This window comes from Mesorhizobium sp. L-8-10 (genome assembly GCF_016756635.1).
GTDB lineage: Bacteria > Pseudomonadota > Alphaproteobacteria > Rhizobiales > Rhizobiaceae.
Genome location: NZ_AP023263.1, coordinates 2,660,001 through 2,775,343, shown reverse-complemented (window position 1 = coordinate 2,775,343; position 115,343 = coordinate 2,660,001). Strand labels below are relative to the sequence as shown.

97 protein-coding genes and 2 rRNA genes (1 of these 99 only partly in view) are annotated in these 115,343 nt (G+C 64.7%); 40 read left to right on the top strand and 59 right to left on the bottom strand.

Annotated features, from left to right (window positions below; all coding sequences use genetic code 11):
- The 4 genes from JN280_RS12950 to JN280_RS12935 all read left to right on the top strand — a co-directional run.
- On the top strand, positions 1–328 hold the 3' end of the coding sequence (locus tag JN280_RS12950) for an ABC transporter permease (RefSeq protein ID WP_202312692.1). 632 nt of this gene lie to the left of the window's left edge; only the last 328 of its 960 coding nucleotides appear in the window; its start codon lies off the left edge, out of view; it ends in the stop codon at positions 326–328.
- Between the two features lie 10 nt (positions 329–338).
- Positions 339–1,169, top strand: coding sequence for an ABC transporter permease (locus tag JN280_RS12945; RefSeq protein WP_202312690.1), 831 nt, complete (start codon positions 339–341; stop codon positions 1,167–1,169).
- On the top strand, positions 1,162–2,826 hold the full coding sequence (locus JN280_RS12940; protein ID WP_202312688.1) for an ABC transporter ATP-binding protein: 1,665 nt from the start codon (positions 1,162–1,164) through the stop codon (positions 2,824–2,826). Before JN280_RS12945 ends, JN280_RS12940 begins: the two co-directional genes overlap by 8 nt.
- A 215-nt stretch (positions 2,827–3,041) precedes the next feature.
- The gene (locus JN280_RS12935) at positions 3,042–3,881 is read left to right on the top strand and encodes an alkaline phosphatase family protein (RefSeq protein ID WP_202312686.1); all 840 of its coding nucleotides are present in this window, start codon (positions 3,042–3,044) and stop codon (positions 3,879–3,881) included.
- A gap of 38 nt (positions 3,882–3,919) precedes the next feature.
- Here JN280_RS12935 and JN280_RS12930 read toward each other — a convergent pair whose 3' ends face one another.
- From JN280_RS12930 to JN280_RS12900, 7 genes are all read right to left on the bottom strand, one after another.
- Positions 3,920–5,317 carry a family 16 glycosylhydrolase gene (locus JN280_RS12930; RefSeq protein WP_202312684.1) on the bottom strand — a complete coding sequence of 466 codons (1,398 nt, stop codon included), beginning with the start codon at positions 5,315–5,317 and terminating at the stop codon, positions 3,920–3,922.
- Positions 5,318–5,433: 116 nt separating this feature from the next.
- Positions 5,434–6,378 (bottom strand): alpha/beta hydrolase, encoded by a 945-nt coding sequence (locus JN280_RS12925; RefSeq protein WP_202312682.1) that lies wholly within the window; start codon positions 6,376–6,378, stop codon positions 5,434–5,436.
- Positions 6,379–7,161: a carnitinyl-CoA dehydratase gene (locus JN280_RS12920; protein ID WP_202312680.1), complete on the bottom strand. Its 783-nt coding sequence runs from the start codon at positions 7,159–7,161 to the stop codon at positions 6,379–6,381.
- Positions 7,149–9,278 carry an acetate--CoA ligase family protein gene (locus tag JN280_RS12915; protein WP_202312679.1) on the bottom strand — a complete coding sequence of 710 codons (2,130 nt, stop codon included), beginning with the start codon at positions 9,276–9,278 and terminating at the stop codon, positions 7,149–7,151. The genes JN280_RS12920 and JN280_RS12915 overlap by 13 nt, the downstream gene beginning before the upstream one ends.
- A gap of 434 nt (positions 9,279–9,712) precedes the next feature.
- Positions 9,713–10,876 carry an acyl-CoA dehydrogenase family protein gene (locus JN280_RS12910; RefSeq protein WP_202312678.1) on the bottom strand — a complete coding sequence of 388 codons (1,164 nt, stop codon included), beginning with the start codon at positions 10,874–10,876 and terminating at the stop codon, positions 9,713–9,715.
- A gap of 4 nt (positions 10,877–10,880) precedes the next feature.
- On the bottom strand, positions 10,881–11,993 hold the full coding sequence (locus tag JN280_RS12905; protein ID WP_202312677.1) for a carnitine 3-dehydrogenase: 1,113 nt from the start codon (positions 11,991–11,993) through the stop codon (positions 10,881–10,883).
- Positions 11,994–11,997: 4 nt separating this feature from the next.
- Positions 11,998–12,903 carry a 3-keto-5-aminohexanoate cleavage protein gene (locus JN280_RS12900; protein WP_202312676.1) on the bottom strand — a complete coding sequence of 302 codons (906 nt, stop codon included), beginning with the start codon at positions 12,901–12,903 and terminating at the stop codon, positions 11,998–12,000.
- 144 nt (positions 12,904–13,047) lie between these two features.
- Here JN280_RS12900 and JN280_RS12895 point away from each other — a divergent pair, with 144 nt between their 5' ends.
- From JN280_RS12895 to JN280_RS12885, 3 genes are all read left to right on the top strand, one after another.
- Positions 13,048–14,028, top strand: coding sequence for a GlxA family transcriptional regulator (locus JN280_RS12895; protein WP_202312675.1), 981 nt, complete (start codon positions 13,048–13,050; stop codon positions 14,026–14,028).
- Positions 14,029–14,094: 66 nt separating this feature from the next.
- Positions 14,095–14,358: an antitoxin gene (locus JN280_RS12890; protein ID WP_202312674.1), complete on the top strand. Its 264-nt coding sequence runs from the start codon at positions 14,095–14,097 to the stop codon at positions 14,356–14,358.
- A complete protein-coding gene (locus tag JN280_RS12885; RefSeq protein WP_202312673.1) occupies positions 14,355–14,762 on the top strand; it encodes a type II toxin-antitoxin system VapC family toxin in 408 nt (135 codons plus the stop codon). The genes JN280_RS12890 and JN280_RS12885 overlap by 4 nt, the downstream gene beginning before the upstream one ends.
- Here the strand turns inward: JN280_RS12885 and pcaF are convergent.
- The 3 genes from pcaF to JN280_RS12870 are packed head-to-tail and all read right to left on the bottom strand — an operon-like array spanning position 14,759 to position 17,618.
- Positions 14,759–15,964 (bottom strand): 3-oxoadipyl-CoA thiolase, encoded by a 1,206-nt coding sequence (gene pcaF / locus JN280_RS12880; protein WP_202312672.1) that lies wholly within the window; start codon positions 15,962–15,964, stop codon positions 14,759–14,761. The two genes, JN280_RS12885 and pcaF, sit on opposite strands and share 4 nt — an antisense overlap.
- A 2-nt stretch (positions 15,965–15,966) precedes the next feature.
- Positions 15,967–16,764, bottom strand: coding sequence for a CoA-transferase subunit beta (locus tag JN280_RS12875; RefSeq protein WP_202312671.1), 798 nt, complete (start codon positions 16,762–16,764; stop codon positions 15,967–15,969).
- Positions 16,761–17,618 carry a CoA transferase subunit A gene (locus tag JN280_RS12870; protein ID WP_202312669.1) on the bottom strand — a complete coding sequence of 286 codons (858 nt, stop codon included), beginning with the start codon at positions 17,616–17,618 and terminating at the stop codon, positions 16,761–16,763. Before JN280_RS12870 ends, JN280_RS12875 begins: the two co-directional genes overlap by 4 nt.
- Before the next feature lie 89 nt (positions 17,619–17,707).
- On the opposite strand from JN280_RS12870, the gene JN280_RS12865 reads away from it, so the two are divergent.
- On the top strand, positions 17,708–18,496 hold the full coding sequence (locus JN280_RS12865; RefSeq protein WP_202314732.1) for an IclR family transcriptional regulator domain-containing protein: 789 nt from the start codon (positions 17,708–17,710) through the stop codon (positions 18,494–18,496).
- A 90-nt stretch (positions 18,497–18,586) separates the two neighbouring features.
- Here the strand turns inward: JN280_RS12865 and JN280_RS12860 are convergent, their stop codons facing one another.
- Both JN280_RS12860 and uxuA read right to left on the bottom strand, forming a co-directional pair.
- The gene (locus tag JN280_RS12860; protein ID WP_202312667.1) at positions 18,587–20,065 is read right to left on the bottom strand and encodes a mannitol dehydrogenase family protein; all 1,479 of its coding nucleotides are present in this window, start codon (positions 20,063–20,065) and stop codon (positions 18,587–18,589) included.
- Positions 20,062–21,273, bottom strand: a complete 1,212-nt coding sequence (uxuA, locus tag JN280_RS12855; protein ID WP_202312665.1) for a mannonate dehydratase — start codon at positions 21,271–21,273, stop codon at positions 20,062–20,064. The genes JN280_RS12860 and uxuA overlap by 4 nt, the downstream gene beginning before the upstream one ends.
- 161 nt (positions 21,274–21,434) lie before the next feature.
- On the opposite strand from uxuA, the gene JN280_RS12850 reads away from it, so the two are divergent.
- Entirely contained in the window at positions 21,435–22,538 is a 1,104-nt protein-coding gene (locus JN280_RS12850) for a DNA alkylation repair protein (protein ID WP_202312663.1), read from the top strand.
- 25 nt (positions 22,539–22,563) lie between these two features.
- Here the strand turns inward: JN280_RS12850 and JN280_RS12845 are convergent, their stop codons facing one another.
- The 6 genes from JN280_RS12845 to JN280_RS12820 all read right to left on the bottom strand — a co-directional run bounded on the left by JN280_RS12845 (position 22,564) and on the right by JN280_RS12820 (position 29,367).
- A complete protein-coding gene (locus tag JN280_RS12845; RefSeq protein ID WP_244743518.1) occupies positions 22,564–23,334 on the bottom strand; it encodes a TIGR01458 family HAD-type hydrolase in 771 nt (256 codons plus the stop codon).
- A gap of 67 nt (positions 23,335–23,401) precedes the next feature.
- Positions 23,402–24,712, bottom strand: coding sequence for a xylose isomerase (gene xylA, locus JN280_RS12840; RefSeq protein WP_202312659.1), 1,311 nt, complete (start codon positions 24,710–24,712; stop codon positions 23,402–23,404).
- Complete coding sequence (gene xylB, locus JN280_RS12835; protein WP_202312657.1) at positions 24,709–26,163, bottom strand: xylulokinase; 1,455 nt, start codon at positions 26,161–26,163, stop codon at positions 24,709–24,711. Before xylB ends, xylA begins: the two co-directional genes overlap by 4 nt.
- A 272-nt stretch (positions 26,164–26,435) precedes the next feature.
- Positions 26,436–27,764, bottom strand: coding sequence for a tetratricopeptide repeat protein (locus JN280_RS12830; protein WP_202312655.1), 1,329 nt, complete (start codon positions 27,762–27,764; stop codon positions 26,436–26,438).
- Between the two features lie 162 nt (positions 27,765–27,926).
- Positions 27,927–28,550, bottom strand: a complete 624-nt coding sequence (locus JN280_RS12825) for a LysE family translocator (protein ID WP_202312653.1) — start codon at positions 28,548–28,550, stop codon at positions 27,927–27,929.
- A gap of 85 nt (positions 28,551–28,635) precedes the next feature.
- The gene (locus tag JN280_RS12820) at positions 28,636–29,367 is read right to left on the bottom strand and encodes an MBL fold metallo-hydrolase (protein ID WP_202312651.1); all 732 of its coding nucleotides are present in this window, start codon (positions 29,365–29,367) and stop codon (positions 28,636–28,638) included.
- Positions 29,368–29,504: 137 nt separating this feature from the next.
- Here JN280_RS12820 and JN280_RS12815 point away from each other — a divergent pair, with 137 nt between their 5' ends.
- Both JN280_RS12815 and JN280_RS12810 read left to right on the top strand, forming a co-directional pair.
- On the top strand, positions 29,505–30,221 hold the full coding sequence (locus JN280_RS12815; protein ID WP_244743517.1) for a L,D-transpeptidase: 717 nt from the start codon (positions 29,505–29,507) through the stop codon (positions 30,219–30,221).
- Positions 30,222–30,387: 166 nt separating this feature from the next.
- Complete coding sequence (locus JN280_RS12810) at positions 30,388–31,554, top strand: diphosphate--fructose-6-phosphate 1-phosphotransferase (protein ID WP_202312647.1); 1,167 nt, start codon at positions 30,388–30,390, stop codon at positions 31,552–31,554.
- A 237-nt stretch (positions 31,555–31,791) separates the two neighbouring features.
- Here JN280_RS12810 and JN280_RS12805 read toward each other — a convergent pair whose 3' ends face one another.
- The 3 genes from JN280_RS12805 to JN280_RS12795 form a co-directional block, all read right to left on the bottom strand.
- Positions 31,792–32,718, bottom strand: a complete 927-nt coding sequence (locus JN280_RS12805; RefSeq protein ID WP_202312644.1) for a flagellin N-terminal helical domain-containing protein — start codon at positions 32,716–32,718, stop codon at positions 31,792–31,794.
- 365 nt (positions 32,719–33,083) lie between these two features.
- On the bottom strand, positions 33,084–34,190 hold the full coding sequence (locus JN280_RS12800; RefSeq protein WP_202312642.1) for a mandelate racemase/muconate lactonizing enzyme family protein: 1,107 nt from the start codon (positions 34,188–34,190) through the stop codon (positions 33,084–33,086).
- A 47-nt stretch (positions 34,191–34,237) separates the two neighbouring features.
- Positions 34,238–34,930 (bottom strand): GntR family transcriptional regulator, encoded by a 693-nt coding sequence (locus tag JN280_RS12795; protein WP_202312640.1) that lies wholly within the window; start codon positions 34,928–34,930, stop codon positions 34,238–34,240.
- A gap of 185 nt (positions 34,931–35,115) precedes the next feature.
- Here JN280_RS12795 and JN280_RS12790 point away from each other — a divergent pair, with 185 nt between their 5' ends.
- Positions 35,116–36,063: a hypothetical protein gene (locus JN280_RS12790; RefSeq protein ID WP_202312638.1), complete on the top strand. Its 948-nt coding sequence runs from the start codon at positions 35,116–35,118 to the stop codon at positions 36,061–36,063.
- Between the two features lie 6 nt (positions 36,064–36,069).
- Here JN280_RS12790 and guaD read toward each other — a convergent pair whose 3' ends face one another.
- From guaD to JN280_RS12765, 5 genes are read right to left on the bottom strand one after another with little or no spacing between them, the layout of a single operon-like run.
- The gene (gene guaD / locus JN280_RS12785; protein ID WP_202312636.1) at positions 36,070–37,443 is read right to left on the bottom strand and encodes a guanine deaminase; all 1,374 of its coding nucleotides are present in this window, start codon (positions 37,441–37,443) and stop codon (positions 36,070–36,072) included.
- Positions 37,444–37,503: 60 nt separating this feature from the next.
- Complete coding sequence (locus JN280_RS12780; protein WP_202312634.1) at positions 37,504–38,151, bottom strand: glutathione S-transferase family protein; 648 nt, start codon at positions 38,149–38,151, stop codon at positions 37,504–37,506.
- 10 nt (positions 38,152–38,161) lie between these two features.
- Complete coding sequence (locus JN280_RS12775) at positions 38,162–39,928, bottom strand: Rieske 2Fe-2S domain-containing protein (RefSeq protein ID WP_202312632.1); 1,767 nt, start codon at positions 39,926–39,928, stop codon at positions 38,162–38,164.
- A gap of 26 nt (positions 39,929–39,954) precedes the next feature.
- On the bottom strand, positions 39,955–40,860 hold the full coding sequence (locus JN280_RS12770; RefSeq protein ID WP_202312630.1) for an aromatic ring-hydroxylating oxygenase subunit alpha: 906 nt from the start codon (positions 40,858–40,860) through the stop codon (positions 39,955–39,957).
- A gap of 36 nt (positions 40,861–40,896) precedes the next feature.
- The gene (locus tag JN280_RS12765) at positions 40,897–41,763 is read right to left on the bottom strand and encodes an aromatic ring-hydroxylating oxygenase subunit alpha (protein ID WP_202312628.1); all 867 of its coding nucleotides are present in this window, start codon (positions 41,761–41,763) and stop codon (positions 40,897–40,899) included.
- Between the two features lie 242 nt (positions 41,764–42,005).
- Between JN280_RS12765 and JN280_RS12760 the strand changes: the two genes are divergently transcribed.
- From JN280_RS12760 to JN280_RS12715, 10 genes are all read left to right on the top strand, one after another.
- Positions 42,006–42,776, top strand: a complete 771-nt coding sequence (locus JN280_RS12760) for a GntR family transcriptional regulator (protein ID WP_202312627.1) — start codon at positions 42,006–42,008, stop codon at positions 42,774–42,776.
- A 54-nt stretch (positions 42,777–42,830) separates the two neighbouring features.
- Positions 42,831–43,925 carry a BMP family ABC transporter substrate-binding protein gene (locus JN280_RS12755; protein WP_202314730.1) on the top strand — a complete coding sequence of 365 codons (1,095 nt, stop codon included), beginning with the start codon at positions 42,831–42,833 and terminating at the stop codon, positions 43,923–43,925.
- Positions 43,926–44,024: 99 nt separating this feature from the next.
- Positions 44,025–45,560, top strand: a complete 1,536-nt coding sequence (locus tag JN280_RS12750; protein ID WP_202312626.1) for an ABC transporter ATP-binding protein — start codon at positions 44,025–44,027, stop codon at positions 45,558–45,560.
- The gene (locus tag JN280_RS12745) at positions 45,544–46,611 is read left to right on the top strand and encodes an ABC transporter permease (RefSeq protein WP_202312625.1); all 1,068 of its coding nucleotides are present in this window, start codon (positions 45,544–45,546) and stop codon (positions 46,609–46,611) included. The genes JN280_RS12750 and JN280_RS12745 overlap by 17 nt, the downstream gene beginning before the upstream one ends.
- Positions 46,611–47,531 carry an ABC transporter permease gene (locus JN280_RS12740; RefSeq protein WP_202312624.1) on the top strand — a complete coding sequence of 307 codons (921 nt, stop codon included), beginning with the start codon at positions 46,611–46,613 and terminating at the stop codon, positions 47,529–47,531. Before JN280_RS12745 ends, JN280_RS12740 begins: the two co-directional genes overlap by 1 nt.
- Positions 47,532–47,606: 75 nt before the next feature.
- The gene (locus tag JN280_RS12735) at positions 47,607–49,145 is read left to right on the top strand and encodes a winged helix-turn-helix domain-containing tetratricopeptide repeat protein (RefSeq protein ID WP_202312623.1); all 1,539 of its coding nucleotides are present in this window, start codon (positions 47,607–47,609) and stop codon (positions 49,143–49,145) included.
- A 167-nt stretch (positions 49,146–49,312) separates the two neighbouring features.
- Positions 49,313–49,522 carry a hypothetical protein gene (locus tag JN280_RS12730; RefSeq protein WP_202312622.1) on the top strand — a complete coding sequence of 70 codons (210 nt, stop codon included), beginning with the start codon at positions 49,313–49,315 and terminating at the stop codon, positions 49,520–49,522.
- A gap of 241 nt (positions 49,523–49,763) precedes the next feature.
- Positions 49,764–50,111 (top strand): ArsR/SmtB family transcription factor, encoded by a 348-nt coding sequence (locus JN280_RS12725; protein ID WP_202312621.1) that lies wholly within the window; start codon positions 49,764–49,766, stop codon positions 50,109–50,111.
- Positions 50,095–50,574 carry an SRPBCC family protein gene (locus JN280_RS12720; protein ID WP_202312620.1) on the top strand — a complete coding sequence of 160 codons (480 nt, stop codon included), beginning with the start codon at positions 50,095–50,097 and terminating at the stop codon, positions 50,572–50,574. The genes JN280_RS12725 and JN280_RS12720 overlap by 17 nt, the downstream gene beginning before the upstream one ends.
- Positions 50,571–51,014: a DoxX family protein gene (locus JN280_RS12715; protein WP_202312618.1), complete on the top strand. Its 444-nt coding sequence runs from the start codon at positions 50,571–50,573 to the stop codon at positions 51,012–51,014. The genes JN280_RS12720 and JN280_RS12715 overlap by 4 nt, the downstream gene beginning before the upstream one ends.
- A gap of 14 nt (positions 51,015–51,028) precedes the next feature.
- Here JN280_RS12715 and JN280_RS12710 read toward each other — a convergent pair whose 3' ends face one another.
- A complete protein-coding gene (locus tag JN280_RS12710; RefSeq protein WP_202312616.1) occupies positions 51,029–51,919 on the bottom strand; it encodes a LysR family transcriptional regulator in 891 nt (296 codons plus the stop codon).
- 114 nt (positions 51,920–52,033) lie between these two features.
- Here JN280_RS12710 and JN280_RS12705 point away from each other — a divergent pair, with 114 nt between their 5' ends.
- The gene (locus JN280_RS12705) at positions 52,034–52,771 is read left to right on the top strand and encodes an SDR family oxidoreductase (RefSeq protein WP_202312614.1); all 738 of its coding nucleotides are present in this window, start codon (positions 52,034–52,036) and stop codon (positions 52,769–52,771) included.
- Positions 52,772–52,886: 115 nt separating this feature from the next.
- Here the strand turns inward: JN280_RS12705 and JN280_RS12700 are convergent, their stop codons facing one another.
- The 3 genes from JN280_RS12700 to JN280_RS12690 form a co-directional block, all read right to left on the bottom strand.
- Positions 52,887–55,148, bottom strand: coding sequence for a tetratricopeptide repeat protein (locus tag JN280_RS12700; protein WP_202312613.1), 2,262 nt, complete (start codon positions 55,146–55,148; stop codon positions 52,887–52,889).
- 204 nt (positions 55,149–55,352) lie between these two features.
- Entirely contained in the window at positions 55,353–56,336 is a 984-nt protein-coding gene (locus JN280_RS12695; RefSeq protein ID WP_202314720.1) for an HAD family hydrolase, read from the bottom strand.
- Positions 56,337–56,462: 126 nt separating this feature from the next.
- Positions 56,463–58,088 (bottom strand): arylsulfatase, encoded by a 1,626-nt coding sequence (locus JN280_RS12690; RefSeq protein ID WP_244743515.1) that lies wholly within the window; start codon positions 58,086–58,088, stop codon positions 56,463–56,465.
- A gap of 530 nt (positions 58,089–58,618) precedes the next feature.
- On the opposite strand from JN280_RS12690, the gene JN280_RS12685 reads away from it, so the two are divergent.
- The 5 genes from JN280_RS12685 to nadE are packed head-to-tail and all read left to right on the top strand — an operon-like array spanning position 58,619 to position 64,544.
- Positions 58,619–59,725 carry a hypothetical protein gene (locus tag JN280_RS12685; RefSeq protein ID WP_244743271.1) on the top strand — a complete coding sequence of 369 codons (1,107 nt, stop codon included), beginning with the start codon at positions 58,619–58,621 and terminating at the stop codon, positions 59,723–59,725.
- Between the two features lie 27 nt (positions 59,726–59,752).
- Complete coding sequence (asnB, locus tag JN280_RS12680; RefSeq protein WP_202312611.1) at positions 59,753–61,702, top strand: asparagine synthase (glutamine-hydrolyzing); 1,950 nt, start codon at positions 59,753–59,755, stop codon at positions 61,700–61,702.
- 20 nt (positions 61,703–61,722) lie between these two features.
- Positions 61,723–61,992: an acyl carrier protein gene (locus tag JN280_RS12675; RefSeq protein ID WP_202312610.1), complete on the top strand. Its 270-nt coding sequence runs from the start codon at positions 61,723–61,725 to the stop codon at positions 61,990–61,992.
- A gap of 10 nt (positions 61,993–62,002) precedes the next feature.
- Positions 62,003–63,511, top strand: a complete 1,509-nt coding sequence (locus JN280_RS12670; protein ID WP_202312609.1) for a class I adenylate-forming enzyme family protein — start codon at positions 62,003–62,005, stop codon at positions 63,509–63,511.
- Positions 63,512–63,533: 22 nt separating this feature from the next.
- On the top strand, positions 63,534–64,544 hold the full coding sequence (nadE, locus tag JN280_RS12665; protein WP_202312608.1) for an NAD(+) synthase: 1,011 nt from the start codon (positions 63,534–63,536) through the stop codon (positions 64,542–64,544).
- A gap of 68 nt (positions 64,545–64,612) precedes the next feature.
- Here nadE and JN280_RS12660 read toward each other — a convergent pair whose 3' ends face one another.
- The 6 genes from JN280_RS12660 to JN280_RS12635 form a co-directional block, all read right to left on the bottom strand.
- Positions 64,613–65,116: a hypothetical protein gene (locus tag JN280_RS12660; RefSeq protein WP_202312607.1), complete on the bottom strand. Its 504-nt coding sequence runs from the start codon at positions 65,114–65,116 to the stop codon at positions 64,613–64,615.
- A gap of 214 nt (positions 65,117–65,330) precedes the next feature.
- Positions 65,331–66,071 carry a 3-keto-5-aminohexanoate cleavage protein gene (locus JN280_RS12655; protein WP_446720824.1) on the bottom strand — a complete coding sequence of 247 codons (741 nt, stop codon included), beginning with the start codon at positions 66,069–66,071 and terminating at the stop codon, positions 65,331–65,333.
- A 274-nt stretch (positions 66,072–66,345) separates the two neighbouring features.
- Complete coding sequence (locus JN280_RS12650) at positions 66,346–67,776, bottom strand: IS1182 family transposase (RefSeq protein ID WP_202309432.1); 1,431 nt, start codon at positions 67,774–67,776, stop codon at positions 66,346–66,348.
- A gap of 404 nt (positions 67,777–68,180) precedes the next feature.
- Complete coding sequence (locus tag JN280_RS12645; protein WP_202312595.1) at positions 68,181–69,200, bottom strand: LLM class flavin-dependent oxidoreductase; 1,020 nt, start codon at positions 69,198–69,200, stop codon at positions 68,181–68,183.
- A gap of 77 nt (positions 69,201–69,277) precedes the next feature.
- A complete protein-coding gene (locus JN280_RS12640; protein WP_202312593.1) occupies positions 69,278–71,365 on the bottom strand; it encodes an ATP-dependent helicase in 2,088 nt (695 codons plus the stop codon).
- A 102-nt stretch (positions 71,366–71,467) separates the two neighbouring features.
- Positions 71,468–72,046 (bottom strand): TetR/AcrR family transcriptional regulator, encoded by a 579-nt coding sequence (locus JN280_RS12635; protein WP_202312591.1) that lies wholly within the window; start codon positions 72,044–72,046, stop codon positions 71,468–71,470.
- 203 nt (positions 72,047–72,249) lie between these two features.
- Between JN280_RS12635 and JN280_RS12630 the strand changes: the two genes are divergently transcribed.
- From JN280_RS12630 to JN280_RS12620, 3 genes are read left to right on the top strand one after another with little or no spacing between them, the layout of a single operon-like run.
- On the top strand, positions 72,250–72,747 hold the full coding sequence (locus tag JN280_RS12630) for a (2Fe-2S)-binding protein (protein ID WP_202312589.1): 498 nt from the start codon (positions 72,250–72,252) through the stop codon (positions 72,745–72,747).
- Positions 72,744–73,799, top strand: a complete 1,056-nt coding sequence (locus JN280_RS12625; RefSeq protein ID WP_202312587.1) for an FAD binding domain-containing protein — start codon at positions 72,744–72,746, stop codon at positions 73,797–73,799. Before JN280_RS12630 ends, JN280_RS12625 begins: the two co-directional genes overlap by 4 nt.
- A complete protein-coding gene (locus JN280_RS12620; protein WP_202312585.1) occupies positions 73,789–76,041 on the top strand; it encodes a xanthine dehydrogenase family protein molybdopterin-binding subunit in 2,253 nt (750 codons plus the stop codon). Before JN280_RS12625 ends, JN280_RS12620 begins: the two co-directional genes overlap by 11 nt.
- A 320-nt stretch (positions 76,042–76,361) precedes the next feature.
- Here the strand turns inward: JN280_RS12620 and JN280_RS12615 are convergent, their stop codons facing one another.
- Entirely contained in the window at positions 76,362–77,285 is a 924-nt protein-coding gene (locus JN280_RS12615; protein WP_202312584.1) for an acetamidase/formamidase family protein, read from the bottom strand.
- 613 nt (positions 77,286–77,898) lie between these two features.
- Between JN280_RS12615 and JN280_RS12610 the strand changes: the two genes are divergently transcribed.
- The 4 genes from JN280_RS12610 to JN280_RS12595 are packed head-to-tail and all read left to right on the top strand — an operon-like array spanning position 77,899 to position 80,336.
- Positions 77,899–78,351, top strand: coding sequence for a thiosulfate oxidation carrier protein SoxY (locus JN280_RS12610; RefSeq protein ID WP_202312583.1), 453 nt, complete (start codon positions 77,899–77,901; stop codon positions 78,349–78,351).
- A gap of 22 nt (positions 78,352–78,373) precedes the next feature.
- The gene (gene soxZ / locus JN280_RS12605; RefSeq protein ID WP_244743269.1) at positions 78,374–78,700 is read left to right on the top strand and encodes a thiosulfate oxidation carrier complex protein SoxZ; all 327 of its coding nucleotides are present in this window, start codon (positions 78,374–78,376) and stop codon (positions 78,698–78,700) included.
- 23 nt (positions 78,701–78,723) lie between these two features.
- Positions 78,724–79,065 (top strand): c-type cytochrome, encoded by a 342-nt coding sequence (locus tag JN280_RS12600; protein ID WP_244743268.1) that lies wholly within the window; start codon positions 78,724–78,726, stop codon positions 79,063–79,065.
- Positions 79,062–80,336 carry an NAD(P)/FAD-dependent oxidoreductase gene (locus tag JN280_RS12595; protein WP_202312581.1) on the top strand — a complete coding sequence of 425 codons (1,275 nt, stop codon included), beginning with the start codon at positions 79,062–79,064 and terminating at the stop codon, positions 80,334–80,336. The genes JN280_RS12600 and JN280_RS12595 overlap by 4 nt, the downstream gene beginning before the upstream one ends.
- A gap of 8 nt (positions 80,337–80,344) precedes the next feature.
- Here JN280_RS12595 and JN280_RS12590 read toward each other — a convergent pair whose 3' ends face one another.
- From JN280_RS12590 to JN280_RS12555, 9 genes are all read right to left on the bottom strand, one after another.
- Positions 80,345–82,516 (bottom strand): heavy metal translocating P-type ATPase, encoded by a 2,172-nt coding sequence (locus tag JN280_RS12590; RefSeq protein WP_244743266.1) that lies wholly within the window; start codon positions 82,514–82,516, stop codon positions 80,345–80,347.
- Entirely contained in the window at positions 82,513–83,262 is a 750-nt protein-coding gene (locus tag JN280_RS12585) for a sulfite exporter TauE/SafE family protein (protein WP_202312580.1), read from the bottom strand. The genes JN280_RS12590 and JN280_RS12585 overlap by 4 nt, the downstream gene beginning before the upstream one ends.
- A 51-nt stretch (positions 83,263–83,313) precedes the next feature.
- The gene (locus JN280_RS39990; RefSeq protein ID WP_274609080.1) at positions 83,314–83,436 is read right to left on the bottom strand and encodes a hypothetical protein; all 123 of its coding nucleotides are present in this window, start codon (positions 83,434–83,436) and stop codon (positions 83,314–83,316) included.
- A gap of 133 nt (positions 83,437–83,569) precedes the next feature.
- On the bottom strand, positions 83,570–83,773 hold the full coding sequence (locus JN280_RS12580) for a hypothetical protein (protein WP_202312579.1): 204 nt from the start codon (positions 83,771–83,773) through the stop codon (positions 83,570–83,572).
- A gap of 187 nt (positions 83,774–83,960) precedes the next feature.
- Positions 83,961–85,595 (bottom strand): cbb3-type cytochrome c oxidase subunit II, encoded by a 1,635-nt coding sequence (locus JN280_RS12575; protein ID WP_202312578.1) that lies wholly within the window; start codon positions 85,593–85,595, stop codon positions 83,961–83,963.
- Complete coding sequence (locus JN280_RS12570; RefSeq protein WP_202312576.1) at positions 85,592–87,034, bottom strand: cbb3-type cytochrome c oxidase subunit I; 1,443 nt, start codon at positions 87,032–87,034, stop codon at positions 85,592–85,594. The genes JN280_RS12575 and JN280_RS12570 overlap by 4 nt, the downstream gene beginning before the upstream one ends.
- Positions 87,035–87,148: 114 nt before the next feature.
- Complete coding sequence (locus tag JN280_RS12565; RefSeq protein ID WP_202312574.1) at positions 87,149–87,604, bottom strand: c-type cytochrome; 456 nt, start codon at positions 87,602–87,604, stop codon at positions 87,149–87,151.
- 11 nt (positions 87,605–87,615) lie between these two features.
- Complete coding sequence (locus tag JN280_RS12560; RefSeq protein ID WP_202312572.1) at positions 87,616–88,761, bottom strand: metallophosphoesterase family protein; 1,146 nt, start codon at positions 88,759–88,761, stop codon at positions 87,616–87,618.
- Positions 88,762–88,855: 94 nt separating this feature from the next.
- Positions 88,856–89,524, bottom strand: a complete 669-nt coding sequence (locus tag JN280_RS12555) for a carboxypeptidase regulatory-like domain-containing protein (protein ID WP_202314714.1) — start codon at positions 89,522–89,524, stop codon at positions 88,856–88,858.
- 530 nt (positions 89,525–90,054) lie between these two features.
- Between JN280_RS12555 and groL the strand changes: the two genes are divergently transcribed.
- The 3 genes from groL to irrA (JN280_RS12540) all read left to right on the top strand — a co-directional run bounded on the left by groL (position 90,055) and on the right by irrA (JN280_RS12540) (position 92,991).
- Positions 90,055–91,695, top strand: coding sequence for a chaperonin GroEL (groL, locus tag JN280_RS12550; RefSeq protein WP_202312570.1), 1,641 nt, complete (start codon positions 90,055–90,057; stop codon positions 91,693–91,695).
- 169 nt (positions 91,696–91,864) lie between these two features.
- On the top strand, positions 91,865–92,296 hold the full coding sequence (gene irrA / locus JN280_RS12545; RefSeq protein WP_202314712.1) for an iron response transcriptional regulator IrrA: 432 nt from the start codon (positions 91,865–91,867) through the stop codon (positions 92,294–92,296).
- Between the two features lie 305 nt (positions 92,297–92,601).
- Positions 92,602–92,991 carry an iron response transcriptional regulator IrrA gene (irrA, locus tag JN280_RS12540; protein WP_202312568.1) on the top strand — a complete coding sequence of 130 codons (390 nt, stop codon included), beginning with the start codon at positions 92,602–92,604 and terminating at the stop codon, positions 92,989–92,991.
- Positions 92,992–93,269: 278 nt separating this feature from the next.
- Here irrA (JN280_RS12540) and JN280_RS12535 read toward each other — a convergent pair whose 3' ends face one another.
- From JN280_RS12535 to JN280_RS12485, 11 genes are all read right to left on the bottom strand, one after another.
- Positions 93,270–94,586 (bottom strand): tlde1 domain-containing protein, encoded by a 1,317-nt coding sequence (locus JN280_RS12535; RefSeq protein WP_202312566.1) that lies wholly within the window; start codon positions 94,584–94,586, stop codon positions 93,270–93,272.
- Between the two features lie 398 nt (positions 94,587–94,984).
- Entirely contained in the window at positions 94,985–96,145 is a 1,161-nt protein-coding gene (locus JN280_RS12530) for an NAD(P)/FAD-dependent oxidoreductase (protein ID WP_202312564.1), read from the bottom strand.
- Positions 96,126–96,542 (bottom strand): hypothetical protein, encoded by a 417-nt coding sequence (locus JN280_RS12525; RefSeq protein ID WP_202312562.1) that lies wholly within the window; start codon positions 96,540–96,542, stop codon positions 96,126–96,128. The genes JN280_RS12530 and JN280_RS12525 overlap by 20 nt, the downstream gene beginning before the upstream one ends.
- Entirely contained in the window at positions 96,539–99,190 is a 2,652-nt protein-coding gene (locus JN280_RS12520; protein ID WP_202312560.1) for a LodA/GoxA family CTQ-dependent oxidase, read from the bottom strand. Before JN280_RS12520 ends, JN280_RS12525 begins: the two co-directional genes overlap by 4 nt.
- 41 nt (positions 99,191–99,231) lie before the next feature.
- On the bottom strand, positions 99,232–101,214 hold the full coding sequence (locus JN280_RS12515; RefSeq protein ID WP_202312558.1) for a tyrosinase family protein: 1,983 nt from the start codon (positions 101,212–101,214) through the stop codon (positions 99,232–99,234).
- Positions 101,201–103,300, bottom strand: a complete 2,100-nt coding sequence (locus tag JN280_RS12510; protein WP_202312557.1) for a multicopper oxidase family protein — start codon at positions 103,298–103,300, stop codon at positions 101,201–101,203. The genes JN280_RS12515 and JN280_RS12510 overlap by 14 nt, the downstream gene beginning before the upstream one ends.
- 471 nt (positions 103,301–103,771) lie before the next feature.
- On the bottom strand, positions 103,772–104,473 hold the full coding sequence (locus JN280_RS12505; protein WP_202312555.1) for an ABC transporter ATP-binding protein: 702 nt from the start codon (positions 104,471–104,473) through the stop codon (positions 103,772–103,774).
- Positions 104,460–105,248 (bottom strand): ABC transporter ATP-binding protein, encoded by a 789-nt coding sequence (locus tag JN280_RS12500; RefSeq protein ID WP_202312554.1) that lies wholly within the window; start codon positions 105,246–105,248, stop codon positions 104,460–104,462. Before JN280_RS12500 ends, JN280_RS12505 begins: the two co-directional genes overlap by 14 nt.
- The gene (locus tag JN280_RS12495) at positions 105,248–106,201 is read right to left on the bottom strand and encodes a branched-chain amino acid ABC transporter permease (RefSeq protein ID WP_446720823.1); all 954 of its coding nucleotides are present in this window, start codon (positions 106,199–106,201) and stop codon (positions 105,248–105,250) included. Before JN280_RS12495 ends, JN280_RS12500 begins: the two co-directional genes overlap by 1 nt.
- A gap of 2 nt (positions 106,202–106,203) precedes the next feature.
- Complete coding sequence (locus JN280_RS12490) at positions 106,204–107,076, bottom strand: branched-chain amino acid ABC transporter permease (protein WP_202312552.1); 873 nt, start codon at positions 107,074–107,076, stop codon at positions 106,204–106,206.
- 60 nt (positions 107,077–107,136) lie between these two features.
- A complete protein-coding gene (locus JN280_RS12485; RefSeq protein ID WP_202312551.1) occupies positions 107,137–108,273 on the bottom strand; it encodes an ABC transporter substrate-binding protein in 1,137 nt (378 codons plus the stop codon).
- A 484-nt stretch (positions 108,274–108,757) separates the two neighbouring features.
- Between JN280_RS12485 and JN280_RS12480 the strand changes: the two genes are divergently transcribed.
- Together JN280_RS12480 and JN280_RS12475 are read left to right on the top strand one after the other, a co-directional pair.
- Positions 108,758–109,357 (top strand): TetR/AcrR family transcriptional regulator, encoded by a 600-nt coding sequence (locus JN280_RS12480; protein WP_202312550.1) that lies wholly within the window; start codon positions 108,758–108,760, stop codon positions 109,355–109,357.
- An 85-nt stretch (positions 109,358–109,442) separates the two neighbouring features.
- Complete coding sequence (locus JN280_RS12475) at positions 109,443–111,830, top strand: 2OG-Fe(II) oxygenase (protein ID WP_202312549.1); 2,388 nt, start codon at positions 109,443–109,445, stop codon at positions 111,828–111,830.
- 271 nt (positions 111,831–112,101) lie between these two features.
- On the opposite strand, the gene rrf is transcribed toward JN280_RS12475, so the two are convergent.
- A 5S ribosomal RNA gene (gene rrf, locus JN280_RS12470) occupies positions 112,102–112,216 on the bottom strand.
- 180 nt (positions 112,217–112,396) lie between these two features.
- Positions 112,397–115,265 (bottom strand): 23S ribosomal RNA (locus JN280_RS12465).
- Between the last annotated feature and the right edge of the window lie 78 nt (positions 115,266–115,343).

Below are 115,343 nucleotides of genomic sequence, written 5' to 3'. Positions count from 1 at the left end.
CATGCAGTCCGCCTATATCGAGACGGCGGAGCTCAAGGGCCTGTCGCCGCTCGACATCATCCGCCGGCACGCTTTCCCGAATGCGATCGCGCCGATCATCAATGTGGTGATGCTCAACCTCGCCTTCCTGGTGGTCGGCGTCGTGGTGGTCGAGGTCATCTTCGTCTATCCCGGCATGGGGCAATATCTCGTCGACCACGTCGCCAAGCGCGACGTCCCGGTAGTGCAGGCCTGCGGCCTGATCTTCGCTGCGGTCTATATCGGGCTCAACATCGTCGCCGACATCGCCGCGATCATCGCCAATCCGCGGCTCAGGCATCCGAAATGAGGGGGCGGCGATGCTCGACCTGAAACGCATTCCGCCGGGCGCCTGGCTCGGCCTCATCCTGACGACGGCATTCCTCGTCATGGCGATCTTCGCCCCGCTGCTGTCGCCCTATCCGATGAGCGAGATCGTCGGCGACGTCTGGCAGCCGTCTTCGGCCGACCATTGGCTCGGCACCGACAATCTCGGCCGCGATCTCCTGTCGCGCATCATCTACGGGGCGCGGACCACGATCTTTATCGCGGCGGCGGCGACCGCCCTCTCCTTCGGCCTCGGCTCGATCCTCGGCTTCTCTGCCGCGGTGATCGGCGGCTGGGTCGACACGGGAATGTCGCGCCTGGTCGACCTGTTGATGGCGATCCCGACCCTGATCTTCGGACTCGTCATCCTGTCGGTTCTGCCGTCCACGCTGACGACACTGATCCTGGTGATGGGGCTGCTCGATTCCACCCGCGTCTATCGCCTGTCGCGGGCGGTCGCGGTCGACATCAACGTCATGGATTTCGTCGAGGCGGCCAAGCTGCGCGGCGAGGGCTGGAGCTGGATCATCTTCCGCGAGATCCTGCCCAACGCACTGTCGCCGCTGGTCTCCGAACTCGGCCTGCGGTTCATCTATGCCGTGTTGTTCCTCTCCGCGCTGTCCTTCCTCGGGCTGGGCGTCCAGCCGCCGGAGGCCGACTGGGGCGGCATGGTCAAGGAGAACAAGGACGGCATCGTGTTCGGCGTGCCGGCGGCGCTGATCCCGGCAGCGGCGATCGCGCTTCTCGCCATCTCGGTGAACCTCGTCGCCGACTGGGTCCTCAACCGCACGACCGACCTGAAGGGAGGGCGGGGCAATGGCTAGGAAAAGCGTCGTCAAGAAGGACAGCGAACGCCTTCTCGACATCCGCAATCTCAGAATAGAGGCGACCGTCTACCCGCCCGGCGAGGATCCGCGCACCATCATCATCGTCGACGGCGTGTCCCTCACGCTCAATCGTGGGCGCGTGCTTGGCCTGATCGGCGAGTCCGGCGCAGGCAAGTCCACCATCGGTCTCGCCTCCATGGGCTATGGCCGCGGCGGCGTCAGGATCACGGGCGGCGAGGTCATCCTCAACGGCCGCGACATATTGCAGGGCGGCAAGCAAGGTCTGCGGCAGCTTCGCGGCTGCGAGGTCTGCTATGTCGCGCAGTCGGCGGCCGCAGCATTCAATCCCGCGCACCGCCTGATGGACCAGGTTGTGGAATCGTGCCTCGAGCACGGCCTCGCCAGCCGCGCCGAGGCGGAGAGGCGCGCCGTCGCGCTGTTCAGGAAACTCAGCCTTCCGGACCCCGAGAATATCGGCAAGCGCTTTCCGCACCAGGTTTCCGGCGGCCAGCTGCAGCGCGTCATGACGGCGATGGCGCTGTGCCCCGAGCCCGATCTCATCGTCTTCGACGAGCCTACCACAGCGCTCGACGTGACGACCCAGATCGACGTGCTCGCCGCGATCAAGGAGGCGATCCGCGACACCGGTGTGGCCGCGCTCTACATCACCCACGACCTCGCGGTCGTGGCCCAGGTCGCCGACGAGATCATGGTGCTTCGCCACGGCAAGCTGGTCGAATGGGGTGAGACACGCCAGATCATCAAGGAGCCGCGCCAGCAATATACCGGCGCGCTCGTCTCGGTGAACCGCATCGAGCACGAGGAGCACAAGCCGGGCAAGACGCCGCTTCTTTCGGTCGGCAATCTGACGGCCGCCTATGGCGGCGGCCTGGTCAAGGTGCTGAAGAACGTGTCCGTCGACATTCCGCCGGGCCAGACGCTGGCCGTGGTCGGCGAATCCGGCTCCGGCAAATCGACGCTGGCGCGGGCCATCACCGGGCTGCTGCCGCCGCTGGAAGGCACCATATCCTTTGCCGGGCGCAGGCTGGCCAACCGTCTGGCGGACCGCAGCAAGGACGATCTGCGCGAGCTGCAGATGATCTACCAGATGGCCGATGTCGCCATGAACCCGCGACAGACCGTCGGCACCATCATCGGCCGGCCACTGGAGTTCTATTTCGGCCTGAAAGGCGGGGAACGCGATGGCCGCGTCGCCGAACTGCTCGACAAGATCGAGATGGGCAAAGGCTTTGTCGACCGCTATCCGGCCGAGCTTTCGGGCGGCCAGAAGCAGCGTGTCTGTATCGCGAGAGCGCTCGCCGCCAAGCCGAAGCTGATCATCTGCGACGAGGTGACGAGCGCCCTCGACCCGCTGGTGGCGAACGGCATCCTGAAGCTTCTGCTCGAACTGCAGAAGGAGGAGGACGTCGCCTACATGTTCATCACGCATGATCTGGCGACGGTGAAGGCGATCGCCGATTCGATCGCCGTCATGTATCGCGGCGAGGTGGTGCGCTACGGACCGAAATCTCAGGTGCTGACGCCGCCCTTCGACGCCTATACCGACCTGCTGCTGTCCTCCGTGCCAGAAATGGAGATCGGCTGGCTGGAAGGCGCGATCAAGGGCCGCCGCATGGAAAGTGCGGGGAACTGAAGGTCAACAGGTGATATCCCTCGTTCCCCCTCTTTTCGAGCGAGTAGCGAGTAGCGAATAGCGAGTAGCGAATAGGAAAGGGGTGACAGCGACGGCTCGCGGGACTGCCGCGCCCTCTTTCCTTCCCCTATTCGCTATTCGCTATTCGCTACTCGCTACTCGCTATTCGCTCAAAAGCAAGGTGAGGGATTTTCAACAAACGGAACCGCTGAGAAATGCCCCTGAAATCGAAACTGCTGCTGATCATTCTGGACGGCGTACCCTATCGCAACTGGCGTCGCCTGATGGGCAATCTCGAAGGCTGGGTGCAGTCGGGCGAAGCGCGCGTCTGGCAGATGCGCTCGGTGCTGCCCTCGACCTCGGCCTGCTGCTACGCGTCCATCCACACCGGCGTGCCGCCGCAGGTCCACGGCATCCATTCGAACGAGGTCCGATTCCGCGTCGAACAGCCCGATCTCTTTTCCGAGATCACCCGGGCCGGCGGCAAGACGGGCGCCGTCACCCATTCCTACTGGTCCGAGTTCTTCAATCGCTGCCCCTTCGATCTCGTCGAGGACATGGAATATGACGAGCCGGGCGGGCCGATCACACATGGCCGCTTCCACACCATGACCGGCTACAACAACAAGAACCAGATGACGCCCAGCGACATCGATCTGTTCGCGACGCTGACCATGCTGACGAAGCGCTTTTCGATCGACTACGGCATATTGCACACCTGCACGCTGGATTCGATGGGCCATCGCTACGGCCACGACTGCATCGAGATGGACCATGCATGCTACGCCATGGACGGCATGCTCGCCGCCTTCCTGCCGCGCTGGCGGGCAGCCGGCTACGAGGTGATCGTTACCGCCGACCACGGCCAGACCGATCGCGGCCATCACGGCGGCAGGGAGGACGAGCAGCAGGATTTCGCGCTCTATTATTTCGGCACCGCCAGCGGTCCAGAGAGCAGCGTGCTGCTCGATCAGCTCCAACTCGCGCCGACGATCCTCGGGCGTCTCGGAGTGCCCGTGCCCTCGACCATGACGGCACGAGCTTTCCTCGAATAGCTTCGGGCGTCTGTTAGCAACCCAACAAACGGCACTTGTCAGAGGATGAAATCGTCCCCGAGCGCATAGGCGCGGATGTAGTCGATCTTCATCTCGGCCGGCGTGGCGAGGCCGTCGGTCGGCGTGCCGGCCAGCCCGCCCACCGCGAGATTGGCAATCATGTACATCGGTTCGTGCATATCGTCGGGCGTCGGAGCACGCGCGACCTCGACGTCGTCGTAGAACCAGATCAGTTCATCCGGGGTCCACAGGAGCCCGTAGCTGTGGAAGCCTTCGGTGTCGGACACATGGACCGACGTCGCCGCCGTGGTGTGGCTGCCCGACGCATTGCTGTGCGCGGTCAGGATGAGCTCGTTGGGATTCTGGCCGCGCATCTCTATCACGTCGAGCTCGGGAGGCCACGATCCGTCCGCCGGCAGCAGCCAGAAGGCCGGCCACACGCCCTGCCGCTCCGGCATGTCGGCCCGAATCTCGAAATAGCCGTAGGTCTGCGTGAAGCTCTCATAGGTCGTCAGCAGGCCGGATGTGTATTCGTAATTGTTGATGTAGGGCCGAATCGCGCCGGGCGCCCGGGCGGCAGTGATCGTCAGCACGCCATCGTCGATGCTGAACGGCGTGACCGACTTGGTCGGACCATAGTCGGTGTCGATATACCATTGGCGCTCATTGTTGCTGGACAATGTGCTGCCGTTCGGCGCTCCCCACCAGAAGTTCGAATCCCATGTGCCGCTGGTGCCGTTCCACAGGTCCAGCCTGTCGAACTCGTCTGCGAAGGACGGCCGGAGCGCAGACCTGTCGATCTCGAGCTTGAACTGACCGGCGCTGAGCTCGGCGATGGTCTTGTTGGCGAAGACCAGGAACTCGTCACCCGAGAGGTTCAGCCTGACATCCGCCCCCGACTGCACCATCTTCGCCTTGACTGCGTCGAAGGAGGTGAATCCGTAACCGCCGATACGGATCACGTCGGCCGCCTGGAAATCGACGATCAGATCGCTGCCCTTGCCTTTCGAGACGACAAAGACGTCACCGCCGGCCCCGCCGATCAGGACGTCGTCTCCGTAGCCGCCATCGAGCGTCTGCCGGCCCGAGCCTCCGGTGATGATGTTGTCCTGGTCGTTTCCGAAAGCGTAACGCTTGTCGCCGGTGACGGTCAGGTTCTCGAAGTTCCTGGGCAATTCATAGCTCATCCAGGTGGAGATGGTGTCGACGCCGCCGTCTCCGAATTCGACCGCCTTGTTCTTCGAGGAATAGAGATAGTAGGTGTCGTCGCCCTTGCCGCCATACATCGTTACCGAGACGGCGGCATCGCCGTAAAGTGCGTCGTTCAGGGTCGTGCCATAAAGCGATGGCCCTGAATTGGTCGCCGAGAACCACCTCTGTGGCGATCCGCTGTAGAAAAGAGGGACGCCGTTGGCGTTCAGTATGCTAGCAGCCATCGATCACGCTCCTTTGCCCGCCGAAAACCTGACTAGCATCGATCGGGCGAGGATGCGGGTTGTTAGCCGGCTTCGACCTTCAAAAAAGCTAACGAAGCGTTACCGCGTACAATCGGTCAGTACGGCCACTCGCCCTTGCCGAGTGCCTTCACCGCGTCGACGATGCGGGTGAAGCTCGTGCGCGCCCGTTCCACGGTATGGCGCGCCCTGAGATAGCCGTGCACCAGCCCTGTCTCCTCGCGCGAGAAGGCCTTGCCGCCTGCCGCGCGCACGCGGTCGCGATAGGCCTCGCCGTCGGAGGACAACGGATCGCATTCTGCCGTTATGATGACCGTCGCCGGCAGCGAAGAAAAATCCGGATCGCGCATCGGCATGTAGCTGACGTCGTTGGAGACGTCGGCGCCGCCGGTGCGGATGTCCTTGTAGAAAAGCAGATCGCGCATGGTCAGCATGGGCGCGTCCGCATGGGTCACATAGGAACCCTTGGTGACGTCGCCACCAAGGCCGGGATAGATGAGCACCTGTCCGATGGGCGCGCGGGCGTGACCGCGCGTATGATGCGCCACCGCCGCCGCGAGATTGCCGCCGGCACTGTCGCCGCAGAGCAGGATCGGCTGCGAATAGGTCGAGGCGGCCCATTCGAAGGCGCCCATGGCGTCGTTGAATGCCGCCGGATGGATATGCTCCGGCACCAGCCTGTAATCGACCGAGACGACCTCGTACCCGGTGCGCGCGCAGAGCTCGGCGCACACATCGTCATGGCTTTCCAGCCCGCCCAGGATGAAGCCGCCGCCATGGAAATAGAGCACCATTGCCGAAGCGTCCGGCGTGGCCGGGCGGTATATGCGGATCGGGATCGCATGGGTCGGTGTCTCTATCGCCGAATCCTGCGCGGTCATGCCCTGCGGATAGCCCGCGAAGAACTCCCGGCACATCCGATCGTAGATTTCGCGCTGCTGGGTGATCGTGTAGTCGATCGTATCAGGCGGGTAATAGGCATTGGTGCGCTCGATGAAGGCCCGGGTCTCGGCGTCGATGAGCTTGCTGTAGTCGGTCGTCATCTATCGTCCTTTCCACACCGGATCGCGCTTTTCGGCAAAGGCCCGGAAACCTTCCAAATTGTCCTCCGAGGCATAGAGCTCGTCGACGGTCCGAAACTTCCGCTTCGTGATCCAGTTGATCGCGTCCTGGAACTCCATCGCCTCGGCCCTGCGGGCCACTTCCTTGATCGCGGCGAAGACCAGCGGTGGGCCGCCCGCCAGAAGCCGCGCGATCTCCCAGACCCTGTCCTCGAGATTTTCGGCCGACAGCACCTCGTTGACCAGCCCCCAGCGATGCGCCTCCTGCACGTCCATCCAGCGGCCGGTGAGCAGAAGGTCCATGGCCACGTGATAGGGAATGCGCTTCGGCAACTTTATGGTCGCGGCATCGGCCAGTGTGCCGGCGCGGATCTCCGGCAAGGCGAAAGACGAATGATCGGAGGCGTAGATGAGGTCGCAGGACAGCGCCAGTTCGAAGCCGCCGCCGACCGCCATGCCGTTGACGCAGGCAATGACGGGCTTGTTGAGGTCCCGCAGCTCCTGCAGCCCGGCAAAGCCGCCGACACCGTAATCGCCGTCGACGGCGTCGCCGCCGGCCGCCGCCTTCAGGTCCCAGCCGGCCGAGAAGAACTTGTCGCCGGCGGTCCGGACGATCGCAACGCGCAGTTCCGGATCGTCGCGGAACGACTGGAAGGTGAGGCCCATGCCGCGCGACGTCGCGAGGTCGATCGCATTGGCCTTCGGCCTGTCCAGAGTGACTTCGAGGATGGCACCCTCGCGGCGGGTCTTGATCACATCGGACATGGCTGCTCGGCTCCAATCTTGCGGTGGCTCTCGCGGTGTGATGCGGCCGGAACCTCGCTGACGACCAGCAGCGCATCGGCGATCCAGGCGCCCTGACCTTCACCGCAGACGATCAGCGGATTGATGTCGAGCTCCTCGATCGTCTCGGCCTCGGTGACGGCGAATGCGGCAATGGCGAGCACCGCGTCGAGCGCCGCGTCGAGATCGGCCTTGGGCCGGCCCCGATAGCCGTCGAGCAGCGGGAAGAGCTTCAGCCCGCGCAAGGCGGCTTCGACGTCGCCCCTGCGCGCCGGCAGAAGCAATGTCGCGGAATCCTTCAACAATTCGACGAGCACGCCGCCGAAGCCGATCGTCATGACCGGTCCAAACAGCGGATCGCGCGTGATGCCGACGATCAGTTCGGCCACGCCGCCCGACACCATGCGCTCGACATAGAGGCCTGTACCCAGTCCGGCAAGGCTCTCCGCGGCGACACGAACCGCCTCGCCGTCGCGGAGGTCGAGCTTCACCGCGCCATGTTCCGACTTGTGCGCGAGGCCGAGCGCCTTGAGCGCCACCGGAAAACCCAGGGCCCGCGCCGCCGCGACCGCTTCGTCCGGGTTCGAGGCGTGACGGCCGGGGGGCACCGGAAGGCCATGGGCGGCCAGCATTGCCTTCGCTTCTGCCTCGTCGGACGTGCGCCCGGCGCATCGTTCGCACGAACCCGTCTTGTCGGCGACGGCCGGCGCCGCGCCTGCCACCCACGCCTCGCCGATCGAAGCCGCAGCCTCGGCCGCGTCGATCGCCTCGGTAATGCCGCAGAGGGGCACGATGCCGCGCGCGATGAGGTCGGCGCAATATTCCTCCGGCAGGTTCTCCGGCAAAGAGGCGACGATCGCGCCCTTTGCCGAATTCGTCCTCAACGCGGCTTCGAAGGCACGCAGCGTCGGGAACCAGTCGGCATCGGAGCAGCGATCGCCGCGCGGGAAATCGATGACCAGCATGTTGAGATCGAAGCCGCCCGAGACCATCGCCGTAAAGGCGGCCGTCATCGCCGGTTCGTTGTTCCAGATGAAGGTGTGGTAATCGAGCGGGTTGGCGACCGCCACCAGCGGCCCGAGCGTCGACTTCACTTGCGCCCGATGCGCCTCGGTGAGCGCAGGGAAATAGACGCGCCGGCCTTCCGCACTGTCGGCCATGACCGACGCCTCACCACCCGAACAGCTCATCGAAGACAGCCGATGGCCCCGGAGCGGTCCTGCCGCGTGGACCAGCTTCAGCGCCTCGAGAAAGGATGGGATCGTATCGACGCGGGCTATCCCCAGACGCTTCAGGAAAGCGTCGGAAGCCGCATCCGAACCGGCCAGCGACGCCGTGTGCGAGATCGTCGCGGCCCGCGCCTGCTCCGATCGGCCGACCTTCATCGCGACGACAGGCTTGCCCAGTTCGCGAGCACGCGCCGCCAGCCTCTCGAAACCGGAAGCGGAATCGAAGCCCTCGATATGCAGGCCGAGCGCGGAGACCCGATCGTCCTCGATCAATCCAAGCGCCATCTCCGAAAGGCCGGTCTGGGCCTGGTTGCCGGCCGTCATCACATAGGCGACCGGCAGGCCGCGCTTCTGCATCGTCATGTTGATGGCGATGTTGGAGGATTGGGTGACGATCGCGACGCCCCGCCCGCCTTCGGCGAGCCTGATGCCGCCATGCTGGTCCGGCCACAGCAGCGCACCATCGGCATAGTTGATCAGACCGTAGCAGTTAGGACCGATTATGGGCATGGCGCCGGCGGCGTCGAGTAGATCCTGCTGCAGGCGTTCGCCGTCCTCGTCATAGTCGCCGGTTTCCAGGAAGCCTGCGGCAAAGCAGACCGCGCCGCCCGCCCCGCGCTCGCCGAGCTCCCTGACGACATCGAGCGTGAGGTGCCTGTTGACGCCGACAAAGGCGGCATCGGGGGCATCAGGCAACTCGCCCACCGAACGATAGGCCCTGACGCCGGCCACCTCATCCTTGGAGGGATGGACCGGCCAGATGTCGCCGGAAAAACCCATCATCAGCGACTGCCGGACAACAGCGGCCGCCTGCACACCGCCGAAGACGGCGATGGAGCGGGGACGCAGCAGGCGTTCAAGCCGATGCATGAACGCCCCTCTCTGGCTCAGCTAGGGGATGTACACATCTCGCAAAGCCCGACCGTTGGCGCAGGTTCGAAAGCAGGTGAGACCATTGAAGAGTGTGACCGCCGCGCTTCGGCGAGTACCCCTCATCCGACCCAGCCAGTATTTCGGCCGCACTGTTGAGCTCGTCATAACTGCCGGGGCCGAAATACTGTCTGGGCCACCTTCTCCCACAAGGGGAGAAGGCAGGATTGCAGAGGCGTTGCCGCCAACCTTCAACGCTGGCGATTTGCGGAACTGTCAAAGCCAGGCTCCCCCTTCTCCCCTTGTGGGAGAAGGGGGCCCAGCCTGTATTTCGGCTTAAGCCGTCGTGCCGGACTGGAGGGTGAAGCCGAAATACAGGGTGGGTCGGATGAGGGGTGCTCTCCGGAGTGCGGCGGTGGATGCGCATCGCGGTACTATCCACCCACGGCGCGCAGCAGCGCGCGCGAGATGATGTGGCGCTGGATCTCGGATGTGCCTTCCCAGATGCGCTCGACCCTGGCGTCGCGCCAGATACGCTCGAGCGGCAGGTCGTCCATGAGACCCATGCCGCCATGGACCTGGATAGCCTCGTCGGCCACGAAGGCGAGCATCTCGGTGGCCTTCAGCTTGGCCATGGCCATGTCCTGATCGGTGACCGTGCCCTGGTCGTATTTCCAGCCGGCCTCGAACACCATCAGGTCGGCAGCCTTCAGTTCCGTCGCCATGTCAGCCAGCTTGAAGGAAACGCCCTGGAACTTGCCGATCTGCTGTCCGAACTGCTCGCGCTGCGCGGCATAGTCGACGGCGTGGCCGAGCGCGCGCTCGGCACGGCCGAGGCATGTCGCGGCGACTTGGAGCCGTGTCGCTCCGAGCCAGCTGTTGGCGACCTCGAAGCCCTTGTGGACCTCGCCCAGCACCTGCTCCTTGTGCAGGCGGCAGTCGTCGAATTCGAGGATCGCATTCGTGTAGCCGCGATGCGAGACGTTGCGATACCCCTCGCGAACGGTGAAACCCTTGGTCCCCTTGTCGACGAAGAAGGCGGTGATCTTCTTGCGCTTGCCGCGCGGGCTGTCCTCCTCGCCAGAGGCCATGAAGACGATGGCGAAATCGGCGAGGTCGGCATGCGAGATGAAATGCTTGGTGCCGTTGAGCACCCAGTCGTCTCCGTCCTGCACCGCGCTGGCCTTCATGCCACGCAGGTCAGACCCGGCGCCGGGCTCGGTCATGGCAAGGCAGTCCCATTTCTCGCCGCGCACGCACGGGAACAGATATTTCTCGCGCTGCTGCGGCGTGCCGGCGAGCAGGATGTTGGAAGGCCGCGCCACGCAGGTCCAGTGAAGCGCGTAATTCGCCCGGCCGAGTTCCTTTTCATAGAGCAGCCAGGTGACGGTATCGAGCCCGGCCCCGCCCACCTCGGTGGGCATATTGGCGGCGTAGAGACCGGCCGCGATGGCCTTCGCCTTCAGCTCCTCGATCAAGTCGCGCCTGAGATGACCGCTGCGCTCGACCTCCGCCTCATGCGGATAGAGCTCGTTCTCGACGAAGGCCCGTGTCGTCTGGACGATCAGCTTCTGCTCTTCGGAGAGGCCGAAATCCATGGGTTCACCCCTTCTTCTTGCTGCCCGGCTTCTTTCTGTGCTTGCCGGCCTTGGCTTCCTTGACCACCTTGTCGGCCTTGACATCCTTGGCTGGCTTCTCGGCCTTGGCCTTGCCGGATTTCGCGGCCTTTGCAAGCTGCTTCGTATAGTCCTTGTGCAGTTCGCCCGCGCCCCAGCCCTTGCCCTTGTTCTGCCTGGACAGGGCTTCCATGATGGCGACCAGATTGTCGTCGCGGATCCGCTCCAGCTCACGGATCGACAGGCCATTGGCCTGCTCGTCGGACTGGTCGGCGATCTTGTCGACCAGCTCGTCGGTCAGTTCGGGAACGTCGGTCAGCTTGGTCCAGGGCCACGCCAGGCACGGGCCGAACTGGGCGATGAAGTGGCGCATGCCGGCTTCGCCGCCGGCGATGCGGTAGACCTGGAACATGCCCATCTGCGCCCACCGTATGCCGAAGGAATAACGCATGATGTCGTCGAGTTCCTCGACGGTGGTGATGTCGTCCTTGATCAACCACAGGGCCTCGCGCCACACCGCTTCGAGCAGGCGGTCGCCGACGAAGGCCTCGATCTCCTTCCTGATGACGACGGGCTTCATGCCGATCGAGGCGTAGAGCACGCGCGCCTTCTCGATCGCCTTCTTCGACGTCTTCTCGCCGCCGACGATCTCGACCAGCGGCAGGAGATAGACCGGGTTGAACGGGTGGCCGACGACCAGCCGTTCAGGACGCTTCAGCGCCGTCTGCATGTCAGTCGGCTTCAACCCTGAGGTCGATGAGCCGATCAGTGCGCCCTTCGGCGCATGGGCGTCGATCTCCGCCAGCACCTTGTGCTTCAGGTCCAGCCGCTCCGGAACGCTTTCCTGGATGAAGTCGGCCCCGGCCACCGCCTCCGCGATGGTTTTGGCATAGGTGATCCTGCCCTCCTTGGGCAGACCGCCCGGCGCCATCTTGCGATAGGCGCGGCGGGCTCCTTTCATCACTTCGTCGACCTTGCGCGCCGCTTCCGGATCAGGATCGAAGACAGCCACGTCGATGCCGTTGAGGACGAGGCGCGCAACCCAACCTGCGCCGATGACCCCGCCGCCGATGGCGGCGGCCTTGTTGATCGGGCCCATCGTCCTACCACCGCTTCTCGAGCTTGAGCTTCTTGCGCACGTCGGCCGCGCTCATCACGCGCGAGCCCATGCCTTCCGCGACCTTGACGGCCCGCTCCACCAAGTCCCCGTTGGTTGCGAGCACGCCCTTGTCGAGCCAGATATTGTCCTCCAGCCCGACGCGGATGTTGCCGCCGCAGGCGAGCGCCACTGCCGTATAGGGCAGCTGGTTGCGGCCGATCGAGAAAGCCGAGAAGACCCAGTCGGACGGGAGGTTCGCGGTGAGCGCCGTCAGCGTGGCGATATCGTCGGGCGCCCCCCACGGTATGCCCATGCAGAGCTGCACCATGACCGGATCGTCGAGCAGGCCCTGGCCGTGCAGCCATTTCGCCAGCAGCAGATGGCCGGTGTCGAAGATCTCGACCTCGGGTTTGACGCCATGCGCCTGGATCTGGCGCGCCATCTCCTTCAGCATCATCGGCGTATTGGTCATGATGTAGTCCTGCTCGCCGAAATTCATCGTGCCGCAGTCGAGCGTGCAGATCTCCGGCAGCAGCTTGGCCACATGGGCGAGCCGCTCCGTGGCGCCGGCCATGTCGGTGCCAACGGTGGCGGGCGGCAACGGTGTCTCGACCCCGCCGAGCGTGAGGTCGCCACCCATGCCGGCGGTGAGGTTCAGCACGACGTCGACACCCGACTGCTTCATATGGTTCACCACCTCCTCATAGAGATGGACGTCGCGTGCGCCCTTGCCCGTTTCGGGGTCGCGGACATGGATATGGGCGATCGCAGCACCCGCATTGGCGGCCTCGATTGCGGCATCGGCGATCTGGCGCGGCGTGATCGGAACCTTGTTGGAACGGCCGGTGGTGTCGCCCGAACCAGTGACGGCGCAGGTGATGAATACGTCGCGGCTGGGATTGAGACCCATGGAAGCTCCTCCTTTGCGGGTATGTGCGCTGTCGCGTCGTGCCAACGCCGTGTGCGCATCTTGCGCACCGTGAAGCGCCTTTGCCCATTTCAGCGCATAATCCCCTGACTTGCAGAAAGCTGCTTTGCATTTTACGAATGATGCTTGATGAAAAACGAAAGGCCTTCGATCTTCCAGCCCGAGCGCACCCCACTCAGGATGACGCTCCTCATTCTCGCCGGATCGTCGATCATGTGCGTGGCTTCGACTGTCGATCCGATCAGGGCGGCCAACCGAGTCTCCGGTGAAACGCTGTTCGACTGGAAGATCGTCTCGGCGGATGGGGAGCCGCCCGCCACCACATCGGGCCTGCCAGTCGCGGTGAGCGGCCGTTTCGACGCCGGCGAAAGGACCGACGTGCTGGTCGTGGTAGGCGGCTTCGGAACGCGGCAGCAGGCGACATCAGCCATGCTGGCGGCAATCCGCAAGGTCGCGCGCTCCGCACGCGCGGTCGGCGGCGTCGAGGCCGGCACATGGCTGCTTGGCCGCGCCGGCCTTCTCGACGGACGATCGGCGACGACCCACTGGGAGGACATGGAGGATTTCGCCGCCGCCTTCCCCGACGCCGATATCAGACCCGACCGCTACGTCATCGACGGTCCCGTCTTCACCACGGGAGGCGCCTCGCCCACCTTCGACCTGATGCTGCATCTCATCCGCATGCGGCTTGGCATGGCCGTCGCTCTCGATGTGGCGAGCGTCTTCATCTACGATCAGGCGCGGGCCGCGACCGACGCGCAGCCGCTGGTGTCGCTCGGCCGTCTCGACGGCTACGACCCGCGGCTCGCCCACGCGATCCGGCTGATGGAGGCCCATGTCGACCAGCCGCTGACAGTGTCGGCTATCGCGCGGCGCACCGGCATCACCGCGCGTACACTGGAGAAGGTCTTTGCCAAAGCGATCGGGGAGACGCCCGGCGCCTATTATCTCCGGCTGCGGCTCGCCGCAGCCCGCCGCCTCGTCGTCGACACCGCAGTGCCGATGGCCGACATCGCTGCGCGCACGGGGTTTTCGAGCGGGGCGGCCTTCTCGCGGGCCTTCTCGCACGCCTTCGGCGAGGCACCGGTGAAGCTGCGCCGCGGTTAGTGCCCTTGCCGAAAATCACGCCTCGGTATATATCTTGATATATACCGACTGGAAGGAGGCATGGGAATGACAGCCGTCGCAAAGCTCTTCATGAACGGGCGCAGCCAGGCCGTGCGCCTTCCCCAGGAGTTTCGGTTCAAGGGAACGGAAGTGGAGATCTGGCGGGACCCGGCAACGGGACACGTGATCCTGGCAGAGAAACCGCAGCGGACAGGGTCGTGGGAGAAGTTCTTTGCCGCGCGGGACGCGCTCAGGCCGGAGGACATTCCCGAAGATTTCCTGAAGGACCGGGACCAGGGGACTCAGGAGCGGGACGACCCCTTCGCATGAATACGCGCTACATGCTCGATACGAACGCTATCGGACTGATCGTGACGAAGCGATCGGGACCTGTCGCCGACCGACACAGCAAAATCCCGCCCCAGGATATTTGCGTGTCCGCCATCTCTTTCGGGGAAATCCAGTTTGGGTTGGCAAAGCGCCCGGAGGCTACCCGTTTGGCGGGGGTAACAGCCGACTTCTTCGCCGAGGTCGACGTGCTGCAATGGTCGGCACAAGAAGCAAGGCTCTATGGCCACCTCCGCGCCCATATGGAGCGACAGGCGAAAAGCCTAGGCGCACTCGACATGCTCATCGCCGCCCATGCGCTTTCTGTCGGCGCGACGCTCGTCACGAGCGATCGCGCCTTCCGTCTCGTCCCCGACCTCCGGATCGAGGACTGGCTGGAGGGTTAGACCCACTCCAGCGCGACGGCGATGCCCTGGCCGACGCCGATGCACATGGTGGCGAGCGCCAGCCTGGCACCGCGCTCCCTGAGTTCCAGCGCGGCAGTGCCGGCGATCCGGGCCCCCGACATGCCCAGCGGATGGCCGAGCGCGATCGCCCCGCCATTCGGGTTCACATGCTCCGCGTCCTCGGCGATCCCGAGTTCGCGGAGCACGGCGATGCCTTGGGAGGCGAAGGCTTCGTTCAACTCGACGACGCCGAAATCCGTCGGCTTGAGGCCGAGCCGGGCGCAGAGCTTCTTCGTTGCCGGAGCCGGGCCGATGCCCATGATGCGCGGCTCGACGCCTGCCGCCGCGCCGCCGAGGATGCGCGCGATGGGGTTGAGGCCATGCTTACTGGCGGCCGTTTCCGAAGCGACGATCAGCGCCGCCGCTCCGTCGTTGACGCCGGATGCGTTGCCGGCCGTAACCGTGCCGCCCTGCCGGAACGGCGTCGGCAGCTTGGCCAGCGTCTCCACCGTGGTGCCGGCGCGCGGATGCTCGTCCTTGCCGACCACGACAGGATCGCCCTTGCGCTGCGGGATGGTCACCGGCACGATCTCCTTGGCCAGCCGGCCGTTGGCCTGCGCCGCCACGGCCTTGTCCTGGCTGCGCACGGCAAAGGCATCCTGGTCGGCACGCGACACCTGGAACTGCTCGGCGACATTCTCGCCGGTCTCCGGCATGGAATCGATGCCGTACTGCTTCTTCATCAGCGGATTGACGAAACGCCAGCCGATGGTGGTGTCGTAGATCTCGGCATTGCGCGAGAAGGCGGTGTCGGCCTTGGGCATGACGAAGGGCGCCCGCGACATGGATTCCACGCCGCCGACCACCATCAGCTCGGCCTCGCCTGACTTGATCGCCCGCGCCGCGATGATGAGTGCATCCATGCCGGATCCGCAGAGCCGGTTGACGGTCGAGCCCGGGATCTCCTGCGGCAAGCCGGCGAGAAGCAGCGACATGCGCGCCACGTTGCGATTGTCCTCGCCCGCCTGGTTGGCGCAGCCATAGACGAGGTCGTCGACGGCCTGCCAGTCGACGGTAGCGTTGCGCTCGACCAGCGCCTTGAGCGGGACGGCGCCGAGATCGTCGGCGCGCACCGACGACAAGGAGCCGCCGAAGCGGCCGATCGGAGTGCGGATGTAGTCACAGATGAATGCTTCGGCCATGGTCATGCCTTTTCGGTCTTTGCGGTGCCCTGATGCGCCGCCTTGGTACGGGCCTGCAGGTCGCGCAGCGTCTTCAGTTCGAGCTCGGTCGGTGCCGGCGTCACCTCGATATCCCCGGCGAACTTCACCGTCCAGCCGCAAGTCTCCTGAACCTGCTCGCGTGTCACGCCTGGATGCAACGAAACGACTGTGAATTCCTTGGTCACCGGATCGGGCTTCCAGATGGCGAGATCGGTGATCAGGAGGGTCGGCCCCTTGGTGTCGATGCCGAGTCGCTTTCGATGGTCGCCGCCCTCGCCATGGCCGAAGGAGGTGAAGAAGTCGATCTTTTCGACCATGCCGCGCTTCGATTGCGCCATGGTGATATAGACCTCCTGCGAGGAGGTGGCGATCTCGGGCGCGCCGCCGCCGCCAGGAAGCCGGGTCTTGGGCTTGTGATAGTCGCCGATCACGGTCGTGTTGATATTGCCGAAGCGGTCGAGCTGGGCAGCCCCCAGGAAACCGATGGTGATGCGGCCGCCCTGCAGCCAGTAGCGGAACATCTCCGGCACGGACACCGTCGTCACCGCCGTCTCGCAGAGCTCGCCGTCGCCGATCGACAGCGGCAGAACGTCGGGAGCCGTGCCGATCGTGCCGCTTTCATAGATGAGCGTGATGTCTGGCGCGTGCGTCAGCCGCGCGACATTGCAGGCGGCCGACGGCGCGCCGATGCCTACGAAGCAGACGTCGTCGTTCTTCAACGCGCGCGAGGCGGCGATCGTCATCATCTCGTTGGGGGTGAAACCGAGATCCGTGCTCATGCGGTCTTCCTCAGATGGGTGACACGGCCGGCAAAGTCGTCGGCGGTCTTTTCGATCACATTCTTCTGCATCCAGTCGCGGAACTTGTCGCGGTCGGCGGCGATCTCGTCCCATTCGAGATAGGACGCATTGTCGCGGATGTAGTAGCCGTGGGTGTAGGATGGATGCGCACCGCCCGGCACGACCGAGACCGCAGTGATGGTCCAGCTCGGCAGCACGGTCAGGTTGGGATGCAGGTCGGCGAAGTCGTCGACCACCTCCTCGACGGTGACCACGGCACGCTTGGCTGCGAGCACTGCTTCCTTCTGGATGCCGATGATGCCTTCGACGAGCACATTGCCCTTCCTGTCGGCCTTCTGCGCGTGGATGAAGGTGACGTCAGGGCGCAGCGCCGGAACCGCCGCCAGCTTCTCTCCCGTGAAGGGGCAGGTGACGGAGCGGATGTTGGGGTTCACCTCGGCGAGGCCGGCGCCGCGATAGCCGCGGAAGACGGCGAAGGGGAGCCCCGCGGCGCCCGCTTCATAGGCGTTCGCCATGCCGGCATGGGAGTGCTCCTCGACCTCGACAGCCCGCGGCCAGCCGTTCTCGATCGCGTCACGCGCACGCCGCAGGAGACCGACACCGGGGTTGCCGACATAGGAGAAGACGATCTTCTTCGCCATGCCCATGCCGATCATCTGGTCATAGATGAGGTCGGGCGTCATGCGGATCAGGGTCAGGTCCTTGAAACCCTGGCGGATGGCCTCATGCACGGCCGCCGTGGGAATGAGATGCGTGAACCCTTCGAAGGCGACGGTATCGCCGTCCTTCAGATTCTCCGCCACCGCCTGGCTGAGCGGCATGAACTTTGCCATCGCAGATCCTCCAAAAAGTTCGTATTGCGAACAATTGTTTTGTATGTGATACTTCCTATATGACGAACCATGACGAGTCAATCGCGACGATGGCGGCCGGGGAAGCGCCGGATGCCGGCCATTCGCGCGATCATGTGTCTTCCCTGGAACGCGGGCTCGGCGTCATGGAGATCCTCGCCGCCCATCCCGCCGGCCTGACTTTGACCGAGACCGCCGAGAAGGCGGGACTGACGCGAGCCGGCGCACGCCGTTTCCTGCTGACCCTGGTCGCGACCGGCTATGCCACGCAGGAGGGCCGCCGCTTTCTCCTGTCGCCCAGGCTGATCTCGCTTGCCCGGGTCTGGCTCGGCGGCTCGTCGCTATGGACCTATGCCGAGCCTTTCATGCGCGAAGTCTCCGGCGCTCTTGCTGAATCCTGCTCCGCCGCCATCCTCTCCGGCGAGGACGTGGTCTATGTCGCGCGTGTTCCCGGCCGCCATATCGTCAGCATCGCGCTGCATATCGGCACGAGGCTGCCGGCCTACTGCACCTCCATGGGCCGGGTGCTGCTGTCCGGTCTCGCACCGGATGCGCTCGACGCTTTCCTCTCCCGGGCCACGATCCGCGCGAATACGGCCAAGACGATCACCGATCGGGTGGAACTCGCACAGACCATCGTCGAGGCGGGCCGCAAAGGGTTCGCCTCCGTCGACGAGGAACTGGAGATCGGCCTGCGCTCCATCGCTGTGCCCATCCGCGACCGGTCGGGCGCCATCGTCGCGGCCATCAACGTCTCGACCCAGTCGGCGCGCGTTTCCGTGGCCGAGATGGAGCGCGAGATCCTGCCTCATCTAAAGCGGGCCGCGACCGGCATTGAGGACTATTTCGTCGTTCAGTGATCCGGGCCCGCGACGTCGATACCTCCCGTCCCGTCGTGAAAGCACAACCGAGACGGATACCGGCGGGTGTGAGCCTCGCCGGGTCCTGACTCACCCGTGCCGAGCGGCAGCTTCGCGTGCTATGGCACTGCGCATTCCGTCGGCAAGCATCGTCTTGAGACGGACGGCCACTGCCTCGCGCCATGCGGTCGATGTGGCCAGCGCGCCCGGGAAGAGGCCGGGCAAGGCGAGCAGGCCCTCGACGACCGCGCTTGGGTCGCGCCCGCAGCCCGCGAGGGCCGATCGGATCTCCGCTTCGCGCGGGTCGCGCAGCACATAGCTCTCGCCCTTCTCCGTCTCGCCGAGCGTGTAACGCATCCAGGCGGCCGCCGCGAAGGCGTAGGCATCCATCGGGAGGCCGCGCTCGAGCGCGATGCGTGCCGGCTCGATCAGCCGTTGCGGCAGCTTCTGCGTACCGTCCATCGCGATCTGCCACGTCTCATGCGCGATGGCCGGATTGGCAAATCGATCGCGGAGTTCGTCCGCGTAGCGGCCTGGGTCAACATCGGGAACGGGGTCGAGCGTCCGCGCCGCCTCGCTCATGTGGCGCGCGACGAGCCGCGCGAGATCGGCATCGCCCATGACGTCGCGCACATATTTGTGACCGGCGATGAAGCCGGCATAGGCGAGCATGGAATGCGCACCGTTGAGCATGCGCAGCTTCATCTTCTCGTAGGACGTCACATCCTCCACGAACACCGCGCCCCCGGCCTCCCAAGGCGGGCGGCCGGCAACGAATCGGTCCTCGATGATCCATTGCGAGAAGGGCTCGGTCTCGACCGCCGCGCGGTCCTCGCATCCGGTCAGCACCCGCGCATCGGCGAAGGTCCCGTCGGTGCTGGCCGGCGTGATGCGATCGACCATGGTCGAGGGGAAGCTGACGGCGCTCTCTATGTGAGGGACGATCTCGGGGTCCCTCAAGGCAGCGAATTCGAGCACGAGCCGGCGCAACACCTTGCCGTTCGACGGAAGGTTGTCGCAGCAAAGCACGGTGAACGGAGGACGGCCGAGCACTTGGCGTGCGTGAAGTGCAGCAACCAGGAAGCCTAGGGCGCTTCGGGTATTGTCGGGGTCCGCGAGGTCTGCCGCCACGGCGGGATGGCTCGGGTCGAGCCCGCCGGTTTTCGGATCGAGCCCGTAGCCCTTTTCCGTGACCGTCAGGCTGACGATCCTGGTATGGGGTGATGCGAGCGCGACGAGCACATGTGGCTGGTCCACGGGCGCGACCAGAACTCCTGCAATGCTGGCGATCACACGCGCCGAGACGCCTTGGGGGCCGCGTTCCAGCAGGGTGTAGAGCCCTTTCTGCGGGTTGAGCGCCTGCGCCGCGTCGGGCGAACGCAGGCTGATACCTGTGATCATCCAGTCGCCGCCCGTCTCCTGCAGCGCATCGTCGGTATAGACGGCCTGATGCGCCTTGTGGAATGCGCCCACGCCGATATGCACGATGCCGCTGGCCCGATTGCGGCCGTAGGAAGGCCGCCGGACATTTTTGGACACGGCCGAAAGATATTTGAGGCGTGCAGTCACAGGCCGATCTCCGGGTGGCTGAACGCGGCCATCACGCCACGCAGCTCGGCAAGTCCTTTCAGTCGGCCGATCGCCGGATAGCCCGGCTGCGCACCGCGCTTCAGGTCGTCGAGGATGTCCTGCCCATGATCGGGCCGCATCGGGATCCGGGCGTCGGAACGCCCCTCTTCGCGGCGGCGGCGCTCTTCTTCCAGAAGGGCCGCGACGACGGCCACCATATCCGTGTCGCCCGCGAGGTGCTCAGCCTCGTGGAAGGAGCACGGCACCTCGTCGGTGTCGCGCTTCACGTTCCGCAGATGCACGAAATGGATGCGCGGCGCGAGCTTCCTGACCATGTCGGGCAAGTCGTTGTCGGGCCGGGCGCCGAGCGAGCCCGTGCACAGGGTCGCACCGTTGGCCGGCAGGTCGACCGCCTCGAGCACATGACGATAGTCGTCGAGACCGGACATGATGCGCGGCAGGCCGAGCAGCGGGAAAGGCGGATCGTCGGGATGGCAGCAGAGCCGCAGGCCGAGTCTTTCCGCCGTCGGGGCGACCTCGGCCAGGAAATCGACGAGATGGCTCCGGAGCTTCTGCGGACCGATCCCGGAATAGGTCGCGAGGTGGACCGACAGTCCGTCGAGGGACCAATGCTCCTGCGCGCCCGGCAGGCCGGCGGTGACATTGGCCGCGAGTTGATTGCGCCGGTCGTCGCCCATCGCTCTGAAACGACGCGCGGCCTCAGCGACGACGGCTTCAGGGAAATCCTCGGCCGCGCCTTTGCGCCGCAAAATGTGGATATCGAAGGCGGCGAAATCGACGAGGTCGAAGCGCATCGCGGTTCCGCCATGCGCCACCCGCCAGGCGAGATCGGTGCGCGTCCAGTCCAGCACCGGCATGAAGTTATAGCAGACGACGGATATGCCGGCCTGCGCCAGGTTCTCGAGGCTGCGGCGGTAATGGACGAGGTGGGCGCGCCACGCGCCCGTCTGGGTCTTGATCGCCTCCGAGACCGGCAGGCTTTCGACCACTTCCCATTTGAGATGGGTTATCGAGCCGTCGGGATGGAAGGCCACTTCGCGCTGTCGGCTGGCAATCTCCTCCGGGCGCCAGGTCTCGCCGGTCGGCACATGATGGAGCGCCGTGACGATCCCTTCCGCGCCAGCCTGGCGCGCATCGGCCAGGTTGACCTTGTCGTGGGGCCCGAACCACCGCCATGTCTGCCGCATGAGACCTCCATCGCCATACCAGTATTCGAGTTTGACGTGAGGTGGTCAAGGCTGCGAGCCTTCTGTGTGCAGGCGAACGGCCGCCCGCCCTCCTGACAACATGCTGGCAGCAGGCTGTGCTAGACCGGCGACACCGAATCCCCTTTGCAAGACGACCACAGATGCAGGCAGAAACGACCGCGTCCCCGCTCCTCAAGGAAATCTTCAACCGCGAGCGGCTTCGCCACATCGCGACCGAGACCGCGGCCGTCTGCCCCGGTTTCGACAAGGATCGCTTCCTTATCCTGGCCACGGAGAACCTCGACGCGCTCGGCATCATGCAGCGGCTGCGCCAGGTCGCGACCAGCCTGCACCAGACCCTGCCCGGCGGTTTTCCGGAGAACGTCGAGGTGCTTCATGCTCTGGCGCCCCGCATCGGCCACGGCTTCGCATCGATCGCCCTGCCCGAATATGTCGCCCTTTACGGCAAGGCGCATTTCGACCTCTCGATGGAGTCGCTTCGTTTCCTGACGCGCTTCGGTTCGTCCGAATTCGCGATCCGGCCTTTCCTCGCGCGCGATCTCCGGCGCGCGCTTGATGTCATGGAGACATGGGCCCGCGACGACAATGAGCATGTCAGGCGCCTCGCCAGCGAGGGCTGCCGGCCAAGATTGCCATGGTCCTTCCAGATCAAGGAGCTGGTCGCCGACCCCTCACCGGTCGCGACCATCCTGGAGACGCTGAAAAGCGATCCCAGCCCCTATGTCCGCAAGTCGGTCGCCAATCATCTCAACGACATCACCAAGGACAGCCCGGCCTGGGTTCTGGAGCGCCTCGATACTTGGCCGATGGATGACGCCCGCACGGCCTGGATCGTCAAACATGCGCTGCGCACGCTGATCAAGAAGGGCGATCCGCGAGCCCTCGGTCTGATCGGAGCCGGCGACAAGCCCGAGGTGCGGATCGACGACTTTGCGGTCGCACCGGCCGCGATAACGCTCGGCCAGCGTATCCGCATGGACGCCCGCCTGGTGTCGATATCAGATGCGCCGCAGCGGCTCGTCGTCGACTACGCCGTCCGCTATGTCAGGAAAGGCGGCTCGCCGTCGCGCAAGGTCTTCAAGCTCAAGACGGTCGACCTTGCTCCGCGAGCCGCCTGCGATCTGGCCGTAGGCCAGACGATCCGTGACTTCACCACCCGCAAGCACTATCCCGGGCGCCATCTCGTCGAACTCTTGGTGAATGGAGAGGTTCTCGCCGAAAGCGGCTTCGATCTCGCGATCTGATGCCGGAGGAGAGTCCCCGTGCTTTTCATGGTCCCCGTCGCTCGATGATCCATGTGGCCGCCGCAGCAAGGTCGTCGACCACGGCTGTCGGGGGCGGATCGAAGCGCGTCTCGTCGCCGGGCCGGTATTTGCCGCTGCGCACCAGCAGCGCGGTTGCGAGCCCGGCGCGCAATGCTCCGGCGACATCCGCTTCGGCATCGTCGCCGACCATGGCGGCCGTTTCAGGCTCACAGCCCATATCGGCCAGGGCCGCAAGGAAGAAATCCACCGAGGGCTTGCCGAGCACCGTCGCATGCCGTCCGGTGGCGAACTCGAGCGCGGTGACGAATGGTCCGGCATCGAGGCTCAAGCGGCCGTCGCCGTCCCTGAAGGTCCGGTTGGCGGCCAGCGCCAGGAAATCCGCTCCGTCGTCCAGGAGCCGGAACGCTTCGTTGAGGGCGGAATAGGTGAAGGCTTCTCCCGCGTCTCCGATGACGACGGCCGGCTGCCCGCCTCGCGGCAGGTCCCGAAACTCGGGCTCCAGGCCGGGATGGATCAGGAGGTGCGGGCTTCGCCGGTGACGCAGAAGCCAGTCGCGCGCGGCGGCCGCCGGCGCGAACACTTCATCCGTGCCGATATCGAGGCCCATGGCATGGAGCTTGGCCACGATGGCCGGCTTGGCCAACCGGGTGGTGTTGCTGACAAAACGAAGCGGCAGGCAGGCGTCGCGCAGTGCGGCCACCGCCTCGATCCCACCCGCTATCGGCTTCTCGCCGTCATAGACGACGCCCGCGAGATCGAGAAGCACGCCGCGCATCATGGTCGGAGAATGGCCGACCTCGAACCGGTCGGCAATTCACAATCGCGGCGACGGCCGGGCGCCTTCAGACGTAGCGGTTGACGACGTTCTCCAGGAGTTCCTGGCGGCCGGACTTCGGCTTCGGCTCGATCTCCTTCTTCACCACCCTGTCGGCGATCTCCTCGAGCGTGCGCTTGCCGGCCAGCATCGCTTTCGCCTCGGCCGATTTCCATCCGGCGTAGCGCTCCTCCAGCGGCCCGGACAGGGCCTTGTCCTCGAGCATCCCGGCAGCCGCCTTGAGGCCCCGCGCGCAGCAATCCATGCCGCCGATATGGGCGATGAGGAGGTCCTCCGGGTCGAGTGACTGCCGGCGGAGCTTGGCGTCGAAATTGGTTCCGCCAGTCTTGAAGCCGCCACCCGCCAGCACCTGATAGTAGGCGAGCGCCATTTCGGGCACATTGTTCGGGAACTGGTCGGTATCCCAGCCCGACTGGTAGTCGTTGCGGTTCATGTCGATCGAGCCGAAGATCCCCAGCGCATTGGCCAGGGCAAGTTCATGCTCGAAGGAGTGGCCGGCAAGGATCGCATGTCCCTGCTCGATATTGACCCTCACCTCCTTCTCCAGCCCGTAGCGCTTGAGGAAGCCGTAGACGGTGGCGACGTCGTAGTCGTATTGGTGCTTGGTCGGCTCCTGCGGCTTGGGCTCGATCAGGATCGTGCCCTTGAAGCCGATCTTGTGCTTGTAGTCGACGACCAGCGACAGGAAGCGGCCGAGCTGGTCGAGTTCGCGTCCCATGTCGGTGTTGAGCAGCGTCTCGTAACCTTCGCGGCCACCCCACAGCACATAGTTCTCGCCCTTCAGCCGCTTCGTGACGTCGATGCATTTCTTCACCGTGGCGGCGGCGTAGGCGAAGACATCCGGGTCCGGATTGGTGGCGGCACCCGCCATGTAGCGACGGTTGGAGAAGAGGTTGGCGGTGCCCCACAGGAGCTTGACACCTGTTTTCTTCATCTTTGCTTCGAAGACGTCGGCGATCTCGTCGAGCCGTGCGGCACTTTCCGCGAAGGTGGCGGCCTCGGGCCGGACATCCGCATCGTGGAAACAGAAATAGGGAACGCCGAGCAGCGAGAACATCTCGAAGGCCACCTCGGCCTTCTGTCTGGCATCCTCCATCGTGTCGCCGAACCAGGGCCGTTCGAAGGTCTGGCCGCCGAAGGGATCGCCGCCCGGCCAGGTGAAGGAGTGCCAGTAGGCGATGGCGAAGCGCAGATGGTCTTCCATCCGCTTGCCCATCACGACCTCGTCCTTGTCGTAGAAGCGGTAGGCAAGCGGATTCTTCGATTCCGGCCCCTCATATGCGATCGGCTTGATGTCGCCGAAGAATCCGGTGCTCACGATGTCACTCCTCTGATGGCGGGATAGGAGGCGCGGTAGCGCCGATAGGCTTCGTCATAGGCGGCGGTCAGCCCAAGGTCGGGCTCGATCGTCGCGGCAGTGTCGGGCGGCGAGCAGACGGCGAGCGGATCGGCTCCTTGGTCTGCAATCAGCCCCAGGCGCGCCGCTCCGAAGGCCGCGCCGAAATCGCCGTCGGCGGGTATGTCCACCGGTAGGCCCAGCGCCGTGGCGATCGCCTTCAGCCAGTAGCGCGAGCGCGAGCCGCCGCCGATCGCAGTGACGCGAGAGAGGTCGGAGCCGGCGGCGCGAAGCGCTTCCAGGCTGTCGCGGAAGGCGAAGGCGACGCCTTCGAGAACGGCCTGGGTGAGCGCGGCGCGGCCCGACTCATGCCCGAGCCCGGTGAAGGCCCCGCGGATGACGGCGTCGTTGTGGGGCGTGCGTTCGCCCGAGAGATAGGGCAGGAAGGTGATGCCGGTCGGCGCCCTGAGAGTTGGACCGAGCTCGTCGGTCAGCTCGGCCGCGCCCGCGCCGGTGATATCCGAAAGCCAGTTGAGGGCGTCGGTCGCCGACAGGATGACCCCCATTTGGTGCCACGCACCGGGAAGGGCGTGGCAGAAGGTATGGACCGCGCTTTCCGGGTTCGGCAGGTAGCTGGCATTGGCGGCGAACAGCACTCCCGACGTGCCGATCGAGACGAAGGCCGCGCCCGGTGTCACGGTGCCCATGCCGCAGGCCGACGCCGCATTGTCGCCGGCTCCGCCGGCCACCGTCACCGCGCCGCCCATACCCCAGCGCGCGGCAAGCGCGCCGCGCAGTGTGCCGGCAGGCTCCGTGCCCTCGACGAGCGCGGGCATGCGGCTCTCGTCCATCCCCGTCGCTTCGAGCAGCTCCGGCGCCCAGGCGCGGCCTGCAACGTTCAGCCACGAGGTGCCGGCCGAATCGGACATTTCCGAGATCGTCTCGCCGGTCAGCCAGAGCCTGAGGTAGTCCTTCGGCAGCAGCACCTTGCGCACCGCTGCGAAGATCCCGGGCTCGTTGTTCCTCACCCAGACGAGTTTGGGCGCGGTGAAGCCGGGAAAGACGATATTGCCGGTAACGGCGCGGAATCGCGGGTCGGCGTCCAGAGCCCCCGCCTCGGCATGGCTGCGCGTATCGTTCCACAGGATGCAGGGGCGCAGCACACAATCGCCGTCGCCGAGCAGGGTCGCGCCGTGCATTTGGCCGGAAAGGCCGATGCCGCGCACCGCCGCCAATGCGGCGGGATACCCCACCTTGAGCTCGCCGACGGCGGCCTCGGTCGCCGCAATCCAGTCGGCGGGGTCCTGCTCCGACCAGCCGGAATGCGGCCGGGATACGTCTAGGTCGCCATTGGCGGAGCCGACCACCTTCTGGTCGGCGTCGATCAGCAGCGCCTTGACGCCAGACGTGCCGAGGTCGAGCCCGAGATACATGTCGCTCCTCCCGGTCAGGGCACCCGACCGCACGGCGCGGCGAGCCCTTCTGCCGATGTTTCCTCCGGACCGAAGCAGAATATGAAAACGGGGCACGATGCAACCGTCTGGCTGGCCCTATGGCATATTTTTTTCGCGACTCGCAATAAATCGGCGTCGGAGCGACCGCAATGCGGTTTGAAGGCCGCTGCCGGCCATGAGAAGAGCCCCGGTGCCAGGGCACTCTTCCTCGACAGGACGTCAGGCGGAGCTGAGGGCGGGGGTCTGCGCCCTTACGTGACCTCGGCCGGCCGCGCCGCGCGCTTCATGAACAGCTGCGAAAGCGGGCTGTCCGGTCGGGCGGCGAGACGCTCCGCGGCAAGCGCCGCGGCGAGCGCGGCATTGCCTGCACGGAATGCGGCCTCGATCAGCGTGAGGTCGATGACGTCGCGCTGCGCATGGCTGCCGCCGAAGCGATGCGCGATGGAGCGGATCGGCCGCAGCAGCCCTACGGTCTGGGCGAAGTCGCCCTCGCCGAAAGCTTTGATCGCCAAGGTGAGCGGATGACCGACGTCGCGCGTGAAGCCGGCATTGTCGCCACCCGCCTCCATCGCGGCGCGCTGGGCGTCGAGAAGCGCGCCGGCCAGGTCCGCCCGGCCCGCGCCGACGAAGGCCATCATGGCATGGGCGTCGTTGAAGGCGTAGTTGGCCGACATAGCCTTGGGCGCCCAGTTCTCGGCGAGCGGCGTCCAGCGGCCGCCGACGTCGACACCGCCGAGATGGAGCCGCCACAGGATCGCGGAGGCGTCCACCATGTTGAGCACCACCGAAGACCGCGTGCCGAAGATCGGCCCGTCATAGAGCGCCAGCACCTCGGCGATCTCGCCAAGATCGTAGTGGAACAGCGCCAGATGCCACCAGTTATGCACCTGCAGGAAGCTCTCCTTCGCCCAGGCGTCCGGATTGGCGCGCATCCAGGCGATGCCGTCCCGCTGCCGGCTCTGCATCTCCATGACATGGGCGACGGCATGCTGGGCCCAGCCGTCGCGTGGTTCGATCTCGACGGCCCTGCGGCCCAGCGCCTCGGCGCGTCCGTAGTCGCCCATCTCCTCGAAGCCGAAGGCCTGCATGCCGAGCATGGCGTGATAGCCGGGCATGGCCTCGTCCCAGGCCGGCAGCGCACGTGCCAGGCGGTCGCGCAGCATGCGCGCATTGCCGGTGAAGAAGTCGATCTGGTGGCCGGCCTGCAAGGCGAGCGCGTCGCGCGGCGCCTCGATCGTCAGATCCTCGAGAATGCCTCCGGCTGCATGCCAGCGTCCTTGCGCCAGATGCCCGAGCGCCGCGACATGGGTGCGCTCGCGCGCCGTGCCGCCGAGCCCGCTCGCGGCAGCGAAACAATCGGCCGCGACCGCCGTCGCCTCGCGCTCCGTGGCGAGGCCGAACAGATAGCCCTTGAACACATGCGCTATGACGAAACCGGGCGCAGCCGCGATCGCCGCATCGATCGAGCCGACCGGATCGCCGACGAAGCACTGCAACTCGTGCACGGCCTTCTGATAGAAGGCGGCCCCGGTATCGGTGGCGCCCGATATCGGCAGGCCGAGACTGTCCCTGATCGTCATGTCGCGCTCCTTGAGCCGCTGGGTCGGCCCCGCTCCTGTCGGCCTCATAGGTAGCGCAGATGCGCTCGGGAGGCCAAGGCTAGCCGAGTCCTGTATCGGAGCGACCGCGCGATGGCCGAAGGACGAAATTTCCGTGCCGACGCTTCGAAAGACGCGGTCCGCTCAGTTGCCGGAGCGCGCCACCGCCGTGGCGACGCCGGCACCCACCAGCAGCGTGCCGCCGGTGCGGTTGAAGATGCGGATCGCCCGAGGGCTCCGCACCAGCCGGCCAGCCCGCGAGGCGACAAGCGCATAACCGAAGGCATTGGCGAAGGCGAGCGTCAGGAAGGTTGTCTCGAAGACGATCATCTGCGTCAGGAAATCGGCGTGGCGATCGATGAACTGCGGCAGGAACGCCACGAAGAAGGTAATGCTCTTGGGGTTGAGCGCTGTAATCAGCCATGCATGGGCCATCATCTTCAGGGGCGGCGTGGCATCCCTGCGCGGCGTCGCGTCGAGCGTGCCGCCCGCCCGGAACAGCTTGACGCCGAGATAGATCAGATAGGCCGCGCCAATCCATTTGAGCAGGGTGAACACGGTTGCGGAGGCCATCAGAAGAGCCCCGATGCCGAGCATCGACAGGGTCATGGCGGTGAAATCGCCGAGCGCCACGCCGACGGCCATCGGCAGTGCCGTGCGCCAGCCCTGGCCGAGCGCATAGGAGACGACGAGCAGGATCGTCGGCCCCGGTATGACGAGAAGGACTGCGGAAGCGGCAACGAAGGCAGCCCAGGTTTCGATGGTCATGGAACACTCCTCTCTCAAAGAAGAGGATAAATCTCTCGTCCGCGGCCGATGTAAAGAGGCAATTCGCTGCGAGGTGTTCCTCTCGTCAGGTCCTTCTGCCGTCGAGATAGGCCTGCGCGATCTCGCGCATGCGGTCCGGCGAGAAGCCTTCGCCATGCCCGCCATGGACGATGCTCACCGGCAGATCGAGGACGCGCATCATGGTCCGCCGATAGGCGTCGCGGTCGGAATCGGGCAGATCGTCGATCAGCATCTCGTCATAGATCGCATCGCCGCTGAAGAAGGTGCCGTCCACCTCGTCGAGCAGCGCGATCGAATCGGGCGAATGGCCCGGCAGATGGACCACGGTGAAGCAGCGATCGCCGAGATCGACGCGGTCGCCCTCGTCGAGGACGACCGTCAGCGGCGCCGGTCTGATCGCGTAGTCCGTCGCCCGCCAGTCCTCGGCGGGCAGCAGGGTAACGGGCTCCGCGAGCTCGCCGAACATATCGGCATAGGTCGACGCGTCGGGCATGGTCACGAAGGCATCCGCCGACTGGCGCGGCCCGGCCCGCTCGGCGAATTCGTGAAGGGAACCTACATGGTCGAGATGGATATGGGTGGCAAAAGCCAGCAGCGGCTTGCCCGGCGTCAGGTCCAGCGCCGGCATCAGCTTGGCGAGACCCATGCCGGTGTCGACGATCAGATCACGGTCGCGACCACGCAGGTGATAGATGTTGGCCCGTACGAAGCCATGCACGAAGGTCTCCGTGAGCATGTCCAGACCGGGCGCCAGCCGACGCCCCGCGAACCATTCACCCGCCTTCGCGACACGCATCGCCGTCTCCCCGACCAGCCCCATGCCGCACTTGCATGCGGATTCAGCCTTTATCAACCATATTTCGGCAGGATTTCCGGCAGCTGTAACATGGAATCAGTCGCGTGCCGCGTAACTCGTCTCCTCGCAGTAACCATATTCCGTCATCGGAAGATCATCCGCAGCCCAATCGCCGAACGGCATTGCTCGGCCTCGGCGCTCTGTCGCTCACCGGCCTCGCAGCCTGTACCAGGACGCTGGACATGCCGTCGCTCCAGCTCGACGACATCACGACCGGCACGATCCGGCCAAAGATCAGCGTCGACCGGCAGGTGACGAGCCCCGACCTGATGTATGCCTCGGCCACGGATGATGGTTTCCAGCTTCCGGCCATCCCCTATGCGAAGGTCGATCCGAAGTTCAGGCGCCAGATCGTGGTCGACCCGACCGGCGAGGCGCCGGGAACCATCGTGGTGCGGCTCCAGGAACGTTTCCTCTATTTCGTGCAGCCGGGCGGCGACGCGCTCCGCTACGGCGTCGGCATCGGCCGCGACGGCTTTCTCTGGTCCGGGCGCGCCAACATCCAGTACGGCAAGAAATGGCCGCGCTGGACGCCGCCGCCCGAGATGATCGCACGCAAGCCCGAACTGGAGAAGTGGCGCGGCGGCCAGCCCGGTGGGCTGGACAACCCGCTCGGCGCCCGCGCGCTCTATATCTTCAAGGACGGCCAGGACACCGGATACCGCGTGCACGGTTCGCCGGAATGGTGGACGATCGGCCATGCCATGTCGTCGGGCTGCGTGCGCATGATCAACCAGGACGTCATCGACCTCTACAACCGCGTCAACGGAAAGACGCCAATTGTAGTTGCGTGAGCGAATAGCGAGTAGCCAGTAGCGAATAGGGGGAAAAAGGAAGGGGCTCCGACCTTCGGAACCCAGTAGGTCCATCCCTATTCGCTATTGGCTACTCGCTATTCGCTTCCTTCCCGTCACGAAAGGAAAAAGGTATCCTTCTCCCTCATCCGACGGGAGGACCGACATGGCCGGGACATTCGTGATCGCGCAGGGGGGCGGCCCGACGGCCGTGATCAACCGGACGCTGGCCGGCGCCGTCGCCGAGATCCGGAAGCAGCATCCCGGCGCGAGGATACTGGGCGCTCGCCATGGCGTGCGCGGCATTCGTGACGGCAACTATGTCGATTTCGCCGATGTCTCGTCCGAACGGCTCGACCTGATCGCGGCGACGCCGAGCGCGGCTCTCGGCTCGACGCGCGACAAGCCCGACGCCGCTTATTGCGAGGTCGTACTGAAGGGCCTGCAGGCGCTCGGCGCCGACGCCTTCATCTATATCGGCGGCAACGACACGGCCGGCACGCAGCAGATCCTGGCCGATGCGGCAGGCGGCAAGATCGCCTTCGTCCATGCGCCGAAGACCATCGACAACGATCTTGTCGAGAACGACCACACCCCTGGCTTCATTTCCGCCGGCGAATTCGTTGCCGGCGCCTTCCTGAGCGTCGATCTCGACTTCCGTGCTTTGCCCGGCATCTATGTCGGCATCGTCATGGGCCGGCATGCCGGCTTCCTGACCGCTGCGGCCGCCGCGTGGCGGGACGAGGAGGGCGACGGCCCGCATCTGCTCTATGTGCCCGAGCGCGCCTTCTCCGTGCCGCGCTTCATCGACGACGTGCGGGCAACTCTCGGCCGCCACGGGCGCTGCATCGTGGCGGTCTCGGAAGGGGTGACGTCGGAGGACGGGCGTTCGCTGGTGGAGAGCCTCGTCCCCGAGGATCGGTTGGAACGCGACGCCCATGGCAACGTCAAGCTCTCCGGCGGCGACCTCGGCCTCGCCTTCGAGCATGCGCTGCGCGACGGCTTGCCCGGAACACGCGCGCGGGTCGATACGCTTGGCTATATGCCGCGCGGCAACATCGCCACGATCAACCCGACCGATGCGCAGGAAGCGTTCGACGCCGGCGCTTTCGCTGCCGACGCTGCGACAAGGGGCAGCGGTTCCGTCGCCCTGCGGCATGAAGGCGGCAAGACGGTTTTGCGGCTGGTTCCGCTCGGCAATGTCGCGGGCAAGACGAGGCATATGCCGGACAACTTCCTGAAGCCCGAGGTCAACGACATATCGAGCGCCGGCATGGCCTATCTCGAGCGGCTCATCCCGCGGAAATACAAGGTCGGCAGGCCGTTCGTATAGGGTATCGGACCCGAAAGCGGGCTCCGGCTTGCAGATAACTCCGACGCTAACAAATGGTTGGAGCGCGGCCCGTCCATCTCGACGCAAAGGACGTTCCAGCACCCTGATCGACGCATCGCGCTTCCCCGAAGATCGTGTTCGATTTTCGCTTGTGCGGCTGGAGCGATGCGGGCACCTCAATTGGCAGGGGCCGGCTCTGGAGCCGGCCCCTGGCCAGTGTCACAAGTCGTGTCCAGCCTACTGGAAGAGCTTCATCACGCCCTGGACTCCGGCATTGGCGATCGACAGCGCCTGGATGCCGAGCTGCTGCTGCACCTGGAGAGCCTGCAGGCGGGTGGATTCCTCGTTCATGTCGGCATCGACAAGCGTGCCGACGCCACGCTCGATCGCGTCCATCAGGTCGGAGGCGAAGTCGAGCTGCATCGCGATCCGGCTCTTGGCGGCACCGAGATCGCTGGCGGCCGAGGCCATGTCCTGCAGCGCGCCGTCAACCGTGAGGATCAGCTCGTCGAGATCGGCGAGATCGTTGGCCGAGTTGGTGAGCGCCGAGATGTCGAGCGTCGAAACCGAATAGACGACGCCACCGTTGGTCGTCGTGCTCTGGGTGTCAAGAATGCCGGACTGGTCGTTGGCATCGAAGAGCTTGAGCCCGTCGATATCGATCTGCAACGTACCGATCGTCACCGTTCCACTGGAGCCGCGGGTGAAGGAGGCGACGATCTGCTTGACGGTCGTGTAGCCGGCGGCGGAGGAGTCCACCGACAGCCAGTTCTCGCCCGAGAAGCTCGCCGATTCGCCGATGCCGATCAGCTGCTGCTGAAGTTGCGTGATTTCCGACTGGACCTTGGACTTGTCGACGCCGGGCTCGCGCGCCGCCACCAGCTTGGCCTTGATCTCGTCGACCACGTCGATTGCGGAATCCATCGCGGTGTAGGCGGTATCGACTTTCGCCGCGCCGAGGCCGAGCGCGTCGCGCACGGTCGACAGCGCCTTGTTGTCCGAGCGCATGGTGGTTGCGATCGACCAATAGGCCGCGTTGTCGCTGGCTTCAGCGACGCGGTAGCCCGTCGATATCCTGTTCTGTGTCGCCTCGAGCGCGCGGTTCGTCGCCTGGAGGCTGGCAAGAGCCGTCATTGCAGACGGGTTGGTCATGATACTCGTCATGGCACATATACCTTATACTGAAATCCGGCCCGGAGGGGTCGGTACGAAACTGGACGGAACTCGGTTGCCGACGACATCAGCTTTGGCAACGAGAGTTATGGTAAATGAGCGTGGTTAACGGAAGGTATCGCGTCGCCGATCCGACCCACGGGCCGCGAGAAATCGTGAGCACGGCTTGGACGATCCCGTGCGAGCACCGGACGCTTCGGCGTGGCCCATGAATGGGATCGGTCGTTCGAAGGCACCGCCGGACGTCGGAGCGCAGGAGCATATCCGGAAGGTTCGCTGGGCCCTTCGATCAGCCTGCAGGCCTTGATTTGCGGCGTGCCTTTTCCCCGCAATCGCTTTCGGGAGACATGTTCTGACTAGCCCTCCAGTTCCAGGAACGGCACCCCGAGCAGATCCTCCCGAACGTCGATGCCGAGGCCCGGCCCGTCCGGAAGCCCCATGCGGTTGCGCTCGACCGGCGGCCTATTCGACGCGGTGCGCACCGTCACCCACTCGTGGAAAGCGATCGCATGGAGGCGGCGTTCCTCCGGCGTCGAGAGCGACAGATGCGCCATGGCGGCGGTGTCGATCTCGGCGCCGCCGGTGTCCTCCACGGTGATCATGAAACCGAGATCGACGGCGAGGTCGCGGATCTGCCGCGTCTTCGTCACCCCGCCCAGGCGCGAGATCTTCAGCGTCAGCCCGTCGGCCGCGCCCTTGCGGTGGATGTCGAGCATGTCGCCCAGCGAGGCGACGGATTCGTCGAGCACCATCGGCTTGTCGAGCATGCGCCGCACCGACAGGCATTCGTCGATGGTGGTGCAGGGCTGTTCGAACACATAGTCGATATCACGCGTGGCGGCGGCGAACTGCCTCGCTTGGAAGGGCGTCCAGCCGGCATTGGCGTCGCAGAACAGCACCGTGTCTTTGGGGATCGCCCCCGCGACGGCATGCACACGATCGATATCGCCGCGGACGTCGCCGCCGACCTTGATCTGCAGCCGGTGGAAACCCTCGGCGACGATGCGGGCGGCAGTTGCCGCCATCGCGTCCACCTCACCATGGGTCACCACTTTGTAAAGCTCAGCGCTCTCCCCTTCCCTTCCGCCCAGCAGCGTCACCAGCGGCGCGCCGGCCGCACGGGCTGCGAGATCGGCGCAGGCCATATCGAGCGCCGACTTGACATAGGGGTGCCCCTTGAAAACCGTATCCATGAGCCGGCCCACGCTGCCGAGTGCCCTCGGATCCTGCCCCAGGAGATGTGGAGCGATTTCCGTCACGCCTGCCCGCGCGCCCGAAGCGAAGGCGGGCGAATAGAAATTGCCGAGCGGCGCCATCTCGCCCCAGCCGGTCAGGCCGCTGTCCGAGATCATGGCAACGATGACAGCGTCGAAAGCGTCGGCGCTTCGCCCCTTCGACATGTTGTAGGCGCCGCCGACAAAGGGCTGCAGGACGCGAAAGGCCTTGATCGTCTTGATCTTCATCAACTCCATCCTCCGCTGCCCGGCCCACGAGCCGGCAAGCTGGTTCGCTACCTGGTGTCGCCGCGCAATTCGAGCGAGCGGGCGTAGCCGAGCAGTTCCTCGAAATCCCAGTCGATATGTTCCAGCGCGTGACGGCGCGCCGCATCCATGTCGTCGCCTTTGAGCAGTCGAACATAGTCCTCATGCAGGTCGGCTGCAGGCACGGCCTCTCCTCGGGCGCGCTGATGCAGGGCGAAATACATCTGCAGCCTGCCGGCCAGCCGCCGCCACGTGTCGAGCAGGAGCGAATGGTCGGCCCATTCATAGATGAGCCCATGCAAGCTGAGCGCCGCCTCGATCTGGCTGGTGAGGTCCACTGCGGCGATCGCGCGTTTGACCCGATCGTGACGGCGGTCGAGCTCAGCGCAGAAATGCGCGTTCCTACGCGGCCACGCCGTCTCGATGGCGAATGCTTCAAGCACGCGATGAAGCGAGTACGCTTCCTCGACATCCCGCGCCGTGACGTCGACGACGAAGGTCCCGGCATAGGGGACGCCTGTCAGCAGTCCCTCCTGCACCAGCTCCCTGACGGCCTCGCGCAATGGCGCGCGACTGACACGCATCTCTCCGGCAATGCGCAACTCGTTGACCTTCTGCCCCGGCTGCAACTGCCCGGTCAGGATCGCGCGCCTCAACAGTGCGACGATTTCGGCGCGGCGGGTCGTATCGGCGATCGGGTCGAATGCGATGGATTGGGACATGCTCTACACCACGAGACAATGACATATTGTCGACAATCCATCAATTCTGCAAGAAGTGGTCGGTCGATAATATGTGCCGCCTGTATTTTCGCGCCGAACGGCCTTCCAAAACGCCATTTTCCGGTGGAACAAGGGCTTGCACTGCTGAACACGCACCTCGGAAAGGCTAATGCCGAGAAGACGTCGTGAAACGGCGTGGACAGCTCTGCTGCAAATGGCCTTTTTCAGGGACGACGATCGTGGCGCGCAAGGCACTTCTCGAAGGCATCATCAAATGGGCCCAGCGGGACCAGTGGCAGGAGTTGTTCGATGAGTTCACCATGCAGCACATCGACAATGCTTGCGACGAGATGGGCATCGAGCCCCAGGATTTGGCCGACCACCTTGAGCCGGTCGAATTCTCGAAACTGTGGAACTGCGTCTTCGAGGATTTGATAACCGCCGATATCGACGGGCTGAGCCTCGCCGACGATTATCTGAAACGGCGCGGTTGGAAGGAAAGCGCAGCCGCGCGCGTCCTGATCCGGGCGCTTCGCCAATCCGTGATGAGCCTCTATGAGGTCACCGGCATCCGGGTCGGAGAGGGTTTCTTCATGCGCGACCTCGTGCGAGGCGGCGAGCCCGTCTGGGTCCATGAGAAGGCTGGAACACATCACGCGAATGAGCTCGACATCTTCGCCGCGAGGCTCATCGCGATCAACGGCCGGACCGAAATCGGCGGGGTGACGCTCATCTTCGAGCGGACCCGGATCGGCGCCGTCATCGACGATCTGGACAACATCGCCAATGCCACCCCTGAACAGTTGGAGACCGCCTTCGTCCAACTCGCCAGGGAAGCGGGCGAACCGATCGACGAGGAGATGCGGGAAGCCTTCGACGTTCTGAAGCACGGCAAGGCCGCGATGAGCGCCGACGAGGTGCTCGGCCGCAGCGCCTTCATCTTCACGGAGCACTGGCTCTGCCAGGTGCTGGAAAAGAAGCTGGGACGGAACCGCAAATCGGCGGAGCAAGCATCTACCAAAACCATGCCGGCACCGGCCAACACACAGACGGAGCAGCAGGAAGAGGAGGCTCAGTACGACCTCTTCGGCGCGGTCGAGCCCAGGAAGCAGGCCGGCGGAAAACGAAAGTAGCCGCCCCTACGCGGCCAATCCACCCGAGCGAATCTTCCCTCCGACCCAGACGGCGGCGATATTGGCGCGCGTCGCGTTGAGCAGGATCTTCTCGAAGATATCGACGGGCCCGTCGAGCTCCGGCCAGATCACGACATTCGAACCTGCCGCCTTCACGTCGATCGCCAGCGCGTCGAACTCGTAGCCGGGCGCAAAGACGCCGATCGGCAGGCCGAGCGCCTCGCCACCGCCCGCCGTCGCCAACCAGAACGCTTCGGCCGTGGTGATGCGTGATCCGGCGACGCCGCGCTCCTCGCGCGGCAGCGCGGCGTCGACGCCGCTCGCCAGCGCTCGCGCTGCAACCATGGAAAGACGCGCGCTGTCGAGGAGCGACGGCGAATAGCCGCCGGAAACATCCGTGCCGAGCCCGACATGCAGCCCCTTGTCGAGGGCGGCCCGCAGTGGAAACACCGCATCGGCGAAATAGACGTTCGACAGCGGACAATGCGCCACGCCCGACCCGGCCTGCTTGATCGTCTCCATGTCTGACGGCGAGATGAAATTCGAGTGGGCGAGTATGGTGCGTTCCGTCATCAGGCCGAAGCCCGCGAGCACCTCGGTGTCGGTCTTGCCGAACCGCTCGAGCACGTAACCATGCGCCCAGTCGCTTTCGCTGCAATGGGTTTGGACGTGGCAACCCGTCTCGCCGGCGAGACGGCCGAGCCCGTCGAGCAGCGCGTCGCTGCAGCTCGGCACAAAACGCGGCGTGATGACGGGCAGGACGCTCGGCTTCCCTGCCGGCTGCAGCGCCGTCAGCCTGTCGATGAAGCTCTTGGTATCGGCGACCGCCGAGGACGCGTCGACGTCGCGATAATAGTCGGGACACTCGGCCGCGTTGTCCATCGCCACCTTGCCGACCAGTGCGCGCTGGCCGCGCTCCAGGCAGATTTCGGCCAGTGCCAGATTGGCCTCCAGATGGATCGTGCCGAAATAGACCGCCGTGGTCGTGCCGTTGGCCAACAGGTTCTCGACCAGGGACGAATAGATCTCGCGCGCAAAGCCGGTGTCGGCGAAACGAGCCTCGAGCGGGAAGGTGTAGGTCTGCAGCCATTCCTCGAGCGGACGGTCGAGAGCCTTGGCAAGTTGCGCCCATTGCGGCGCATGGATGTGCAGGTCGACCATGCCGGGGATCAGGTACTGCCCGTCAACCAGGGCCACCAGCGTTCCGTTTGCTTCGGCCGCGCGCCGGGCCGCAGTGTGATCGGGGCTCTGGGCATGCATGACGTCGACGATCCTGCCGTCCTCGTCGATACGGATCAGGCAGTCTTCGAGAATTTCCAGCCTGCCGCGTTCCGGCACATGGAAAGCGTTGCAGGCGATTGTGCAGGCGATGTCTTCCATTCGCTCCCCGCTGGTCCGGCCGGTTGTGATGCACCGGCTTCATTGTCGTGGTTCTTGCCGTCAGGCCGCGCGAGCCGGTCCCGCGGGAAAGACGCCGGACATCACGCTGAAGCCGGGCACGCGCTTCACCCGGTCCATCCACCGCCGGATCGCGGGATAGTCCTGCCGCGACACCCCGCCCTCCTCCGAAAGCGCAATGTAGGGGAAGCAGGCGATGTCGGCGATGGTCGGATAGGGCGCGCTGCAGATCCAATCGCGACCTTCCTGCTCGCCGAACCACAGATGCTCGTCGAGGATGCGGAACAGCCTGTGAGCGCCGGCCCGGACGGCGTCGATGTCGAAATCGTAGAACATACCGTCATGGAGGCGCGCCGCCGAGGCGGTCGCGGTGACGCCGTCGGCGAAAGCAAGCCACTGGCCGATCTCGCCGAGCAGGGCCGGATTGTCCCTGGGGTACCACCGTCCGCTCGGATCGTATTTCGAGGCGAGATAGACCAGGATCGCCTGGGCGTCGCGCAGGATCAGACCGTCGTCGTCGATGACGGGAAGCTGGCCGAGCGGATTGAGCTTAAGGAACCAGTCCGACTTGTGTTCCCGCCCGGGATAGAAGTCGACCGGCACGGTCTTGTAATCGACACCGAGCATGCTCATCAGCAATCGAAGCTTGTAGCAATTGCCGGACAGTTCGTAGTCGTAGAGCGTGATCATCGGCCGGCTCCTAAAGATCGAGGACGAGGCGGGCCGATTTGGCGCGCGACACGCAGGTCATGATCTTGGTGCCGGACTTCTTCTCGGCATCGTTGAGATAGACATCCTGATGGTCCGGCTCGCCTTCGATGACCGTCGCGAGGCAGGTGCCGCAGGCGCCCTGCTCGCAGGAGGACGGCATGTCGACGCCGGCCTCGCGCATCACCTCGAGGATGGTCTTTCCCGCAGGCACCTTGAGCGTCACACAGGAGCGGGCCAACGCTACCTCGAAGCTCGAACTGTCGTCGATCTTGTTGGTGTTCTTGAAGTACTCGAAATGCACTGCGGTTTCCGGCCAGCCCAGTTCGGCGGCTATGCGGCGCGCCGCCTGAAGCATCGGCCCGGGACCGCAGAGATAAAGATGCATGTCGGGGCGGCACGTCGCGAGGATTTCGCGCAGCTTCACACCGGTCTCGTCTGGCGACAGACCCAGATGCGGCTTCAGCGCGTCGCCCAGTTCCTTCGTTCTTTCGGGAAAGGCAAGCTGCGCCTCGTCCTGCGCGAAATAGTGCAGGTCGTAGGCCAGGTTCTGGTTCTTGAGCGTCTGGGCCATTGCGAGGAGTGGCGTGATGCCGATGCCGCCGGCAACGAAGATGGTCTCGACTGCGTCACGGCGCAGCGGAAAATTGTTGCGCGGCTCCGAGATCGCCAGCACGTCGCCCGCCCGCACCGTCTCGTGCATGCAGGTTGAGCCGCCCGTCGAGTCGCGCTCCAGCTTGACGCCGATGACGTAGGTGCCGCTCTCTCCCGGACCGTTGATGATCGAATACTGGCGGATCAGGCCGTTGGGCATATGCACGTCGATGTGGGCGCCGGGCTGGAAGGTCGGCAGCAGCCCCTTGATCGGCCGCAGTTCGAAGCCGGCGATGCCGTCGGCCGCCCGCCACTTTCTTGCGACCTCGACGCGGATCGTCGCCTTGCGGCCATGCGCGGTCGCCTCCGGCATCTCGGCAAGTTCCGGCGAAACGCGCTCGATCACCGGTTCGAGCGGCGCTGGCGCGGGAGCCGCTGCCGCCTCGCGTTCGACCGCCTCACGCAGTTTGGACAGCAGCTCGTTGTGATGGCGCAGGACCGCGATGCGCTCCCTGTCCTGCGGCTGGCCGTTGAGCACGCCGCGGATCACCGAGCGGTTGGAATCGACCGGCTGGACGAAGAAGATGGCGAGCGTGCTGGCGTCGCCCTCGGTCGCGCGTAGTGCCACCGAGAACGCGCTGACCGCTTCGACCGCAACACTGGCCTCACAAGCGTCGATCCGGCCGCTTGGCTGGAAGCGGTAGCCTTTCAGTTTCGCTGCCACGATGTCGGCCGGGGCGTTCACCGGCATGCCGCGCAGGATGAGAAGATTGCCCTCGGCAAGACCCGCCACCTCGGGCACGTCACCAAGCGGCTCTTCGGCCGACCAGACGAGACCGTAGCGCTCGACTGCGGCGAAGGTGCGGTTGGTGATGGTGCGGGCCGGCGCGTCGGCTGGGTGTGCCGGAATATAGGTGCAGCCGGCGGTGCGGTTCGAGTATCGCCAGCCATGGTACTGGCACTTGAGCTCGCGGCCGTCATTGATTCCGATCGACAAACGCACGCCACGATGCAGGCAGCGGTTCTCCCAGACATTGATATAGCCGTCATCGGCACGCCAGACGGCGAACTCGCGGCCGAGCAGCTGGGCGTGGAAGACATGGCGAAAATGCAGGTCATAGGCCGCTGCGATGGGATGCCATCTTGTCTTGGCGGTATCGAGCATCTCTATCTCCAGAATTCCCGTGTCGGTCAGGTGGCGGCAGGGATGACCCCGTACGTCACGCCCTTCTGACTGAGCCAGCGGCGGTAGGCGATGGCCGACTTGTCGGCGCGGATCGGCGTTTCGGCGCGCGGATCAAGCGGCAGCCGCTTCGGGAACTGGTTCTCCAGGATCGGCTTGTCCTGCCCGAAAATCGTCTGCTGGAAGCGCTTGATCACCTTGTCCTCACTGCTGTCGTCGAGTACGCACAGCATCATGTGCGCGCGGATGTGCTCCTGGTCCACCGGTTGCAGGAACACGGCGATGACATCCAGGCGACTTTCATCCACCGGACTGGATTTGTAGAGCACCGAGCAATAGGGGTGCGGCACGCGGTAGATGTAGTCGACATCCGCCCCCCCTTGCGAGGCAGTCGAGGCCATCGGCTGGAAGAAGCGGCAACGCGTCGCCAGGATCTCGTCCCGATCCACGGAAATCTCGACGTCGTATTCCTTGACTTCCGTATGCGGCTCGGCGCCGAGGATGTCCGTATGGACATAGGGGAAATGTCCCATGTCCAGAAAGTTCTCGATCGCACGCGGCGCGGAGACATGGACGCCAACCGTCGCGGCATTGAGCTTGCGGCGATCGGCTTCCTCGAATTCGGGGATCGGGAAAAGATCGGCCGGGGGATTGCCGAGAGACGTCCACACATAGCCGTAGGCGATCTTGACCGGCAGCGTGTTGCCGAGCGTGCCGACCTCGACCGGAGTGCCGGCGGGCAGATCGCGCAGTGACCGCCAGACGTCGGCCTTGCCGTCGCGATTCGCGGCATAGCTAACGGGCTCCTCGAGCAGCACCGTATCGGAAACGACACCCGGCGGCACTTCCGCCAATGCGGCCAGCGGATGCCAAAGGTCGAGGATTACCTGATCCTTGCATCTCGTTTGGGTCATTCTTTCTTCCTTCCTGGATGGCGCCGCTGCCATGCGTCATCTCCGCGCCGGGATCGCGCCATAGGTGACTGATCGGTCGCGCAGCCAGCGCCGGTAATAGATCGAGACGGCGTCGGCGCGGATCGGGGTCTCGGCGCGTGGATCCAGTGGCAGGCGCTTGGGCATCTGGTTCTCCAGGATCGGCTTGTCCTGCGCGAAGATCAGTTGCATGAAGCCGCGCACCGTCGCCGCATCCATCCCATCCTTCAGATAGCAAAGATAGGGGTGCGCTATGCAGTGCTCCTCGTCGACCGGTTGGACGAAAAGCACGATGACGTCCTTGCGCGTCGGATGAAGCGGGTTGGTCTTGTACAGTGCCACCGTGTAGGGCCGGATCACCTTGTACACATAGTCGACCATCATCCCGCCCTTGGCCGTGGGAGAGGCGACCGGCTGGTAGAATCTGCATTCGGTCGCAAGCACCTCGTCTGCGGCGGTGATCTCGACATTGTAGGGCGGAACTTCGGTATGCGGTTCCTCGCCGAGCCAGCCCGTGTGGATGAAGGGAAAGTGTCCCATGTCGAGGAAATTCTCGACGGCGCGCAACCCCGAAACCTTGACCGCGATCGACCCGCCGGTGACGAGATAGCGGTCAGCCTCCTCGGCCTCGGGCACGAAGACGATGTCGCGCTCCGGTTTTCCGAGACAGGCCCAGATGAAGCCGTAGCGCACGGCTCGGTTGACCGGCCTGCCGGTGTCTTTGCGGACCACTTCCGTGTGATGGCTGTCGCGGCAATCGATGGTGAGGTCCACACCAAGAAGGCGCGTTTCGAATGGGATCGCTGACGAAAGATTGGCGCGATCCGCGACAACGTGCCAATCATTGAGAAGAACTCTGTCACGACAAGGGGCAGCTTTGCTCATTGCACCCTCCCGGCTGGCACTTCCCTATGAACCCAGCTCTTTGGGACGAGCATTCGGCGCGCTGGATTGGATATCAATCCACTTTTTTTTGAAAGTCCTTCCTGTTTATCTTGATTGTCGGATGGCCGGTATTGTCCTCCAATCGTGCTGCGACTTAACATATCGTCCAATGTCGAAATGGACCAGTTTCAGGCTCTGGCGTCAGGCGTCGTCGAACTCGTCGGCGTGGAGGAAACCCCGCATTGAGTAGCCGATCGAAGGTCGTTGCCGATATTCTGACGCGTGCCATCATCGAGCACCGTCTTGTGCCCGGCTGCAAGCTCGGCGAGCGCGAACTTGCCGAGATCTTCGACGTCAGCCGCATAGTCATTCGCCAGGCGCTGATACGCATTGCCGAAGACGGGCTCGTCCAGATGGAGCGCAATCGCGGCGCGTTCGTGGCCAAGCCGGGCATCCAGGAGGCCCTGGAGATCTATGATGCTCTGACGCTGGTCGAACAGGGTGTTGCCGCCCAGCTCAGCGATCGCCTCGGGCCTGCCGGCTGGGCCGAACTGCGCCAACATGTCGAACGCCAGCGCCAGGCGGTTGCGGCCGGCAACAATCCCCTTGCCGACGTGCTCGGCCAGGAGTTCCACACTGTTTTCGTGCGCCTCAGCCGCAACAAGGTGATGCAGGAGATCCATGCGCAGCTGTTGCGCCGCACCACGTTGCTGCGTTCGCTGATCACCGCCGATTTCGATTACTGCAACCTGCTCGACGACCACGCACGAGTGATCGATCTGCTGGAAAAGGGCCGGCTGAAACAGGCGATGGAGCTGATCGAATCGCATCATCGCACCGTCGTGCGCGGCTACATCATGGACCGGCAGGTGTTTCCGGAACTGACGCCGCGCGAGGCGCTCGGACCATATCTCGAGGGCAGGACCGCCGAACTGCCGAAGCCGGCACCAGGCAAGAAGACGGGAGATAACGACGGGGCATCGGTGCACAGCCATGTCCATGCCTCCAAATAGACCCGGCGGCACAAGCCGGGCGCCATCCGCATGAACCAACAGAGGGTTACCGCCATGCTCAATCTGACCAGACGACAATTCCTGCAATATTCGGGCGCCGCGGGCGCGGCCTTTGGCACCAGCGGGCTCGCCGGCATCGCACGTGCCCAGGAGCCGCTCAAGATCGGCGTCGTCTACGTCTCGCCCATCGCCGAGATCGGCTGGACGAAGCAGCACAGCCTCGGCATCGAGGCGATCAAGGAGGAATTCGGCGACAAGGTGACCATTACGGCCATCGACAACATCTTCATGCCCCAGGATGCCGAGCGCGTGTTCCGCGAACTCGCCGCCTCCGGCAACCAGCTGATCTTCGGCACGAGCTTCTCGCACGGTACGCCGATGCAGAAGGTCGCGCCCCGCTTCCCAAAGGTCGCCTTCGAGCACTGCTCGGGCATCGTCCACCTCGCCAATCTCGGCACGTTCGAAGCCAAGTATTACGAAGGGACGTTCGTCGCCGGCGCGGCCGGCGGCCATATGACCAAATCCGGCAAGATCGGCTTCATCGGCGGCTTCCCGATACCCGACATCGTGGGACCGGCGAATGCGCTGCTGCTCGGCGCGCAGAGCGTCAAGCCGGAGATCACCTGCAACACCATCTTCCTCAACTCCTGGTTCGATCCGGGCAAGGAGAAGGAAGCGGCCAACACGCTCCTCTCGCAGGGCTGCGACGTCATCTGTTCGATGACCGATACCGCGACCGGCGTGCAGGTGGCCGGCGAAGGCGGCGCTTGGTCGGTCGGCTATGCCAGCGACATGGCCAAGTTCGGTTCGGGCAAGCAGCTCACCGCCTTCACGCTTGACTGGTCGAGCGACTATCTGCGCGCTGCCAGGGGAGTGGCCGAGGGCACCTGGAAGCCCGAGGTGCATTGGGACGGTCTTGCCGGCGGGGTGGTCAAGATGGCGCCCTACAACGAGGCGATCCCGGCCGACGTCCAGGCCAGGCTCAAGCAGCTCGAAGCCGATATCGGGTCCGGCAAGGTCCATCCCTATGCCGGCGAGCTGAAGGACCAGGACGGCAACGTCAAGGTGGCCGCAGGCTCGGTGCTCTCGGATCCCGACATCCGCGGCATGAACTGGTTCGTCAAGGGAATGATCGGCAAGCTCGGCTGAAGCCCCTGCGGCAACCGACGCCATCGGGGTGGGCTTTCCGCCTCGGTGGTTGCAGGCTGCGCTCCGTCCAACCTCGCATGTGCCATGGCAGGACCGGCTATGACCCCGCGCCTCGAACTGCGCAACATCACCAAGAGCTATCCCGGCATCGTTGCGAATGACGACATCTCGATGTCGATCATGCCCGGGGAAATCCATGCTGTCCTCGGCGAGAACGGCGCCGGCAAATCAACCCTGATGAAGATCATCTACGGCGCCGCGCAAGCCGATTCCGGCGAGATCTACTGCGACGGCAAGCTGATCGAGGCGCACAATCCCGCGAGCTCGCGCGCGCTTGGCATCGAGATGGTCTACCAGCATTTTGCGCTGTTCGAATCCGTCTCGGTGGTCGAGAATATCGCCCTGTCGGTCTCGAGCACCTTCGACCTGGACGCGCTCGCACGGCAGATCAAGGACCTGTCTGACCGCTATGGCATGCCGATCGACGCGCGGCGGCTGGTACACGACCTTTCCGTCGGCGAACGCCAACGCGTCGAGATCGTGCGCTGCCTGCTGCAGGCGCCGAAACTCCTGATCCTCGACGAGCCGACCTCGGTACTGACCCCGCAGGCGGTGGTGAAGCTGTTCGAAACCTTGCGCCAGCTTGCCGCCGAAGGCTGCAGCATCGTCTATATCAGCCACAAACTCGACGAGGTGCAGGAACTGTGCCACTCCGCCACCGTCCTGCGCAACGGCAAGGTGACCGGCACGGCAAAGCCCAGGGAGACAACCTCGCTCGAGCTTGCCCGCATGATGGTGGGTTCGAAACTTCCGGAGATGCATGTCAGCCCCGCCGTGCCGAGTGACGAGCCGCAACTCGAAGTGCGGAACCTTTCGGCCCCCGCCCGCGACAAATACGGCGTCGAACTCCGCAACATATCCTTCGAGGTCCATCGCGGCGAGATCGTCGGACTCGCCGGTGTCTCGGGCAACGGCCAGGCCGAACTCGTCTCGCTGCTCAGCGGCGAGCGCACGCATTCGACTTCCGAGACGATCCGCATCGGCGGCAAGGCGGCCGCTCATCTCAATGCCAGCGAGCGGCGCAGGCTCGGCATGGCGTTCGTGCCGGAGGAACGTCTCGGGCGCGGTGCCGTGCCGCCGCATACGCTATGGGAGAACGCCGTGCTCACCGGCCATCGCAGCGGCCTCGTGCGACACGGCCTCGTCGACCGCGGTCGCGCGAGCACCTTCGCCAGGAGCATCATCGAGCGCTTCAAGGTCAAGGCCAACGGGCCGCAATCGAGCGCGCAGAGCCTGTCGGGCGGCAATCTCCAGAAATTCATCGTCGGCCGCGAGATCGCGCTTGAGCCGAAGCTCTTCCTGGTGTCGCAACCGACCTGGGGCGTCGACGTCGGCGCTGCGGCCTTCATCCGCCAGACGCTGGTCGACCTGAGCCGCGCCGGGACAGCCGTGCTGCTCATCTCCGAGGAACTCGACGAGCTGTTTGAGATCTGCGACCGGCTGCTCGTCATCTGCCAGGGCCAGGTGTCGCCGCCGCTGATCAGGAAACAGACCAACCGGGAAGAAGTCGGCCTTCTGATGACCAACCGCGGCAACGGTACGAGCGGGAGAGGTGAACTTGCGATACAGGATTGAACAGAGGCCGGAGCCGTCCGCGCGGATGCGGATCGCTGCCCCGGTTATCGCGACTGCCTTGACCCTGTTTGTAGGCTGGGTGCTGTTTGCCACACTCGGTTATGACCCGCTGGCGACCCTGCAGGCCTTTTTCTTCACACCGCTCAACTCGCTCAACGGCATCTCCGAATGGCTGCTCAAGGCCTCGCCGCTGATCCTCATCGCCTGCGGCCTGGCGGTGGGTTTCCGCGCCAATGTCTGGAACATCGGCGCCGAGGGACAATTGATCATCGGTGCGATCGCCGCCTGCGGCGTCGGCCTGTTCTATCCGAACCCGGAAAGCCCCATCCTGCTGCCGCTGATGTTGTTCGCCGGGGCCTGCGCCGGCATGGCCTGGGCTGCGATCCCCGCATTCCTCAGGGCACGCATGAACACCAACGAGATCCTCGTCACCCTCATGCTCACCTACATCGCGACGCTTTTCCTGTCCTGGCTGGTGCACGGCCCGTGGCGCGATCCGGCCGGCTTCAACTATCCGCAAACCGCACTGCTGCCGGCGGCCGCGATGTTTCAGCCGTTCGACTATGCTTACCGGCTGAACTCATCGATCTTCATCACCGTCATCGCGGTATTCGTGATGTGGCTGTTCACCGACCGCAGCTTCCTCGGTTACAAGATGTCCGTCAGCGGTGCCGCCCCGCTCGCCGCGCGCTATGCCGGCTTTCGCGAATCCGCGGCTGTGTGGACGGGCCTCCTCGCCGGGGGTGCTGCAGCCGGCATTGCCGGCATGGCCGAAGTCGCAGGCCCTCTCGGCCAGCTGTCGCCGCAGATTTCGCCCGGCTACGGCTTCGCCGCCATCATCGTCGCCTTCATCGGCCGCCTCAATGCCTTCGGCATCGTGCTGGGCGGGCTGCTGATGTCGCTGCTCTTCCTCGGTGGCGAGGCGGTACAGATGAATCTCGGCCTGCCGGCGGCGCTGACGCGAATCTTCCAGGGCATATTGCTGTTCTTCCTGCTCGCCGCCGACTTCTTCATTTTCTACCGGCTTCGCCGCCTCCCGGAGCACGCCTGATGGAGCTCTTTGTCGCCATCTTCGCCGGCACCATCATCGCCGCCACGCCGCTCATCTTCGCTGCTCTCGGCGAACTGATCGTCGAAAAATCCGGCGTACTCAATCTCGGCATCGAGGGTATGATGCTCATAGGCGCGGCCTTCGCCTTCTGGGCCGTCATTGCCGGCCTGCCGATGCCGGTCGCCATCATCGCCGGCGCGCTTGCCGGCGCGGCGGCCTCGCTGCTGTTTGGCGTTCTCGCCCTCACCTTCCTCACCAACCAATATGCGGCGGGGCTGGCGCTCGCCATCTTCGGCTCGGGCGTCTCGGCGTTTCTCGGCCGCGGCTTCGGCTCGGCGCCGATCGAGGCGCTGAAGCGCATCCGTGTCCCCTTCCTTTCGGACCTTCCGGTGATCGGGCCGATGTTCTTCCGTTTCGACCCGATGGTCTATCTGGCGATCGCCATGTTCTTCGTCATCAGCTGGTTTCTCTACCGGACCAAGGGCGGGCTGATCCTGCGCACGATAGGAGAGTCGCCGGAAACCGCGCATGCGATCGGCTATCCGGTGATCGGGATAAGGTACCTCGCCGTGCTGTTCGGCGGCCTGATGGCCGGTTTGGCCGGCGCCTACCTGTCGGTCGCCTACACGCCGCTGTGGGTCGAGAATATGACCGCCGGCAAGGGCTGGATCTCGCTGGCGCTGGTGGTCTTCGCCACATGGCGGCCCTTGCGCGTCCTGCTCGGCGCCTGGCTGTTCGGCGGCATGACCATTCTGCAGCTTCAGGGCCAGGCGCTCGGTCTCGCCGTCCCGTCCGAACTGCTGTCCGCCCTGCCCTATCTGGCGACGATCGCCGTCCTGGTGATCATCTCGCGCAACCGCAAGCTGCTCGCCCTGAACTTCCCCGTCTCGCTCGCCAAACCCTTCCGGCCGGCCGGCTGAGGACGTTCACCGGGCGTGCAGGTCGGTGCGCTTCGCCCGGTTTTCGTCGGCCGGACCGCGGGATATATTCCTTGCATGGAGCAGTCGCTGCGTTCCTTTGGTCCGTTTGTCCTCGATACCGCGCGCGGCAAGCTGCAGCGGAACGGCAAATCCGTCGCCGTTGGCCAACGCGGGCTGGCTCTCTTCGAAGCGCTCCTGGACGCCGAGGGAGGAATCGTTCCCAAGGCAGAGCTGATGGACCGCGGCTGGCCCGGCACGATCGTCGAGGAAGGCAATCTCACCGTCCAGATCGCGGCCCTGCGCAAGGCGCTTGGCCCTGCGCCCGACGGCCAGGAATGGATCGTGACGGTGCCGCGCGTCGGCTATCGTTTGTTGCGGCCGGCGGCGGCTCAGGAGGTGTCGAGCATGGCCTTGCCGGTCAAGCCGGCATTGGCGGTCTTGCCTTTCGTCAACCTGGGCGGCGATGTCGAGCAGGACTACTTCGCAGACGGCGTCGTGGACGACATCATCACGGCGCTCAGCCGTTTCAGGAGTTTTTCTGTCATCGCGCGCAACTCGTCCTTTGTGTACAAGGGACGCACCGTCGATATCAGGCAGGTGTCAAGCGAACTTGGCGTGCGTTATGTGCTCGAAGGCAGCATAAGGCGGGCGGAAGACCGGCTGAGGATAACGGCGCAGCTCGTCGATGGCGCCAGCGGCGCCCATCTATGGGCAAAGAACTTCGACGGCGCCCTCGGCGAAGTGTTCGACTTCCAGGACAGGATCACCGAAAGCGTCGCAACCGTCGTCGAGCCTCATATCAAGACCGCGGAAATCGAACATTCGCGAAGGGAGCGGCCCGGAAGCGTCGCCGCATATGATTCCTATCTGAGCGCCCTGTCCAAGATCCTGGCGGAATCGGCTGATGAGAACGCGGCCGCCTACGCCTTGCTCACCGAAGCGCTGGTGCTCGAGCCCGACAATGCAAACCTGCTCTCCCTCGCGGCCTGGGTTCTGGAGCACCGCATCACCATGGGATGGCCTCCGCTCAGCGCCAGTGACCGGGAGAAATGCTTCGAGTTGGCGCGACGCGGTCTGGAAAAGGCGGCCGGCGATCCCACAGTGATGGCGAACTGCGCGATGGCGCTGGTGCAGGTCGCAAGGGATTATGACTGGGGAATGGCGGTGCTCAACGCTGCACTGGAGGCCAATCCCAACAACATGCTGGTGGTCACCGCGGCAGGCGTTGCCAACCTTCACTGCGGCAATGTCGTCGACGCGCTCGCCTTGTTCGACCGCGCAAGAAGGCTCTCGCCGCGCGACCTTGTTGCCCATATCTCGCTCAGCGGGACGGCACATGCGCATATGATCCTCGGCAACTACGCCGAGGCCCTGGCCTGGGCGACGCGTGCACGCGCCGTGAACCCGAACTTCGATCCGGCCTATTGGATCCTGATCGCCGCAAACGCGCATCTCGGGCGCATGGAGGAGGCTCACCGCTTCCTTGGCGATTTGCTGAAGATGGCTCCCGATGTCACCATAACAAGCATAACTGCCGGGCAGCCCGCCAGGGACCCAGCCCGCCTCGCAGCCATACTTCACGGCTTACGGCTTGCCGGCCTTCCCCAAGGCTGACAAGCATCCCCTTTTTGGAACTTTTCGGAATCTTTTGGACCTTTCTTAAGGACGCAAACCGGGCGCGTCCGCGACAATGATCCTCATCGCTCAACGGCCGCGGCGGTCCCGAAATCGGGGCCCGGTTTCGGGAAAAGACCGCCATAGGCGCTCGGGGAGAAGCTGACATGCTGCCGGTGCAGACCATCTTTTCGCTTGATCAGGGCAAGATCTATTCACCGCCTCAAGACGAGTTCGACGAACAGGGGACCAGCGGAGCCATCCCTGTTGCCCATGACGAGAGCTGCGAACGCGATTTCTGGAACGTGCATCTGCTCGACTTCTTGTTGCCAAGCAAGGCCCGGGGGGTCTTTCGTATCTTTGGCTCGGATGCATAGGGCCAGCCCGAACGCATTTTCTTGGCCGGGCGGCATGGCGCTGGCCATCGGCGCCTCCGGATTGGCCGGCCCGAACGGTTTGGGCGGAGCCAACGGAGCCTTGCACCCGAGCGCGTTGACCGCGCTTGTCGCTTGCATTTCGTCTTTCGCGCTCACAGCGTCCGCGCCCGAAGCCCGGCAGTGGTGTCCTTGACACCGGTTCGATCTTTATTTAACGATGTCGTTAAATAAAGGGCACGTCATGCATTCCGACCCGCTCAGCGCCCAGTTCGCTGCTCTTGCCGACCCTACGCGCCGTGCCATACTTGCCCGGCTGAGCGAGGGGGAAACATCGGTGAACGATCTCGCCGCGCCTTTCGCGATGAGCCTTCCGGCCATTTCGCGTCATCTGAAAGTGCTGGAGAATGCCGGCCTCGTGAGCCGCAGCCGCACGGCGCAATGGCGCCCGGCCAGGCTCGAGCCGCTGGCCATGAAGGACATGGCCGACTGGATCGACAGGTATCGCCAGTTCTGGGAATCGAGCTTCGACCGGCTGGATACCTATCTCAAGCACATCCAATCGGGGAATGACGATGGCTCCCGCCACTGACAGACTTGCGTCGCTCTCGCTGACCCTGCGCCGCATCTTCGATGCGCCGCGCGAACTGGTCTGGCGCGCCTGGTCCCAGCCGGAGATGCTCGTGGCATGGTTGGGTCCGCCCGAATGGCCTGCCGTCAGCACCGAGCAGGACCTGCGCCCCGGCGGGGCCTGGCGTGCCTGCCTGCGCTCGACGACGGAGGATCGCGTTCTCTGGCAGGGCGGCGTCTATCGCGAAGTGGTGCCGCCGGAGCGACTGGTCTTCAGCTTCAAATGGGAGAGCGACGATCACGAGGACGGCGTCCCGGTCGAGACGCTCGTCACCGTGCTTCTGACCGAACTGCCCGACGGGCGGACACAGATGGATTTCACGCAGCAGGGCCTGAAATCCGAAGAGAGCCTTGCCGGACATCGCCACGGCTGGATGGGCACCTTCGACCGGCTCGAACAATTGCTTCACAGGAGGACGACATGAACGCATCGGCAATGCTGTGGACCGGCCGCATTCTCACCGTGCTTTTCGCCCTGTTCATGCTGGGCGCCTCGATCGCGCCGAAGCTGCTCCAGATGCCGGTGGCCGAAGAGACCATGGCCCAATTGGGCTGGCCCGCCGGCTATGCCCTCACGATCGGCGTCATCGAACTGGCCTGCCTGGTGCTTTACCTGATCCCGCGCACAAGCGTGCTCGGCGCGGTGCTGATGATGGCGCTGCTCGGCGGCGCGATGGCAACCCAGATCCGGGCGGGCAGCCCGCTCTTCACCCATATCCTGTTCAGCCTCTATCTCGGCTTGTTCATGTGGGGCGGCCTGTGGCTTCGCGATCCGCGCCTGCGAGCACTGTTCCCCATCATGCGAGACCAATCCGACGCAGCCGACCAGGAAGACCCTGCAGCGTTGCGGATGTCGAGCCGGTAGGGGCAAGGACGACTTCACGCACGCCTCTCGAAGACCGCAACGAGCCAATCGATGAAGACCCTCACACGCGGCGAGAGCTGACGGTTGCGGGGATAGAGCACGGAAACCGGCGTCGGCGTGGGCGCAAATCGTTCCAGCACCTCGATCAGTTCGCCCGATTTCAAGGCTGCGTCTGCGTGATAGCGCGGAATCTGGATCAGCCCCAACCCGAGCCTGGCGGCTGCGAGATAGCTTTCGGCGGCGTTGACCGAAACCGTCGCCGGCAGCGTGACGTTGTGAACCTTGCCCGCAATGGTGAATTCCAGGGGCAGCAAGCCTCCGGTGGCCGACGAACGGAAGCCGACCATCCGGTGGCCTCCGAGCGCATCGGGATGCTCCGGCCGTCCATGCACCTCGACATAGCCTGGCGCGGCCAGTGTCACTTCGTCCAGCATCGCAACACGGCGGGCAACCATGTCGCTGTCCTGCGGAACGCCGACGCGCAGCACGCAGTCGATACCTTCACGGACAAGATCGACGAGCCGGTCGCCTTCGCTCATGTAGAATTCTATATCGGGATAGCTGCGCAGGAATTCTGGCAGACCCGGAAGCACGAAGTGCCGGGCCAGCGTGCCGTGCACGTCGACCCGCAACCGGCCCTTGGGCCGGGCGCCGGCGAAGGCGCCTTCGGCATCCTCGATGTCGGCGAGGATGCTTAGGCATCGCTGGTGATAGGCCTCGCCGTCCAGCGTCGGGCTGACAAAGCGGGTCGTGCGCTGCAGCAGACGAACGCCGAGGCGTTTCTCCAGTTGCTTCACCGCGTCCGTCACCGTCGAGCGCGGCAGGCCCAGGTCTTCGGCCGCCAGCGTGAAGCTGCGCCTTTCCGCAACACGGGCGAAAACCCGCATGGCCTCGATACGGTCCATGTCTTTATTCGATTTTCCCGGACAGTGATGCCGATGTTAGGCCAATTATCCGCCAACTGAAATGGGGCATCTTCTCCCTCGACGCGCCGAGGCGTCGCGACAAGGAGAACGACAATGTCCGAGAACGGCAACAAGGTGGCCATCGTGACCGGGGCATCTCGCGGCATCGGGGCAGCGATCGCCGAGCGGCTCGCCGCGGACGGCTTCACGGTCGTCATCAACTATGCAGGGTCCGTCGGTCCGGCGGAGGCGCTGGCGGCCAGGATCGAGAAGGCCGGCGGCCGGGCGATCACCGCCCAGGCCGACGTGAGCGATCCTGCCGCGGTCGCGCGCATGTTCGACGCGGCGAAGGCTGCTTTCGGCAGGATCGACGTGCTGGTGAACAATGCCGGCATCATGCAGCTTTCGCCGATCGCCGAGGCGGGCGACGAGTTGTTCGACCGCCAGGTCGCGATCAATCTCAAGGGTGTTTTCAACGGCCTGCGCGAGGCGGCCAGGCGCCTGCGCAGCGGCGGCCGCATCATCAGCTTCTCGTCGAGCGTGGTCGGTCTGCTCCAGCCCGGCTACGCGGTCTACGCAGCGACGAAGGCCGGCGTCGAGGCGATGACCCACGTGCTTTCGAAGGAGCTGCGTGGCCGCAACATCACGGTCAATGCGGTCGCCCCCGGGCCGACTGCAACTGAACTTTTCCTGCAGAACCCTCAGGAGGTCATCGACCGCCTGACGAAACTCACGCCGCTCGAGCGGCTTGGCCAACCGCAGGACATCGCCGCCACCGTCGCCTTCCTCGCCGGCCCCGATGGCGGCTGGATCAACGGCCAGGTGCTGCGCGCGAATGGCGGGATCATCTGATCCTGCCCCGAACCGCCGAAAACGACCCGCCATTGCAAGGGGCGAGCGCCGTGCCGGCAGCCGACCTTCGATGTCGCAGCATCAAAGGCACCGGATCCGATGCTGCGTACGCTCCCTACCGGGAAAGCGCATCAAGCGGCGGGGGCAAGCGCATACCAGGATAGCGCCGCGCTGTTTCCTTTGCCGTTTCGCGCGCGCCGGCAAGATCGCCGGACGCGGCCTGCCAAAGTGCCAGAAGCACGAGTACTTCCGCCCTTTCCGGCGATGCGGCGCGCAAAACCCCGATCTCGGCTGCCGCCGAGGCGAGGTCGCCGGTTTGCAGCAGCGCCAGGGCAAGCGTGATCCTCATATCCTGATTGCCCGCATCGGCCGCAACGACCTCCCTCAGCACCGGGATCGCGTCGTCGGCTCGGCCCTGATTCATCAGGAACTGGGAGAGTTGCGCCGCAATAGTGACGTCGTCCGGGTTCTTGGCGTGCGCATCGGCAAGGATCGCGGTGGCCTCAACGGCAAAGCCCAGGGCGGCCGCAATGTTCGCTCGCGCCTGCCAGGCTTGGATGAGTTGCGGATCCATCAAGGTCGCTTCGGCGAAAGCGGCCTGCGCCGCATCCCAGTTGCGGGTCGCCATCGCCAGGCCGCCGATTGCCAACTGGCCTTCGGGAAAGTCGGCTTTCGCTTCCATGGTCGCCTTCAATTCCGCCAGCGCCGCCGCCAGGGCTTCTCGCCGGTCGGCCGGCAATGCATCGGGAGACACATTCGACAGTTCCAGGGCCGCCGCAACACGCACCACCGCGACAGGATCGGCGAGCAGCGGCTCGAGCCGTGCGACACGATCGGCGGCGGGGGCCGACCGCCACAGACGAACGGCCGCAGCGCGCACTATCTCGCTCTCATCGGAGAGGAGCTCGACAAGTGCCACGGCCGTCGCAGGGTCGGCCTGATCGCCGATCTCCCGCGCCGCGGTGGCGCGTTCGACCGCAGCACGCGACCGGTCGTTGGCGACGGCGATCAGATCGTCGAACGTCTTTTGTGTAATCCCTTCTCGCCGCGCGACGGCGAGTGTCTCCGCCAGCGTGGAAGCCGCACTGGACAGGTCCGGTGCCCATCGCCTTATGTTGTCCGCCGCCCAGGCGGCCGACTTCGCGGAATGACATGAAAGGCAGGCATCGGGGGAGCCGACCTTATCGGACAGCAGCGGATCCGGCACCCGGAAGAAATGGTCACGCCTGCTATCGACAACCATGTAGTTGCGCCCGGGCATATGGCAACTGACGCAGCGTGCGCCATCGCTTGCCTCCGGGTGATGATGGTGGTCCGGCGAATCGTAGTTCGCCGGCTTCAGCGACGGAAAATCGGTTCGTCCCGCCTCGTTGTGACATTGGGTACAGACGGCATTTCCTTCCGCGACCAGCCCGCCTGAGTGGGCATCATGGCAGTTTGTGCAAGTCACACCCTTGGCGTGCATCTTGGACTGGAGGAAGGAGCCCAGAATGTAGACTTCGTCATGCTGCTGGCCGTCGGGGAAATAGAGCCCGTTTCCAAGCGTCATGAGGTTGTAGTGGTCGCCGAAGGTCGCTTGAGGCGATGTGCTGTCGCCGCCCATTGCTTCGCGCCGCGAATGGCAAGGCCCGCACATATTCTGCTCGGTTGCCTGCCGGTCTTTCGCTTCGGGACGTAGCAGCCCGTGCCCATCGATATTCGTAAAGGCCGCCGGATCGAAATCCGGTCGCCTCTGCGCCCACGCGACATGGGCATCCCCCGGCCCGTGACAGGCTTCGCAGCCGACCGTCAACTCGCTCCACTCGCTGCGATAGGCATGGGTGGACGGATCATAGTTCTTGCGGAAGTCGGTCTGGTGGCAAACTGCGCAGCGCGCCTGCCAGTTCTTGTAGGAACCGGTCCAGTGCAGGCCGTTGCCGGCCGATACGTCCTCGTCGGGATAGAGGTGGAACCAGCGCCCGCGAACCGTATCCCAGGCGAGATCGAGGGGCTGAAGGCGTCCGCGATCGAGTTCGACGAGATATTGCTGCAGCGGAGCGACGCCGACGACGTATTTTATCTCGAAGGTCCCCGGCTTGCCGTCCGCCCCATCCGTCTCGACGAAATATCGCCCCTCTTTCGTGAAGAAGCGCGAAGTCAGCCCTTTATGATCAAGGGTCGCCTCGGCGAAATCGCCAAGCACGGTCTCGGCTGTCGGCTCGGTCAGCGCCCATCTGTGATGGGAGTTGGCCCAGTCCCTTGCCTGCGGGGCGTGACAGGTACCGCATACCGGCGTGCCCGCAAAGCCCGGCAGTTCGGCGGCCCTGCCAATGCCGCCCGACCACGCGGTCAGGGCGCCTAGCAGTATTGCCGACAGGAGGATGTTTCGACGTCGCATGTTGCGGATCGCACTCACACCGGGGATGCGTTCGTCTGGCAGGACACCGTTGGGCGCGAGCCTCGGATGCCTCAAGCGCATCGCCACGCCCAGGAGCGGCCCACGCTGCACGAAACTGCGGACAAACCCGCTATCGCAACGTGATCACTGAAGGTCCCTGCTTCGTACGCTGACGCCAAGCCATCTCAAGAATTGCAGTAGAGCCTACTTCAGCTCGAACGGAAAGACGACCCTCCAGTCCTTCTGCATGTCGACGACTGTCCATTGGTTCACGGAAGCAGCATCCAACGCCTTGTCCAGGTGCCCGAAGGGCGTCTTGCGGTCGTATGCGTATTCGCGGTCCGCGTCCGTATGGTGGACGATCAAGCCGAAACCTGGACCGCCGCTCAGGGTTGTCCACTGCAGCATTTCGAGGTCGCCGTCGGAGTTCCCGAATGCGGCAATTGGGCGGAGCCCGATATGCTCGTTGATCCCCACCGGCTTGCCCGCCTTGTCGTCGATGAAATTGATTTGTGGCAGCCGGAACAGGGTCGGCATGCCGTCGCGCATCTCGAACTGCGTTTTGATCGACGAGCCGACCACCTGATCGGGCGGCACGCCGTAGACCTGCTCGGTCCAGGGGCGCATGAACTCGATTCCGCCGCCCGACACGATGAAGGTCTTGAAGCCGTGGTCGCGCAGATAAGCGAGGAGTTCGAGCATCGGCTGATAGACAAGTTCTGTGTAGGGGCGCTTGAACCGCGGGTCGCGCGCGTCGGCAAGCCAATCGGAAACGATCTTCTGGAACTCGGCGTTGGTCATCCCGGAATGGGTCGCCATGATGAGCTCGACGAGGCCCTTTTCGCCGCTCGCCGCGAGCGTCTTCATATCGCCCTCGAGTGCCGCCTTGAACGGCTGCGTCGTGGTCCATTCCGGATGCGACGGCGCTTCCTGCTTCACCCGATCGAGGGCGAAGGCGAGTTGCGTGTACATCGGTTGCTCGACCCATAGTGTGCCGTCATTGTCGAACACGGCAATACGTTCCGGCTCCGGGACAAAGTCGGGCGAACCCTCCTTGGTCACCTTATCGACGAAATCGCGTATGGCGACCTTGGGCCCTGTGTCGTTCCAGGATGGCAGCGGATCGTCTGCGGCCAATGCCTCACCGGCAAGGTCGGGCAAAGCGGCAAACAGGGAAAAAGCGGTCATCGCCGACAGCAACGAGCGCCGGTTCAAGGACGGGATGGAAAGGTTCGGCTTCATGTCGCAATCTCGCAAGGGGCGGTGCCGTAGCTCGAGATGCGTGCCCCGGCCGGGCCGGGGCACGCGGTCGCGTCAATTTCCGGTCGGCAGTGCGATCGTTACACCTTCCTTGTCGAGTTGATCGCGTACCCACTGGAAGCGCTGGTAGTTCGTGAGCGTGACCGGACCGCTATAGGATTCGCTTTGCAGCTTTCGGGGCGGATATTTGACATAGGTCTTCATCAGTTTCTGGATCGCGTCCGAAATCGTCACCATGGTCCAGGTCCGCTCGGTATAGTTGTTCATGAAGATGTCGTAGCGTTCCTGCGGATCCTGCCACAGGTCGAACACCTGGGGCACCGTCGCGACGTATTTCTCGGCGCCTTTCCAGCCCAGGTTGGAATCGACCGCAAGACCGCCTGTCGAGGCTCCGTCGTCGCCGCGCAGGTTGAACACCGCCTTGTAGTTGCCCACGCGCGCTGCGCCGGGCGTCAGCTCGTTCTCGGTGAAGTAGAACCACTCCTTGCGCGGCGAAGGGCCGGCTCCCGTCAGAACCGGCGTCATATCGAAGCTGTCGAAGATGATCGGCTTACCTTCGCGGTCGTTCTCCGGAAGTTTCACGCCGGCTGCGGAAGCGAAGGTCGCCATGAGGTCGAGTCCGCCCAGGATCTCGTGGTTCTTGACGCCCGGCTTGGTCTTGCCCGGCCACACCGCAATGGCGGGAACACGATTGCCGCCCTCGCGCACGGTGCCCTTGGTGCCCCGGAACGGAGTATAGCCGGCATCCGGGTAAACATCCTGCCATGCGCCGTTGTCGGTCGTGTAGAAAACCAGCGTGTTCTTATCCATGCCGGTTTCGCGCAGCTTGTCCATGATGCGGCCTATACGGGTGTCGAGCTCCACCACCGAGTCGGCATATTTCGACTTGGAGAGCGATTTGTGCTCGAACTCGGGCGCCGGCATGTTCGGCTGATGCACCTTCATGAAGTTCACATTGATGAAGAAGGGTTGGTTCGGCGTCTTTGCCGCATCGTCGAGGAACTCCAAGGCGGCCTTCTCGACATAACCGTCGAAGAACGGGATACCGACGACGCCTTCCTTGCCGTCGACCACGGGCGTGTCGACATATTGTCCGTTGATCTTGAAATCCTCTTTCACAGGCTCGCCTGCATTTCCGGACAGGGCGCCCTTGGTGACCTTCTGGAACATTTCCCTGAGTGCGGGATCCATATCGGGGAACCACGTCGGATCGCCATAGGTATAGGCGTTCAGGTGATAGAGCCCGGCATATTTCATCACGTCGTAGCCCTGGGCGTTGGGCAATGCATAGTCTGCCTCGCCCAGATGCCACTTGCCGGTGAAATAGGTCTTGTAGCCGCCCTGCTTCAGCACGGAGGCGAGCGTCCATTCGGCCGCCGGCAAGCCGCCGCCCTGGCCTTGGAAAGCCACCGTGGTCATGCCGCTGCGGTTTGGGATGCGTCCCGTCTGCATTGCTGCACGGCCGGGCGTGCAGCTGGGTTGAGCGTAGAAGGAGAAGAAGGTCATGCCTTCGGCCGCCAGCTTGTCGATGCTCGGCGTCGGCATGCCGCGTCCCTCTCCGCCGCCGTAGGGACCGAGATCACCGTAGCCGGTGTCGTCCGAGACGATGAAGAGAATGTTCGGTTTCGCCTGATCCTGCGCCTGGACGACGGCGGAGCTGCCGAGCAGTCCGATGGTCATCCCTGCTGCTATATAGGCCGGTATCGTAGTTCTCATGCCACTGGTCCTCCTCGGGACGTGCCCTTTGCCTGCGATCCAAGGTTGCACCATGGCCGCTGAGCCGCAACCACGAAGCCTCGATCGGCAGGAAGGCGAACACTTGGGTTATTCCATGCGTTCGCGCTTACAAGCCAAGCGCCTCGGCAAGACCGGACTTTGTTGTGGTCGATAAACACAGCGCGTCCTGCCTTACATAACGGCAAGTCTACGCAGGATCGGTGCTTGGCGATATTGCCCTTTGGGGAAACTGCCGGGTTGTTCAATACCTGCCGCAGGGGGTGCCAAGGCCGCGAGGCCTGTCGAATGTCATCGATGCTCCGGGTGGTCATTGTTCGCCGAGATGGATGTCCTCCCGGGCGGCGCGGGATCGTCGGCGCGTCCTCCGCCCCCCGGGGGGAACCTAACGTTAATCACCGCCTGCTAGCTTGCCGCCTTCGCAAGGGAAACATCATCGACGGCGGCAAGGTCGCCATCGGAGCTCGGAAGCGGCTGTGGGCAGCGTTAGGACTTTGAGGCAAGACGACCTGCCGACGGTCGCGGAGCTGTTTCAGCGCATCCTGCGCAAGAGCCGCGAACCGGTTGCGCTGTCGCTTGCCGCCTATCTCGGCCAGGTGTTCCTGGAAGGTCCAGACCAGGATCCGGAAATCAACTCTTTCGTGCATCTGGACGACGCCGGCGCCGTCAACGGCTTCATCGGCGCGCTGCCGATGTCCATGGAGATCGGCGGAAAGCCGGCGCGCGGCGCGATCTGCGGTACGCTGATGGTGGACCGCCATGACGAGGACCCGTTCGCCGGCGCCCGGCTGATGCGCGCCTTCCTCGCCGGCCCGCAGGATATATCGCTGACCGAAACCGCCAACGACATTTCCACGACCATGTGGCGAAAGCTGCGCGCAACCGTGCTGCCCGACCACAGCCTCGAATGGCTCCGCGTGATCCGTCCCGCGGGTTTCGTCGCCGAGATGGCCGGGCGCAGGATCGGCCTCGCCCGGCTGGCGGCGCCGCTCGCCCGGCCGATCGACGCATTTTTGCGGCGCGGGCCGGACGAGCCACGCTGGACGAGCCTGCCCGCCGCCATGGGTGCCGACGCCATGCCGAGCGCCGATGCCGACGATGCGACGGCCGTCGAGATGTTCCAGAACTTCACCACGGATTTCGCGGCGCGGCCGGTCTGGCGAACCGAAAGCCTGGCGCGCATGGTGGCGGAATCGCGCCGCAAGGCGATCTATGGCGGCATGGTGCGGCGGGTCGTCACCGCGCGCGGCGGCCGACCGCTTGGCATGTTCCTCTATTACGGCGATCCCGGCCGGGTGGGCCGTGTGGTGCAGATCCTGTTCGCGCCCGGTCAGGCAGGTGCCGTGCTCGACAGCATGTTGGCTCACGCCGCTGGCTATGGCATCGTCGCCCTGCGCGGCCGCACCCAGCCGGCCCTGCTCGAGGCGATGCTCGGCCGCCGCTTCGTCTTCGTGCATGCGTCGTCCAGCATCGTGCATGCGCGCAATCCGGCATTGCTGGAGCCGTTCCTGGCCGGCAAGGCCTTCTTCAACGGCTTTGCCGGCGAATCCTGGTCGCGGCTGATCGGAGACAGTTTTGAATAGACCGGGTGGCTGCAGAGGACTGGGCGCATGTGCGGCATAGCCGGCTACTTCGGCCGCGAGCTGCCGCATGCCGAGGCCACGGAGCTGCTGCTGCGCATGACGGGCGCGATCGCGCATCGCGGCCCGGATGGGGAAGGCGTCTTCGTCGGCCAGGACGCCGGTCTCGGACATCGCCGCCTTTCCGTCATCGACCTCGTCGACGGCGCCCAGCCGATGAGCAGTGCCGACGGCAATATCCACATCACCTACAATGGCGAGGTGTTCAACTATGTCGAGCTGCGCGAGATGCTTATGGCGCGCGGCCGCCGCTTCCGCACGACGAGCGACACCGAGGTCATCCTCCAGCTCTATCAGGAACTGGGCGAAGACTTCGTCTCCGGGCTCAACGGCGACTTCGCTTTCGCAATCTGGGACGCGCCGCGCCGCCGCCTGATTCTGGCTCGCGACCGCATGGGCGTTCGGCCGCTGTTCTACACCTGGCGGGCCGGCACACTCTATTTCGCCTCCGAGGTGAAGGCGCTGCTCCAGGTTCCCGGCATCGTGGCCGAAATCGATCCGGTCGCGCTCGACCAGATCTTCACGCTCTGGGCGCCGATCGCGCCGCGCACCGCCTTCAAGGACATCTCGGAACTCGCTCCGGGCCGGATCATGGTCGTCGAGCGTGGACGGGCGCGCAGCAGAGCCTACTGGTCGTTCGGCTTTCCCGACGCCGGCGAGGAGGCCGCCCCCCGCTCGGAGGCCCGCATCGCCGAAGAACTGCGGGCGCTGCTGGAGGATGCCACCCGCATCAGACTCCGTGCCGACGTCGAGGTGGGGTCCTTCCTGTCGGGCGGGCTCGATTCCTCCATCATTTCCGCTCTCGCCGCACGCATCGCCCCGGCCGGCCTCAGGACCTTCGCCGTCACCTTCGAAGACGCCGAATTCGACGAGAGCCCGTTCCAGTCGGTCATGGTCGAGGCGCTCGACACGCGGCACCACATGGTCGCCTGCCGGCCCGACGACATCGCCGGCGTTTTCCCTGTTGCGGAGCGGCACATGGAGCGCCCGGTGCTGCGCACCGCCCCTGCCCCGCTCTATCTGCTGTCGGGCCTGGTGCGCGACGAGGGGCTGAAGGTGGTGCTGTCGGGCGAAGGCGCCGACGAGGTCTTCGCCGGCTACGACCTGTTCAAGGAAAGCCGCATCCGGCGTTTCTGCGGACGCCAGCCCGGCTCTCGCATACGTCCCCATCTCTTCCGGAAGATCTATCCCTATCTGCCGGGGCTGCAGAAACAGTCGCCGGAGTATCTGGCCGCCTTTTTCGGCGCCGGAACCGACGCGCCCGATGATCCGCTCTTCTCGCACCGGCCGCGCATCCGGGCCACGTCGGGCGCCAAGATCTTCTTTTCGCAGGAACTGCGCGACACGCTCGCCGGCTACGATGCCGCCGAGGAACTGGCCGGTACCTTGCCGGAAGACTTCAGGCGGTGGCACCCGCTCCACCAGGCCCAGTTCATCGAGACCAGCTTCCTGCTGCCCGGTTACATCCTGTCGAGCCAGGGCGATCGCATGGCGATGGCGCATGGCGTCGAGACGCGCTTTCCCTTCCTCGACCACCGGCTGGTCGAATTCGCCGCACGCATCCCCGCCGGGCTGAAGCTGCGCGGTCTGCGCGAAAAGCACATCCTGCGCGAGGCCGCGGCCGATCTCCTGCCCCCGTCGATCGGCCGGCGTCCCAAGCAGCCCTATCGCGCGCCCGACAGCCGCGCCTTCGCCGGCCCGTCGGGCGACTATGTCGGCGAACTCCTGTCGCCATCGGCACTTGCGGCAGGCGGCCTGTTCAACCCGCAGGCCACGACCAAGCTCCTGGAGAAGAGCCGGCGGGGCGCCATCGGCAGCTTCCGCGACAACGCCGCCTTTGTCGGGATCGTGTCGGCGCAGCTCTGGCTACGCAGCTTCGCGACCCGAGAAACCAGCCGGCTCCGCGAGCCGGTATCCTGACACTTTTCGAGAGACGAGCCATGCCCGACACCACCGCAGCCCAGATTCGCGCCTTCATCGTCGAGAACTTCCTGTTCGGCGACGAGGATTATGCGCTCGGCGACGACCTGTCGCTGGTCGAGAACGACATCGTCGACTCCACCGGCATCCTCGAGATGGTCTCGTTCCTCGAGGAGCGTTTCGGCATCGCGGTGGCGGATGCCGACATCGTTCCCGCCAATCTCGATTCCGTCGCCCGCATCGCCGCCTTCGTGGCCGCCAGGCAGGTCGGCGTACGGGCGGCAGGCTGAGGCCCCTTCGATGCGCGTCGAGGCGTTCCTGCGCGAAAGCGCGGCGGCCGATCCCGCCGGGATCGCCGTCGTCGCCGACGGCATGCGCCTCTCCTACGCCGAGCTGGACGGGCTCTCGGACAGGCTCGCAGCCTCGCTGCGCGCACGCGGCGTCTTGCGCGGCGACCGGGTCGTGCTGTTCATGGAGAACGTCTGGGAGACGCCGGTCGCGATCTTCGCGGTGCTCAAGGCCGGTGCCGTGTTCTGTCCCGTCAATCCGTCCGTCAAGGCCGACTGGCTCGGCCAGATCATGCGCGATTGCCGGCCGAGCGCCGTGCTGACGCAGGCGAAACACACAAGGCTCTGCGCCGAGGCCGCCGGTGCGCTCCGCCCGCTTGTGATTTCCGCCCGTGGCGTGGGCCCATCCGAAGCCGATGTCGTCGCCTTCGAGGATTGCATCTCCGCTCCCGCAGAGGTTTCATCGGCGGAAGCCGGCATCGACGCCGACCTCGCCATGCTCATCTATACGTCAGGCACGACCGGCCGCCCGAAGGGCGTGATGATGACGCATGCCAGCATCGACGCCGCCTCGGCCTCGATCGCCGCCTATCTCGGCAGCACCGCCGACGACGTGGTGCTCGGCCTGCTGCCGCTCTCCTTCACCTACGGGCTCTACCAGCTCTTCGTCACCATCCGTCGCGGCGGCAGGCTGGTGCTGGCGAAGAGCTTCGCCTTCCCCCATGCCGTCATCGAGACCGCGCGGACCGAGGGCGTGACGGGCCTGCCCTTGGTGCCGACCATCGCTGCCATGCTGCTCTCGATGAAGGAACCCTGCACGCTGCCGGCGCTGCGCTACGTCACCAATGCCGCCGCACCTTTGCCGCCTGCCCATGTCGAGGGCTTGCGCGCGCTGTTCCCCGAGACAAAACTCTTTCTGATGTACGGCCTCACCGAATGCGCCCGCGCCACCTTCCTGCCGCCCGAGGAGCTGGACCGGCGGCCGGGTTCGGTCGGCAGGGCCATCCCCAACACCGAGGCCTATGTCGTCGACGAGAACGGCCGGCCGGCCGGGCCCGGCGTCGTCGGCGAGTTGGTCGTGCGCGGGCCGCATCTGATGCGCGGCTATTGGGAGAATGCCGAGGCGACCGACGCGGCACTGCGCCCCGGCTCCAACCCCTGGGAAAAGGTGCTCCACACCGGCGATCTTTTTGTAACCGACTCCGAAGGGTATCTCACCTTTGTCGGCCGCAAGGACGACATGCTGAAGATCCGCGGCGAGAAGGTCGCGCCCAAACAGGTCGAAGCCGTGCTGCATGCCTGCCCCGGTGTGGCCGAGGCGGTGGTGACAGGCGTTCCCGACGGCATCCTCGGCCTTGTGCTCCACGCGGTGATCGTGCCGTCGGATCCGCCGCCGAGCGAGCGCGACGTGCTGCGCCACTGCGCACGCGGCCTACCGGATTTCATGGTGCCGAAGACGATCGAGTTCCGCAGCGCGCTGCCCAGGACGCCGAGCGGCAAGGTCGTGCGGCGGCTGGTGTGATGAAAGCAGGAGACAGGACAAGATGACGTCAGCCGGCCGCGACGCGCCGTTTTCCATGAGGACGCTCGACATCGACGCCGAGGCCGAGACCGCGCGCATCGTCGCGGCGTTGCGCGAGCAGTTGCGCGGCACGGTGCGCAAGCGGGGCCTCGTGCTCGGCCTCTCCGGCGGCATCGATTCCAGCGTCTGCGCAGCGCTCGCCGCGCGCGCCGTCGGGCCGCGGAACGTGTTCTGCCTGTTCATGCCGGAGAACGACTCCGATCCAGAGAGCCTGCGGCTCGGCCGGCTGGTCGCCGACACTTTCGGCTTGCCAGGCGAGGTCGAGGATATCGGCCCGGCGCTTGAGGCCATGGGCTGCTACAGGCGCCGCGACGGCTTCATCCGCCAGATGGTGCCGGACTACGGCCCGGGCTGGAGCTCGAAGATCGTCATCGCCAATGCGCTGACCACCACGGGCTACAACATCTCCTCGCTTGTCGTGCGCAGCCCTGACGGACGCATGGAGAAACACCGCCTGCCGGCACCTGTCTATCTCGGCATCGTGGCGGCCACCAACATGAAGCAGCGCACGCGCAAGCAGCTCGAATATTACCATGCCGACCGGCTCAACCATGCCGTCGTCGGCACGCCGAACCGGCTGGAATACGACCAGGGCTTCTTCGTGAAGAACGGCGACGGCGCCGCCGACGTGAAGCCGATCGCACATCTCTACAAGTCGCAGGTCTATCAGCTCGCCGCCCATCTTGGCGTACCCGAAGAGGTGCGCCGCCGTCCGCCCACCACCGACACCTACTCGCTGGCGCAGACCCAGGAGGAGTTCTACTTCGCCCTCCCCTACGACAAGATGGACCTGTGCCTCTACGGGTTGAACAACGGCATGCCCGCGGCTGAAGTCGCTCGCGCCGTCTCGCTCTCCGAGGAAGAGGTCGGCCGCGTCTGGAGCGACATAACGGCCAAGCGCAAGGTCGCGCGCTACCTCCATTTGCCCCCGCAGTTGGTGGAGGACATGCCGGCGCAAGCCATGGGCACGTAAGGACGATACACCGCGGCGCGCTCCGCCCCGGCCGGGCTCACGCCGGCCCGGCCGGGGCGTTCATGCATCTATTGTGCTTCCTGGCAAGCCAGCAGCGCCTTCAGGGCGGCGTCGGTTCCCGCGAGGCTCAGCACGATGGGCTCGCCGCCTGCTGGCGTGATGGTCAGCGTCTTCTTCTTGGCGAGATCGTAGATGAACGCGGGATTGTCCACCCAGGCAAAGGCACCCGTGTAGCCGTCCATCATCTGCCGGCCCGTCGCCTCGCCGGTGAATTGCTGTCCGTCGATATCAAAAAGCACGGAAGTCTGTTCTCCGGTGCCAAGCTGCGTACCCGTCTTGGTATAGAGCGCAATGTAGCCGCGGGCCTCTGCTTCCGGGACGATGCCCATCTGGAACTGCGTGTCGGGGGTCAGGTTCCTGGAAATCAGGCAACCGCTGTCCGGGCCACCTGTGGAATAGATATCCCAGCCGGCTTCCGACCCAAATTTCTCGTAGGTCTGGGCGCCCGCACCTGTCGCAGTCAGGACCGCAAACATCGCCGCGGCAGCGCCAATTTTCATCCGAGCGTGCATCGCTCTCTCCTTTGGTTCTGGATTGACGAAGGACAATGGACCCGTCGCGGCGCACAATAGGAACGGAGCGCACCGGGCGCGAGCGTGAGCATGTATTTTACGTGTGCGGGTGCTCGGCACGAGTACTTCGTGTGCGTGCCTTGGACGTTCGTTCCCATCAATGAGCGTATGGCCCCGCCATTGCCGATATTCACGCGGCGATGAGCCTTTTCCGTCAGCGAGGCATCCGCGTTGAAAAGCCGATCAGTGCCGCCGCGGCCGCGACCAATTCGGCATTATCACGCGCCGACGCGCCATCTGGCAGCACGGTGACGTCCTCCAATCCGGTCCGAATCCCGTGGCCTCTTTCCAGCGCGCGCCTGTTGACCGCCCAGCACGCCGGCCCGTTGCCGTGATGCACCTGTTCCAGCGTTATTCCCGCTGATGTGACGATCGCTTCCATTTCCGCGGCATGCCGGATAGCCACTTCGGGATCGAGATCCAGCGGCTCGATGAGCACGCGCCGGCATCGAGCGGCGAGCCCGGAACGAACGAAGAGCCTTGCATCCTCGGCCGACAAAAGGCCGGCTTCGATCCCAACACCCCGCGAAAGAAGCTCCTCGCAGAGCGGAACGATCCCGGCTTCCCCCTGGTTCGCCGTAACCAGATCAGGCAACTCCTGCCAGCTTCTGATGGTACCAAGCCGTCTTTCCGGATCCGGCTCGATGGCCGCCGAAGTCGTCAAGGATACGGGAATGCCGGGGCAGGCGGCCCGGATCGACCGGATCGTCTCGGCGCAGAAACGAGCCGTGAGCGTCTCGCGACCGTTTTCGTCGAAGGCATGAACATGAACCGAATGCGCGCCGGCGGCGACGGCCGACCGGGCTGCTTCGGCGATGCTCTCGGGATCGCGCGGAGTGGCGGGATGAACGCTGTCGCCGTTCAAGGCGGCCTGAAGAAAAATGTTCCCCTTCACCCGCATCTCCTCGCCTTCTCCGGCCTTCGTCCGGTCTAGGCACACCATAGCAAGCGATGCTCGGCTCGGCATTGGGCAGATCGGGATCGGCGCCCACTCTCCTGACAGTTCAGTGCCCGATCGCAGTCGAGTATTATCGTGATGGGTCGCGGAAGATACCCCTCATCCGACCGCGCTTTCGCGCGGCCACCTTCTCCCACCAGGCCGTGTGAGAACTGGACGGAGGCATAGCTTGGTGAGTGGTTTGGAAGCTGCGGCACGAGTTCACGCCCCCCTATGCTTGCGAGGACAGCAGGGTCTGGAGCAGCGCCGGCACACCCAGAATGTTCACCACCCGCTTCAGATTGTAGCCCAGGACGCTGAGCGCCAACTCGGACCTGGCCTTTTTCAGCCCGCGGACCAGGAACCGGGGATGGCCCATCATCCATTTGATGGTGCCGTAAGGGTGTTCGACCAGCATGCGCCGCTGCGCCATCCACTCGGGGTCGCTGATGGCGCGCCGGTGCATCGCCTCGCGCGCATCTTCATGGAAGTGGCGGATGATGGTGCGCTTGGCGGCCTGCGTGCACTTCGGCTTCAAGGCACAGTCCGCACAGGCCTTGGTCCCGTACTTCTTCTTCTGTTCCGTCCACGAGGTCTCCCGGTGGGTGAGCGTTTCGCCGGCCGGGCAGCGCCAGCTGTCGCTCTCGGCGTCGTAGCTGAACTGGTCGCGGGTGAAGTACTCTTTGCCTTCCGGGTTGACGGTTTCGGCCCGCGGCACGATGGCGGTGATGCCGTCGTCCTCGCAGCGCTGGCCGTGCTCGCCGTTCGAATAGCCGGCATCGGCCACCACCGCTACCTTGTCACCGTCCACGGCTTCGCGGCCGGCCACCGCCATCGGGTGGAGCTGGCACTGGTCGTTGCCGTCATTGGTCAGGTCGAAGGCAACCACCAGCTTGTGTTTTGCGTCGACCACGGTCTGCGCGTTGTAGGCCACCTGATGGCCGTGCCGAGCCGTGCGCATCAGCTTGGCCTCGGGCTCGGTGCGAACCCACTGGCTCAACCCGCGTCCGGTCAAAGCCTCGGCCTGCTGCTGGATCTGCTCGCGGCGCGCCCGCAAGGCCGCCACCGCCGCCGCAACGTCCACGCCATCCGTCTGCGCCGCGCGCTCGTCCCGGTCGGCTTCGTCCATCTGCGCAAGATAGGCGGCAATCTTGCGGTCCACGGCCGCCGTCGCCTTCTCCAGTTCCTTGGCCGTCACCACCTGCTTGCGGCTCGCCACCGCATCGATCTTGGTCCCGTCGATCGCAAGCAACGTGCCGCCGACCAGCGCCTGCTCCCGGCAGAAGCGCACGAAGGCCCGGCACACCCCAACGATCGCTTCCGGATGATCCTTGCGGAAATCCGCAATCGTCTTGAAGGCCGGCGCCGCGCGATGGGTGAGCCACATCACTTCAATGTTGCGCCGCGCTTCCGCCGCAAGCCGGCGGCTCGACCGCACCTGGTTCTGGTAGCCGTACACATAAAGCTTCAACAAATCGCCCGGATCGTAGGGTGGCCGGCCCGTGGCCTCGGGAACAACCTTGGAGAAACCGAGCTGCGCCAGATCGAGGCTGTCGACGAAGGCATCGATGACCCGCACCGGATGATCGGCACCGACCGCCTCGTCCAAGGTTTCCGGGAACAAGCTCGTTTGCTCCCGCGACTGGCCTGTCATATGCGCCATTTCGGCCTCGTCTCAAACTGCCAAAAATCCGGCAAATCACTGCTTTGGATCAACAATTTGAATCCGATCCAGGTTGATTTGGGAAGCCCAAGATGCTCCTCGACACATCCAAAAAACCAATGCCCGAGTTTTCACACGGCCTGCCACAAGGGGAGAAGGGAACGCTGCAGCAGCGTCCCGGCCAATCGCAAACGCTGGTGGTTTGCAGAGCCGGCGAAACTGGGCTCCAGCCTTCTCCCCTTGTGGGGTCCGAAGGACGGGTGGAGACCCGTGGCTCCACCCCGGGTGGTGGCCGCGCCCACGGGTCTTGCCTCCGGCAAGCCCGAGGACAGGCTCCGCGCGGTCGGAAGGGGTATTCGACGTTACCCGTCGGCAGATACGGACTGCCCCTTTCGCGACCGCAGTCAGCGCCAGCCGAGGGCCGGCGCGACGTGCTTCAGGATCGCCTCGATCACATGGGCATTGTAGTCCACGCCCAACTGGTTGGGCACGGTCAGGAGCAGCGTATCGGCCTCGGCGATCGCCTCGTCCTTCTTCAGTTCCTCGACGAGAATATCGGGCTCCGCCGCATAGGAACGGCCGAAAACGGCACGTGTGTCCGCCTCGATGTAGCCGAAATGGTCCTGGCTGTCGCTGCCGCCGAAATAGGCCCGGTCGCGGTCATCGACCAGCGCGAAGATGCTGCGGCTGACCGACACGCGCGGCTCGTGCTCGTGGCCGGCCGCCTTCCACGCCGCGCGGAAGGCACGGATCTGCTCGGCCTGCTGGATGTGAAGCGGCTGTCCGCTCTCGTCGAATTTGAGGGTAGAGCTCTGCAGGTTCATGCCGAGCTTCGCCGCCCATTCCGCCGTGGCATTGGTGGCCGCGCCCCACCAGATGCGCTCGCGCAGGCCCTCCGAATGCGGCTCGACGCGCAGCAGGCCCGGCGGGTTCGGGAACATCGGGCGCGGATTGGGCTGCGCAAAGCCCTTGCCGCGCAGCAGGTCGAGGAAGATCTCGGCATGGCGCCGCGCCATGTCGGCGTCGGTCTGGTTCTCCTGCGGCACGTAGCCGAAATAGCGCCAGCCGTCGATCACCTGCTCGGGCGATCCGCGGCTGATGCCCAGTTGCAGGCGGCCGCCGGCGATCAGGTCGGCGGCGCCGGCGTCCTCGGCCATGTAGAGCGGATTCTCGTAGCGCATGTCGATGACGGCCGTGCCGATCTCGATGCTTTTCGTCCTGGCGCCGACGGCCGCCAGCAACGGAAAGGGCGAAGCGAGCTGGCGTGCAAAGTGATGCACGCGGAAATAGGCGCCATCCGCACCCAGTTCCTCGGCCGCGACCGCCAGGTCGATCGACTGGAGCAGGGCGTCGGACGCCGACCGCGTCTGCGACTGGGGTGAGGGCGACCAATGCCCGAACGAGAGGAAGCCGATCTTTTTCATGGCGTCGATGTAGCACGTGCAGCCCGTGCTTCAATGCACGGAAATGTGCACACTGCTTCCACCGGGAACAAACGGCTCTATCGCCACATGCCGCGCATGCGGGCCTTGAGGTCGACGCGGATGTCGGGCTGCGGTGCCCGGCTGCTCGCCGCGGACGCCGGCGGCGGCCACGACGTGCGCGTGAAGCGGTCGAGCATGCGGTCGGCAATGAAGCGCGTGCGCGAGGCATAGACATGCCTGTCGCCGCGCGCGGCCTGGCCATGCACGAAGAAGCGCTGCGGGGTGATGAGGTGGAGGCTGTCCTTCGCCCTCGTCATCGCGACATAGAGCAGTCGCCGCTCCTCCTCGATCTCGTCGCGCTCGCCGACCGCGAGGTCGGACGGAATGCAGCCGTCGACGCCGTTGAGGATGAAGACCTTCGACCATTCCTGGCCCTTGGCGGAATGGATGGTGGAGAGGACCACATAATCCTCGTCGAGGAGTGGCGGACCGGCCTCATCGCTGGTCGCAGCGGGAGGATCGAGCGTGAGGTCTGTGAGGAAGCGCTCGCGCGAGGGATAGCCGCTCGCGATCTGTTCGAGCTGGAGCAGGTCCGCCCGGCGCATCGCTGCATCCTCATGGATGCGTTCCAGATGCGGTTCGTACCACAGCCGCACGCCTTCGAGATCGGCGGGCCAGGCCGAACGCGACCGCAGGCTCGAGAAGAGGTCGACGAAAGAAGGCCAGTCGGCGCCGGCCCGCGCCGGGGCACGGAAGAACTGCAAGCCCAGCACGGGATCGAGCGCCCGCTCCATCGCCTCCACGACGGCGGCGGCGGCCGAAGGCCCGATGCCCGGCATGAGCTGCATGACGCGAAAGGCCGCGACGCGATCCTTCGGATTCTCGGCGAAACGGAGCACCGCGAGCACGTCCTTCACATGCGCCGAGTCGAGGAATTTCAGTCCGCCGAACTTGACGAAGGGGATGTTGCGGCGGGTGAGCTCGATCTCCAGCGGACCGGAATGATGCGCGGCGCGGAAGAGAACGGCCTGCGACTTGAGCGCGGCACCTTCCTCGCGCTCCTCCAGTATCTTCTCGCAGACATAGTTCGCCTGCTCGGCCTCGTCGCGGACGGTGACGATCTGCGGCTTCTCGCCCGAGCCCCTGTCGGTCCAGAGGTTCTTGGTGAAACGCTCCGGCGCTTCGCCGATCACCGCATTGGCCGCATCCAGGATCGTGGTCGTCGAGCGATAGTTGCGGTCGAGCGTGACGACCCGCGCCGGTTCCGGAAAATGCCCGGGGAAGTCGAGGATGTTGCGGATCTCCGCCGCCCGGAAGGAATAGATCGACTGGGCGTCATCGCCGACGACGGTCAGGCCGTGCCCGTCCGGCTTCAAAGCGAGCAGGATCGAGGCCTGCAGGCGGTTGGTGTCCTGATATTCGTCGACGAGGATGTGGTCGAAGCGGGCCCCCAGATGCTCGGCGATGACAGGCTCGACGCACATCTGCGCCCACCACAGCAGGAGGTCGTCATAGTCGAGCACGTTCTGCGCCTGCTTGGCGTCGACATAGGCCGCGAAGAGCTCTCTCAACTCGTCGGCCCAGCCGACGCACCAGGGGAAATGTTTTGCCAGCACCGGCGCCACCTCGGCCTGCGCGTTCACCACACGCGAATAGATCGCAAGGCAGGTGCCCTTGGCCGGAAACCGGCTCTCCGTCTTTGACAGCCCGAGTTCGTGGCGCACGAGATTCATCAGGTCGGCGGAATCCTCGCGGTCGTGGATCGTGAAGGCAGGATCGAGGCCGATCTCCAGCGCATAGTCGCGAAGCAGCCGCGCGCCGATCGCATGGAAGGTGCCGGCCCAGTTCAGCCCTTCCGTCAGCGTCGCGGCCTTCTCGCCCATCACGCGCGCGGCGATACGCTCCACGCGCCGCGTCATCTCCGACGCCGCCCTTCGCGAAAAGGTCATGAGCAGGATGCGGCGCGGGTCGGTGCCGCTGACGATGAGATGCGCGACACGGTGGGCGAGCGTGTTGGTCTTGCCGGAACCCGCCCCCGCGATCACCAGCAGCGGACCGGCCACCTTGCCATCGCCATGCTCGACCGCGGCGCGCTGCTCGGCATTCAGCCCGGCGAGATAGTCCGCCGGCTGGATCGCGGTCGAATCACGAAGAACTGAAGTCATGCGCCGGAATGAACTCTGTTTCCGGTTCGTTCGCAACCACGTCGGCGCGGGCCTCACCGCGGCTCGACACGGAATGCAGCGCAGCCCGGCAGCACCCCGCGTTCAGCGCTTGCGTAAACCGTCGACGAAGACATCCACCAGGCGCAGCGCGGTCGGCTGCCAGTCGGTCGGCCCCTGGGAATAGAAGATACCTATAAGGGTGCGCAGCAGATCCTCCGGCAGGATGTCGGAACGGATCTCCCCTGCCGCCACCGCCCGGTCGAGCAGCAGGCCGATCGCCCGGGTCTGGCGCTCGAATGTATAGGCCTTCAACTCCGTTGAACCGTAGACGGCGAGTTGCAGCGCCTCGACCATCCCCTTCTTGGTCGCCACCAGGCGGACATAGGCGTGCAGCCACGCGCGCAAGGCGTCGACCGGCGCGGTGTCGCGCGCCAGCTTTTCAGCGAGTTCGCCAAGATGATCGACCTCGTGACGATAGACCGCCTCGAAGAGGGCCTCACGCGTGGGAAAGTGGCGGTAGAGCGTGCCGATCCCGACGCCGGCCTCGCGCGCGACCGCCTCGAGGCTTGCCTGCGGACCGCCGGCGCTGAAGACCTGCGTCGCTGCCTTGAGCAGGCGCTCGCGGTTGCGGATCGAGTCGGCGCGCGGCTTGCGTCTTGTTTTCGCGGTGTCAGATCCCATTTTTTTCCCGACAGGCCTTCTTGCCCCTTGATAAACGGAGGCACCCTCCGTATAAATAGATCGCACCGGGAAAACGCACGAAGGCACGCACTCCCGGCCAGGGCCGACGGACCGTTCGCGCCAGATCTCTCCATGCGCCCGCATCCTTGGCCGCCTCCCGGCGGTCCCGATCCATACATCACAATCACTGAATGGGGTACCACATGTCACTCTCCATCAGCCTCACCATCAATGGTGAGCCCCGCGACATCGTGCTCGACGACCCGCGCGTGACGCTGCTCGACCTGTTGCGCGAGCGGCTGGTCCTGACGGGCACCAAGAAAGGCTGCGACCGCGGCCAGTGCGGCGCCTGCACCGTGCTCGTCGACGGACGGCGCATCAACTCTTGCCTCTCGCTCGCCGCAAGCCTCGACGGGGCCGAAATCACCACCATCGAGGGCCTGGCCGACGGCGAAACTCTCCATCCGGTGCAGGCTGCCTTCATCGAACATGACGGTTTCCAATGCGGCTACTGCACGCCGGGACAGGTCATGAGCGCGGTCGGCCTCATCCTGGAGGGCCATGCCGGCGGCGACCCCGAGCGCATACGCGAACTGATGAGCGGCAACATCTGCCGCTGCGGCGCCTATCAGGGCATCACAGAAGCGGTGCTGGAAGCCCGCAAGACCATTGCCGAACGCAGCCGGAGGGACGCGGCATGAACCGGTTCGACTATATCCGCCCGGCCAGCGTGCCGGAGGCCGTTGCCGCGGCGGCCGAGCCGGGATCGGCCTATCTCGCGGCCGGAACCAATCTGCTCGATCTGATGAAGATCGGCGCGGCGCGGCCGCGGCGGCTCGTCGACATCACCCGCCTGCCCGGGCTCGATCGCATCGAATGGCTCGACGACGGCAGCGTGCGCATCGGCGCGCTCGTCCGCAATGCGGACCTCGCCTATGACGAGCGCTTCGCGCGGAGCTTCCCCGCGGTGGCCGAGGCGCTTCTTTCAGGCGCCTCGCCGCAACTGCGAAACGCGGCAACCGTGGGCGGCAACCTGATGCAGCGCACGCGCTGCGCCTATTTCCAGGACCTGTCCAGCGCCTGCAACCGGCGCGCAGCGGGGTCGGGCTGCGATGCGCGCGGCGGCGAGAACCGCCTTCACGCGGTGCTCGGCTGGAACGAGCATTGCATCGCCACGCACCCCTCCGACTTCTGCGTGCCGCTCGTGGCGCTCGATGCCGTGGTCGAGTTGGAAGGCCCTCGGGGCGTCAGGGAGATACCACTCGACGCGCTGCACTCCCTGCCGGGCGCGGCACCACAGGAATCGGCGCTGGCGCCGGGCGAACTGATCGTCGCGCTCCGCCTTCCCGCCGAAGCCGCGGTCTTCGCCCGCAATGCGCGCTATCTGAAACTGCGCGAGCGTACCTCCTATGCCTTCGCCGTCGTTTCCGCCGCCGCCGCGCTCGATGTCGAAAACGGAACGATCCGCGAGGCGCGCATCGCGCTCGGCGGCGTGGCAGCCAAGCCCTGGCGCGCGTCGGAGGCGGAGGCGTCGCTGGCCGGCACGCCGCCGACAACGGCCGCCTTCGCGAATGCGGCCGAACTGGCTTTGGCCGACGCGAGGCCGTCCGGCGACAACGCCTTCAAGATCGAACTGGCGCGCCGCATCGTCATGCGCGCCTTGTCCCTGGCACTGGAGGGGACGCCGGAAGCCATGCCTGCGCTGCCGGCCTCGCCCTTCTCCACAATTCCCGGATCGAACCATGTCTCCTGATACCGCTTCTCCCCAATACCGTCGCCACGGGTCCAATGCCGGCCAGCCGATCACGCGCCGCGACGGCGTGCTCAAGGTGACCGGCCGCGCGACCTACGCCGCCGACAACCATCCCGAAGGCATGCTCTACGCCGTGACGGCCGTCAGCAGCATCGCGCGCGGCCGGGTCACGGCGCTTGATGTCCATGCCGCCAGGGCTCATCCCGGCGTCGTCGAGGTCCTGACGCCAGCCAACCGGCCGCCTTTGGCGCACGATCCGGACGAAAAGATGCCGCCCTTCGGCTTCCGCGTAGAGGTGCTCCAGGACGATAAGGTGCGCTATGTGAACCAGCCGATCGCCATGGTGATCGCCAAGACACTGGAGGCGGCGACCGAAGGGGCCGCGCTGCTCAGTCCACAATATGAGGTCGAAAGTGCCCGGACAGGGCTCGACAATGGCGATCGCTACGCGCCGCCTGCGGTCGGCATCGGCGCGCCGGCGCGCACGGGCCATGGCGACGTCGAGGCGGGCCTCGCGGCCGCCGCCAGGGTTACGGAGGCCGACTATGTCACGCCTGCGCAATATCACAACGCGATGGAGCCCCATGCCGTGGTCGCCCAATGGGACGGCGACCATGTCACCCTCGATATGCCCAACCAGGCGCTGGCGCTGAGTTGCGCTGCCTATGGGGCCTATTTCGGCATCCCGGCCGAGAACGTGCTCATCCGTTCGCCCTTCCTCGGAGGCGGCTTCGGCTCGAAGGCGATCCTCAACGGACCGCAGATCCTCGCCATCCTCGCCGCGCGCATGCTCGGCCGGCCGGTCAAGCTGGCCCTCACGCGGGCACAGATGTACGGCCCCGTCGGGCATCGTGGACGTACCTGGCAGAAGTTGCGCATCGGCACCGATGAAGAGGGGCGCCTGACTGCGCTTCACCATCATGCGGTCGGCGCCACCTCCAGCTTCGACGAGTTCATCGAGCCGGCGGCGAATGCCTCGCTTCCGCTTTATGCGAGCCCCGCCATCCTTGCCGAACATGAAGCCCTGCGGCTCGATGCCGGCACGCCGGGCCCGATGCGCGCGCCAGGCGAAGCATCCGGATCGGCCGCGCTCGAAGTCGCCATGGACGAGGCGGCCGAGGCCTGCGGCATGGACCCGCTCGAGTTCAGGCTCGTCAACTACGCCGAGACTGAGCCGGGCACCGGCAGGCCGTTTTCGTCCAAGGCCCTGCGCGAATGCTATGCCGAGGGCGCGAAACGCTTCGGCTGGTCCGACCGCCCGCTCCAGCCGCGCAGCATGCGCGACGACAACGGGTTCCTCGTCGGTTGGGGCATGGGCACGGCCGTGTTCCCTTGCCCGCATTTCCCGGCCGAGGCGCGCGCCACCGTGCGCGCCGACGGCACGGCGCTCGTGGAAACAGGCGGCGCGGATATGGGCCAGGGCGCCTGGACGGCGCTCGCCCAGATCGCGGCGGAGACGCTCGGGCTCGACGTTGATCAGGTCGAACTGCATTCAGGCCTGTCGAGCCTGCCCGACGGCGGCATTGCCGGCGGCTCCGGGCACACCGCCAGCGCGGGCCTTGCCATCCACAATGCCGGCGAGGATGCGATCGCCAGGCTTGCCGAACTCGCGACGGCCGATCCCCGGTCGCCGCTCTTCGGCGCCGGCAATGTCGGCGTCGTGGCGCGCTCCGGACGGCTTCATCGCAGCGACGATGAAGGGCGCAGTGAAACCTATGCGGAAATCCTGCTGCGCGCGGGTCGGCCCGAGGTCGTCGGCATGGCCAAGGCGGCCCGCGACCCGGACGTGGCCGCCGCCCACTCGATGTATTCGCACGGCGCGGTCTTCGCCGAGGTCAAGGTCGATCCCGACCTCGGCCAGATCAGGGCGACGCGTCTGGTCGGGGCCTTCGCCGCGGGCCGCATCATCAACCCGCGCCTCGTCCGCAGCCAGTATTTCGGCGGCATGATCTGGGGCGTCTCCTTCGCGCTCCAGGAGGAGGCGGTCACGGACCCCAGGACGGGCCGGATCATGAATGCCGACCTCGCCGAATATCACGTGCCGGTCAATGCCGACGTACCGTCGCTCGATGCCATCCTGATCCCGGAGCACGATGCCCACGTCAACCCGCTCGGCGTGAAGGGTGTCGGCGAGATCGGCATCACCGGCACGGTGGGCGCCATCGCCAATGCCGTCTGGCACGCGACCGGCGTGCGCGTCAGGCGATTCCCGATCCGGCTGGAGGATGTCCTGGTCAACTAGAAGACGCCCGCAAGGTGACGGCGAGCGCGCACTCCGGCCACTCTGCGCGCCTGATACCCCTCATCCGACCGCGCGGAGCCTGTCCTCGGGCTTGCCGGAGGCAAGGCCCGTGGGCGCGGCCACCTTCTCCCACAAGGGAGAAGGCTGAAGCCTGGCTTTGCCGGCTCGACTGGCGGAACCGTTGCCGCAGCGTTCCCTTCTCCCCTTGTGGGCCCCTTGTGGGCCCCTTGTGGGAGAAGGTGGCCTCGCGAAGCGAGGTCGGATGAGCAGGATTTCCTCATACAAGGGGTTCTCCTGCGATGTGCGCGCGCAGGCAACGCTCATCGACTGCTGCCCCGAGCCCGCAGCCATTTCTTCGCGATGCGACAGACCATCGTATAGGCCGGATCGAACACGTTGCCGACGTCGTAACGGACGACTTGCCCCATGAGGTGGCTGGTCGCTGCCGGGGAGAGCCCATAGTCGCTGGTCAGCCACTCGAACATATCGGTGGTGGCGTGCTGCAGGGCCTGCTCGAGCGGCCGCGCATTGCCGACGGAGAAGATGTCGGTGGCGCTCTCGCCGCGCGGCCAGACGAGCGTGCGGCCCTTTTCCACCGTCAGCCGCACTTCCACCTCGAAGCAGGTTTCGATGCCGGTGCCGACGATCTCGCCGTCGCCCTGCGCGGCGTGACAGTCGCCGAGGAAGAACAGCGCTCCCGGCACGGCGACCGGAAACCAGACGGTCGTTCCCGGACAGAAGCCCCGATAATCCATGTTGCCGCCGTTCTCGGCGCTGGTCGCGGTCGAGAAGGCCTGCCCGAGGGCGGGCGCCACGCCGAAGCAGCCGATCATCGGCTCGAGCGGCAGCACGAAATCCTCAAGGCCGGGCACGGCCGGGTCGAGCGAGACCGTGAGTGCCTGCCGGTCGATCCGCCAGTTCACCTTGGCGCGCGGCGGCAGGCGCCGGACGAATTCCGGGTCGACGACATTGCCGGCGAGCGAGCCGCGGGTCCAGCCATGGTCGCGGATCGGCGTCATGCGAAGGATCTCGACCTTCAGTGCATCGCCCGGCTCGGCGCCGGTCACGAAGATCGGGCCGTTCATCGGGTTCGGCTCGGAAGCGCGCTGCACGCCGTCCTTGTCGATCCCATGGGCATCGACGGTTTCGGTGATCACGGTGTCGCCGGACGCGACCGCAAGGGCCGGAGGCAGGGTGCCCAGGACATTGTGCCAGGCGGATGGGCGGAAAAGATGTGTCGTCATGGCCGAAGGGGTAGCCGAGCAGCGGCGGCATCGCAAGCACGCGCGGCGCCGGGCTGCTTCACCAACGTGTCGGCGGCAAGGCCAGGACGCTTTCCGTGACCCTGATTGAAAGCGAGCCTTTTCAGGTCAAGACGTCGGAAAGGCCGCCCGTCGGCGGATGAGTTCGCCGAAGACGTCCCGCGTGCCGGGCACCCCTGCCCTTTCCGGGTTCCGGCCCCGGCCCGCGAGGCTTCATGCGCCATGCGCTCGACGATCTCGCCGATGTTCTTGCCGCGCGCCGGATCCTTGAGCCGATCGCAGATCTGACCAAGCGTCTTGCCGTCCCGCGCCGTCTCGATCGTGCCAGGTGCCATTGGGGTGGCCCGGAATGCTCTTCAGCGTCTCGACCTAGCCGACCACTTCGACATTCTCGGCCGCGTGGCAGGTTCCGCACATCATGTCCGCCACGTAGACTTGCCCCCGCGTCCGAGAATTGCCGTTCTCCTTTACTACGCAATGGCATGTCTGTAGTCTGGACCCTGTCTAGAATGGATTTGCGTTAGAGACTTCGGGCCTGACAGGAGAGTGGGCGCTACGCCCAACGCCGTCTGTCAGGGTTGGAGGCTGAAAAGCAATGGACCTGACCAGGCGCGACGTGTTGAAAGGCGGCTGCTCGGGCGGTGCAGTGCTAGCATGCGCGTTCCTGGCGCCGGCGGAGGCATCCGACGCCGACCAGGTGATGGAATTCGTCGGGCAGCAAATCGGGGGAGTGGTCACCGCGTCGGACAGCGTTCACCTCGTCATGCCGGCGACGTTCCCTACCGGCTATACGGTCCCGATGGAACTTCGGGTGGACAGTCCCATGACAAGGGACGATCATGTGCGGCGCATACGCGTCTTCGCGCCCGAAAACCCCATTGTCGAAGTCGCTGGTTTCAACTTTGTGCCGGGGCGCAGCGTCGCGCGGGTGTCGACGCGCATTCGATTGGCCAAGCCTCAAAACGTCGTCGCGGTGGCCGAGATGAATGACGGCAGATTGCTGGCGGCCAGGACATGGGTCGACGTCGCCAGCAATGGCTGCGCCTGAGGCCCCTGAGGGAGACGGATCCGTGACGGCCCCCAAACCGCGCGTCATCGTACCGGATACAGCCGTGAAGGGGGAAATCTTCTCCGTCAGGGCCATCATCAGCCACGACATGGAAACCGGGCTGCGCCTCGACGAGAACGGCGCGGTCATACCGCGCAGGATCATCAACAGATTTGCCTGCACCTATCTCGAAACTGAAGTGTTCAGCGTCGATCTTCATGAGGCCGTTTCGGCCAATCCCTTCTTCGAGTACTTCCTGACCGCGACGGAGAGCGGCCCCTTGGAATTCGTCTGGGAAGAAGATGGCGGCAGGGTGTTTTCATTGTCTCACGATCTGGTGGTCCGTTGAGGGTGCGAACCGGACCGAAGGACTTGCGGCTCCATCATCAGGGCGCGCGGGCGAGCCGCGTCGGCGCGCTTGTTGGGGCGAGCCTCGTTCTGCTCGGTGCGCCGCACGTCGCAGCCGGGAACGAACAAGGGCGTCAGATCGCCGCCACCTGCGCGTCGTGTCATGACCCGGCCGGAGGCGAGCAGGGAATTCCGACACTTGTCGGCCTGGACGAGCAGGCGATCGTTCGCGCGCTGAAGGCCTATCGAACGAGCGAAGCGCCGAGCCATGTCATGCACGCGGTCGCGCTGTCGCTGACCGACGAGGAGTTCGCCAGCGTCGCACACTACATTGCCACGAGCAGCGGTCGGACCGGTTCGCCATGACGCGATGGACGCGACGCAAGTTTGTTGGCCTGACGGGAGCGAGGCTGCTGGCGGCGGCGGATCCGAAAGCGGCCCTGGCCCAGGCTCTGCCTCGCGTCGTGGTGGTCGGGGGCGGCATCGGCGGAGCGACGGTCGCCAGATACCTTGCCGCCCTCGCGCCGCCGATCCACGTCACCCTGGTCGAGCCGAAGGAGCGCTATGTCACCTGCTTCTTCAGCAATCTCTTCCTGGCCGGCTTGCGCACGCTCGATTCGCTCTCCCACGGCTATCGGTCGCTTGCCGAGAAATCCGGTGTAATGATCGTCCACGAGGCGGCGACCGGCATCGATCCCGTCGCAAGGACGGTGGAACTGAAGAGCGGGAGCCGCCTCCCCTACGACCGCCTCGTCCTCGCCCCGGGCGTCTCCTTCAGGCTCGACGCCATCGAGGGTTATGACGAGGCGGCCACCGAGGTCATGCCGCACGCCTGGAATGCCGGCCCGCAGAGCGTGCTGCTGCGCCGGCAGCTGGAAAGCATGGAGGACGGCGGGGTCTTCCTGATCGTGGTTCCGCCGGACCCTTTCCGATGCCCGCCGGGTCCCTACGAACGGGCATCGCTCGTCGCCGACTATTTCAAGCGGCACAAGCCGAGGTCCAAGATACTGATTCTCGATGCGAAGGATGCCTTCAAGCCCCAGGACGTCTTTCAGGAAGCCTGGTCCCGCCACTATCCGGGCATGATCGAGTGGCTGCCCGCACAGTTCACCGGCGCGACAAAAGCAGTCGACGTCGGTACCCGATCCGTGATCACAGAAGGGGAGACTTTCAAGGCTGCGGTCGCAAATGTCATTCCGCCGCAACGTGCGGGGGCTCTGGCGATCGAGACGGGTTTGGCCGACAAGTCCGGCTGGTGCCCGGTCGATCCGATGACGTTCGAGTCGACATTGCAGCGAAATATCCACCTCGTCGGCGACGCCATCATTGGAGGCGACATGCCGAAATCCGCCTTCTCCGCAAATAGCCAGGCCAAGGCATGCGCCTTCGCGATAGCCGCGGAACTTGCAGGATCACGGCAGTTTGCTCCCCACCTCTTCAACTCCTGCTACACGTTTCTCGCCCGCGACGACGCGTTCACCAACGCCCTGAACTTCCGGCCCGATCCGGTCACCGGCAAGATCAAGGTCGTCGACAGCTTCGTCAGCAAGGTTGGCGAAAGCGCCGAACTTCGCCGGAAAACGGCGCGCCACGCAATCGGCTGGTACGCTGCGTTCACCCGCGACACCTTCGGCTGATTACGTCCTCATCCGCCTTGCACCGCAGAACGGGTCAGCGCCGGAACAAGCGCGCCGACGCCGTCCAGCTCCGTGTCCGCCTGCCGTGTCCGGGTCGAAACCGGTTCGGGAAGCCGGCAAAGCCTCAGCGAGTTGACGACCAGGAGAAGGCTGGAACTTGCCATCACGGCGGCGGCCAGGACCGGTTGCAGCAAGCCGAGCGCTGCAAGCGTCAGGGCGACCAGATTGTACCCGAACGCCCAGACGAGATTGGTGATGACCGTCCGCCTGACCATTCGGGCGACCGAGACGACCCAGGGCAGCATCCACAGGCCGCCCGAAGGCAACAGGACGGTAGCCGTCTCGCGTGCCAGGTCGGTGGCGCTGCCGACGGCAATGCCGATGTCGGCTTCCGCCAGGGCAAGCCCGTCATTCAGGCCGTCGCCGACCATCGCCACGACCGGGTAGGTCTGACGGAGATGATCGAGCGCGGCGCGCTTTTCCTCGGGCGACAGCCCGGCCGCAGTGTCCTCAATGCCGACCGCGGCGCCGATCCGGCGCCCGGCCTGTTCGAGATCGCCGGTCAGGATCGCCACATGCAGCCCGAGGCCTTGCAGTTGCCCGATCGTCGAACGCGCTTCGGGAAGGGGGGTGTCGTCGAGCGCCAGCACGGCACGAACGCGCCCTGTCCAACCGACCTGGATCAACGAATGGCCGCTGGCCTCGAGCGTCTGTGCCCGCGCGCCCAAGTCGGGTCCAGCCTGCCAGCCCATGTCCTTCATCAGGGCGCCGTTGCCGGCCGCCACGGTTTGGCCGCCGATGCTGCCGAGGACGCCCCGACCGGGCACCACGCGGACGTCCTGAACCTTGGCCGGCTCCAGACCCCTCTGGTTGGCCGCGGCCATGACCGCTCGCGCAAACCCGTGTTCGGAATGCCGCTCCAGTCCGGCGGCGCGGGCAAGCACCTCGTCGCGCTCCACCCCGTCGGCATCGACGCCGACGATGCGAGGGGTCCCGGACGTGAGCGTCCCCGTCTTGTCGAATGCAAGCAGCCGACAACGGCCCAGCGCCTCCAATGCGGCGGGGTCGCGAACGAGACAGCCGCTACGCGCGAGCCGCCCGATGCCGAGCGAGGTCGCAAGCGGAGCGGCGAGACCCACCGCACAGGGACAGGCGACGACGAGCACCGCGAGCCCGGCCAGAAGGGCCTGGTCGAAGGGAAGCGAGCGGGCCCACAAAACGGTCGTCAGCCCGCCGAGAACGACGACAAACGGCACGGACATGCCGACGACGCGATCGGCGACCCGCTGCAGCGGGCTGGGACGGGACAGCGCCTCGCGGACCGAATGGCAGATCCCCGCCCAGCGGGTCGAGGTCCCCGCGGCGGCGCTCTCGATCAGGAGCGGCCCGTCGAGGTTGACACTTCCGGCGATCACCGTCGAGCCGACGCCCTTGACGATGCGGCGGCTCTCGCCGGTGATGGCCGCCTCATCGGTGTGAGACTCACCCTCGACAACGACGCCGTCGACGGGCACACGCTCGCCGGGCATGGTCCGAACCAGCATGCCGGGGCCGATGTCGCGCACGGGGCGGCGCGTCTCGATACCGTTTTCGACGACCGTGGCGCTTTCGCTCTCGGCGGCGAGCAGCGGCTCCAGGTCACGCGCGGCCTTGGCGCGCCCGGCTGCCTCGATGTAGCTGCCGAGGGTGAACAGCATCAGCACCATCGTGGCGGTATCGAAATAGACATGCTGGCTCCGCTCGAACATGGCGAACACCGAGTAGGCGTAGGCAGCGGTCACGCCGAGCACGACGAGAGCGGCGGAGGTGAGGCGTCCCTGTCGCGCATTGATGATGGTCTCCCGCAGATACGGTTCCCCCAGAATGACCAGGGCAGGCGTCGCGAAGATCCACAGCAGCAGGTGGATCCACGGGATCAGCCAGGCATCGGCATCGAAGGCGCCCGCATAGATCACCAGGCTGACAAGCATGACGTTCATCGAGAGAAAGCCGCCGACGCCGAGGCGGATCAGGAGCCACGTCGCCTCGAATTCCTCGTTCCTTCCGGTCTTCACCTGATAGGCGATGCAGCAGCCGTAGCAGCAGAAAGAGCACGCCTCGCCGTCGAGCGTTCGCTGCATCGGGCGTAGCCCGAGCGGCAGGCGACAGTGGGTACAGAAATCGCCGGCAGACGTCATCATCCGGCATCCGGCTCCGCGTGGCCGACGTTTTCGATGTGCGCCTGATGATCCGGATGCGCCTCGAACGAGACGACGCCGCGCCAGATCGTGATCACGCCGAGCGCAAGAATGAAGCTGCCGGCCAGCCAGACTCCACGCTGCCGCCACGCCGGCGCCAGGACGCGCGCCAGACCGCCCATCGTCAGCATCGCCGGAAACGTCCCGAGGCCGAAAGCCAGCATGACCAGGAAGCCGGAAAGAGGAGCGGCCGTGCTGCCCGCCTGGGCTGCGAAGGCATAGACGAGAGGACACGGCAGGAAGCCGTTGAACACTCCGAGCGCGATCGGGGCCGCCTGGCTCCGGGCCGCAATCAGGCTGCGCAAGGACATGGCAAGCGTACTCCCGCCAAAACCCATCGCGACGCGGCGGAAGCCGTGGAGCAAGCCGAAGAACTGCAACGCCATGGCGATCATGAGAAGTCCGGCGACGACGGCAAGAACCCGCTGCGCGGTGTCGAACTGACCGGAGGGCAAGGACGCGGGCGCGCCTGACGTCGTGCACACGGCTTGACCCAGCGCCCCTGCCAACGCGCCCAGAAAGCAGTAGGTCGTCAGGCGACCGAGATTGTAGAGAAGGTGGCGCGCGACAGTCGCGGCGCCGCCGCGCGGATCGCGGCCGAGGGCGCAGGCGAAGCCGCCGCACATGCCGATGCAATGAAAGCTGCCCAGGAATCCGGCGCCGAAGATCACCAGGTAGTAGGCCGTCATCTGCAAACTGTCCTGTCGCGGACGGGAGCGATCGACCGTGGACCCGTCCCGCTACCGGCGGATGAGCCACACCACCCACGCGAAAAAGGCGATGTGGAGGACCGCGCCGCCGAAAAACGCGATCACCTGGAAGACGCTCGCATCAGCTAGGGAGAAGGCGGTTTCTGCAAGCATGCTGCTCCTCCCGATCAGAAAGCGACGAGCAGGACGTTCGAGGCAAGGGCGGAGACCAGAATGACGAAATTCAGGACTGCGGCCGCCAACACGAGTCTGGCTGCCCACATCTTACGCTCCTTTTGACCTTGCACTAGCCGATCCTCCCCGGTCCGATCCCGCCCCAATATTGGTAGGCGTAGTAGAGCCCCCAAAGGAACATGACCCCATAGACCACGAGCAACCAGATGGGCAGGCGGCCATGTCGCGCCTGCACCTGGCCGCCGCCATAGTCTTCCAGGTCGTCGCTGGGCGAATGTTCATCGGGATTGTTCGGCGCGGGATCTGTTTTCGTCACTTTCGATCTCCCTTTCACAGAACCTCTTGGCTTCCTCGTCGGCGCCGTGGAATGCCCCCGCGAGAACGGCCCAGACAAAGACGCAAAGCGCGCCGAGGCTCATCAGCATCGCGCTCGCATAGGGTCCCGTGATCTCAAAGCCTTCCATGGTTCGATCGTCCTTCTGGCGAAGCCCTTTTCGTACCGATCATCCTCCGCCGCCCTCCCCGGCAGCGCCGGCGCTGCCGGGATCGTAAGCGGTCGCCGGAGTGGCCGCATTCAGCTCGAGGTCATTGAGCGCGGCACGCTGCGCCTCGACGATCGCCAGGGGTTCAAGCGTGAGCGGATCCTTGTAGGCTGAGAGCGAAAGAACGTAGTAGGAGAGCGCCCACCGGTCTTCCTCGGGCAAGGCATCCCGATAGGAAGGCATGGGCGTACCGCTCAGCCCGGTCGTCATGGTGCGGAAGATGTCTTCGACCGCCGGCCCCGACTTGAACTGCCCGCTGGTGAGGTCGGCAGGCACGATCGCAAAGCCCAGGTCGTCCTTCAGCCCGGCAGCTTTTTCGCCATCACCTTTCCCGCCCTGGCCATGGCATTCCCAACATTTCGCAACCTGCCAGGTCTGCTTGCCCCGATCGAGCATCTGCTGGGACGGAGCCGGCGGCTTGCCGATGTAGAGAGGAGGGCCGGGCGGCTCCTCGACGAAATATGCATAAGGATTGGCCGGATCGGACCGGTCTACCGCAAGCTCGTATTTGATGTACTGGATCACGGCGAGACGATCGTTGAGAGGCAGTTCGTACCAGGCCGGCATCGCCGTTCCACGCACGCCCCGGGTTATCGTGCGCAGCAGGTCGCCGTCGGTCGGCAGAGGCTCCTTCGTCAGCCTGAACTTGAACACGGCGACATTGAAGTTGCGCGGGCGCTGGTTGAACATGAAGGTCGCCGCGGGCCCGTTGCCATCACCGTTTTCGCCGTGGCAGCCAAGGCAGCGCCGCTCGTAGACCTGCTTGCCGTGACGGATCCATTCTTCCGAACGCGGGATCGTCGCGTCCATGACCTCGAGTTGCTGCGGCTCGAACAGGTCGCGCCACTTGCCGCGGTTCATGCCGAGCTTCTGGACATAGGCCACGAGCGCCTCCAGATCTTCCGTCTCGGCGGCGATCTGCACCGTGTCGAGGTCGAATTCCTCGTTGGGCAGTTGGATGACCGGCGCCTTGCCGCTGGCTCTTCTCGGCACGAACAGCAGCCCGTCGGAATTCGGCGTCAGCCGGATCTGCTGCTTGCTGGCGAAATCGAAGAGTGCCTCGGTCCTGGGGGTCTTCTGCAAGGTGCGGCCGCCGGCCCCGTCGTCTACGATCCCCACCCGCTCATCCTGGCTGTCGAACAGGCCGCGATAGGGCGCCATCACCGAGTCCGGCGACAGCATTCGCGGATCCCAGAAGTGGGCATAGTGCCATTCGTCGCTGAATTTCAGGCCGACGCGCATCAGGTCAGGGCCGATGCGGCGGGTGCCGAACAGATGCGGCACGTCGAAGGCATATTCACCGGATTCGGTCACCGGCCCCCAGCGGCGCGTCTCGCCGGTTACCGGGCGCACATATTGCGAATGACAGTACCAGCAGCCCTCGCGCAGGTAGACGGCGCGACCAAGCTGCTGCTGGGGCGTATAGTCGGTCGCATCGGTGATCATCCATTTCAACTGGCCGAGATCCGTGCGAACCACCGAGCTGACGCGGGTGGTCCGCGCCGAGGGCTCGAAGAAAGGCAGGAAGCCCTGGATGATCACGGCCGCGAAGAAACAGAAGATGCCGGCGACCAGAGTGACGAAGCGCCCGCTCATTCGGCGGCTCCGCCAGCCGGGACCGGAGCGACGCCGAAGCCGACGCGTTCGTCGGCCGGGGCCGGTCGCGCGAGCGCCGTCAGCATCAGATTGATGACGAGCAGCGTCATGCCGATGTCCATGCTGATGCCGGCCATGGTACGCACGAACCAGTAGGGCCGCATCGCAAGCACCGTGTCGAGCCATTCCGTGCCGGCCATCCACTGGAAGCCCTGTTGCAGGCCGCCGGCGGTCAGACCGAGCCCCATGGTGGAGATCCCGGCCGTGATCAGCCAGAAGGCCCAGTTGCCCATTTTGAAGGACCAGAGCTCGCGTCCGCATGCGCGCGGCCAGACGTAGAGCAGTCCGCCCATCGCCCACACCACGAAGGTGCCGAATACGGTGAGGTGGGAATGCGAAATGACGAAGTCGGTGAAATGTGTCGGCTGCTGAATCTGGCGCAGCGCCTCCGTCGATCCCTGGAAGCACCCGAAAAGATACATGATCGCGCCCATGATCAGGAACTTCGCGGGCAGGTTCCGTCCAAAGCCGTCCCAGCGGCCCATCACCGTGCCGAAGAAGTTCACGAGCACCGTCCATACCGGGATGATCAGCAGCATCGAGGTCACGATCGCGATCGTCTCGGCCCAGTCGGCGATAGGGCTGTACAGATAGTGGTGTATGCCGACGAAAGGATAGAACAGCGCGAGCGACCAGAAGCCGACGAGCGAGAGCTTGTGGGCGTAGATTGGATTGCGCACGCTGATCGGCAGGAAATAGTAGATCAGCACATAGCCGGCCGGCGTCAGCCACAGCCCGACGATGTAGTGAATGTAGAGGCCATGGAAGGCGGCGCTGTTGATGCCGGTGATCATGTAAGGCAGGAGGATGCCCAGCACGAGGTTCATCGTCGTCCAGACGAAGGCACCGATGAGGTACCAGAGCGCAACGTAGAGCGGCGGCTCGAGGCGCCTGGCGATGGTCAGCAGGAACTGCGCGGTCGCGACGGCGACGACGAGAAAGATCGGGATCTTTGCGAACAGCGGAAACTCGCCGGCCTCGAGGCCATGGTTCTCGCCCAGCGGCAGCGCGATCAGTGCTGCCGCGGTCGTGACGTTCCAGACCCAGGCGAGCGGAACGTTCCACCGCGACCATGGCACCCGCACGCCGCAAAGCCGGGGCACCAGATAGTAGCATTCGCCGATGAAGAGCGAGGAAAAGGCGCCGAAGATAACGCCATTGACATGGACCGGGCGCAATCTGCCGAACGTCGTCTCCAGCTGGGTGCCGAGATAGTCGGGGAAATTGAAGAGGCCCGACAGCAGCACGCCCACCGACGGCGCGACGAGGAGCCAGAACATGCCCCAGTAGAGCCACGTTCGAACCGCCGGCCAGTCGACCAATTCATCAAGGTCGACGCCTTCGAACCTGCCCCGCAAGACTGTTCCTGTCTCCGACACGGCACCTGTCCCTATGCCACGGTCGTCTCGCCGCGCATTGTTCCCCTTCCCGGCAGGGGACGATACCGGGCGCGAAGTCACGCGGGCGAGGCCGAGCCTCGCCCGCGCCAAAGCCTAGTACTTGCCGGGCACCAGCACCGAGCCGCTGTTCGACCAGTAGATGTAAGCCTCCAGGGCCTTCATCGCCTCCGATTCCGGATCGATCTTTTCGCCCTGATTGGGCTTCTCGATGCACCAGTTGATCATGTCGCGCAGCGTTGCGAACTTGGCCATCGACACCTGGAACTTCGGGAACGCATGCGGGTGGGTATCGGCGGCCATCGGATGGCACATGGCGCAGGCCCACCCGGTGGTCGACAACTTGACACCGAGCTGCTCGGCGGTCGCCGCATCACCATGGAAGAGGAGATCCCCCTTCCTGACTTCCGCCATGAAGGCTTCCTGGTATGCCTTCAATTGCTTCGGCGTAACCGGATCCTTGTTTGCGCTGGCCGGCACCATCAGTGCGGTCGCGCATGCGCCCGCAAGGGCGCAGTGCCGCAGGCAGAGGAATGCTGAATTGGTCCACATGGCCATTCCTCCTATGGATTCGCGAACGGATACATGTTGTCGGCGATGCGCGGGCGTATCACCTCGGAAATGCTCTTGGAGTAGTCCTCCGGCGACTGGATGAAGACCTCCTTGCGGCCCCACATGATGTACTCGACGTCCACGTTGTCGTCGGCGGTCACGTTCACGGTTTCCCACCCCACCCCATCGAAGTGATCGCCGGGGTCGGCGCGTATCATCGGCTTGGTCAGCTTGGGCACACCTTCCGGGGCATAGGGCCACGGCCACGAGGTCGCCAGCATGCCGATGGAGCGCATGGTGCCGATCTCGTTGTAAAGCACCTGATGCACATGGCCGTGGATATTGGTGACCTTGGTGTAAGGCCTCAGGACATCGTGCACCTCGCGCCAGTCGCGCACCCAGAAGTTCCACGGCGGATAGTATTCGTAGAGCGGATTGTGGCTGAAGATGATGACGGGCTGGTCCTTGCCCCAGTCGGCCAGCGTCTTCTCCATCCAGTCGAGCTGGTCGCGGCCGACACCCGCCCACGGCCCGGCGACCGTGCCGTCGAGCGTCGCCATATGGCCCATGCGCTCCTCCGGCGTCATGTTCTTCGCCGTCCAGTAGTCCGGGCCCCGGCTCACCGTGTCGAGACCGATGAAGCGCACGCCCTTCAGGTCGAAGGTCCAGTTGCTCTCCCCGAAAAGTTCCATCCACTTCTTCCCCATGTCGAGGTACCAGTCGTGCTCGCCGGGGATGTAGTGTTTCGGAATGGTGACGTCCTTCAGCAGTTCGACGCCGAGCTCCAGCTCTTCGATCTTGCCGAGCTGGGCGAGGTCGCCGCCGAAGATCAGGAACTCCGCGGGCGGGTCCATCGCCTGGACTTCCTGCGCGGCCCGCAGCGTTTTGTCGACGAAGCGCGTGTTGAGCGATCTCGGATAGAGATGCGTGTCCGAAATCCAGGCGAATTTGAACGGCGCCTCGGCGGCGTTGGCGACGTCGATCGTATTCAGCAACGGCCACCATGCGAACGTCTGGCCGACGGTGGCGGCGCCGAACAGGAGCGACTTGTGGATGAAAGTGCGCCTGGTGATCTGAAGCGAGTCGTCCGGGCGCACTCCGGGCGGCTGCAGCACTGCGTGCATCTCTCGACGCAGGCGGTCAAGCTCGTCGGACATTGGGTTTCCTCCTGGCCCATTGGACCGGTCAAAAGAGCCACCGATCCGAGACGAGGCGGACGCAGCCCCTCGGCCGCGTCATTTTATGGCAGTCTTATTGCTTCTTCAGTTCGACCTCCAAGGTCGTGGGCTGGCCGCCGGCGACGGTAACCTGCGTCTCGACCGGCCCGGTGAAGGGCTGAACCGCGACAAGCTTATAGTCGCCCGGCGGCACGTCGGTGATGCTGAACTTGCCGTCCGCGCCGGTCACCGCGTAGTAGGGATTGTCCACCACGTAGATCCAGCCCTCCATCCAGCCATGCGCGTCGCAATCGACGCGGACCGTGCCGACACGAGGCAGGTCGGTCGGAATGCGCTGCCCCTTGTTCGGCAAGGCAAGATTGAACGCAGTGCGCTTGCCGTAGTAGCCGTGGGTGTTGTGGAGCACGGGATCGCTGTTGACGATGTCGATGCCTCCGGGTGCGATCACCTGGACCTGGGGTTCGAATCGGCATTTGATATTGTCGAGCTCGGGCTTCTTGCCGGACTCGGGCCAGTCCTTGCCCTTGGCGACTTCGGCCAGATAGACCACGGCACTTTCGACGGCCTGGCCTTCGCCCACGCGGATCAGCGGTTCCTCGCGCGGTTCTCCGCAAACCTCCACGTCCTTGGTGGGTATGATCGTTTGCGTCGGCACGTTGCCGCGATAGACGACGGTGCCCTCGATCGTTCCGCCGCCTTCGACAGGCCCGATTTCGTAGGCTTGCGCGGGCAAGTCAACCATTGCCGCCCCGCCGAACGCAAGCGCTCCTGCCATGAGAATTGCGGCTCTCATCGCAGCGCTCCTCCCGTTGTCATTTCGGGCGTTGCCACAGATAATATTTAGAATTAGTCTAGAATCAACTAAAAAACACGATCTTGTGTTCGAGGAAGATCGGCAAGGGCTCGATAGGCACGTTTCGGGAGGAGAGACGGCCATGGGAGGAGGACCTTACGGGCTTCGCGATTCGGTCCATCCCGCGGAAGGTTCGGCGGACCGATCCCGTGCAGATCAGCCGGGCGGCAATATGCGGCAGCATCATCGGAACTACGAAAACTTCTTTTCCGAAGCGATAGCGCGACCGCAGTTCGAGCGACGCTATCGGGTTCTCGCCGAACCTGAAGCGGATCGTCGGCCGGTTTCCCCGAACCGTCTGGCTCGCCGAAGCGATCGTCGACATGTGGGACCGGCTCAGGCGAAACAATATCGCTCGCGCAGCAGCATGACCCTCTGACGGTTCTGTCCAAGGGCCGCCTTCAAAAGGGAGCAGTTTCGTGACAGCCAAGCAGATCAAATTCTCGTCCGAGGCTCGCGAGGGGATGTTCCGTGGCATCGACACCCTTGCCGGAGCCGTGAGCGTCACGCTGGGGCCGCGGGGCCGGAATGTCGCCATCGACAGATCCTTCGGGGCCAGGATCACCAAGGACGGGGTGTCGGTGGCCAGGGAGATCGAACTCGGCGACAAGTTCGAGAATATGGGTGTCCGGATGGTGCGGGAGAGCGCCATCAGAGCCTCCTATCTGGCCGGCGACGGCACTACGACCGCCGTCGTCCTTGCGCGCGCAATCCTGAGGAACGGCACCAGGGCCGTTGCAGCAGGCATGAATCCCATGGACATGAAGCGCGGCATCGATCGCGCGGTCAAAACGGTTGTCGCGGAGCTCGGGAAGAACGCCAGAAGCGTGGTTTCGAACGCCGACATCGCCCATATCGGCACCATAGCCGCAAACGGCGACATCGAAGTGGGGCGTATCATCGCCGACGCCATGGGCAAGGTCGGCAACAGCGGCGTCGTCCTGGTCGAGGAAGGAACGACCTTGCGGACCGAACTCGAATTCGTAGCCGGGATTCAGTTCGACCGCAGCTACATCTCTCCTCATTTCGTCACCAACCGAAAGAAGATGGCTGTGGAAATGGAGGATGCCCTCGTCCTGCTCAGCGAGAAGAAGCTCTCCAATACAAATGAATTGCTCCCGCTCCTGGAGAAGGTAGTCCAGACGGGGAAGCCGCTCCTCATCATCGCTGACGACTTCGAAGGCGAGGTCTCGGCGGCTCTGATCGTCAACAAGCTACGCGGCAGTCTCAAAGTTGCAGCGGTGAAAGGTCCTGCCTACGGAGACCTGCGCAGGTCCATTCTGCAGGACATCGCGCTGCTGACGGGCGGAACGGTTCTGTCGGACGAACTCGGCTTGAAGCTCGAAGAACTGCAGCTCGACTTTCTGGGCCGCGCCAAAAAGGTGACGGTAGACAAGCAGAATACGACCATTGCGGGAGACGCCGCCGGCAGGGGGGACGTCGATGCCCGCATCGTTCAACTCAGGGCCCAGCTCGAGGAGAACCCTTCCGACTATGACCGCGAGAAGCTGCAAGAGCGGCTGGCCAGGCTGACCGGCGGCATCGCCGTGATAAGGGTCGGCGGCGCCACCGAAATCGAGGTCAGGGAGAAGCGGGATCGCATCCGAAACGCCGTACATGCCACGCGTTCCGCGCTGGAGGAAGGCGTGCTGCCGGGTGGCGGGGTTGCGTTGCTGCGGGCAAGCCGTGCGATCGGCAATCTCGAGACCGACAATGCCGATCAAAACGCCGGGATCGCGATCGTCCGCGATGCGATCACTTGGCCGGCGCGGCAGATTGCGACGAATGCCGGGCAAGACGGCTCCGCTGTCGTGGCGAGAATTCTCGAGAGCACCGACAGTGCCTTCGGCTACGATGCCCAATCGGGCCGATACGGTGATCTGTTGTCGATGGGCATCATCGACCCCGCGAGAGCCGTGCGCTTGGCGCTTGAGGGTGCTGCTTCGGTGGCTGGCCTTCTCATCACCACGGAAGTGATGGTGGCCGAGCTTCCCGGCCCGCCACCGCCGGAGCTTCCCGGTCATCACGACCACGACGATCACCTCGACATGGAGTTTTGAGCCAAGGGTCAGCCACGTCCGTATAGCTTTCCTCGCCCGGAAGGCGTGAGGCTTTCTCGACCTCTGAGCGCCATGACAGAGGGAAGAGTTATTGCGTGTCTTGCGATAGCTATACTTCTGGTCTATCGAATCTGCACATTGCAGGGCGAAGATGCGAGGTTCGATCGCAATGGGACATGAGCCTGCCGAGAGCTTGAAGCCTGCCGACTGGGTATCGGAGCGACTGCGCCATGCCGGACTGCGGCCGACGCGCCAGCGTGTCAACCTGGGTCGCGTCCTTTATTCCAAGGGCAACCGCCACGTCTCGGTCGAGGAGCTGCATGCGGAAGCCGAGGTGGCAGGCTTTCGTGTGTCGCGTGCGACGGTCTACAACGCGCTGCATCGATTTACCGAAGCCGGCCTTGTGCTCGAAGTCGTCCTCGACAACGGCCGCACCTATTTCGACACCAATCTGAGCGACCATCATCATTTCTTTGTGGAAGGGGAAGGGCGGCTGATCGACGTGGTCGCCGACATTGCGGTCGATCGTTTGCCAAAGCCTCCCGAGGGCATGGAGATTACCTCGGTGGAATTGATCATGCGGGTGCGCCGTCGATCCTGACCATCGCAACGTCGCGCTCTTTTCTCCGGATGCGCCTTTTTCTTCGCTATCAACCTGCCGTTTCGATTGGCTGCTGCGCAGCCAACAACCCAAGGCTCTGGCCTATCTGAAGCATTGCGCATAAAGTAGCACAGCTAAAGCATGTCTCCCGAAAGTGGACACCGGTTTCGGGAAAAAGACATGCGCCAAATCAAGAACCTACAGCGTGTCGCGTGGATCCTTTTTCACGCGACACGCTGTAATTGAGGTGCTGCGTCTCGATGGAATGCACTTCGGCGGTTGGAGCTTCGGATACCCCTGATCGGATGGCGGAGGAACTGCGCAAGGCGGGCCTGCGCCCCACGCGCCAGCGCGTCCAGTTGAGCTGCCTTCTCTTCGGCAAGGGCCATCGCCACCTTTCGGCCGAGGATTTGCACTTGGAAGCCGAAGCGGCAGATGTCCATGTCTCGCTTGCCACAGTCTACAACGCCCTGCACAAATTGACGCGGGCGGGGCTCCTGCGCGAAGTCGCCGTCGATAGCGGCCGTGCCTATTTCGACACCAACGTCAGCGATCACCATCACTTCTTCGTCGAGGGCGAAGGACGGCTCATCGACCTCGTCGGCGACATGGGTATCCAGCACCTGCCGGAACCTCCCGAGGGCACGGAGATCACCGCCGTCGAACTGCTGGTGCGCGTTCGCCGCCGGTCTTGACTTCCGGCAGGCCATTTCGGTCACGGAGCCGTCTGCCGGCCTGGATCGCGCCGCGTCGAACTCAATGAAGACGAAATCGGATTTGTACCCCGCATTGGACGCCAAACGCATCCGGGAGGCTTGCACCAAGGCGGCGCTTCCCGAACAGGAGGACAAAAGCCCCGCTTCCACCAGCCGCCCGGATGATCGCGCGGTCGTTTCGTTCAGGTCCGCTCACCGATGTGCTGCGGCAAGACTGTGTCGTCAATGCCGCTCAGCGAGGTCGACGGCCCACCCCGTCAAATGCTCTTCCCGTTCGAGGAAGCGATGCGCGTGGCCGCGCCCCGGCCGCCGCTCGGCACCACGACGAGTTGCTTGATCTTGCCCTGCTTGAAGGCCTTCAGGAAGCGATTGTAATCCTTGAAGGCGACGCAGCCATGCGATTCCGCCCGGCCCCCGCGCAGCAGGTAGCTGTGGGTGAGGAAGCCGTCGCGCCCGTGCTTGTTCTTGCCGTCCACCGGCAGCATGCGGATCGCCTCGACGCCGTGGAAGCGTTTCTCGCGCATTTTGAGGTTGTAGGTGTGCGGAGGGGTCGGCCCGTTCATCTTGACATGGGCGTAGCGTGGATTGTCGGCCATCTTGCCGATGCCGGAATGTGCCTCGAGCACCGAGCCGTCGGGCATGTAGACCTTGGCGGCGCTGATGTCGTAGACGGCCACGCCGTTCCCGGCCTTCGGCCCGCCGCCGAACATGTCGCGCAGCGTCCGGCCGAGGCCGCCGCCGGACCGCGTCTGCGAGGGATCGTCCGGCCGCGCATAGGCGAGCTTCTGCTGTTTCGGCTTCTCGCGCTCGTCGGCCTTTCTGGGTTCATCCGGCTTGGGTTCGGCCGCTTGCGGCGCTGCCTGTTCCCCAGCCTGCTTCCCGGCGGGTTTTTCCGCCTCGGCGGCAGGCTTTGCAGCCTGCTCGCCACGTGGGCGAAACTGCGGCAACGGACCGTCGGACGGCAGGGCGGCGGAGTCGGTATCGAGGTCCTGGGCCGCCGCTGCCGGGTCCTCGTCCCATTGCGGCGCAAGCAAGGTCGAGAGCGCGGCCCCCGCCGAACCGCCCGGCGAGGGATCGGCATAGGCCAGCAGGGCGAGCGGCTTTTCGCTCGAGCCGAGGGCCCGCGGCGCGAAACGTTCGGGTGTGGGCGCATCGGACCTGGCGGCGCGCTCGAAGAGTCCGGCCAGCTTGTCCGAGGTCAACGCGGCCTCTTTCACCACCGCATCGAAGCGCGTCGCCTTGGCATTCTTTCCTGCAGTCGGCCCGGTTCGGCGGGCTGATTTGGCGGGGCCGGCAACAAGGCTCGCCGCCACGACCGGCTGCCCCGCCGCGATGACCTGCCTGGGCGTGCTGGCGATCCTGGCCTGCTTGTTCGAGGGGCGTTCCTTCAGCCGCTCCACATAGAGCTGCGGCCGCGGCAAGAGTTGGCCCGAGCCGGGAGCGAAGGAACTGCCCATCGCCAGTATGCCGGCCGCCGACCATGCAGCCGTGCCTGCAAAGGCAGCTCCGAAGCAAGTGATCAGCAGTGGACGCAACAGACGACGAATATGCCCTGCAGTAACGACTTTACTCATTCACGCTTATCAAACCAGCGAGCCCCGCAAAGGTCTTCGGTCGGCCAAAGGCCGGCGCGGCGTGACTTCTGGATTGTCCCCAACTTTACCGAGTGACCCGGAAAGGATGGACAAATATGGTTAAATTTTGCTTGCCAGCAACAGCGCTTTTTCCGGCAGCAGGCGTTTTCGGGGCCAAAACCGGCCTTTTGGGCGGGTTTGTTACCGTCGGAGACAAATCTTGACCGTCGTGGCTGCCGTTTCGCCACCCGCAGGCATCACGGCCGGCCGTCGCAACGCACGAGATTGCGGCCGTAGCCGTCATCGATATGAAGCTCGGTGCGGGTGATGTGGCGGGCATCGTCCGAGCAGACGAAGCGACGAGGCGTGCCACGTCGGCCGTCTTGTTTCCGACCCTTTCAGGTACCCTCGCTCTTCGCCTCGAACCAACTCTCCTTCGCGCTGCGTGATGATCCCGGAAACGTCACCGGTCTCCGCTCCTCTTCGGCCTGACGCCGGCGGCGGCGCCAGAAAGCCGTGTCCCACCGGGCGGCGGCGGCATAGTGTGCAGCGAGCGCGGGTGCATAGCCGGCAAAACCCTGCTCTGCGAACATTGCATAGCGCGTGCGTGCCAGTTCGTCTTGTCCGTCGAGCATGTCCGACACGGCATAGGCGGCGAGGATGCCCGAGCGCAACGCATGCGTGATGCCGCGTGACGACAGCGGATCGGCGGCGAACAAGGTGTCCCCGGCAGCGACCCAGCGTTCGCCCGCGGCCGGATCGACCCCTGCAGTTCCCGCCGATTTTGCCAGCGAAGCGATTTCTCGCGCGGAAGATGGCAAGAGCGGCGCGATGTGCCGTGTGGCCGCCAATGCCCTGTACCATGATGCCGCGTTGCGCAGTTCGCCGCCCAGGTCGGGATCGCTCAGACACGCCACCACCCGGCGTTGCCTGGGCAGGTCGGCGGTGTACCACCAACCCTCGGGCCGTGCCTCGATCACCAGCCGGCAATCGCCGGGCGCGCGGTCGAAGAAGCGGATATATGCCGCGAGTTGACCGTGGACACGGAGCTTCGCGCCAAGTGGTCGCGCAAGCTTCCAGTTGCGCCCGGTCGCCCAGATCACGGTACCGGCCACGACATTCCCATCGCTCAGCTTGAGCTGCCAGTCCTGGCCCTCACGCGCCGCCGAATGCACCGCGCTGCCCAGCCGCACCTCGGCGCCTGCCGTCGCGGCCGCCTCCAGCAGCAGGCGGTCGAACAGTGCCCGGTCGAGTTGCCACCCGGCGCCCTGGGCGTGGAAAATACTGTTGCGCTCTTCGAGCGCATCGCCGGCCCATGCCGAAACGACCGCCCGGCACTCGACGAAATCCCCGGCCAGGAACGGCTCCAGGACCCCGATCTGGCGCAGCAGCCCGCGCGCGGCTGCCGGCAATATCTCACCTGGTTTCACCCGGTCGTGGCGTCCCGCCTCGAGCAGCACCACGCGCCGGGCCGGCGCGTGGCGACGCATCGCCAGCGCTGCGGCGGCCCCCGCCGGCCCGCCGCCGACGACAGCGACATCAGTCCGCCCGGGCCGCATAGAACGACGCCACCACCCCCGCCGGATTCGTGCCGCCGCCGGCGCCCGAATGCGGGATCGTGCGTATCACCGACCCCACGATCGCGGGCACTTCGAGCTGGTCGGTGCTGTTCGGCCATACGGGCACGAGCCAGCCGATATAGTCGTAGATCCATTGCTCGCCACCCACCACGCCCTTGCCCTGGAAGCGGACCTGCATCGGCGCGCCGTAGCCGAAGCTCCCTCGCAGTTCGAGCGACCAGCCCGGCCCGCCGATCGTTCCCGACAGCTCCGTCGTGGACTCCTCCGCTATCGTCAGCGTGCCCGCGCCGAACAAGAGGTCATTGGCTGCCTTCGACAGGTCGGCGTCGTTGAGGAAGCTGCGATAGGCCCAGTTGCCGGCAAACGGGTTCGTCATGTCACTTCCCCTGAATCTTCCACGCAGATGTATTTGATGCCCGGCGAGGGCTGATCGAGGTCGCCCTTGGGATTGCGCACCACGAAGCCGAGCTTCGACCATTCGGTCACCATTTTCAGGTCACCCTCCAGCGTCTGCGGAATCCCGCGCGCCCAGCTGCGGAACTGGAAGTCGTTGCCGACGGGATAGTAGACCTGCATCGGCCGGTGCGCGGGCCACCACAGCGTCTCCCAGACGCGCCGCTCGCGCTCCATCAGCGTATTGCCGACGCTCCCCGGATAAAGGACGTTCCACTCCTCATAGGTGACGTCGATCGTCTGGGTGGAGCATTCGTTGAAATCCGCCTGCCACGGCAGCCCGCAGAGCTTGGTCAGGTCGCCTGGCTGCAGTCCGACATCGAGGTTGCTGCCTTGCGACAGGGGGTCGGAGGCATAGGCGGAATAGTCTTCCTCGCTGACGCCCGGTCCCCAGCGATTGGCATTTTCCTGCGCCGCGGTCAGCACGAAGCTGTACCAGTCGGGGTCGGACTTGATCCGGTAGGGTTCGCGCCAGATCGCCGGGTTGCGGATGATCCAGGTCACTTCGCCGCCGGGGCAGAAGGCGCCGCCAAGGCCGTTCGACAACACGCCCCGGTCGAGCCCGCGCCCGCCCGGCGCGTTCCAGTCCTTGTAGGGCTGCCACGGATCGATGGCAGGGGCGAAGCCGGCTTCCACCTCGTCGATGAACATGCCCGTCGCCCATTGCCGAAGCAGGAAGAGCTGCGTGTCGGTCAGCCGCAGGAACTTGCTCACCGTCCTGTTGGTGATCGGATTGTCGCCCGCGAGCAAGGGCATCAGCGGCAGGTGATAGGTGCGTGTCGCCGGATTGGCCTCGAGTTGAAACAGGTTCTCTTCGCCCGGCTTGCGCAAGAGGTCGAACAGATAACGCCGCGCGGGCCCGCCGGGATCGGTCGTCGCGTCCTTGGCCGCCGCGGCGAGCGCGCAATCGAGCAGCAGGCCGGAGCGGTATTCGAACGCCAGTCGGCGCAGGGCGACCTCGATCGGCTCGTCGGGATCGGGGGTGCGGTCGGGTTCGCCCGGCTCCTGCCGCGACGAGGGCCGCGCGAGCTCGAGCACCTGCTTCGCTGGTGGCTCCATGGCCGCGGCGATACGCCCGATCACGTCGGCGACCGCCGCGTCGAATACCGCGAGCGCCTCTGCATAGGCGGGATCGGCTGCGTTTTCATTGTCGCCGAACACCATGCGCCACCGCGCGGCATAGGCCTGCGGCGCCTCGTCGTCGCCGGGCGGGCAGACCGCACCGGCAAATGCTGCGGCCGCGTTTCTGAGCGCCGAGGCGGTATCGCCGACCACCGCCGCGTCGGCCGCACCCGGGACACGCGTCGCATCGATCAGCATCAGGCTCGGCTCGACCGCGGCCTCGAGCAGCCGTGCGCTCACATGATCGTCCTTCGCGCGTCCTTCCTTCCGCGCCAGCGCACGCGGTGCGATCCGCGGCGGTATGCACAGGCGATAAGGATCGAACGTGCCCCGGCTGGACTGGTTGTGCGGAAAATTGGATAGCTGGAGGATGTTGGCGAAATAGGAGAACTCGTCGGCGCGGAACAGGATCGGCCAGATGTCGCGCCAGAACCACGGGCGATAGGCCGCATTCCACTCCACCGGACCCGCCTTCCAATGGAGCAGGGCAGGCGTATCGGTCGGGTCGATCCGCGGCGGCGCCTCGAAACTGCCGGCCGTGCCGTACATGTCGGTGCGATACGCGAATTCGCGGATCGACATGTCCTCGATCACGTCCTCGAGCGTGATCATGTCGAGCACTTCGGGAGCGTATCGCGGATAGCCGACCAGCACCCAGGCCGGATATTCGACATCGATGTAGCGCAGCGCCTGCACGCGATCTTCCATCATCACCAGCCGCGCCATCACCGGCCCGTCGGAGATGTCGTCGAACCAGCCGTCGCTGTTGGCATAGGTCTCGATACGCGGATGGCCAAAGCCGGCAAGGAACGAGCCGCTGTTGCCGTGCCCGCCGAGCACGAGCAGCCGTCCGCTGTCGTCCGTCATCATCTCGCCCAGCGTGTCGATGTCCCTGGGTGACATCCCGGCCGGCGGAAAGTTGACGGCATAGGCCGGATTGGTGTCGCGCCCGAAGCTCGCCTTGCGCCGGGCAGTGCAGTCGACGGCCTGCGGACCGGCATCTATGATCAGCTTTTGCCGCTCGATCGGATCGGTGATGGAGGCGTTGCGCAGCGGCGTGCCGTCGGGATAGCCGGTCTCTCCGCGCAGCCCGTCGAAAGTGAACCATGCCGCCTTCTTGTTGGCGAGATGGGCGCGCCATTGAATGTCGACGAGCTTGCCGCGATTGCCGCCGCCCTCGATCTGGTCTCCGATCTTCAGGGGGCGGCCCACGGGGTTGTCGGCGTCATAGACGAAGATCTGGAAGCGCGCGGCCTGGCGCTTGATCCGGCCCTTCCCGTCCTTGAAATGCTTGACCGGCGCGTCGTCCTTCGCGGCATTTCCATTGGCGTCGCATTCGATGGGCAACTGCGCTGGTCGCTCCGGCGAGATGCAGAAGCCATCGGGGCTGTCACCCAGCCGGGCGATGCCGATTGCGGGGTGGATGCGGTAAACGGATGGCTCGGCCATGCGAATTTCCCCCTCTGCCTTGCCGGTCGCCTCTCTTGGCCTCAATCGAGAAAGTTGAGGGAGACCCCGTCGAGCCGCAGCAGTTCGCGGTCTTCCTCGTAGGACGCTCCGATCACGACCAGGCTCACCGTGAGGCTGGTCGCGCCCGCCGCGATCAGCCGCCGCGCCGCGCGCGTCACGTCGATGCGGTGATTGCGCGGGGTGTTCATGCTGCGCTCGCGCAGGTCGAACTTGCGGCTCTCCGCCGGCGGTATGTCGCAATGCCCGGGACCGCCATAGCACTCGCCATGGCCGAATATGGCGGCGTAGCCGGCATAGCCCTCGACGGTCAGCGGCGTGCTCGCATCCGCCTCCGGCGTGTTCAGGAAGATCCGGATGAAGCATGACCGCGGCAACTGCGGCACCCGGTGCAGCCGCACCTCGGCCGAGCGGAAACGCGCGTCGGGTACCGCGATCGGCGCCGAGACGAAGCGGCCAACCGGATTGGCGAGCCCGACGGGCATGAGGCAGCCGCCACGGACATATTCATAGCCGAAGCGGTTCATGTCGAGCGTATCGCGCACCGCGTAGTTCCATGGCGTCAGCGCGGAATCGAGATCGGCGGGGAGCCCGTCGGGATGCTCCTGCTGCCAGCGCCACCATAGCCGGTCGATATTGGCGTGCACCGGCCAGAAGATCGGGTCGTAGGACGCGGTCAGATTCGAGAACATGTCACCGAACTGAGGCTCGGAATAGAGATCGTCGCGCTTGTGGAACTTGCGCCCGGCAACGCGCACCGCGGTGTTGCGGTCGGCCGGAGCTTCGGCCTTGAACGCCGGGTTCATGCCGCCTGTCCAGATATGCATCGTATTGTGCGGGTTCTGGTCGAGGAAGCCGAAGCTGTCGACATAGAGGCTGCCGCCGCCGAAATCGCGGAAAGTGCGCAGGCCCAGAATCTCGTCGATGTCTTCCTGCGCCGGGTAGTGGTAGTGAATGACGGTGTTGATCGTACCGCTGCCGAACTGGCCGGAATAGCGCAGCGGATACCAGAGCGAATTGGCTTCCAGCAACGCATCGATCAGCCGCTTGCGGTTCTCTCCCTCCACATAGTCCTTGCCGCACGCGCCCGTGACAGCGTCATAGGCTTGTGTCGGATTGGCCCAGAGCTGGCCGACCAGCGTGCTCACCTGCGCCGGGAAGCCGTGATCGCGGAGGAAGCCGACCGAAGACTCGGTCAGGAACGCCTTGAACGCATCGGGCAGGATGGCGCCGTTGCCGGGATCGTCCGGCCTGTATCGCGGAGCGGGGAAATCCCACCACGGCATGGTCACCTCCGGGCAGAAGTCCTGCAGCGCCTGTTCGAATTCGTAGAGGTAGACGCGATGCCACGGCAGGAAGCGTTCCCAGCCATGCTGGCAATGATTCTGGTGGATCAATGCGAGATTGTTGTAGCTGCGCTTGTCGCCAACCCATTTGTTGAGATTGTAGAGTTCGCGAAACGCGTAGCGCAGCCGTTCCTTCTGCGCATCGTCCAGCACGTCGACGTCCATCCGCTGTCGCAACTCGCCCTTGGCATAGCGCCACGCTGCCGGATCGGGCGCCGCATTGAAGACGGTGCCTGCAATACCTTTCACCTCGATCCGCGCTTCGGTCGCGACGCTCAGTTCGCCGGCAAGTTCGATCGATCCGACCAGCGCGCCGGGGCAGCCCTCGTCGATCCACGCCTCGATCCGGTCGATGTCGGCATCGGCGACCGGCCGGCCGCCCCAGGGCAGGCGCAGGAACTGGCTGCCGTCGAACGGCGGCAGCCCGCGAAGCCCGCGGATCAGCGCGGAGCGTGCGCCACGCCCGTCGTTCGCGCCGCAGCAGCTCGAGGCCGGCGCGATCAACGGCATTCCATAGAGCTGGAGCGTGAGGAATTCCGGCAGCGTCAGGCCGACCAGCTTGCCGGGGCCAACGGTGCCGCCCGCCGCGGCCAGGATGGCCTCGACGTCGCTCCAGGTGAACGGCGCGACAGACGCCTCCATGATCTCATTGGTGGCCATTATGCCCACCCATGGTCATGACGTTGCTCTGGGTGATATCGCCCACCTGATCGGGCAGCACCACGGCGACGTTCTGCATCATGCCCTGATCCTCGTGATCGAGGATGTGGCAGTGGAGCACGAACGTGCCGATGTATCGCTGGTAGCGGGTGCGAAGCTTGATCGTATAGACGCCCGAGAAACCCGCGGGCAAGGACTGCGGGATCAGGCTCTTGATCCACAGCGTGTCCTTCCAGACTCCCTTGAGCCCCGGATATTGCGGGTCATAGGGCGCGCCGCCGGCGTCGTCCGTCGCGCCCGCCGCGCTCACATCCTTACCGTTGGGATCGGTTATCGAGACGATCTGGAACGGATTGACATGGATATGGAACGGATGGCTCACGAAATGCGACTGCAGCGTCCATTCCTGCGCCTTGCCCAGCGGCAGCGCGCGGTCGAGCCGGGTGGGATCGTAAGGCTTCACGTTGGCGGTGCTGAGCGTGTTGCCGACCTCGAACTTGGTGTCCGGACCCGTCGTGTCGATGAAGAAGGTCAGCTCCTGCGTGCCGTTGCCTTCCACTTCGCCATCGGAAATGTCCGGGTGTGGCGTAAAGCTGGTGAATTTCGTCCCCGCCTTGAGATCGTCCACCACCGTCGACCTGACATCCTCGGGCATGTTGGCCTCGGCCAGTTCGATCAGCTTGCCGTTGACATAGGACGCCACGTCGTCGACCGGCGTTCCCGCGGCGACCTCGACCACTGCCAGCAACTGCGGCCCTACGTCGAGCGCGTTGACCACACCTGACCTGGGTGCCGAGGCGTCGATCACGCAATAGCGGCCGGCTTCGGGGAAGACGACCAGCGCATCGAAACGATAGCCCGGCTGGAACGTCGCGAGCGCTGTCTCCTGCGCTGCCGCCAGCGTCAGCCCGTCGGCGGCGATCAGCATATAGGGTACGGTCTCAGTGCTGCACGTCTCCCTGATGAATTCAGCGCTGGCCTTGGCGTCGAGCAGCGTCTTCGTTCCGGGTTCGAGCTTGCCCGCCTGCACCTTGGCGAATTGCAGGCTCACCGTATCACGCACGCCCGCGTGGATAACTCTCCAGCGCTCGATCTGACCTTGCACCGCCTTCAGCGGATCGTCGGGGTTGAAGACCTTGCCGTTGAGCGAGGTATAGCGGCCCGATGCCGGCCAGGTGCCAGGTCCGAACTGGTCGTAGCCCTCGATCCCACCGACATCACCCGGATCGCAGATGTAACGCCCGTTGATGTCCTGCTTGATCGGTCCGAGTTGCCCGGCGGCCGTTGACGGCGCGCGGCAGGCATATTGGATCTGCTGCATGACCAGCACGCGTTCCGGCACCGCGGAGGTCGGGATCAGCGTGTCGATGTCGCCATGCGCGGTCGGGGTGGGAAAGCGACTGCCGCGGATGATCAGCGCGCCGGCCATCCCGCTCGATACCTGCAGCGCCGTCGAGCCGTGGCGGTGGGTGTGATACCAGAAGGTGCCGGCAGGATGGTCGGACGGGATGTTGTATTCGTAGGTGAACTGCGTCTGCGGATTGATCGAAAGGAGCACGTTGTCGCCATTGCCGGACGGATTCACCCACAGCCCGTGAGTGTGCAGGTTGGTCCCGTTGAAGCAGTGCGGTGTGTTGGGTTTCGTGTCTGGCGCAGTGCAGCCTGGATCGCCGGGCTGCGGCCCCGACGGCAGTTGATTGTCCAGCGTGACGCGCACGGTGTCGCCCGGCACCGCTTCGATCGTCGGCGAGACGAACGGAGCGTCAGGGTCGACGCCCTTGCCCGTATAGCTGCGCAGGCGAACCTTGTCGTACCCGTCCGTGGAGGGATTGTAGATCTGGTTGTCGGAATAGACGATCTTGAGATCGAGCAGCCGGTCGCCGGGTAACGTCACTCCCTCGCGGGGCGCCTCCGCGCCGGGCTGGACCGCCATGACATTGGGCTTGGCGATCGGGGTACGCTCGTCCTGCAGCACCGGTGGATTTACGATCTGTGCCGCGGCGGGCTGTGCCGAGATCAGCCCCAGACTGCTGACGAAAACACTCGACACAAATCGCGCATTTGCCAGTGTGACGACACACGACATGATGCTCTCCCAAAATTACATTGAATGTAAGTTGAGCTTGCAGACATAGTGCTCGCCATTGCGCGGCATGTCTAGATCATAAGATGTAGAATTGAGTCTTTACTTTAGCCGACTGTGCCTCGCATCAGCGTCAACAAGACAAAATCGGCTTAACTGAGGGAGAAGGATGTCTGGCCCGCAGCTCCTTCAAAGGAGCGAAGATGAGACAGAAGGCCGGGATATAGAAAGAGCCTGCGGAGAAGATCGTCAACCATATCCACCGTGCCACCCGCAAGCAGTATGGGGCGGAGGTGAGGACCCGCATCCCGCTGGAGGAGCGCCGCTACGATCGCGTCGCGGATCGTACGGCCGACCAACAGCGGGATCGCCTCTGCAAATGCCGGGTATTTGATCTCCTCCGATGCCCATGGCGTGCATCGGACGGCTCGGCCGCCACTGATGGTGTCTGCCACAGGCACAAAGCAGAGACCGCTACACGCCCAGATAGGCGGCGCGAATGCGTTCGTCCGCGATCAGTTCTTCAGCCGGCCCGGACATCGTGATGCGGCCCGTTTCCATGACATAGCCCCGGTCGGCCACCTTGAGCGCCGCATAGGCGTTCTGCTCTACCAGAAGCACCGTGATGCCGAGCGCCTTCAGGTTCTTCACGACGTCGAGGATCTGCGCCACAAGGATCGGCGCCAGTCCCATGCTGGGCTCATCGAGCAGCAGGCATGCGGGCCGTGCCATCAGTGCGCGGGCGATCGCCAGCATCTGCTGCTGGCCGCCCGACAACCCGCCGGCGGCGAGGTTGCGCTTCTCCTTCAGGATCGGAAAGAGCGCGAATGCCTCCGCCATGTCGGTCTCGACCCGGCCGTCGGAGAAGAGATAGGCGCCGAGGCGCAGATTCTCCTCGACGCTGAGATTGGTGAATATCTGCCGTCCTTCCGGCGACTGCGACAGGCCGAGCCCCACGCGCCGATGCGCCGGAACGGCCTGCAGCGGCTCGCCGCGGAAGATCATGCTGCCGCCGCTGATCGGCTGCACGCCCGAGATGCAGCGCAGGAGCGTGGTCTTGCCCGCGCCATTGGCGCCCACCACCGTGACGATTTCGCCCGAGCGCACATCGAGATCGACGCCGTGCAGCACCTCGATCCGCCCGTAGCGCGAGCGCAGGTTCTCAACCGAGAGCATGGCCTCCCGCCTCCTTCGCCTGAACGCCGAGATAGGCTTCGATCACCTTGGGATCACGGGCCACCTGTTCGGGCTTTCCTTCGGCGATCTTCTCGCCGCGGTCGAGTACGACGATGTGATTGGAGATGCGCATCACGAGCTTCATGTCGTGTTCGACAAGCAGGATGGCGACGCCGGATTTCGCCACTTCGGCGACGAGATGATCGATCTCTTCCGTTTCGACGGCATTGCAGCCGGCGGCAGGCTCGTCGAGCAGCAGGATGACTGGCTCCAGCGCAAGCGCCCGGGCGATCTCCAGCCGCTTCAGCGCGCCATAGGAGAGCGACGAAGCCTCCTTGTCGGCGGCGCGGTCGAGGCCGACGCGCGCCAGGAGTTGCATGGCGGCGGCGCGCGTCCCGGCCGTGCGCCGGCGCGAGGCGGGCAGCGAGAACAGGTCGGCCAGGAAATTGCCGCGTTCCTTCAGATGGCAGCCGGCCATGGCGTTTTCCAGCACGGTCATCTTCTGGAAGATCTGCAGGTTCTGGAAGGTGCGCGACAGGCCGCGCCGGGCAAGCAGATGCGGCTCCATGCCGGTCACCGTTTCGCCGTTCAGCGCCACCGTCCCGCGCCCCGGCCGGTACGCGCCGCTGATCATGTTGAACAGCGTCGTCTTGCCGGCGCCATTGGGACCGATGACCGAGACGATCTCGCCCGGCTCGACCTGGAAGCCGACATCGTTGACGGCGCGCAGTCCGCCGAAGTCGATGCCGAGACCCTCGACGCGAAGCAGCGGCATCACCCCTTCCCCCGCAACAGACGCGACAGGCTGGGCACCAGCCCGGACGGCATGAAGATCATCACCAGCATCATGACGAGACCGAGGATCATGTGCTCATAGTCCTGCAGCGCCGTGAGCACCTGCGGCAGCATGGTGAGCAGCGCCGTTCCGGCCACCGCGCCGGGCACGGAAGCTGCGCCGCCCAGGACCGTCATGGTGACCAGCTCGACCGAATGGAGGAACCCCGCCGCGTCCGGCGTGATGAACTTGTTCATCAAGGCGAGCAACGAGCCGGACAACGACGCGTATACGGCCGAGAGCACGAAGCCAAGGAGCTTGTAGCGCGCGACATCGACACCGACAGTGCGTGCGGCGATCTCGGAATCGTGCAGCGCCCGCAGCGCCCGCCCCGAAGGGCTGTCGTAAAGGTTCAGCGCGAGCCAGGCCCCGGCAAGCAGGAAGATCGCCGTGAACGCGTACCAGAACTGGGCGTTGGAAAGATCGATGCCGATCGTTCTTATCAATTGCCTGAGGCCGAGCTCGGGCACTTCGTGGCCGTCCGGCCCGCCGGTAACTGGCGCTTCGTTGGCAAGCACCATCGAAACGAGGATGCCGAAACCCAGCGTGGCGACGGCGAGATAGTAACCCTGGAGACGCAGGATCGGGCGGCCGATCACCCAGGCGATCGCGGCACTCAGGGCCGTTCCGAGCAGCATCGCAAGCGCCGGGGATATGTCGAGGTACTGCGGACCAAGCGCGCAGGCATAGGCCCCGATACCGGCAAAGCCGGCGTGACCAAGGCTGATCTGGCCGGCGTAGCCGATCAGGATGACGAGCCCCGTCACGGCCAGCCCGTTGACGAAGATCAGCGATCCGATGCGGTAGTAGAAGTTGGACGGGAAGCCGAGGGGAGCGAGCAGCACGATGGCCGCCAGCACCAGCAGGGTAAGGTGTTTCGACGGGAGCTTCATCGTCATACCCGGTCGGTCGATTTGCGGCCGAACAGCCCTTGCGGCATGACAAACAGCACCGCGAGGATCACGATGAAGGCGACGGCGTCCTTGTAGACGGAACTGACATAGCCGGCCGTCAGCGCCTCGATCAGGCCGAGCAGCAAGCCCCCGGCAAGCGCTCCCGCCGGCACGCCCATGCCGCCCAGCATGGCAGCCGCGAAACCCTTCAGCGCGTAAGCGACGCCGAGATCGTAGCTGGTCAGCGTGATCGGCGTCATCAACACGCCGGCCAGGGCGCCAATGGCGGCCGACAGTGCGAAGGAGAGCGTCATCATATGGTCGGTGTTGATGCCGACCAGCCGCGCGGCGACGCGGTTGTTGGCCGTGGCGAGGATTGCCTTGCCGGTCAGCGTATGTGTGAAGAAGACGTAGAGAAGACCAAAGACCATCCCTGCCCCGGCGATCACCCATAAGCCTTGCGGCAGGATGGTCGCTCCGCCGATGGTGATCGGTTCGTCGCCGCTGAAGGCCGGGAAGCGGTGCAGTTGCTTGTCGAAGACCAGCTGCGCGCCGCCGCGCAGGAAAATGGACGCGCCGATGGTGATGATGATCAGGCTTACCACCGGGGCCCCTCGGGCGCGTTCCACGGCCAGCTTGTTGAGCGCCACGCCGACGGCGGCGGCGGCGACGATCGCCAGCACCGCCGCCAGAGGCAGGGGCAAGCCCGCATGCCAGCCGAAGAAGGTGATCATGCCGCCCAGCATGACGAACTCGCCCTGGGCGAAGTTCACCACGTTGGAGGCATTGTAGATGATGGTGAAGCCGAGTGCGACGAGCGCGTAGACCGCGCCCACCGTCAAGCCGGACAACACATATTGCAGCAGTTCCGTCACCGCGATACCTCTGCGCTGCCGCGGCCGCCGGTGCCGCGCGGGGCTTCGTCGCCGGAGTGATTACTGAGCCGGCGCCCAGCCGCCGTCCTTGATCTCCAGCATGCGGAAGGCGGTGAGATCGAGGCCGAGGTGATCGGTTGGCGACATGTTGACGACGCCCGTGACGCCGACATAGCCCTTGGTCTGTTCGATCGCGTCGCGGATCGCTTGCGGCTCGGCCTTGCCGGCCCGGCTGATGGCCTCGACCATCAGCCGCAGCGCGTCATGGGCATAGCCGCCGAACGTCGATGCCGGCGAGCCCGTCTTTTCCTCGTAGGCTTCCTTGTAGGCGGTCACGACGCCGTATTGCGGATCGTCCTGCCCGAGCAGATCGGCGATCAGAATGGCCGTTCCGGGCAGCTTGACGCCGTTCGAGGCGGGACCGGCAAGCTCGATGAAGGCCTTGGAGGCGACGCCATGCGACTGGTACAGCGGCGTCTTGATGCCGAGTTGGCCGTAATTGCGCGTGACGATCGCGGGCCCCTGTCCGAAACCGGCGTTGAGGATCGCCTGGACGCCCTCCTTGCCGCGGATGTTGGTGAGCTGGGGCGTCATGTCGGCATCGTTGGGACCATAAGTCTCGTCGATCAGAACCTCGATGCCATAGTCGCCGATGATCTGCAGGCACTGCTTGTGCATCGAGGCGCCGAAGCCGTCGGAGCCGGAGATCATGCCGATCCTGGTAATGCCGCCGGCCTTCATGTTCTCGAAGATCTTGGCACAAGCCATGCGGTCGGTGTGCGGCGTCTTGAACGTCCATGGCTGCACCGGATCGACGATCTCGATGGCGCCCGCGAGCGAGATGAAGGGTATCTCGGCGTCGGCAACCACCTGCATGATCGACATCGTGGTACCTGTGGTCGACCCGCCGATGATGGCGACGACCTCGTCGTCTTCGATAAGCCGAGTGGCGAAGGTTCGCGCCTTGTTGGGGTCGCCCGCGTCGTCATAGGCGATCAGCTCGATCTTTTCGCCCAGCACGCCACCGGCCGCGTTGATCTCCTCGACCAACATGCGCAGGGTCTTCGCCTCCGGATCGCCGAGCGACGAAGCCGGCCCAGTCTCGGACACGGTCGCGCCGATCTTGATGTCGGCAAGAGCGGGCGACGCCACGCTGAGCAGAAGGCCGGCGGCAGCGGCTTTCAAGGCAAGCTTCATAAGTTCCTCCCAGGTTGAACGATCGCGATCCGGCCTTTCGGGCGCCGGGCGCAAAGTGATCTCGAATTCCAGGCAAGCCTCCCACGCTCCGCCGTACCGGCGTACCGGCGGTTGCAAACGCGTCTCGCTCCTCCAATTCGATTTATTATTGACCGAGCGGTCGGACAATGCAAGAGCTTTCTGACTTGGAGCTTTCTGACTTGGACTGCCGATAGGTTTGCGGGCCGCCAAAGGCGCAATCGAAGCGTTTCCCATTTACCGGCAGGCGGCGTCGTCACCTGCCCCATCGAGTGCTTCGACATCGGTCGCCTGTGACAAGACATTGCTGAGCGCCGAGGCTCGGTCGCCCGGCCCGATCGCCAAGGACCTTGCACACCGCATCGAATGCGTGGTCGTTGTCGGCACCGAGGTAAACGTCGGCGACCTTGATTCGGTCGAGCGGTTGGATGGTCCGTCGTCGACGGCGGGCCGAGGGGACGACAACATGGCGAGAACGAGAGCCGCCGATTTCAACGAAAAGCGGCGCAGCATTCTCGACAGCGCGGCCGCGGTGTTTGCCAAGATCGGCATGGAACATGCCTCGATGGCGCAGATTGCCAGGGAAAACAACGTCTCCAAGGCTTCGCTCTACCACTACTATCCCAGCAAGGAGGTGCTTCTCTTCGATATCGGTCGCACGCATCTCGTCGAGCTCGAGGCTGCCATCCGCAAGGCCGACCGCCCCGACCTCGATCCACGGGAAAGGCTGCGCCACCTCATCGGCGGCGTGCTTGAGAATTATCGTTCGGCCTCGAACTTCCACCACGTGCTGCTGAACGGCACCGGCTCGCTGCCGGAAGCGCAGCGCGCCGAACTGCGTGAGATGGAACGCCGCATCGTGAAGGCCCTTTCCGACGTGCTCACCGAGATCAACCCGGAACTCGGGGAAGGTCGGGCTGGCGTCACGCCAGTGACCATGTCGCTTTTCGGCATCCTCAACTGGGCTTACACCTGGTTCAAGCCCAGCGGCGCGCTCAGCCGCGACGGCTACGCCGACATGGTGACCGCGCTCTTTTTGGACGGCGTGACCTCGCTGAACCGCTGAACGCCGCCCCGATATTGTTGACGTCGGGCTCGGCGGCAGTCACGGTCCGATTCGGTTGGTGCACCCCAAGCAAAGGTTTCCGACGATGTCGAATATTGCTCAGGAATTGGCGACCCTGCTCGAGACCGTCGAGCGCCCGGGCGATTTTGTCGCTTCAGGCACCGTTGATTTCGGCGCGCCGATCCTGCGTGTCGAGGGCGTGGGCCAGATATCGCTGCCTCTGCTGCCGACCCAGGCGCAACAGGTTATCGCCACGGCGACGCGGGCGCCCTTCGGGCGTGGCGAACAGACCATTCTCGACACCAATGTGCGGCGGACCTGGCAGCTCGGTCCCGATAGGGTGCAGCTCGGCGGCAAGAGGTGGATCCGTACCCTGGACATCATCCTCGAAAGAATTGCGGAAGGATTAGGGGTAAGCGATCCGGTCGAAGCGCAGTTCTACAAGCTCCTCGTCTACGACAAGGAGAGTTTCTTTCTGCCGCACCGCGACACGGAAAAGGCAGCGGGTATGTTCGCAACCCTCGTGCTGGTGCTTCCCGGAGAATCGGAAGGTGGCGAGCTCATCGTGCGTCACAACGGGCGCGAACAGGTCCTGGATCTGCGCCGCTCCGATCCCGGTGAACTCGGCTATGCCGCCTTCTATGCGGACTGCGTCCACGAAGTGCGGCCGGTCACCTCGGGCTATCGCCTTGCCTTGACCTACAATCTCGTTCGCAAGGGCAAGGGTGCGGCGCCGACCGCGCCGAACTATGCCCGGGAACGGGCCAGGATCGTAGAGGCGCTCGCGGGCTGGAGCAGGATGGTTGCCGAAACGGCGCATGTGACCGGCCGCCCTGACGGCGACGAGGCGGACGGATGGGATGAGACCCCGATGGACGATGATTGGGATGCGGCCACAGCCGATGACGAATGGGACGAGGCACCGGCAGACGATGAATGGGACGAGATCGCAGACGATGACGACGACGGGTGGGACGAGGTCCCGCGGAAGCTGGTCTATCCGCTTCAACATGCATACACGCCCGCCGAGCTCGCTTTCGCGGGCCTCAAGGGGATCGATGCGGCGGTGGGGGATGTGCTCAGGGCAGCTGCGGTCGAGGCGGGAACCGATCTGCATCTGGCCCTGCTGACGATCGAGGAGAGCGGCTGGGCCGAGCATACCGACATGTGGAGACGGGGCTCGCGATACGAGGATCAATTCGAGGTCGGCGAAGTCACGGACAGCGACTATACGCTCACCGACTGGCGACGCGTTGACGATCAGGCTGCACCCTTTCATGCGATATCCGTGCGGCCGTATGAGCTGTCGCCGCCGGACTTCCTCGACGAAGCCAAGCCAGACGACGAGGAATTTCACGAGGCCACCGGGAACGAGGGCGCCTCGTTCGATCGGACCTACAAGCGCGCCGCGCTTGTGCTGTGGCCGGAGGGGACGACGGTCGATATCGTGGTCGGAGCCGGGCTGGAGACCGCTCTTTCCTATCTCGAGAATCGAGTCGGGCTCGTTGCAGGCGGTACGGCGCCCTCGGCGGCCCGTGTCGAAGCGCTGCGACTGGCGGAGCGCTTGATCGCGATCTGGCAGCGTGGCGCTGCAGCCAAGGAAGCGGCCCGGCTGCTGGCGGCTCTGCGGCAACTCGGGGAAGGCAGCACGATTGCGGCCGCCTTTGACGGAGTTGTTGCAGGCGGAAGCTATGGCAGGGAGACCGTTTCCGAAGTGGTGGCCAGCCTTGCGTCTCTGGCGAAGCCTCGGCAGGTCGGGGCGGTACGGGCAATCGTCTCGTCATCCGCCGACAGGAGATTGAACTCTCTGGCCGCGCTGCTCGCAGCCTTGGCAGGTAGCTTCGCCGACCTGTTGCCGGAAATTCGTCCGGTATTGCAGCAGTTCGTCGACACCCTGCCGACAAGACGCCCGTCCTACGATCCTGTGGTTCGCTACGAAACTGTCGACGTCGGATGCGTGGTCGATCTCATCGCCGCCCTGGCTGCTGCCGATGCGGAACTGGCCTTGCAGGCCGTCCGGCATATGCTTGCGCATTCCGGATATTTCGCTTTCGATGGAGTACTGGTGGCGGCGGCGGAGAAGCTCGCGAGCAGTGCTGACCTTTCGGGACATCCCGCCGTCAACCATCTGGTGAAGGCCTGCCGGAACCACCTCGAAGCTCGCATCGCCGAACCGCTCGCACCGCCCGCCGACTGGCGCCGACCGGTGGAAATACGCTGCGACTGCGAGCATTGTCGATCCTTGACGGCATTCATGGCCGATCCAATCGCCGAGGTGTGGACCTTGAGAGCCCGGCAGGAGATTCGCAGCCATGTCGAGACCAACATCCGCAATGCGGCCTGCGACCTGTCCTGTGCGACGCTCCGCAAAGGCAGCCCGCATGCTTTGATTTGCACCAAGAACCAGGCGAGCTACGAAAAGAGGGTGAGGCAGCGCCGGCAGGATCTCGAGGCTCTGGCGAAGCTGGCCTGAGCGGCCCTCACGCCGATGAGGGCGCGCCAGTCCGGTCGACCGTATACCCAGGCGCGGGACGTCTCCGCCGGATTTCCTCGACGAAGGCCGTATCTCTTGCAGGCGGCCAGCCCCCACCGGATTGGGTTCGATCAAGCGCCCGTGCCTTTGCTGTGCATCGCGCGCCGCGCTCGGCGCTAAGCGACAAAAAGCCCGCCGGGGAGGCGGGCTTTGTGGGCTTACGGAGCAAGCGAATTCATAAAGAGAAGATTGTTGTACGTGCGTTTTGCAGACCTGGCGGCGACCTACTCTCCCGCGTCTTGAGACGAAGTACCATCAGCGCTGGAGCGTTTCACGGCCGAGTTCGGAATGGGATCGGGTGCAGCCGCTCCGCCATGACCACCAGGTCGGCGAAACGCACGAAGAGAAGCTGGTTTGTTTTCAGGGCTTGACGGCCAACGAAGCGAAGCTTCGCAAGGCCGACCGGCCGTCGCGGCTGATGCCGCGCCCCGCCCGGGGGCGTCCCGAAGGGACTGCCGTGAGGGCAGACAAACCATCGCGATAGCGATGGATATAGGCAAATGAGAACGATCAAGCCGATCGAGCTATTAGTACCGGTAAGCTTCAAGCATTGCTGCTCTTCCACACCCGGCCTATCGACGTGGTGGTCTTCCACGGCTCTCAGGGAACACTCGTTTTCAGGTGGGTTTCCCGCTTAGATGCCTTCAGCGGTTATCCCGTCCGTATATAGCTACCCTGCTATGCGGCTGGCGCCACAACAGGTCCACCAGAGATACGTCCATCCCGGTCCTCTCGTACTAGGGACAGATCCTGTCAATATTCCTGCACCCACGGCAGATAGGGACCGAACTGTCTCACGACGTTCTGAACCCAACTCACGTACCGCTTTAAATGGCGAACAGCCATACCCTTGGGACCTGCTCCAGCCCCAGGATGCGATGAGTCGACATCGAGGTGCCAAACAACCCCGTCGATATGGACTCTTGGGGGTCATCAGCCTGTTATCCCCGGCGTACCTTTTATCCGTTGAGCGATGGCCCTTCCACACGGGACCACCGGATCACTATGACCGACTTTCGTCTCTGCTCGACTTGTCAGTCTCGCAGTCAGGCAGGCTTATGCCATTGCACTCAGCGAACGATTTCCGACCGTTCTGAGCCCACCATCGCGCGCCTCCGTTACTCTTTAGGAGGCGACCGCCCCAGTCAAACTACCCACCATACATTGTCCCGGACCCGGATGACGGGCCGCGGTTAGACATCCATAGAGATAAGGGTGGTATTTCAAGGGTGGCTCCACAGAAACTGGCGTCCCTGCTTCAAAGCCTACCACCTATCCTACACATGCCACTACGAATGCCAATGTAAAGCTATAGTAAAGGTGCACGGGGTCTTTCCGTCTAACCGCAGGAACCCCGCATCTTCACGGGGAATTCAATTTCACTGAGTCTATGCTGGAGACAGCGGGGAAGTCGTTACGCCATTCGTGCAGGTCGGAACTTACCCGACAAGGAATTTCGCTACCTTAGGACCGTTATAGTTACGGCCGCCGTTTACTGGGGCTTCGATTCAGAGCTTGCACCCCTCCTCTTAACCTTCCAGCACCGGGCAGGCGTCAGACCCTATACGTCGTCTTGCGACTTCGCAGAGCCCTGTGTTTTTGATAAACAGTCGCTACCCCCTGGTCTGTGCCACCCCCCGATGGTTGCCCATCGAAGGGTCACGCTTCTTCCGAAGTTACGCGTGCAATTTGCCGAGTTCCTTCAGCATAGTTCTCTCAAGCGCCTTGGTATACTCTACCAGTCCACCCGTGTCGGTTTCGGGTACGGTCTATAAGGAGGAGCTATTTCCTGGAACCACGCGGCTGCCGAACCAATCCGATAAGGCTCGACAACTTCAATGATCCGTCACTACCTCCAGGCTCACGAATATTAACGTGATTCCCATCGACTACGCCTTTCGGCCTCGCCTTAGGGGCCGGCTAACCCTGCTCAGATTAACTTTAAGCAGGAACCCTTGGACTTTCGGCGGGGGAGTCTCTCACTCCCCTTACGTTACTCATGTCAGCATTCGCACTTCCGATACCTCCAGGAGCCCTCGCGGGTCTCCCTTCACTGGCTTACGGAACGCTCCGCTACCGCTTGCGATCGCTCGCAAACCCTAAGCTTCGGTGTATGGCTTGAGCCCCGGTACATTTTCGGCGCAAAGACCCTTATTTAGACCAGTGAGCTGTTACGCTTTCTTTAAATGATGGCTGCTTCTAAGCCAACATCCTGGTTGTTTTGGGATCCTCACATCCTTTCCCACTTAGCCATAACTTGGGGACCTTAGCTGTAGGTCAGGGTTGTTTCCCTCTCCACGACGGACGTTAGCACCCGCCGTGTGTCTGCCGACTAGTACTCCCAGGTATTCGGAGTTTGGTTAGGTTTGGTAATCCGGTAAGGACCCCTAGCCCATCCAGTGCTCTACCCCCTGGGGTATTCGGTCGACGCTCTACCTAAATAGATTTCGCGGAGAACCAGCTATTTCCGAGTTTGATTGGCCTTTCACCCCTAGCCACAAGTCATCCCGAACTATTGCAACAGTTATGGGTTCGGCCCTCCAGTAAGTGTTACCTTACCTTCAGCCTGCTCATGGCTAGATCACTCGGTTTCGGGTCTAATGCGACGAACTGAACGCCCTGTTCAGACTCGCTTTCGCTGCGCCTACACCTACCGGTTTAAGCTTGCTCGTCACACTAAGTCGCTGACCCATTATACAAAAGGTACGTGGTCACCCTTGCAGGCTTCCACTGTTTGTAGGCAATCGGTTTCAGGTACTCTTTCACTCCCCTTGTCGGGGTGCTTTTCACCTTTCCCTCACGGTACTAGTTCGCTATCGGTCATGCACGAGTACTTAGGCTTCGAGGGTGGTCCCCCGAATTTCAGACAGGATTTCACGTGTCCCGCCTTACTCAAGGACTTTTGTTCGCATTACGCGTACGGGGCTGTCACCCACTATGGCCCAACTTTCCAGATGGTTCCGCTTGTCTCACAAAAGCCGCTGGCCTGGTCCGCGTTCGCTCGCCACTACTTGCGGAGTCTCGGTTGATGTCCTTTCCTACGGGTACTTAGATGTTTCAGTTCCCCGCGTTCGCCACTTTATCCCTATTGAATTCAGGATAAGTTACCTATCAGCGATACTTGTAAACCAAGAACGCTCCGCGTTCAGCGAATAGGAATTAGCGAGTAGCGAATAGAGAAAACCCTATTCGCTAACGGCTATTCGCTCACGCATAGCGCACTTGATTTTACAAGTATCTTAGGTGGGTTTCCCCATTCGGAAATCTACGGATCAATGGGTATTCGCACCTCCCCGTAGCTTATCGCAGCGTATCACGTCCTTCATCGCCTGTGCATGCCAAGGCATCCACCAATTGCCCTTAAGACACTTGATCGTTCTCATTGCCAATATCCATCTCCCGTGTAATCCCGAAGGGATTATCACGCACAGTGCGATCTCGAAGAGATCGTCA

Bases quoted from the DNA above. Each gene is read 5' to 3' on its own strand.
- JN280_RS12945 (WP_202312690.1), top strand. From the start codon at position 339: ATGCTCGACCTGAAACGCATTCCGCCGGGCGCCTGGCTCGGCCTCATC.
- JN280_RS12940 (WP_202312688.1), top strand. From the start codon at position 1,162: ATGGCTAGGAAAAGCGTCGTCAAGAAGGACAGCGAACGCCTTCTCGAC.
- JN280_RS12935 (WP_202312686.1), top strand. From the start codon at position 3,042: ATGCCCCTGAAATCGAAACTGCTGCTGATCATTCTGGACGGCGTACCC.
- JN280_RS12930 (WP_202312684.1), bottom strand. From the start codon at position 5,317: ATGGCTGCTAGCATACTGAACGCCAACGGCGTCCCTCTTTTCTACAGC.
- JN280_RS12925 (WP_202312682.1), bottom strand. From the start codon at position 6,378: ATGACGACCGACTACAGCAAGCTCATCGACGCCGAGACCCGGGCCTTC.
- JN280_RS12920 (WP_202312680.1), bottom strand. From the start codon at position 7,161: ATGTCCGATGTGATCAAGACCCGCCGCGAGGGTGCCATCCTCGAAGTC.
- JN280_RS12915 (WP_202312679.1), bottom strand. From the start codon at position 9,278: ATGCATCGGCTTGAACGCCTGCTGCGTCCCCGCTCCATCGCCGTCTTC.
- JN280_RS12910 (WP_202312678.1), bottom strand. From the start codon at position 10,876: ATGGATTTCGGCCTCTCCGAAGAGCAGAAGCTGATCGTCCAGACGACA.
- JN280_RS12905 (WP_202312677.1), bottom strand. From the start codon at position 11,993: ATGGGCCCGATCAACAAGGCCGCCGCCATCGGCGGCGGGGTCATCGGC.
- JN280_RS12900 (WP_202312676.1), bottom strand. From the start codon at position 12,903: ATGGGTCTCAATCCCAGCCGCGACGTATTCATCACCTGCGCCGTCACT.
- JN280_RS12890 (WP_202312674.1), top strand. From the start codon at position 14,095: ATGACAGCCGTCGCAAAGCTCTTCATGAACGGGCGCAGCCAGGCCGTG.
- JN280_RS12885 (WP_202312673.1), top strand. From the start codon at position 14,355: ATGAATACGCGCTACATGCTCGATACGAACGCTATCGGACTGATCGTG.
- pcaF (WP_202312672.1), bottom strand. From the start codon at position 15,964: ATGGCCGAAGCATTCATCTGTGACTACATCCGCACTCCGATCGGCCGC.
- JN280_RS12875 (WP_202312671.1), bottom strand. From the start codon at position 16,764: ATGAGCACGGATCTCGGTTTCACCCCCAACGAGATGATGACGATCGCC.
- JN280_RS12870 (WP_202312669.1), bottom strand. From the start codon at position 17,618: ATGGCAAAGTTCATGCCGCTCAGCCAGGCGGTGGCGGAGAATCTGAAG.
- JN280_RS12865 (WP_202314732.1), top strand. From the start codon at position 17,708: ATGGCGGCCGGGGAAGCGCCGGATGCCGGCCATTCGCGCGATCATGTG.
- uxuA (WP_202312665.1), bottom strand. From the start codon at position 21,273: ATGCGGCAGACATGGCGGTGGTTCGGGCCCCACGACAAGGTCAACCTG.
- JN280_RS12850 (WP_202312663.1), top strand. From the start codon at position 21,435: ATGCAGGCAGAAACGACCGCGTCCCCGCTCCTCAAGGAAATCTTCAAC.
- JN280_RS12845 (WP_244743518.1), bottom strand. From the start codon at position 23,334: ATGCGCGGCGTGCTTCTCGATCTCGCGGGCGTCGTCTATGACGGCGAG.
- xylB (WP_202312657.1), bottom strand. From the start codon at position 26,163: ATGTATCTCGGGCTCGACCTCGGCACGTCTGGCGTCAAGGCGCTGCTG.
- JN280_RS12830 (WP_202312655.1), bottom strand. From the start codon at position 27,764: ATGACGATCAGGGACAGTCTCGGCCTGCCGATATCGGGCGCCACCGAT.
- JN280_RS12825 (WP_202312653.1), bottom strand. From the start codon at position 28,550: ATGACCATCGAAACCTGGGCTGCCTTCGTTGCCGCTTCCGCAGTCCTT.
- JN280_RS12820 (WP_202312651.1), bottom strand. From the start codon at position 29,367: ATGCGTGTCGCGAAGGCGGGTGAATGGTTCGCGGGGCGTCGGCTGGCG.
- JN280_RS12810 (WP_202312647.1), top strand. From the start codon at position 30,388: ATGGCCGGGACATTCGTGATCGCGCAGGGGGGCGGCCCGACGGCCGTG.
- JN280_RS12805 (WP_202312644.1), bottom strand. From the start codon at position 32,718: ATGACGAGTATCATGACCAACCCGTCTGCAATGACGGCTCTTGCCAGC.
- JN280_RS12800 (WP_202312642.1), bottom strand. From the start codon at position 34,190: ATGAAGATCAAGACGATCAAGGCCTTTCGCGTCCTGCAGCCCTTTGTC.
- JN280_RS12795 (WP_202312640.1), bottom strand. From the start codon at position 34,930: ATGTCCCAATCCATCGCATTCGACCCGATCGCCGATACGACCCGCCGC.
- guaD (WP_202312636.1), bottom strand. From the start codon at position 37,443: ATGGAAGACATCGCCTGCACAATCGCCTGCAACGCTTTCCATGTGCCG.
- JN280_RS12780 (WP_202312634.1), bottom strand. From the start codon at position 38,151: ATGATCACGCTCTACGACTACGAACTGTCCGGCAATTGCTACAAGCTT.
- JN280_RS12775 (WP_202312632.1), bottom strand. From the start codon at position 39,928: ATGCTCGATACCGCCAAGACAAGATGGCATCCCATCGCAGCGGCCTAT.
- JN280_RS12770 (WP_202312630.1), bottom strand. From the start codon at position 40,860: ATGACCCAAACGAGATGCAAGGATCAGGTAATCCTCGACCTTTGGCAT.
- JN280_RS12765 (WP_202312628.1), bottom strand. From the start codon at position 41,763: ATGAGCAAAGCTGCCCCTTGTCGTGACAGAGTTCTTCTCAATGATTGG.
- JN280_RS12755 (WP_202314730.1), top strand. From the start codon at position 42,831: ATGCTCAATCTGACCAGACGACAATTCCTGCAATATTCGGGCGCCGCG.
- JN280_RS12750 (WP_202312626.1), top strand. From the start codon at position 44,025: ATGACCCCGCGCCTCGAACTGCGCAACATCACCAAGAGCTATCCCGGC.
- JN280_RS12740 (WP_202312624.1), top strand. From the start codon at position 46,611: ATGGAGCTCTTTGTCGCCATCTTCGCCGGCACCATCATCGCCGCCACG.
- JN280_RS12735 (WP_202312623.1), top strand. From the start codon at position 47,607: ATGGAGCAGTCGCTGCGTTCCTTTGGTCCGTTTGTCCTCGATACCGCG.
- JN280_RS12730 (WP_202312622.1), top strand. From the start codon at position 49,313: ATGCTGCCGGTGCAGACCATCTTTTCGCTTGATCAGGGCAAGATCTAT.
- JN280_RS12725 (WP_202312621.1), top strand. From the start codon at position 49,764: ATGCATTCCGACCCGCTCAGCGCCCAGTTCGCTGCTCTTGCCGACCCT.
- JN280_RS12720 (WP_202312620.1), top strand. From the start codon at position 50,095: ATGGCTCCCGCCACTGACAGACTTGCGTCGCTCTCGCTGACCCTGCGC.
- JN280_RS12715 (WP_202312618.1), top strand. From the start codon at position 50,571: ATGAACGCATCGGCAATGCTGTGGACCGGCCGCATTCTCACCGTGCTT.
- JN280_RS12710 (WP_202312616.1), bottom strand. From the start codon at position 51,919: ATGGACCGTATCGAGGCCATGCGGGTTTTCGCCCGTGTTGCGGAAAGG.
- JN280_RS12705 (WP_202312614.1), top strand. From the start codon at position 52,034: ATGTCCGAGAACGGCAACAAGGTGGCCATCGTGACCGGGGCATCTCGC.
- JN280_RS12700 (WP_202312613.1), bottom strand. From the start codon at position 55,148: ATGCGACGTCGAAACATCCTCCTGTCGGCAATACTGCTAGGCGCCCTG.
- JN280_RS12695 (WP_202314720.1), bottom strand. From the start codon at position 56,336: ATGACCGCTTTTTCCCTGTTTGCCGCTTTGCCCGACCTTGCCGGTGAG.
- JN280_RS12690 (WP_244743515.1), bottom strand. From the start codon at position 58,088: ATGACCATCGGACTGCTCGGCAGCTCCGCCGTCGTCCAGGCGCAGGAT.
- asnB (WP_202312611.1), top strand. From the start codon at position 59,753: ATGTGCGGCATAGCCGGCTACTTCGGCCGCGAGCTGCCGCATGCCGAG.
- JN280_RS12675 (WP_202312610.1), top strand. From the start codon at position 61,723: ATGCCCGACACCACCGCAGCCCAGATTCGCGCCTTCATCGTCGAGAAC.
- JN280_RS12670 (WP_202312609.1), top strand. From the start codon at position 62,003: ATGCGCGTCGAGGCGTTCCTGCGCGAAAGCGCGGCGGCCGATCCCGCC.
- nadE (WP_202312608.1), top strand. From the start codon at position 63,534: ATGACGTCAGCCGGCCGCGACGCGCCGTTTTCCATGAGGACGCTCGAC.
- JN280_RS12660 (WP_202312607.1), bottom strand. From the start codon at position 65,116: ATGCACGCTCGGATGAAAATTGGCGCTGCCGCGGCGATGTTTGCGGTC.
- JN280_RS12650 (WP_202309432.1), bottom strand. From the start codon at position 67,776: ATGGCGCATATGACAGGCCAGTCGCGGGAGCAAACGAGCTTGTTCCCG.
- JN280_RS12645 (WP_202312595.1), bottom strand. From the start codon at position 69,200: ATGAAAAAGATCGGCTTCCTCTCGTTCGGGCATTGGTCGCCCTCACCC.
- JN280_RS12640 (WP_202312593.1), bottom strand. From the start codon at position 71,365: ATGACTTCAGTTCTTCGTGATTCGACCGCGATCCAGCCGGCGGACTAT.
- JN280_RS12635 (WP_202312591.1), bottom strand. From the start codon at position 72,046: ATGGGATCTGACACCGCGAAAACAAGACGCAAGCCGCGCGCCGACTCG.
- JN280_RS12630 (WP_202312589.1), top strand. From the start codon at position 72,250: ATGTCACTCTCCATCAGCCTCACCATCAATGGTGAGCCCCGCGACATC.
- JN280_RS12625 (WP_202312587.1), top strand. From the start codon at position 72,744: ATGAACCGGTTCGACTATATCCGCCCGGCCAGCGTGCCGGAGGCCGTT.
- JN280_RS12620 (WP_202312585.1), top strand. From the start codon at position 73,789: ATGTCTCCTGATACCGCTTCTCCCCAATACCGTCGCCACGGGTCCAAT.
- JN280_RS12615 (WP_202312584.1), bottom strand. From the start codon at position 77,285: ATGACGACACATCTTTTCCGCCCATCCGCCTGGCACAATGTCCTGGGC.
- JN280_RS12610 (WP_202312583.1), top strand. From the start codon at position 77,899: ATGGACCTGACCAGGCGCGACGTGTTGAAAGGCGGCTGCTCGGGCGGT.
- JN280_RS12595 (WP_202312581.1), top strand. From the start codon at position 79,062: ATGACGCGATGGACGCGACGCAAGTTTGTTGGCCTGACGGGAGCGAGG.
- JN280_RS12590 (WP_244743266.1), bottom strand. From the start codon at position 82,516: ATGATGACGTCTGCCGGCGATTTCTGTACCCACTGTCGCCTGCCGCTC.
- JN280_RS12585 (WP_202312580.1), bottom strand. From the start codon at position 83,262: ATGACGGCCTACTACCTGGTGATCTTCGGCGCCGGATTCCTGGGCAGC.
- JN280_RS39990 (WP_274609080.1), bottom strand. From the start codon at position 83,436: ATGCTTGCAGAAACCGCCTTCTCCCTAGCTGATGCGAGCGTCTTCCAG.
- JN280_RS12575 (WP_202312578.1), bottom strand. From the start codon at position 85,595: ATGAGCGGGCGCTTCGTCACTCTGGTCGCCGGCATCTTCTGTTTCTTC.
- JN280_RS12565 (WP_202312574.1), bottom strand. From the start codon at position 87,604: ATGTGGACCAATTCAGCATTCCTCTGCCTGCGGCACTGCGCCCTTGCG.
- JN280_RS12560 (WP_202312572.1), bottom strand. From the start codon at position 88,761: ATGTCCGACGAGCTTGACCGCCTGCGTCGAGAGATGCACGCAGTGCTG.
- JN280_RS12555 (WP_202314714.1), bottom strand. From the start codon at position 89,524: ATGGTTGACTTGCCCGCGCAAGCCTACGAAATCGGGCCTGTCGAAGGC.
- irrA (WP_202314712.1), top strand. From the start codon at position 91,865: ATGGGACATGAGCCTGCCGAGAGCTTGAAGCCTGCCGACTGGGTATCG.
- irrA (WP_202312568.1), top strand. From the start codon at position 92,602: ATGGCGGAGGAACTGCGCAAGGCGGGCCTGCGCCCCACGCGCCAGCGC.
- JN280_RS12535 (WP_202312566.1), bottom strand. From the start codon at position 94,586: ATGAGTAAAGTCGTTACTGCAGGGCATATTCGTCGTCTGTTGCGTCCA.
- JN280_RS12530 (WP_202312564.1), bottom strand. From the start codon at position 96,145: ATGCGGCCCGGGCGGACTGATGTCGCTGTCGTCGGCGGCGGGCCGGCG.
- JN280_RS12525 (WP_202312562.1), bottom strand. From the start codon at position 96,542: ATGACGAACCCGTTTGCCGGCAACTGGGCCTATCGCAGCTTCCTCAAC.
- JN280_RS12520 (WP_202312560.1), bottom strand. From the start codon at position 99,190: ATGGCCGAGCCATCCGTTTACCGCATCCACCCCGCAATCGGCATCGCC.
- JN280_RS12515 (WP_202312558.1), bottom strand. From the start codon at position 101,214: ATGGCCACCAATGAGATCATGGAGGCGTCTGTCGCGCCGTTCACCTGG.
- JN280_RS12510 (WP_202312557.1), bottom strand. From the start codon at position 103,300: ATGTCGTGTGTCGTCACACTGGCAAATGCGCGATTTGTGTCGAGTGTT.
- JN280_RS12505 (WP_202312555.1), bottom strand. From the start codon at position 104,473: ATGCTCTCGGTTGAGAACCTGCGCTCGCGCTACGGGCGGATCGAGGTG.
- JN280_RS12500 (WP_202312554.1), bottom strand. From the start codon at position 105,248: ATGCCGCTGCTTCGCGTCGAGGGTCTCGGCATCGACTTCGGCGGACTG.
- JN280_RS12495 (WP_446720823.1), bottom strand. From the start codon at position 106,201: ATGAAGCTCCCGTCGAAACACCTTACCCTGCTGGTGCTGGCGGCCATC.
- JN280_RS12485 (WP_202312551.1), bottom strand. From the start codon at position 108,273: ATGAAGCTTGCCTTGAAAGCCGCTGCCGCCGGCCTTCTGCTCAGCGTG.
- JN280_RS12480 (WP_202312550.1), top strand. From the start codon at position 108,758: ATGGCGAGAACGAGAGCCGCCGATTTCAACGAAAAGCGGCGCAGCATT.
- JN280_RS12475 (WP_202312549.1), top strand. From the start codon at position 109,443: ATGTCGAATATTGCTCAGGAATTGGCGACCCTGCTCGAGACCGTCGAG.